Source organism: Gracilimonas halophila (genome assembly GCF_042684365.1).
Taxonomy (GTDB): Bacteria; Bacteroidota; Rhodothermia; order Balneolales; family Balneolaceae; genus Gracilimonas; species Gracilimonas halophila.
In genome coordinates, this window is record NZ_JBHULI010000025.1 from 390,831 (window position 1) to 506,173 (window position 115,343).

Annotated in this window: 102 protein-coding genes and 1 tRNA gene (2 of these 103 cut by a window edge); 65 read left to right on the plus strand and 38 right to left on the minus strand. The window is 42.7% G+C overall.

The features are described 5' to 3' along the window. Positions 1 to 889, plus strand: partial view of a hypothetical protein gene (locus ACFSVN_RS12660; protein WP_390303376.1) — the 3' portion only. It extends 377 nt beyond the left edge of the window; only the last 889 of its 1,266 coding nucleotides appear in the window; the start codon falls outside the window, past its left edge; its stop codon occupies positions 887 to 889. A 225-nt stretch (positions 890 to 1,114) separates the two neighbouring features. Here the strand turns inward: ACFSVN_RS12660 and ACFSVN_RS12665 are convergent, their stop codons facing one another. Beyond that, positions 1,115 to 1,708: a hypothetical protein gene (locus ACFSVN_RS12665; RefSeq protein WP_390303379.1), complete on the minus strand. Its 594-nt coding sequence runs from the start codon at positions 1,706 to 1,708 to the stop codon at positions 1,115 to 1,117. Between the two features lie 62 nt (positions 1,709 to 1,770). Here ACFSVN_RS12665 and ACFSVN_RS12670 point away from each other — a divergent pair, with 62 nt between their 5' ends. The 3 genes from ACFSVN_RS12670 to ACFSVN_RS12680 all read left to right on the plus strand — a co-directional run bounded on the left by ACFSVN_RS12670 (position 1,771) and on the right by ACFSVN_RS12680 (position 5,335). Then, positions 1,771 to 2,541, plus strand: a complete 771-nt coding sequence (locus ACFSVN_RS12670; protein WP_390303381.1) for an inositol monophosphatase family protein — start codon at positions 1,771 to 1,773, stop codon at positions 2,539 to 2,541. Between the two features lie 3 nt (positions 2,542 to 2,544). Next, a complete protein-coding gene (locus ACFSVN_RS12675; protein ID WP_390303384.1) occupies positions 2,545 to 4,821 on the plus strand; it encodes a M1 aminopeptidase family protein in 2,277 nt (758 codons plus the stop codon). 70 nt (positions 4,822 to 4,891) lie between these two features. After that, on the plus strand, positions 4,892 to 5,335 hold the full coding sequence (locus ACFSVN_RS12680) for a nuclear transport factor 2 family protein (RefSeq protein ID WP_390303386.1): 444 nt from the start codon (positions 4,892 to 4,894) through the stop codon (positions 5,333 to 5,335). A 238-nt stretch (positions 5,336 to 5,573) separates the two neighbouring features. Here the strand turns inward: ACFSVN_RS12680 and ACFSVN_RS12685 are convergent, their stop codons facing one another. Further along, positions 5,574 to 6,872 (minus strand): ABC transporter permease, encoded by a 1,299-nt coding sequence (locus ACFSVN_RS12685; RefSeq protein ID WP_390303389.1) that lies wholly within the window; start codon positions 6,870 to 6,872, stop codon positions 5,574 to 5,576. A gap of 1 nt (position 6,873) precedes the next feature. Next, entirely contained in the window at positions 6,874 to 7,794 is a 921-nt protein-coding gene (locus ACFSVN_RS12690; RefSeq protein WP_390303392.1) for an ABC transporter ATP-binding protein, read from the minus strand. Positions 7,795 to 7,959: 165 nt separating this feature from the next. Between ACFSVN_RS12690 and ACFSVN_RS12695 the strand changes: the two genes are divergently transcribed. Both ACFSVN_RS12695 and ACFSVN_RS12700 read left to right on the plus strand, forming a co-directional pair. Then, entirely contained in the window at positions 7,960 to 9,399 is a 1,440-nt protein-coding gene (locus tag ACFSVN_RS12695; protein ID WP_390303395.1) for a glycogen synthase, read from the plus strand. Between the two features lie 7 nt (positions 9,400 to 9,406). Further along, entirely contained in the window at positions 9,407 to 10,681 is a 1,275-nt protein-coding gene (locus ACFSVN_RS12700) for a glucose-1-phosphate adenylyltransferase (protein ID WP_390303398.1), read from the plus strand. A 6-nt stretch (positions 10,682 to 10,687) separates the two neighbouring features. Here ACFSVN_RS12700 and ACFSVN_RS12705 read toward each other — a convergent pair whose 3' ends face one another. Both ACFSVN_RS12705 and sucD read right to left on the minus strand, forming a co-directional pair. Next, positions 10,688 to 11,296, minus strand: coding sequence for a DUF4870 domain-containing protein (locus tag ACFSVN_RS12705; protein ID WP_390303401.1), 609 nt, complete (start codon positions 11,294 to 11,296; stop codon positions 10,688 to 10,690). Positions 11,297 to 11,469: 173 nt separating this feature from the next. Continuing rightward, positions 11,470 to 12,345 (minus strand): succinate--CoA ligase subunit alpha, encoded by an 876-nt coding sequence (sucD, locus tag ACFSVN_RS12710; RefSeq protein ID WP_390303404.1) that lies wholly within the window; start codon positions 12,343 to 12,345, stop codon positions 11,470 to 11,472. 188 nt (positions 12,346 to 12,533) lie between these two features. Between sucD and ACFSVN_RS12715 the strand changes: the two genes are divergently transcribed. Then, positions 12,534 to 12,740, plus strand: a complete 207-nt coding sequence (locus ACFSVN_RS12715) for a hypothetical protein (protein WP_390303407.1) — start codon at positions 12,534 to 12,536, stop codon at positions 12,738 to 12,740. Positions 12,741 to 12,744: 4 nt separating this feature from the next. On the opposite strand, the gene ACFSVN_RS12720 is transcribed toward ACFSVN_RS12715, so the two are convergent. Continuing rightward, on the minus strand, positions 12,745 to 13,428 hold the full coding sequence (locus tag ACFSVN_RS12720) for a hypothetical protein (RefSeq protein WP_390303410.1): 684 nt from the start codon (positions 13,426 to 13,428) through the stop codon (positions 12,745 to 12,747). A 270-nt stretch (positions 13,429 to 13,698) separates the two neighbouring features. Here ACFSVN_RS12720 and ACFSVN_RS12725 point away from each other — a divergent pair, with 270 nt between their 5' ends. The 3 genes from ACFSVN_RS12725 to ACFSVN_RS12735 all read left to right on the plus strand — a co-directional run bounded on the left by ACFSVN_RS12725 (position 13,699) and on the right by ACFSVN_RS12735 (position 19,086). Continuing rightward, the gene (locus ACFSVN_RS12725) at positions 13,699 to 16,062 is read left to right on the plus strand and encodes a choice-of-anchor B family protein (protein ID WP_390303413.1); all 2,364 of its coding nucleotides are present in this window, start codon (positions 13,699 to 13,701) and stop codon (positions 16,060 to 16,062) included. A 91-nt stretch (positions 16,063 to 16,153) separates the two neighbouring features. Next, positions 16,154 to 17,236, plus strand: a complete 1,083-nt coding sequence (locus ACFSVN_RS12730; RefSeq protein ID WP_390303416.1) for a YncE family protein — start codon at positions 16,154 to 16,156, stop codon at positions 17,234 to 17,236. A 41-nt stretch (positions 17,237 to 17,277) separates the two neighbouring features. Continuing rightward, positions 17,278 to 19,086, plus strand: coding sequence for an FG-GAP repeat domain-containing protein (locus ACFSVN_RS12735; protein WP_390303419.1), 1,809 nt, complete (start codon positions 17,278 to 17,280; stop codon positions 19,084 to 19,086). A 42-nt stretch (positions 19,087 to 19,128) separates the two neighbouring features. Here ACFSVN_RS12735 and ACFSVN_RS12740 read toward each other — a convergent pair whose 3' ends face one another. Both ACFSVN_RS12740 and ACFSVN_RS12745 read right to left on the minus strand, forming a co-directional pair. After that, positions 19,129 to 19,686, minus strand: a complete 558-nt coding sequence (locus ACFSVN_RS12740) for a DUF4256 domain-containing protein (RefSeq protein WP_390303422.1) — start codon at positions 19,684 to 19,686, stop codon at positions 19,129 to 19,131. Positions 19,687 to 19,725: 39 nt separating this feature from the next. Next, complete coding sequence (locus tag ACFSVN_RS12745; protein WP_390303425.1) at positions 19,726 to 20,439, minus strand: CPBP family intramembrane glutamic endopeptidase; 714 nt, start codon at positions 20,437 to 20,439, stop codon at positions 19,726 to 19,728. 215 nt (positions 20,440 to 20,654) lie between these two features. Between ACFSVN_RS12745 and ACFSVN_RS12750 the strand changes: the two genes are divergently transcribed. Further along, positions 20,655 to 21,302 carry a class I SAM-dependent methyltransferase gene (locus ACFSVN_RS12750; protein ID WP_390303428.1) on the plus strand — a complete coding sequence of 216 codons (648 nt, stop codon included), beginning with the start codon at positions 20,655 to 20,657 and terminating at the stop codon, positions 21,300 to 21,302. A 296-nt stretch (positions 21,303 to 21,598) separates the two neighbouring features. Here the strand turns inward: ACFSVN_RS12750 and ACFSVN_RS12755 are convergent, their stop codons facing one another. From ACFSVN_RS12755 to ACFSVN_RS12775, 5 genes are all read right to left on the minus strand, one after another. Further along, complete coding sequence (locus tag ACFSVN_RS12755) at positions 21,599 to 21,868, minus strand: GIY-YIG nuclease family protein (protein ID WP_390303431.1); 270 nt, start codon at positions 21,866 to 21,868, stop codon at positions 21,599 to 21,601. Between the two features lie 251 nt (positions 21,869 to 22,119). Further along, a complete protein-coding gene (locus tag ACFSVN_RS12760) occupies positions 22,120 to 22,674 on the minus strand; it encodes an AlkZ-related protein (RefSeq protein WP_390303434.1) in 555 nt (184 codons plus the stop codon). 152 nt (positions 22,675 to 22,826) lie between these two features. Further along, positions 22,827 to 23,117: a type II toxin-antitoxin system RelE/ParE family toxin gene (locus ACFSVN_RS12765; protein WP_390303437.1), complete on the minus strand. Its 291-nt coding sequence runs from the start codon at positions 23,115 to 23,117 to the stop codon at positions 22,827 to 22,829. Further along, positions 23,114 to 23,347 (minus strand): addiction module protein, encoded by a 234-nt coding sequence (locus ACFSVN_RS12770; protein ID WP_390303440.1) that lies wholly within the window; start codon positions 23,345 to 23,347, stop codon positions 23,114 to 23,116. Before ACFSVN_RS12770 ends, ACFSVN_RS12765 begins: the two co-directional genes overlap by 4 nt. A gap of 449 nt (positions 23,348 to 23,796) precedes the next feature. Continuing rightward, positions 23,797 to 24,192, minus strand: coding sequence for a hypothetical protein (locus ACFSVN_RS12775; RefSeq protein WP_390303443.1), 396 nt, complete (start codon positions 24,190 to 24,192; stop codon positions 23,797 to 23,799). A 203-nt stretch (positions 24,193 to 24,395) separates the two neighbouring features. Between ACFSVN_RS12775 and ACFSVN_RS12780 the strand changes: the two genes are divergently transcribed. Continuing rightward, positions 24,396 to 25,196, plus strand: coding sequence for a TMEM164-related integral membrane acyltransferase (locus ACFSVN_RS12780; RefSeq protein ID WP_390303446.1), 801 nt, complete (start codon positions 24,396 to 24,398; stop codon positions 25,194 to 25,196). Between the two features lie 135 nt (positions 25,197 to 25,331). Here ACFSVN_RS12780 and ACFSVN_RS12785 read toward each other — a convergent pair whose 3' ends face one another. The 3 genes from ACFSVN_RS12785 to ACFSVN_RS12795 form a co-directional block, all read right to left on the minus strand. Further along, positions 25,332 to 25,763, minus strand: a complete 432-nt coding sequence (locus tag ACFSVN_RS12785) for a hypothetical protein (RefSeq protein WP_390303449.1) — start codon at positions 25,761 to 25,763, stop codon at positions 25,332 to 25,334. Between the two features lie 491 nt (positions 25,764 to 26,254). Further along, entirely contained in the window at positions 26,255 to 27,553 is a 1,299-nt protein-coding gene (locus tag ACFSVN_RS12790; protein WP_390303452.1) for an APC family permease, read from the minus strand. Between the two features lie 65 nt (positions 27,554 to 27,618). Beyond that, positions 27,619 to 28,131 carry a hypothetical protein gene (locus ACFSVN_RS12795; RefSeq protein WP_390303456.1) on the minus strand — a complete coding sequence of 171 codons (513 nt, stop codon included), beginning with the start codon at positions 28,129 to 28,131 and terminating at the stop codon, positions 27,619 to 27,621. Positions 28,132 to 28,229: 98 nt separating this feature from the next. On the opposite strand from ACFSVN_RS12795, the gene ACFSVN_RS12800 reads away from it, so the two are divergent. The 4 genes from ACFSVN_RS12800 to ACFSVN_RS12815 all read left to right on the plus strand — a co-directional run bounded on the left by ACFSVN_RS12800 (position 28,230) and on the right by ACFSVN_RS12815 (position 31,283). Further along, entirely contained in the window at positions 28,230 to 28,589 is a 360-nt protein-coding gene (locus ACFSVN_RS12800) for an arsenate reductase family protein (protein ID WP_390303459.1), read from the plus strand. Between the two features lie 23 nt (positions 28,590 to 28,612). After that, positions 28,613 to 29,410, plus strand: a complete 798-nt coding sequence (locus ACFSVN_RS12805; protein ID WP_390303461.1) for a DUF3108 domain-containing protein — start codon at positions 28,613 to 28,615, stop codon at positions 29,408 to 29,410. After that, positions 29,407 to 29,853, plus strand: coding sequence for a dUTP diphosphatase (gene dut, locus ACFSVN_RS12810; protein ID WP_390303464.1), 447 nt, complete (start codon positions 29,407 to 29,409; stop codon positions 29,851 to 29,853). Before ACFSVN_RS12805 ends, dut begins: the two co-directional genes overlap by 4 nt. Positions 29,854 to 30,032: 179 nt before the next feature. Beyond that, positions 30,033 to 31,283, plus strand: a complete 1,251-nt coding sequence (locus tag ACFSVN_RS12815; RefSeq protein ID WP_390303467.1) for an MFS transporter — start codon at positions 30,033 to 30,035, stop codon at positions 31,281 to 31,283. Between the two features lie 206 nt (positions 31,284 to 31,489). Here the strand turns inward: ACFSVN_RS12815 and ACFSVN_RS12820 are convergent, their stop codons facing one another. After that, positions 31,490 to 33,847, minus strand: coding sequence for a S9 family peptidase (locus tag ACFSVN_RS12820; RefSeq protein WP_390303470.1), 2,358 nt, complete (start codon positions 33,845 to 33,847; stop codon positions 31,490 to 31,492). A gap of 96 nt (positions 33,848 to 33,943) precedes the next feature. Next, positions 33,944 to 34,453: a hypothetical protein gene (locus ACFSVN_RS12825; RefSeq protein ID WP_390303473.1), complete on the minus strand. Its 510-nt coding sequence runs from the start codon at positions 34,451 to 34,453 to the stop codon at positions 33,944 to 33,946. A 95-nt stretch (positions 34,454 to 34,548) separates the two neighbouring features. On the opposite strand from ACFSVN_RS12825, the gene ccsA reads away from it, so the two are divergent. The 6 genes from ccsA (at position 34,549) to ACFSVN_RS12855 (ending at position 40,193) form a co-directional block, all read left to right on the plus strand. After that, positions 34,549 to 35,205 carry a cytochrome c biogenesis protein CcsA gene (ccsA, locus tag ACFSVN_RS12830; RefSeq protein ID WP_390303476.1) on the plus strand — a complete coding sequence of 219 codons (657 nt, stop codon included), beginning with the start codon at positions 34,549 to 34,551 and terminating at the stop codon, positions 35,203 to 35,205. Between the two features lie 51 nt (positions 35,206 to 35,256). Beyond that, complete coding sequence (locus ACFSVN_RS12835; RefSeq protein ID WP_390303479.1) at positions 35,257 to 35,499, plus strand: CcmD family protein; 243 nt, start codon at positions 35,257 to 35,259, stop codon at positions 35,497 to 35,499. After that, positions 35,496 to 35,891, plus strand: a complete 396-nt coding sequence (locus ACFSVN_RS12840) for a cytochrome c maturation protein CcmE domain-containing protein (RefSeq protein WP_390303482.1) — start codon at positions 35,496 to 35,498, stop codon at positions 35,889 to 35,891. The genes ACFSVN_RS12835 and ACFSVN_RS12840 overlap by 4 nt, the downstream gene beginning before the upstream one ends. Before the next feature lie 75 nt (positions 35,892 to 35,966). Further along, on the plus strand, positions 35,967 to 38,459 hold the full coding sequence (locus ACFSVN_RS12845) for a heme lyase CcmF/NrfE family subunit (protein ID WP_390303485.1): 2,493 nt from the start codon (positions 35,967 to 35,969) through the stop codon (positions 38,457 to 38,459). Between the two features lie 37 nt (positions 38,460 to 38,496). Further along, positions 38,497 to 39,219 carry a hypothetical protein gene (locus ACFSVN_RS12850; RefSeq protein ID WP_390303488.1) on the plus strand — a complete coding sequence of 241 codons (723 nt, stop codon included), beginning with the start codon at positions 38,497 to 38,499 and terminating at the stop codon, positions 39,217 to 39,219. Between the two features lie 119 nt (positions 39,220 to 39,338). Further along, on the plus strand, positions 39,339 to 40,193 hold the full coding sequence (locus ACFSVN_RS12855) for a 3-hydroxyacyl-CoA dehydrogenase family protein (protein ID WP_390303491.1): 855 nt from the start codon (positions 39,339 to 39,341) through the stop codon (positions 40,191 to 40,193). An 87-nt stretch (positions 40,194 to 40,280) separates the two neighbouring features. Here the strand turns inward: ACFSVN_RS12855 and ACFSVN_RS12860 are convergent, their stop codons facing one another. After that, complete coding sequence (locus ACFSVN_RS12860; protein WP_390303494.1) at positions 40,281 to 40,934, minus strand: hypothetical protein; 654 nt, start codon at positions 40,932 to 40,934, stop codon at positions 40,281 to 40,283. A 28-nt stretch (positions 40,935 to 40,962) separates the two neighbouring features. Between ACFSVN_RS12860 and ACFSVN_RS12865 the strand changes: the two genes are divergently transcribed. From ACFSVN_RS12865 to ACFSVN_RS12890, 6 genes are read left to right on the plus strand one after another with little or no spacing between them, the layout of a single operon-like run. Further along, positions 40,963 to 42,549 carry an NFACT RNA binding domain-containing protein gene (locus ACFSVN_RS12865; RefSeq protein ID WP_390303497.1) on the plus strand — a complete coding sequence of 529 codons (1,587 nt, stop codon included), beginning with the start codon at positions 40,963 to 40,965 and terminating at the stop codon, positions 42,547 to 42,549. Continuing rightward, positions 42,546 to 43,109, plus strand: coding sequence for a shikimate kinase (locus ACFSVN_RS12870; RefSeq protein ID WP_390303500.1), 564 nt, complete (start codon positions 42,546 to 42,548; stop codon positions 43,107 to 43,109). Before ACFSVN_RS12865 ends, ACFSVN_RS12870 begins: the two co-directional genes overlap by 4 nt. Continuing rightward, the gene (gene aroB, locus ACFSVN_RS12875; RefSeq protein ID WP_390303503.1) at positions 43,102 to 44,193 is read left to right on the plus strand and encodes a 3-dehydroquinate synthase; all 1,092 of its coding nucleotides are present in this window, start codon (positions 43,102 to 43,104) and stop codon (positions 44,191 to 44,193) included. The genes ACFSVN_RS12870 and aroB overlap by 8 nt, the downstream gene beginning before the upstream one ends. Further along, the gene (locus ACFSVN_RS12880) at positions 44,193 to 48,917 is read left to right on the plus strand and encodes a translocation/assembly module TamB domain-containing protein (protein ID WP_390303506.1); all 4,725 of its coding nucleotides are present in this window, start codon (positions 44,193 to 44,195) and stop codon (positions 48,915 to 48,917) included. Before aroB ends, ACFSVN_RS12880 begins: the two co-directional genes overlap by 1 nt. Before the next feature lie 10 nt (positions 48,918 to 48,927). Continuing rightward, on the plus strand, positions 48,928 to 51,093 hold the full coding sequence (rnr, locus tag ACFSVN_RS12885; RefSeq protein ID WP_390303509.1) for a ribonuclease R: 2,166 nt from the start codon (positions 48,928 to 48,930) through the stop codon (positions 51,091 to 51,093). Between the two features lie 21 nt (positions 51,094 to 51,114). Then, positions 51,115 to 54,465 (plus strand): peptidase MA family metallohydrolase, encoded by a 3,351-nt coding sequence (locus ACFSVN_RS12890; RefSeq protein WP_390303512.1) that lies wholly within the window; start codon positions 51,115 to 51,117, stop codon positions 54,463 to 54,465. A 3-nt stretch (positions 54,466 to 54,468) separates the two neighbouring features. Here ACFSVN_RS12890 and ACFSVN_RS12895 read toward each other — a convergent pair whose 3' ends face one another. From ACFSVN_RS12895 to ACFSVN_RS12915, 5 genes are all read right to left on the minus strand, one after another. Then, positions 54,469 to 55,734 (minus strand): type IX secretion system plug protein, encoded by a 1,266-nt coding sequence (locus tag ACFSVN_RS12895; RefSeq protein ID WP_390303515.1) that lies wholly within the window; start codon positions 55,732 to 55,734, stop codon positions 54,469 to 54,471. Between the two features lie 7 nt (positions 55,735 to 55,741). After that, the gene (gene dapF / locus ACFSVN_RS12900; protein ID WP_390303518.1) at positions 55,742 to 56,566 is read right to left on the minus strand and encodes a diaminopimelate epimerase; all 825 of its coding nucleotides are present in this window, start codon (positions 56,564 to 56,566) and stop codon (positions 55,742 to 55,744) included. Then, entirely contained in the window at positions 56,563 to 57,747 is a 1,185-nt protein-coding gene (locus ACFSVN_RS12905; protein ID WP_390303521.1) for a DNA polymerase III subunit, read from the minus strand. The genes dapF and ACFSVN_RS12905 overlap by 4 nt, the downstream gene beginning before the upstream one ends. Positions 57,748 to 57,799: 52 nt before the next feature. Then, complete coding sequence (locus ACFSVN_RS12910) at positions 57,800 to 58,465, minus strand: heme exporter protein CcmB (RefSeq protein ID WP_390303524.1); 666 nt, start codon at positions 58,463 to 58,465, stop codon at positions 57,800 to 57,802. Between the two features lie 138 nt (positions 58,466 to 58,603). Beyond that, a complete protein-coding gene (locus tag ACFSVN_RS12915; protein WP_390303527.1) occupies positions 58,604 to 61,756 on the minus strand; it encodes a S41 family peptidase in 3,153 nt (1,050 codons plus the stop codon). Between the two features lie 210 nt (positions 61,757 to 61,966). Here ACFSVN_RS12915 and ACFSVN_RS12920 point away from each other — a divergent pair, with 210 nt between their 5' ends. The 5 genes from ACFSVN_RS12920 to ACFSVN_RS12940 all read left to right on the plus strand — a co-directional run bounded on the left by ACFSVN_RS12920 (position 61,967) and on the right by ACFSVN_RS12940 (position 66,632). After that, positions 61,967 to 62,440 (plus strand): PTS sugar transporter subunit IIA, encoded by a 474-nt coding sequence (locus ACFSVN_RS12920; protein ID WP_390303530.1) that lies wholly within the window; start codon positions 61,967 to 61,969, stop codon positions 62,438 to 62,440. Then, positions 62,441 to 63,877, plus strand: coding sequence for a D-alanyl-D-alanine carboxypeptidase/D-alanyl-D-alanine endopeptidase (dacB, locus tag ACFSVN_RS12925; protein WP_390303533.1), 1,437 nt, complete (start codon positions 62,441 to 62,443; stop codon positions 63,875 to 63,877). A gap of 64 nt (positions 63,878 to 63,941) precedes the next feature. After that, a complete protein-coding gene (locus tag ACFSVN_RS12930; RefSeq protein WP_390303536.1) occupies positions 63,942 to 65,315 on the plus strand; it encodes a sigma-54-dependent transcriptional regulator in 1,374 nt (457 codons plus the stop codon). Between the two features lies 1 nt (position 65,316). Beyond that, positions 65,317 to 66,207 (plus strand): bifunctional methylenetetrahydrofolate dehydrogenase/methenyltetrahydrofolate cyclohydrolase FolD, encoded by an 891-nt coding sequence (gene folD, locus ACFSVN_RS12935; protein ID WP_390303539.1) that lies wholly within the window; start codon positions 65,317 to 65,319, stop codon positions 66,205 to 66,207. A gap of 83 nt (positions 66,208 to 66,290) precedes the next feature. Beyond that, on the plus strand, positions 66,291 to 66,632 hold the full coding sequence (locus ACFSVN_RS12940) for a hypothetical protein (protein WP_390303542.1): 342 nt from the start codon (positions 66,291 to 66,293) through the stop codon (positions 66,630 to 66,632). A 30-nt stretch (positions 66,633 to 66,662) separates the two neighbouring features. Here the strand turns inward: ACFSVN_RS12940 and ACFSVN_RS12945 are convergent, their stop codons facing one another. Both ACFSVN_RS12945 and ACFSVN_RS12950 read right to left on the minus strand, forming a co-directional pair. Further along, positions 66,663 to 67,421 (minus strand): hypothetical protein, encoded by a 759-nt coding sequence (locus ACFSVN_RS12945; protein WP_390303545.1) that lies wholly within the window; start codon positions 67,419 to 67,421, stop codon positions 66,663 to 66,665. 166 nt (positions 67,422 to 67,587) lie between these two features. After that, positions 67,588 to 68,361 (minus strand): hypothetical protein, encoded by a 774-nt coding sequence (locus tag ACFSVN_RS12950; RefSeq protein WP_390303547.1) that lies wholly within the window; start codon positions 68,359 to 68,361, stop codon positions 67,588 to 67,590. A 110-nt stretch (positions 68,362 to 68,471) separates the two neighbouring features. Between ACFSVN_RS12950 and guaB the strand changes: the two genes are divergently transcribed. The 14 genes from guaB (at position 68,472) to ACFSVN_RS13020 (ending at position 80,380) form a co-directional block, all read left to right on the plus strand. Next, positions 68,472 to 69,959, plus strand: coding sequence for an IMP dehydrogenase (gene guaB / locus ACFSVN_RS12955; protein WP_390303870.1), 1,488 nt, complete (start codon positions 68,472 to 68,474; stop codon positions 69,957 to 69,959). Positions 69,960 to 69,974: 15 nt separating this feature from the next. Continuing rightward, a complete protein-coding gene (locus tag ACFSVN_RS12960) occupies positions 69,975 to 71,270 on the plus strand; it encodes a glycosyltransferase (protein ID WP_390303549.1) in 1,296 nt (431 codons plus the stop codon). A 30-nt stretch (positions 71,271 to 71,300) separates the two neighbouring features. Continuing rightward, positions 71,301 to 72,158 (plus strand): M23 family metallopeptidase, encoded by an 858-nt coding sequence (locus ACFSVN_RS12965; protein WP_390303552.1) that lies wholly within the window; start codon positions 71,301 to 71,303, stop codon positions 72,156 to 72,158. Positions 72,159 to 72,196: 38 nt separating this feature from the next. Then, entirely contained in the window at positions 72,197 to 72,604 is a 408-nt protein-coding gene (locus tag ACFSVN_RS12970; RefSeq protein WP_390303555.1) for a bactofilin family protein, read from the plus strand. Positions 72,605 to 72,608: 4 nt separating this feature from the next. Beyond that, positions 72,609 to 72,839, plus strand: a complete 231-nt coding sequence (locus tag ACFSVN_RS12975) for an AtpZ/AtpI family protein (RefSeq protein ID WP_390303558.1) — start codon at positions 72,609 to 72,611, stop codon at positions 72,837 to 72,839. 368 nt (positions 72,840 to 73,207) lie between these two features. Continuing rightward, a complete protein-coding gene (gene atpB, locus ACFSVN_RS12980) occupies positions 73,208 to 74,296 on the plus strand; it encodes a F0F1 ATP synthase subunit A (protein WP_390303561.1) in 1,089 nt (362 codons plus the stop codon). A gap of 39 nt (positions 74,297 to 74,335) precedes the next feature. Further along, positions 74,336 to 74,557, plus strand: a complete 222-nt coding sequence (gene atpE / locus ACFSVN_RS12985; protein WP_390303564.1) for an ATP synthase F0 subunit C — start codon at positions 74,336 to 74,338, stop codon at positions 74,555 to 74,557. 13 nt (positions 74,558 to 74,570) lie between these two features. After that, positions 74,571 to 75,086, plus strand: a complete 516-nt coding sequence (gene atpF / locus ACFSVN_RS12990) for a F0F1 ATP synthase subunit B (RefSeq protein WP_390303567.1) — start codon at positions 74,571 to 74,573, stop codon at positions 75,084 to 75,086. Between the two features lie 9 nt (positions 75,087 to 75,095). Beyond that, on the plus strand, positions 75,096 to 75,644 hold the full coding sequence (gene atpH / locus ACFSVN_RS12995; protein WP_390303570.1) for an ATP synthase F1 subunit delta: 549 nt from the start codon (positions 75,096 to 75,098) through the stop codon (positions 75,642 to 75,644). Positions 75,645 to 75,676: 32 nt separating this feature from the next. Beyond that, positions 75,677 to 77,287 carry a F0F1 ATP synthase subunit alpha gene (gene atpA / locus ACFSVN_RS13000; protein WP_390303573.1) on the plus strand — a complete coding sequence of 537 codons (1,611 nt, stop codon included), beginning with the start codon at positions 75,677 to 75,679 and terminating at the stop codon, positions 77,285 to 77,287. Between the two features lie 13 nt (positions 77,288 to 77,300). Then, entirely contained in the window at positions 77,301 to 78,197 is an 897-nt protein-coding gene (gene atpG, locus ACFSVN_RS13005; protein ID WP_390303576.1) for an ATP synthase F1 subunit gamma, read from the plus strand. Further along, a tRNA-Ser gene (locus ACFSVN_RS13010) sits at positions 78,197 to 78,283 on the plus strand. The genes atpG and ACFSVN_RS13010 overlap by 1 nt, the downstream gene beginning before the upstream one ends. Before the next feature lie 98 nt (positions 78,284 to 78,381). After that, on the plus strand, positions 78,382 to 79,767 hold the full coding sequence (locus tag ACFSVN_RS13015) for a TolC family protein (protein ID WP_390303579.1): 1,386 nt from the start codon (positions 78,382 to 78,384) through the stop codon (positions 79,765 to 79,767). A gap of 10 nt (positions 79,768 to 79,777) precedes the next feature. Further along, positions 79,778 to 80,380, plus strand: a complete 603-nt coding sequence (locus ACFSVN_RS13020; protein WP_390303582.1) for an MlaC/ttg2D family ABC transporter substrate-binding protein — start codon at positions 79,778 to 79,780, stop codon at positions 80,378 to 80,380. On the opposite strand, the gene ACFSVN_RS13025 is transcribed toward ACFSVN_RS13020, so the two are convergent. After that, the gene (locus ACFSVN_RS13025) at positions 80,377 to 81,867 is read right to left on the minus strand and encodes an oligosaccharide flippase family protein (protein ID WP_390303584.1); all 1,491 of its coding nucleotides are present in this window, start codon (positions 81,865 to 81,867) and stop codon (positions 80,377 to 80,379) included. The genes ACFSVN_RS13020 and ACFSVN_RS13025 overlap by 4 nt on opposite strands. Positions 81,868 to 82,062: 195 nt before the next feature. Between ACFSVN_RS13025 and ACFSVN_RS13030 the strand changes: the two genes are divergently transcribed. From ACFSVN_RS13030 to ACFSVN_RS13040, 3 genes are read left to right on the plus strand one after another with little or no spacing between them, the layout of a single operon-like run. Continuing rightward, positions 82,063 to 83,100 (plus strand): hypothetical protein, encoded by a 1,038-nt coding sequence (locus ACFSVN_RS13030; protein ID WP_390303586.1) that lies wholly within the window; start codon positions 82,063 to 82,065, stop codon positions 83,098 to 83,100. After that, positions 83,090 to 84,007: a hypothetical protein gene (locus ACFSVN_RS13035; RefSeq protein WP_390303589.1), complete on the plus strand. Its 918-nt coding sequence runs from the start codon at positions 83,090 to 83,092 to the stop codon at positions 84,005 to 84,007. Before ACFSVN_RS13030 ends, ACFSVN_RS13035 begins: the two co-directional genes overlap by 11 nt. A 40-nt stretch (positions 84,008 to 84,047) precedes the next feature. Continuing rightward, the gene (locus ACFSVN_RS13040) at positions 84,048 to 85,490 is read left to right on the plus strand and encodes a capsule assembly Wzi family protein (RefSeq protein WP_390303592.1); all 1,443 of its coding nucleotides are present in this window, start codon (positions 84,048 to 84,050) and stop codon (positions 85,488 to 85,490) included. Positions 85,491 to 85,502: 12 nt separating this feature from the next. Here ACFSVN_RS13040 and ACFSVN_RS13045 read toward each other — a convergent pair whose 3' ends face one another. Further along, positions 85,503 to 86,309 (minus strand): glycosyltransferase family 2 protein, encoded by an 807-nt coding sequence (locus ACFSVN_RS13045; protein ID WP_390303594.1) that lies wholly within the window; start codon positions 86,307 to 86,309, stop codon positions 85,503 to 85,505. 275 nt (positions 86,310 to 86,584) lie between these two features. Between ACFSVN_RS13045 and ACFSVN_RS13050 the strand changes: the two genes are divergently transcribed. Together ACFSVN_RS13050 and ACFSVN_RS13055 are read left to right on the plus strand one after the other, a co-directional pair. Beyond that, on the plus strand, positions 86,585 to 87,799 hold the full coding sequence (locus ACFSVN_RS13050; protein WP_390303597.1) for a glycosyltransferase: 1,215 nt from the start codon (positions 86,585 to 86,587) through the stop codon (positions 87,797 to 87,799). Next, entirely contained in the window at positions 87,789 to 89,309 is a 1,521-nt protein-coding gene (locus tag ACFSVN_RS13055) for an oligosaccharide flippase family protein (protein ID WP_390303601.1), read from the plus strand. The genes ACFSVN_RS13050 and ACFSVN_RS13055 overlap by 11 nt, the downstream gene beginning before the upstream one ends. Positions 89,310 to 89,323: 14 nt before the next feature. On the opposite strand, the gene ACFSVN_RS13060 is transcribed toward ACFSVN_RS13055, so the two are convergent. From ACFSVN_RS13060 to ACFSVN_RS13070, 3 genes are all read right to left on the minus strand, one after another. Continuing rightward, positions 89,324 to 90,151 (minus strand): class I SAM-dependent methyltransferase, encoded by an 828-nt coding sequence (locus ACFSVN_RS13060; RefSeq protein WP_390303604.1) that lies wholly within the window; start codon positions 90,149 to 90,151, stop codon positions 89,324 to 89,326. A gap of 75 nt (positions 90,152 to 90,226) precedes the next feature. Next, positions 90,227 to 91,132 carry a hypothetical protein gene (locus ACFSVN_RS13065; RefSeq protein ID WP_390303607.1) on the minus strand — a complete coding sequence of 302 codons (906 nt, stop codon included), beginning with the start codon at positions 91,130 to 91,132 and terminating at the stop codon, positions 90,227 to 90,229. Beyond that, on the minus strand, positions 91,129 to 91,623 hold the full coding sequence (locus tag ACFSVN_RS13070; protein WP_390303610.1) for a hypothetical protein: 495 nt from the start codon (positions 91,621 to 91,623) through the stop codon (positions 91,129 to 91,131). Before ACFSVN_RS13070 ends, ACFSVN_RS13065 begins: the two co-directional genes overlap by 4 nt. A gap of 179 nt (positions 91,624 to 91,802) precedes the next feature. On the opposite strand from ACFSVN_RS13070, the gene ACFSVN_RS13075 reads away from it, so the two are divergent. From ACFSVN_RS13075 to ACFSVN_RS13110, 8 genes are all read left to right on the plus strand, one after another. After that, positions 91,803 to 92,510, plus strand: a complete 708-nt coding sequence (locus ACFSVN_RS13075; RefSeq protein WP_390303612.1) for a DUF3047 domain-containing protein — start codon at positions 91,803 to 91,805, stop codon at positions 92,508 to 92,510. Between the two features lie 137 nt (positions 92,511 to 92,647). After that, positions 92,648 to 95,143 carry an efflux RND transporter permease subunit gene (locus ACFSVN_RS13080; protein ID WP_390303615.1) on the plus strand — a complete coding sequence of 832 codons (2,496 nt, stop codon included), beginning with the start codon at positions 92,648 to 92,650 and terminating at the stop codon, positions 95,141 to 95,143. A gap of 879 nt (positions 95,144 to 96,022) precedes the next feature. Beyond that, on the plus strand, positions 96,023 to 96,661 hold the full coding sequence (locus ACFSVN_RS13085; RefSeq protein WP_390303618.1) for a hypothetical protein: 639 nt from the start codon (positions 96,023 to 96,025) through the stop codon (positions 96,659 to 96,661). A 615-nt stretch (positions 96,662 to 97,276) separates the two neighbouring features. Further along, entirely contained in the window at positions 97,277 to 97,852 is a 576-nt protein-coding gene (locus tag ACFSVN_RS13090) for a YdeI/OmpD-associated family protein (protein WP_390303621.1), read from the plus strand. 67 nt (positions 97,853 to 97,919) lie between these two features. Then, positions 97,920 to 98,204 carry a type II toxin-antitoxin system Phd/YefM family antitoxin gene (locus ACFSVN_RS13095; protein ID WP_390303624.1) on the plus strand — a complete coding sequence of 95 codons (285 nt, stop codon included), beginning with the start codon at positions 97,920 to 97,922 and terminating at the stop codon, positions 98,202 to 98,204. Beyond that, positions 98,195 to 98,479: a type II toxin-antitoxin system RelE/ParE family toxin gene (locus tag ACFSVN_RS13100; protein WP_390303627.1), complete on the plus strand. Its 285-nt coding sequence runs from the start codon at positions 98,195 to 98,197 to the stop codon at positions 98,477 to 98,479. The genes ACFSVN_RS13095 and ACFSVN_RS13100 overlap by 10 nt, the downstream gene beginning before the upstream one ends. A 4-nt stretch (positions 98,480 to 98,483) precedes the next feature. Next, positions 98,484 to 98,972: a GNAT family N-acetyltransferase gene (locus tag ACFSVN_RS13105; RefSeq protein ID WP_390303630.1), complete on the plus strand. Its 489-nt coding sequence runs from the start codon at positions 98,484 to 98,486 to the stop codon at positions 98,970 to 98,972. 95 nt (positions 98,973 to 99,067) lie between these two features. Beyond that, the gene (locus ACFSVN_RS13110; protein ID WP_390303632.1) at positions 99,068 to 101,338 is read left to right on the plus strand and encodes a carbohydrate binding family 9 domain-containing protein; all 2,271 of its coding nucleotides are present in this window, start codon (positions 99,068 to 99,070) and stop codon (positions 101,336 to 101,338) included. A 22-nt stretch (positions 101,339 to 101,360) separates the two neighbouring features. Here ACFSVN_RS13110 and ACFSVN_RS13115 read toward each other — a convergent pair whose 3' ends face one another. Further along, complete coding sequence (locus ACFSVN_RS13115; RefSeq protein WP_390303635.1) at positions 101,361 to 102,383, minus strand: TIGR00341 family protein; 1,023 nt, start codon at positions 102,381 to 102,383, stop codon at positions 101,361 to 101,363. A gap of 200 nt (positions 102,384 to 102,583) precedes the next feature. Between ACFSVN_RS13115 and ACFSVN_RS13120 the strand changes: the two genes are divergently transcribed. Both ACFSVN_RS13120 and ACFSVN_RS13125 read left to right on the plus strand, forming a co-directional pair. Further along, positions 102,584 to 103,378, plus strand: a complete 795-nt coding sequence (locus tag ACFSVN_RS13120) for an SDR family oxidoreductase (protein WP_390303638.1) — start codon at positions 102,584 to 102,586, stop codon at positions 103,376 to 103,378. Positions 103,379 to 103,433: 55 nt separating this feature from the next. Beyond that, entirely contained in the window at positions 103,434 to 104,990 is a 1,557-nt protein-coding gene (locus tag ACFSVN_RS13125) for an NAD(P)/FAD-dependent oxidoreductase (RefSeq protein WP_390303641.1), read from the plus strand. Between the two features lie 4 nt (positions 104,991 to 104,994). Here the strand turns inward: ACFSVN_RS13125 and ACFSVN_RS13130 are convergent, their stop codons facing one another. The 4 genes from ACFSVN_RS13130 to trkA all read right to left on the minus strand — a co-directional run bounded on the left by ACFSVN_RS13130 (position 104,995) and on the right by trkA (position 108,586). Then, positions 104,995 to 105,381 (minus strand): type II toxin-antitoxin system death-on-curing family toxin, encoded by a 387-nt coding sequence (locus ACFSVN_RS13130; RefSeq protein WP_390303644.1) that lies wholly within the window; start codon positions 105,379 to 105,381, stop codon positions 104,995 to 104,997. Next, a complete protein-coding gene (locus ACFSVN_RS13135; RefSeq protein ID WP_390303647.1) occupies positions 105,378 to 105,599 on the minus strand; it encodes an AbrB/MazE/SpoVT family DNA-binding domain-containing protein in 222 nt (73 codons plus the stop codon). Before ACFSVN_RS13135 ends, ACFSVN_RS13130 begins: the two co-directional genes overlap by 4 nt. Before the next feature lie 120 nt (positions 105,600 to 105,719). Continuing rightward, the gene (locus ACFSVN_RS13140) at positions 105,720 to 107,234 is read right to left on the minus strand and encodes a TrkH family potassium uptake protein (RefSeq protein WP_390303650.1); all 1,515 of its coding nucleotides are present in this window, start codon (positions 107,232 to 107,234) and stop codon (positions 105,720 to 105,722) included. After that, the gene (trkA, locus tag ACFSVN_RS13145) at positions 107,234 to 108,586 is read right to left on the minus strand and encodes a Trk system potassium transporter TrkA (RefSeq protein ID WP_390303653.1); all 1,353 of its coding nucleotides are present in this window, start codon (positions 108,584 to 108,586) and stop codon (positions 107,234 to 107,236) included. Before trkA ends, ACFSVN_RS13140 begins: the two co-directional genes overlap by 1 nt. Before the next feature lie 250 nt (positions 108,587 to 108,836). Between trkA and ACFSVN_RS13150 the strand changes: the two genes are divergently transcribed. Further along, a complete protein-coding gene (locus ACFSVN_RS13150) occupies positions 108,837 to 109,100 on the plus strand; it encodes a hypothetical protein (protein ID WP_390303656.1) in 264 nt (87 codons plus the stop codon). A gap of 50 nt (positions 109,101 to 109,150) precedes the next feature. On the opposite strand, the gene ACFSVN_RS13155 is transcribed toward ACFSVN_RS13150, so the two are convergent. Beyond that, the gene (locus ACFSVN_RS13155; RefSeq protein ID WP_390303659.1) at positions 109,151 to 111,610 is read right to left on the minus strand and encodes a zinc-dependent metalloprotease; all 2,460 of its coding nucleotides are present in this window, start codon (positions 111,608 to 111,610) and stop codon (positions 109,151 to 109,153) included. A gap of 189 nt (positions 111,611 to 111,799) precedes the next feature. Here ACFSVN_RS13155 and ald point away from each other — a divergent pair, with 189 nt between their 5' ends. Both ald and ACFSVN_RS13165 read left to right on the plus strand, forming a co-directional pair. Then, entirely contained in the window at positions 111,800 to 112,915 is a 1,116-nt protein-coding gene (ald, locus tag ACFSVN_RS13160) for an alanine dehydrogenase (RefSeq protein ID WP_390303662.1), read from the plus strand. A gap of 371 nt (positions 112,916 to 113,286) precedes the next feature. Continuing rightward, positions 113,287 to 113,892: a transposase gene (locus ACFSVN_RS13165; RefSeq protein ID WP_390303665.1), complete on the plus strand. Its 606-nt coding sequence runs from the start codon at positions 113,287 to 113,289 to the stop codon at positions 113,890 to 113,892. Positions 113,893 to 114,186: 294 nt separating this feature from the next. Here the strand turns inward: ACFSVN_RS13165 and ACFSVN_RS13170 are convergent, their stop codons facing one another. Beyond that, a protein-coding gene (locus ACFSVN_RS13170) for an FtsX-like permease family protein (protein ID WP_390303668.1) crosses the window boundary here: on the minus strand, positions 114,187 to 115,343 show its 3' portion. It continues 70 nt past the right edge of the window; the window shows 1,157 of its 1,227 coding nt (coding positions 71-1,227); the start codon falls outside the window, past its right edge; it ends in the stop codon at positions 114,187 to 114,189.

Genomic DNA, 115,343 nt, shown 5'->3' on the forward strand with positions numbered 1-115,343 from the left:
AGGCGGTTATCTGCAAATTGACAGCTTTGACTTCATTGAAGAAGGATTCCTGGCAGGTTTGTCTGACCATATCCGAATTAAAGTCGGTCACATGGAAAATAACTACGGAGACAACCACTTCCGTCGCAGTGACAACGGTGCAGCTTTACTAAACCCATTTGTAGGAAACTACCTGATGGATTCTTTTACCACTGAAGTTGGCGGTGAAGTATACGTGTATTCCGGTGACGTATTTGGAATGGTTGGATTAACTAATGGTAAGTTGAACCAAAGTACAGTTGAAGGTGCAGTTAAAACCAAACCTACTTTCTTGACAAAATTAGGATATGACAGCCAAGTGAACGACGACCTTCGTTTCCGTATCACTGGTTCTCTGATGAGAGTATCTGAAGCTGCTTCTATCTACTTGTACTCAGGTGACCGTGCCGGTTCTCGTTACTACAACGTTATTACCGGAGGATTCCGCTCAGGTAGAATCGCCCCAAGTTTTGCTGGCGGTGGAACAGCTGGAGAAATGACTGCTATCATGATCAACCCATTTGTAAAATTCCAGGGACTTGAGTTCTATGGTGTATTCGAAAATGCATCAGGAAAAAATGAAGTTGAGACAGATACACGTTCTTACACTCAATTAGGAGCAGAATTACTGTATCGCTTTGGTGCCGGTGAAGACTTTTATGTTGGAACACGCTACAACACCGTATCTGGTGAAGAAGCAGGCGGCAACGAAATCGATGTTACCAGATTGAATATTGGTGGTGGTTGGTTCATGACTGAAAATGTAATGACCAAGTTAGAATATGTAACACAATCATATGATGGTTTCACCGGTGACTTTGCAGGAGCCGAATTTAGCGGAATCATGTTAGAAGCTGTGGTAAGCTTCTAATATACCGACCTCATAGGAAGGGGGTGCGCTGTGACAGGCTCGCCCCTTTTTGTGTGAGAAGGAGTTTTTGAAAGCCGGGTGGCAGGAACAAATTGTTCATTGCCACTCGGTTTTTTTATTGGCCGTAATTACCCGTACCCCTGTGGCAGAGACACAATGCATCGTGCCTCTGCCACAGGAGTGGGTTAACAGATTGGCTTAATTGATGAGAGCAGGATTGTAAATCTAAGGCTGGCGGCGAATCACAAGATCAAATTGAATATCCAGTTCGTCATCCACTTTGATGAGCCCAAACATGGGAGAGGGTGGGGTTAATCCAAAATCAGTCATGTAAAGGACCTTATTTCCGCCTACGGTAAAATGCTCTTCGCTGCTCGAAAAGGAATGTAAGGGAACAGTATACTTTTGTTCTACTCCTGCAATTCTAATCGTAACCAGCGCTTCCTCAGGGATAATATCAGAAGGATCGGCAAGGACAAGTTCGTTCAGGATGATCTCAATAAAAGGGTATTCCTTATATTTTAGGGTGCTTCGGAAATCTCTGTTGATGGCTCTTTTCCCACAGTCAAACTGGTCGATCTCAAGAGCTAATAATACCCCGTTAACTGTTACAGTATCACCTGATACCTGATAAAAATAATTCAATGAATCCTGTTGAAGGTCATGTTCTGCCTGGCAACGAAATTCATTCACATTTGATTTTCCTTTAATGCTTAACTTACTCTCGTCACTAAGCCGGACTTTTCCGTCTTGTGCTTGTGTTAATACCGGAAACGTGCATAAAGCGGGAATCAGAAGAGTTGGAAGAATCTTTTTCATACTCATATTTTTGGCCGGAAGGTATTGTAGTAGTTTAAATATATGATGAAGGAATATAGGTAATGATTAAAGAATTATTGAAAGCAGCAACAGAAATCGCAAAAATTGGGGGGCACCACACCCTTAAATATTTTAAAAAGGATGTAGAGGTGATTTCAAAATCGGATGATTCGCCGGTTACGATCGCCGATCGTGAGACGGAGCAGCTTATACGCAAAGAGATCAAAAAGCGATATCCTGAACACGGGATCATCGGAGAGGAGTTTGGTAAGGAAAATGAAGAAAGTGATATCCAATGGGTATTAGACCCCATTGACGGTACAAAATCATTTATACACGGGATTCCATTTTACACCACATTGATCGGTATCCTAATCGATAATGAGCCTAAGGTTGGGATCATCTACGCACCGGCCCTCGAAGAATTATGTGCAGCAGGTATTGGGTATGGTGCTACCTTAAACGGAGAACCTTGCCGGGTACGTGATACAGATAAGCTTGAAGATGCAACCTTCCTTGTTACAGAGATCGACCGCTTCCGCCTGATGGGGCAGCAGGAATTATTTCAGGAACTTCTGCGGGAAACCAAACTACACCGTACATGGGGTGATGCTTATGGCCATATGATGGTAGCAACCGGCCGTGCTGATCTGATGTACGATCCGGAGTTAAATATTTGGGATGCCGCAGCGTTGTTACCGGTAGTTCAGGAATCAGGAGGAATCTTCAGTGATAATAAAGGCAGGCAAACCATACATTCCGGGAACGGTTATTCAACCAACAAATCGCTATTTCCACAAGTAAAAGAAATTTTTGAAGCACACATTAAATAAATAATGAAAAAAGGACTTCTTACACTGATCGTTTTAGTTTTTACAAGTTCATGGGCATTTTCACAGCAGAATGCAGCAGATTGGCAATATGTTTCTTACCCTGAATTGCCTTTTGTGCTGGACCACATAAGCCTGGATCTGACACTGGAAAGCAGTGAGCCACTTATTGAGGGGGTTGGAAATTATCTTATAACCTCAAGGAAACCCGGCCTTACAGAGATCGTATTCAATTCAGCTGACATGGATATACAAAGTGTCACCTTTGAGGGAAATGAAACGGAGTATCGAATTTCATCAGATTCCCTGATCATTCAGCTTCCTGATACCCTTCAAAGAGGGAATACAATGGAAATGGTGATAACATGGAAAAGCTCTTCATCCTATGGGGTCATACAGGATGTGTATGGCAATATGTGGACTTCTTTGAATCCAAAAGGACGGTATCATTGGTTGCCGGTTCCGGATCACCCCGAAGTAGCTACTACTTTGGAAGCTTTTGTAACCATCCCGGCCGACCGGGAATTGGTATTTAATGGAACTTTGGTTGGTGATGAACTTGTATCCACAGATGAGAAAGTACTGGAGTGGAGTTCGGAAGTACCGGTATCTGTTACCGGATTGAGTTTGGCAATGGGAGATTTCGTTAGGTCAAGTGCACGATCAGGGATTAAGGAAGTTTCTTTTTATTCTTCTGAAAATACACTGCTACCTGAGGTTAGAGATGGTCTTCTGTCGATAGCTGTTTCAAGTATGAAAGAATATGAGCGAAAGTTATCGTTCGAATTTCCATATGAATCGCTTAATATCATAGTTCTTCCTGATAACCACTGGGAGGAAATTCAGACCGGAGCCGGAATCATTTATCTGTATCAGAATTTAGGGTCACTGCCTACGCAGTTGAGAAGAGGAATTGCCGAACAGTGGTTCGGAAACTTCCATAGGTATCTTGATGCACCGGATAATAAATATGAATTCCTTAAAGTGATGCTGGCGGGAACTTCAAATATCCAACAGTTGAATAACCCGGATGGGCTTCAGTCCATATACCGCTGGAATTTATGGGAAAAGGGGTTTGATGCATTAGAAGATGATCATTTGAAAACTGTTATCCGTGAATCCTTAGCTGAATTGGTTCAACAGTATTCAGGGGTTACAGGCTGGAATGAGTATGCAGATTTCTGGTATGACGAAAGCGGTTTGTTCTGGGAAGTTCTGCCGGAATTTGAATTACGGGAGTCTCAAAAGGAAGAAGAATATGTTTACGGAGTGGAATATATCTATGATGAGATGACCTCTGCATTGACCCTGGTATTTGAGGCAAAAGGAGAGCCCATTGGATCATTGGTAACTGTAGATGTGACTGAGTTTGGCTTTACGGATACATCACGTACTGATATTACATTTACAGGAGCATTAGATTCAGTTGAGGTAGAGATCTCTTCAGGTATCGATTATCTGACCTTGAAGCCTGCTTATGATACTGATCTGGATATACGTTTTGAAGAGCAGAAGCCTTTTATGTTTTGGATCAGGCAGCTTCGGGATCAGTCATCTGAAAATCAGATACAGGCAGCTAAAGCTCTGCAGAATTTTACAGATAATCCTGACTTGCAGCTGGCCATCCGGGATGCATTACAGGGTGAAGACAATGCAAACGTAAGAGCCGCCATGCTTGAAACGCTTTCTGTTTTAACGAAGGATGCCTCTGGGACAGAAGAAACATTCTTAGGTAATCTCAACTCGGATAATCTTTCCATTCAATTATCAGGGCTTCGGGCATTGGCCAATTATACTGAAAATGAAAATGTAGCATTTCAGGTACGCAATACGCTATTGAGAGCAGAAAGGGATACCGTTTTTAACGTAGCTCTTGAAACCTATCAGCAAATAGTTCCGGCGAGTGATCTGCTATCAGCTGCAGAGCGATTGGGCCAAAATGAGCAGGGTGACAAAAAAGCGATCAAAATTCTTAAAGTAGCTGCCCCTGCTGACACCTCAAACAAATCCATGATCATGGCCGATCGGTATGCATTGGGTGAGTATCCGCATTCCATTCGGGAAGAGGCTTTGGCGTTGCTCATTGAGTTTGAAGAAAATGAAGACTACTGGCAACAAACTCTCGAAATATTTCAGGAAGACAGGGATCCAAGGATCAGAAACCTTTCTCTGGACGCAGTGAAGTATTTATCTGAATCGGATAGAACGGAATTACTTGAGAATCGGGCTAAGGAAGAGTTAGACCCACGGGTACTCAGTAAAATACGAGAGCTTCAGCAGTAGAGCTATATTCTGATTTTCAGGAACAGGCAGATTTTACTATCATCCGTTTCACATTCATGAATATGATACTATGAAAACTAAACTGCTTGCTCTTTTATTAATACTAATCCCCATACTTGGCTGCGCTCAACAGGAAAACGAAAAACAAGTACTCACGGATCTGCTGAATGAATTTTTGGAAGGAGCTTCCTACAGCGATCCGGAGATCCATGATCGATTTTGGGCGGATGATCTCATTTATACTGGCTCTGCCGGTAACAGAACTACAAAGCCGGAAATGATGAGTGGTATGACGGAACCTGCTAATTACGACGTGGAACCGGAAGTGAAATATCACGGGGAAGATGTACAGAACAATCTATTCGGAAATACCGCAGTTGTGGCATTCAAATTGGTAGCTGTAGATCAGTCTTCTGCAGAGGAAAGAATGGAATACTATAATACAGGTACATTTGTCAAGAGAAATGGAGAGTGGAGGGCGGTAGCCTGGCAGGCAACGAGAATTCCTGGCTGACTTTTATTTTATCGAAGGGTGAATTTATCCTTAAAGACAAATTCACCCGTTTCGATAAAATCCGAAAACCCAAACCCATTATGTTAGGTGTCAGGTGGTTTGGAATTGTACAGTCCACCTGAATATTGTTAAATGAAATGAGTAAAGAAACAGAAGCTTAAAAATGCTTCGAAACCCTTCTCATTTAACAATACGTCATTGTTCTTTAAATCAGGTCAAAATTATTTTATAGATACTCCTAACTTTGTCTGATCCATTTAGCGAGATCCTTAAAGGATGCCTTTTTCCCGTACATCAATATACCAACCCGATAGATCTTAGCTGCCAGCCACATAATTCCGAAGAATGTGAGTACCATCAGTAAAATGGAAAGTATGATCTGCCATGCCGGTACCGAAGTAGAGGCAATTCGGGAGATCATATTGATGGGGGATGTCAGCGGGAATATGGACACAAAGGTTGAAAGGGAGGAGTCAGGGGCCTGCATCACTTTGGTATTCAAGAAATAAGCAATGAATATTGGCAGACCAACAATAGGCATGAATTGCTGCGAATCCTGTTCATTTTCAACCGCTGCGCCAATAGCTGCAAAAAGAGCACTATAGATCATAAATCCCAGAAAGAAAAACAGAATGAAGTAGATAAAGATCGAAGGCTCTATCACCATGTTATCGAGCACGGAAGGGTCAAAAGAAGCTGAGGCAGCTTCAGCGGCTTCTTCCGGTAAGTTGCTCATTTGAGCTTCCATGATCATTCCGGCCACGGGTGCAGCTGCAATAGATAGTCCCATGTAGAATACGATCCATATACCAAATTGCGTAAGTGCCATGCATAGCACGCCGAATAATTTCCCAAACATTAATTCGATAGGTTTCACAGAAGAGGCGATCACTTCCAATACACGATTGGTTTTTTCTTCGATCACACTGCGCATAAGCAGAGCTCCGTAAAAGAAGATCCCGAAAAAGATCATCAGGCCAAGAATAAATCCTATAGCAGAAGCAAACAGGGTGTTATCCTCGGTTTCACCTTCCTCAGTTAACTTGACGGCCTCAAGTCCTGTCCGGGTTTCAAAGATGTTACGAACCCTCTCGGATACATTTTCACGGGAAAGCCGTTCTTCCCGAACCACTTCCCTGAGATCTGAACGGACAGCAGAAATAAACGATAGCCCACCGCTTCCCCCGTGTACAAGTGTTGGACTTTTAGCATGGGTGAGCACAGAATCAGTGAGAATCATAAACCCGTCCATAGAACCATCTAAAACCCTGGCACGAAGGGTATCTGCAGGATCGTAGCCCACGTCAAAATAGCGTGTTTCATTAAGCTCAACCAATCGTTCTACAAGTACATTTGTCTCGTCGAGAATCCCGATCCGTTTTTCAACTTCTGTTTCAGAAATGTTGATATATACGATGATCCCAATAAAGGCTACAAAAGCCAGTGGTGTCAAAGCAGTGATGATGATAAAGGACCTACTTTTTACCCGGGTGAGGTATTCCCGTTTTAATACTAACCAGATTTTATGCAAACTCATCTTATTGGATCTCCGATCTTTTGATATTGTCTTCTCCAACGGTGGAGATAAAAATTTCAGTTAAGGATGGCTCAATACGCTCGAATGTATGGATCTCGGCATGGTCCATGGCCAGCTTCAGAATATCCTGCATACTTTGTCCGTTCATCACTCTGATCTCAGCAAAGTTGGTAGATCGATTATTGATCCGAACATTCTCCAGCTTGTCGAGGAAAGAACCGTCGCCTTCAAACGCCAGATTGATGGTGTTTTCCCCAAATGAGGATTTGATGTGCCGAAGGTTACCGGTTAATACTGCTTGTCCCTGATTGAACAGACAAATATCGTCACACATTTGTTCTACCTGTTCCATTCTGTGGGTAGAAAACAGAATGGTTTTTCCGGAATCACGAAGCTCAATGATGATCTCCTTCAATGTCTCACTGTTGATAGGATCAAGTCCACTGAAAGGCTCATCAAAAATATAGATATCCGGATCATGAGCGATGGTAGCAATAAACTGTATTTTTTGAGACATCCCTTTTGATAACTCACCGATCTCTTTCTTTTTCCAGTCGGAAGCATCAAACCGTTCCAGCCAATAGTTGATGGCCTTTTTCGCCTCGGCAGCATCCATACCCTTCAATTGAGTTAGATACATCAATTGATCGAACACCTTCATCTTTTTGTACAACCCACGTTCCTCGGGCATGTATCCGATCATTTTCTGGGTTTCCGGGCTGGCTTCGATTCCGTTAATAGTGACCTGTCCTGAGTCCGGGGTAAGTATATAGTTGATCATCCGGATAGTAGTGGTTTTTCCGGCTCCGTTCGGCCCCAATAAACCGAAGATCCGGCCTTTTGTTACTTCAAAACTGACGTCATTTACGGCCTTGGTCTTGCCAAAGGCTTTAAAGACATTCTGTAGCTCAATTACAGACATAGTGTATGATTTTAAATTAGAGTTTGCCCCTGTTTCTTTAATATTCAGGAAGGTATTAAAAGATTGAAATATGAATCCCTTTCTTTTGGAAGATGCCTAAAGTTTTCTTATTTCTCATATTAAGAAATGATAACGTAAAACAAGTACATAGGTTTCAAGAAATAGATGCGCATTATTTATTTGAGTGCAGAATGCTATCCTGCCGCAAAGGTCGGCGGGCTTGCTGATGTCGTTGGTTCTCTTCCGAAGTATCTCAATCAGCTTGGGCATACATGTGAAGTGGTTATCCCGAAATACGATAATCAATGGATAGGATCCCGGAAGTATGAAACTGTTCATGAGGGGGCGTTCAAAATGGCGGAAGACGAAGTTGAATTCTCTGTACTGAAAATGAAAGAAAACGAACTTGGATTTCCATTTTATGTGATCGATATACCCGGAAGGCTCGACCGTCCCGGGATATATATGGACCCGTTGTCAGGAGAAGGATATTGGGATGAACTGGAGCGGTTCGTGAGTTTTCAGATCGCTGCACTGGAATGGATCAAGGATGGGGAAAAAGATCCTGATATCATTCATTGCCATGATCACCATACCGGTCTTGTTCCCTTTATGTTGTCGAAGTGCAATCGCTATCGAAGCATGTCGGATATCCCAACTGTATTGACTGTTCATAATGCAGAATATCATGGTGTGCATGAACTTGATAATTATAAATTATTACCGGCTTTCAATATTGATAATGTAGGACTCTTAGATTGGGATGGACGCTTGAATTCATTGGCCGCAGGATTAAAAACAGCCTGGCAGACAACAACGGTCTCAAAAAACTATATGAGTGAGTTGTCAGAGAACAGCAATGGACTGGAGATGCTTTTTCAGCAGGAGCGGCAAAAATCGAAGGGGATCCTCAATGGGATCGATACTAAAGTATGGGATCCTGCAAGTGATGAATTGCTCGAGTATAATTTCAGTTACAGAAATCGTAAACAAGGAAAGCGTAAGAACAAAGAATATCTGTGTAAGGAATTTGGGCTGAACCCGGATCTTCCAACCATATCATTCATCGGCCGATTGGTAAGGGAAAAGGGGGCAGACCTGTTGCCCGATCTGTTTAAACAGGTCCTGAATTCAAATCTGGAAGTGAATTTTATTCTGTTGGGCACCGGAGATCCGCAATTGCATCAGACCTTGTCTGCCATGGCAGGAGATCATGTTGGTTATTTTGATGCCACGCTTGAGTATAATGAGCAACTGGCTCACCAGATCTACGCCGGCTCCGATTTTATCCTGATGCCTTCCAGGGTTGAACCCTGTGGGTTAAATCAAATGTTTGCAATGCGCTATGGAACGGTTCCCATTGTACGTTCCGTTGGTGGATTAAAGGATACGGTTCAGGACATTTCTGAAGAAAATGGCTATGGGATCACTTTTGAAAACTTCAACCTGGAAGCAGCTGCGGATGCCATAGAAAGAGCCGTAGAGTTATACAAAAACTCCAAAGAGTTCTCAAAGGTTTTAAGTACGATCATGAAGCTCGATTTTTCTTGGAAGCGTTCAGCCGGGGAATACATTGACATGTATAAAGCATTAACAACAAAATAAAGTACATATGAAACGCTCGTCAGTAATTGCAGTTATTTTAGGCGGAGGAAGAGGAACACGGCTTTTCCCCTTAACCGATCACCGCTCGAAACCGGCTGTTCCGGTGGGAGGTAAGTATCGATTGGTGGATATCCCGATCTCAAATTGTTTGAATTCTGAGATCCGGCGCATTTATGTACTTACTCAGTTCAATTCGGCTTCTTTGAACAGACATATCAAGAACACCTACAATTTCGATGTATTCAGCAGTGGTTTTGTGGATATCCTTGCTGCTGAGCAAACTCCAGAAAATACGGGTTGGTTTCAGGGCACAGCCGATGCTGTTCGGCAGTCGCTGCACCATATGGAAAATCACGAACACGAGCATGTTCTGATCCTTTCCGGAGATCAGCTATATCAGATGGATTATCAGAAAATGATGCAGCGGCACAAAGAGAAAGGTGCAGACCTTACGGTAGCAACTATACCCGTCAGTGCAAAAGACGCGACCGGTTTTGGGATCATGAAGACAAATTCGGAAGGGACCATAGAGAGTTTTGTTGAAAAACCTTCGGAAGATGAATTAGGAAAATGGAAGTCGGAAGTACCTGAACAGTATAAAGCTGAGGGTAAGGAATATCTCGCTTCCATGGGGATCTACATTTTTAACAGTGATGTACTTAAAAAGCTGTTTGCTGATAATCCTGACGCCACCGATTTTGGCAAGGAGCTGATACCGAAATGCGTGGATGGTGATCAAAAAGTATGCAGCTATGAATTTGGTGGATACTGGACCGATATCGGAACCATAGAATCTTTCTTTGAAGCGAATTTAGCTCTTGCCGATACCATCCCTGATTTCAATCTCTACGATAATCAGAACTTCATTTACACCCGTGCCCGACTGCTCCCCGCATCAAAATTGATGGGAACGACACTGGAACATGCGCTGATGGCAGAAGGCTGTATCATTGAGGCCAGCCGCATTGTCCGATCGGTAGTGGGAATTCGATCTCGTATCGGAAAAGGGACTACGATTGAGAATTCCATCATTATGGGTAATGATATTTTCCAGGATCGTTCGGTGATAGAAAATGCAACACCGGAGAAACCCTCTATGGGAATTGGTCAGCGTTGTTATATCAGCAATTGTATTATCGATCGTAATGTGGCAATTGGAAATGATGTGCGGATCGTTGGTGGAGACCACCTGGAAGACGGAGACCATAAATATCATTACGTCCGCGATGGCATTATTATCGTGAAGAAGAAAACGGTGATCCCGGACGGGACTATTATCTAAGTCAATTTATCGCATCAATCTGATGGATGGGAAATAGTTAATTTTCTCACCGGCTCTGATTCGTAAGGTATTCAGAATGATATATCCCAGATTGAAAATATAAGGGATACCGTATATAAAGGCCTGAAAAAGGAAGGGAGGAATGTTTAAGTAGTTGAATAATCCAACAAGCCATGCATTTAGTCCCAATTCAAGAACTGGTGCTAGGTATAGAAAGGATTCAAGTGCATAAATAAAGACTGCAAACGTTAGTTGGAAGTTGATCACTTTCTTCCCTATCTCATCTATATTCTTTACCCGGTCTTTTTTTGTGATCCAGATAATGAGTGGTAGAATAGCTCCTAAGATTGGGGTAAAAAGAAATCCTATTGCCGAAAGGTTTAAAACAACCAATGTTGATTGATCTTCAACCTGATTCCACTCCAGCAACTGGTCAGGTGTAACTTCAAGTGCTTCTGTTATTCGAAGCAGCGTATCACCCCTCGGCTCGCTTTCTGCATTTTCAACCCGTTGTATAGTTCGAAGGCTTAGATTAGTTTTTTCAGCAAGTACTTCTTGGGAAAACCCTTTCTGGTTTCTGATGTTCCTTATCTGTTTGGCTAAATCTGCGCTCATACTATTTAGATTTTGTTAGAATTCACCCAAAACATAAATGCTTTCGCTTGTTTATAGTACGACTTCTCCCCGACATTTTAACGACAAAAGTGTCAGATTAGCCTTCTAATAACAAAAAAGCCTCAACCCAAAAGGGAAGAGGCTTTAATTTTCTATGAAAATTGGAAGGCTTATTAAGCAGTTTCCAGCATTTTCTTCAGTGTAATTCCGATCTCGGCAGGACTGTCAACAACAGTAATACCTGCAGCAGCAAGAGATTTTTTCTTCTCCTGAGCAGTTCCTTTTCCGCCTGAGATGATTGCACCGGCATGTCCCATTCTTCGTCCTGGAGGTGCCGTTGAACCTGCGATAAATGCTACAACAGGCTTGTTACAATTTTCTTTGATCCATTCGCCTGCTTCTTCTTCAGCCGTACCACCGATCTCACCAATCAATACGATAGCTTCAGTATCAGGATCGTCATTCAATAACTTTACAGCATCAAGGTGGGTAGTTCCGATAACCGGGTCACCGCCAATACCAATGGCTGTACTTTGTCCAAGTCCTTCTTTGGTAAGTTGATCAACAGCTTCGTAAGTGAGCGTACCTGAACGTGAGATCAATCCAATTTTACCTGGAGTAAAGATATTTCCGGGCATGATGCCAACCTTGGCTTCACCTGGAGTAATTAATCCGGGGCAGTTAGGGCCAATAAGGGTGGCTCCGTGACTTTTCACGATCTGCTTGGCTGTGATCATATCCTTCACAGGAATGCCTTCTGTAATACAGATAATAACTTCAATTCCGGCAAAAGCTGCTTCCGTGATGGCATCACCGGCAAAAGCAGGAGGTACAAAGATAATGGAAGCATTAGCCTGTACTTCTTTAACCGCTTCGGCTACGGTATTAAAAACTGGTCGGTCTAAATGGGTTTGGCCACCTTTTCCGGGAGTTACTCCTCCAACAACATTGGTGCCGTATTCAATCATTTGTCCGGCATGGAAGCTTCCTTCGCTTCCGGTAAATCCCTGTACAATCAGGCGGGTGTCATTTCCAACTAATACACTCATTTTGTCTTTTTTGAGGTTCAAATTTGGGGTTGGGAATATAGCATCTCTGACAGCGAATTGAAATGCTTATTTGTAAATGAAAGTTTCGTTGCAAGCATAAAATAATTAATTGCCCTTTTAACACGGATGAAACTGAAAGGCACTTGGTTATGTTTAAAGGATAAATAACAAAGAAAAAAGCATGAATCATGAGTCTAAAGAAGAAAACACAGAAAGAGTTACAAGATAAAATCAAAGATATCGAAAGCTTGATCGCCGAAAAGGGCGTCGGTTCGGATTATTTGTCAAGAGCTGAACGTGTACAGAGAGACCTGAATCTTGCGCTCATTCTTGGCGGAACTGCTGCAGTTTTGGGTGCTACCGCATTGGCAATATATAAATTCAGAGGAGAATAAGGGGTTAACTTTTAAACATCCCCGGGTTTTTCTCAATGAATGAGCGGATCCACTTTTTAACAAAGAAGCTTTCTTTGCGTTTCAAGTAAATGAATCCGGAAAAACTGATCACAAATGCACCGAGTGCGTTTACAATGATATCCCACATGGTATCGGTTAAGCCGGACGGGTCTCCGAGCATCGGTTTTTGCATATTCATCCCGAAGAACTGATCCATGCCAAATTCAAAGATCTCCCAAACTGAACCTATCGCTAACGCAAAAGTAAAGGCAAAGAAAGCAATGAAGCCGGGATTCATATTTAATTCCACCCGTTTACTTTCATTCAGGATATAAACCAAGAGGAATCCAAGTATCCCCATGAGGAGTCCTGCGGTGGTATGAAGAGCTATATCCCACCACCATAATCTTTGATAAAAGTCCTGAACTTCACCTAAATAGAATGAAGCGAAGATGAAAATAACGGCCGTGAGATGAAATTCTGCAGGTATCTCTACCTGCATTCGGCTTCGAAATAGAATAGGTGAAAATACTGTTCCAATGATAAAAGTAACCAGGAAAAGTGACAGCCACCTTTGATCAAGAAGCAGTAAGATCCATTCAACAGCCATCAATACCAGCAAGACCCTGATCACAATTCTGTGAGCATTGAATTCCCTTGATTGGTCTTGTTGCTCAGGTTTTTGCATAAGTTGGTTTGTTAAACGTTAGATTTTTTTGGGAAAAAATCTGGAAAAGGAACCCACAATGATGTTCTAAAGTTTAACTTATTGTAGTGCAGAAATAAAGGTGTCTTTATTATTTTTTATTGCCATGTAAAGATTCAGGGATACAACCCTTTTCATTAATTTTATAATTTGAGTGCGATCATCTGGTTTTATAAATATTGATTTTTGCTCAGCTCACCCTATCTTTAAGTGAGACCTAACAACATATCCATTTTAATCAGAAAGTTACCTATGAAACGATTATTACTACTATTACCAATACTATTCATTTCACTGATATTTGGGCCCTTAAAAGCTCAAACCATGGCCGGAGGCGAAGCTGAACCCATGCAAGGTTTTGCCCGCGCCGTTGATATTTCAAATGGCACCGTTTTTATAGGGGAACCGGCTAATTACCATCAACCCGGAATTGTGTATGTATTTAACAAAGAGGGAAATGAGTGGCAAGAACTGAGTCAGCTTAAAGCCTCAGATGGTGAGATCGGAAATAACTTCGGTTCTGTTCTATCAGCAGACGGGAACCGACTATTAGTAGGTGCTGCAGGCGCTAATGATGGAAATGGTGCTGTATATCTATTTACAAGAAGCAATGGAAACTGGATTGAGTCAGCTCGTATAACGCTGAATGCTGAAGAAACTAATTTTGGTTCAAGCGTACTCTTAAGCGGTGATCATGCTTTTGTAGGAGCACCGGGTCATGCTGATGGGACAGGAGCCGTTGTGGTGTACCGAAACTCAAACGGAAACTGGAGTGAAACCGAAACCATCGTCAATCCTGATACGGCCGGGTCCGGATTCGGATCAACCCTGGCCATGGATGGGATGAACCTGGTAGTTGGAGCCCCGGAACGTCAAGGCGGAAATGCGTATGTATTTGAGAATTCAGGATCAGGCTGGAGCTTTGCAGCTACCCTAAACAGTCAGCAAACAGATGAACGCAGTTCGTTCGCTTCCACATTGAATATCAATGGAGATAAGATCTTTGTAGGAGCACCCCGCCACAATTCAGCCTCGGGTGCGGTTATCGTATTCACTAAAAATAGTGATTCCGGTGAGTGGATGGAAAGTGATCGCCTGGTAGCTTTTGACAGCCAAATGAGATACATGTTCGGTAGCGCAATTTCATTTACCGGCGACAAAGTCTGGGTAGGAGCCCCAAGTGCGGATGGCGGAAGCGGAGCTATTTATCAGTTTGAAAGTGATGAAGACGGAAACTGGACGGGGTCTTCAAAGATGATGTCTGATCAGGGAGCAGGCGACCGGTTTGCAGGAACGTTGGCTGTGGAAGAAAATATAGCTGTTGTAGGTTTGACCGGGGCAGATTTCGGTGCAGGTTCTGCGGCCATCATGGAAATGGATGACTCAGGAATGTGGGCCACCCAAGAGATCATGATGGGAGAAGGAGATGACGTTCTTCAGCCTATTACGGGAAGTAAAGTGAACTGCCGGGATGGAAATGCGGACGTGTATCTTTGTGATAATGTAGATCTGGTCTCATTCTTGCCGATAAGTGCCATTGGCGGTGAGCGCGGTGTTCGTCTCAATGATATGTGGGGATGGACCGATGAGGAAACAGGAAAGAACTATGCGATCGTGGGCCGAAACGAAGGAACTTCTTTCGTAGATGTAACTGATCCGCTGAACCCTGTTTATGTTGGAAACCTGCCTCTCACGGATACTGCCCAGCCCAATGTGTGGAGAGATATGAAAGTCTATAAAAACCATGTATACATTGTAGCTGACGGTGCCCGCGAACATGGGATGCAGGTACTTGACCTTACGCAGCTTCGCGAGTTTGACGGAGAGCCTATTCTGTTTGAAGAAACCACCATCTACCGAAATGTGAACAGTGTGCACAACATTGTGATCAATGAAGACACCGGGTTTGCTTACGCAGTAGGTAGCAGTGGCGGAGGTCAAACTTGTGGTGGTGGATTACACATGATCAACATTCAGGATCCTGCCAATCCTGAGTTTGCAGGATGTTTTGCAGATGCTTCAACCGGCCGCGCAGGAACCGGATATTCTCACGATGCACAGTGCGTGATCTATGAAGGTCCTGATGAAGAACACCAGGGAAGGGAAATTTGCTTTGGAGCCAACGAAACGGCCATCAGTATTGCAGATGTGACTGACAAACAAGCTCCTCTTGCACTTTCAACAGCTTCTTACCCTGATCACGCGTATGTTCACCAGGGATGGTTAACCGAAGATCATCGGTACTTCTATCAGAATGATGAACTGGATGAGCTGACAGGAAATGTAGATCGAACCCGAACTATTATCTGGGATGTAAGTGACCTGGACGATCCGCAGTTTGTGGACGAGTTTTTTGTCGAAAATCCTGCATCAGATCACAACTTGTATATTTTAGGAAACACCATGTATCAGTCTAATTACGTGAGTGGATTGCAGGTGATCGATATTTCAAATCCTGAAGAACCTAACCGAGTTGGATTTTTTGATACTCACCCGTTTGTGGAAGATGCAGCAGGATTCTCAGGAACCTGGAGTAACTACCCGTATTTTGATGACATCGTGCTGATGACGAGCTCTAACGAAGGACTCTTTATCCTGGATACCAACCGCGATTAATTTACTGTAAAATAATGATGGCAACTTTGGGTTATTTCAACCGGAACTAATCTGAAGTTGCCATTTTTATATTCATTAAAGAGAAGAGATCATGAAAAATCGACTTTCATATGTATTGCAAACAACGGTTGCCATAGCTGTATCAGTTATGCTGACTTCCGGTATCTTTGCTCAATCAACGGAGGAACCACAATACATTTACGTCTGTAATCAGGGATCGGCAAGCGTAACGGTGATCGATGCATCCAGTAATGAGATCTCGGCCACTGTTGACCTTCAGGAACTTGGATTTTCAGCCAATGCCAAACCGCATCACACCGTGGCAGAACCGGATGGTTCTTATTGGTATGTGACACTGATCGGGGAAAATCGCGTGCTGAAATTCAACCGCAATAATGAGTTGGTGGATGAAGTGGTATTAGAAGTACCGGGATTAATGGCTATGCACCCCACCGAGAATTTATTGTATGTGGGAAGGTCGATGAGCGCCGTAAACCCGCCTCAAAGCTTTGGTATTATAGAGCGCTCCGATATGAATGTGCTGGATGAAGTGGACCTCTTTTTTACCCGGCCTCATGCACTGACTACTACACCCAATGGAAGGTGGACCTTCGTTGGAAGCCTTTCCGAAAACCAGATATTGTCTTTGAACTATGAAGACGATGAGACCAACCTTACCAACATTCCGGGCAATACGCATACGTTCGTAAACTTTGCGATATCCCCTGATGGTGAGACCATGGTGGCAACGGGTCAAGTTTCAGGGCAGCTGCTCATTTTTGATATTAGCGATCCGTTTTCACCTAACATGAAGAAAAGTATTTCGGTGGGAGCCCAGCCCTGGCATCCTGTATTCTCGCCGGATGGGAAATTAGTTTATTTTGGAAATAAGGAAGCTCACTCCGTATCGGTCATAAACATGGAGAGCCTGATGGCAGAGGCACCCATCGAAGGGGAAGGATTGGCACAGCCTCACGGAGCTGCACTGTCAAAAGATGGAAAATACCTGTATATCTCCAGTAACAACCTGAATGGAAAGTACAATCCTGAGGGGCTTGAGGATATACAAGATTTCCCCGGAACGGTGACGGTCATTAATACAGAAACCCGGAAGATCGAGAAGATCATTGAAGTGGGACACTATGCCTCCGGTATAGGAACGAATGCCCGATAAATACATTGAAGTTAAAAAATGAGTTGAAATTCACAATAAACATGCCCCGAATTCTCACGCTAAGTCTTATCTCTTTAACAATTGTTTCCGGCTGTGCGGTTTCTAACTCTGCCACTGATACCGGAGGATCTTCTCCTCAAAGTTATCAGCAGGATGTAGATCCCTTCCCCGTATATGATGAATCAGGAGAACGTCTTCCATTTCCATTTCTGGGAGGATTCAACGCTCCGCGCCCCCAATTTGTGGATATTGACGACGACGGCGATCCCGATCTTTTTGTGCAGGAGAACACCGATGATCTCAAGTACTTTGAATTCCAGAAGGAGGGAGACGAATTTCCGCTTACCTGGCAAACAAATAAATTTCAGGATCTGGATATCGGAGAGTGGTTTCGTTTTGTGGATATGGATCAGGATGGGGATTACGATCTGCTGACGGAGCAGCCCTACAGCTATATTCGATATTATCGGAATGAAGGAACCTCGCAAGAACCCGATTTTAAACTAGCCGCTGATTCCCTCCGTGATGTAAACGGCGAACCTATTTTCTCCGACCGCCAGAATATTCCGAACGTAACAGATATCGATGCTGATGGGAAGCTGGATCTGTTCATTGGTCGACTGGAAGGAACCCTGACCCGCTACGAATCGGTAGGCCGGGATGAGAATGAGATCCCGCAGTTTGAGTTGGTTACGGAGTTCTTTGAAGGCATTGAGATCGTGAAGCAGTTTGGGACACTCCACGGGGCTAATACCATGGCATTCATGGATATTGACAGGGATGGTGACCAGGATATTTTCTGGGGTGATTTCTTTGAGCCCAGTGTGTTGCTGCTCGAAAATACAGGTGATCCTGCCAATCCTGAATTCCAGGGTGAACCGCGTCCGTTTCCTCCCAATGATCCAGTCCAGACAAGCGGATACAATGCCCCCACACTTACCGATTGGGGAAATGACGGTGATATGGATCTCTTCCTCGGTGTACTTGGGGGAGCATATAATGCCAATCAGACCCTGGGCAATAACTTCTATTTCTATGAACAAAAGTCTAACGGTGACTTTGAACTTCAAACCAGGAAATTTCTGAATACCATTGATGTGGGAAATGAGAGCATTCCCGCAACCGGTGATATTGACGGTGACGGCGATCTGGATCTCCTGCTTGCAAATAAGATCGATCCTGGCCCAAGGAATTCTTCCATCGTGTATATTTTTGAAAACCGGGGTACGCAGCGGGAACCTGAATTTCACCAAAGCGGTATTCTTGACCTCCCCGATGACTACCATTACGCTCCCACATTGGCAGACCTGAACGGGGACGGACTCGATGACCTGTTACTGGGAAGATGGAGGGGAGAGGTAGCTTACTACCAAAATACGGGAGACGGGTTTGAGCTGGTTGGAGAAACGCTGCTGGAGCTGCCGCGTGGAAGTAATGCCGTACCCGAACTGGCCGATCTTGATGGCGACGGTGATATGGATCTGCTTTTGGGGCAGTCAGGAGGAGGGATAGCGTATTTCAGGAATGAAGGGAATGCCGAAGAGCCTGACTTCAAACTCGTTGAAGATGCCTTTCCAGGCATTGAAGTCCGCCACCGCAGTACTCCCGCTCTGTATGATGCGGATGGAGATGGAGATCTGGATCTGTTCTTAGGTTCCAAAGTAGAAGGGATCTTGTTCTTCAGAAATACAGGAGATGCCGGGAATCCGGAATTCACCGAAGAGCGATCCCCATTTTCGTTTACCGTAACTCAGTTTGTGGCTCCGCATTTCGCTGACCTTGATGGAGACGGAGTGGCGGAATTTATATCCGGAAACAAAGAAGGTGGGATCATCTATTATGAGCAATAGGTTGATCTGCGAATAAGGAAATGTGATCAGTGATCTTTGAAGTTAGATCTTCAACACTCCACGAAACCCTCTGGCTCCATAATATGATTGAGCTCCGTTGTGGTAGATGAATACCCGTCCAAAGCGATGATCTCCGAAAATGGCTCCTCCCAGTTCCCTGACATCCTCAGGTGTTTTAAGCCAGCTGGAAGTTTTGGTATCGAAAGGGCCGAATTGCTGAAGTTTGTGGTACTGCTCTTCCGTCAACAGTTCAATACCCATTTCATTGGCCATATCGATGGCGGTATTATCCGGTTTGTGGGCTTTCCGTGATTCGAGTCCCTCGCGATCATAGCACACACTCCGGCGGCCATCAGGACTTTCCGGCGAGCAATCAAAGAAAAGGTATTCGCCCGAATCCTTATCAACTCCGATCAAATCCGGTTCTCCTCCGGTTTGTTCCATTTGGTTGAGTGACCATAGCTTATCGGTATTCGCTTCCAGCTTTTTTTGAACATCAGTCCACTTAAGATCTTTCTGGCGATTCATGTTTTTTTCAAAACGAGCCTCCAAGACTTCAAAAAGATCTGACTGTTGTTCAGGAGATAATTTTTTGTTCATGATGAAGTTTTAACCTATTTAAGGATTGACCTGATCCCACTAATAATATAGATGATAGGTCAGTAAAATGGCAGTCATGTTATAAATTCCATGGGCTATGATGGATGCGGTCAATCGTTTGGTATATAAGAAGAGAAGGGTATATGCGATCGTGGGAACCAAAATATCGAACCAGCCCAGGGCATCGCTCGGTAAATGACCTACGGCAAAGAATGCAATGGATAAGGTGGCGGCGATCCACGTTCCGGTTTTTGGATCCTTAAAAGTATCTTTTAAAACATTGATGAAATAACCACGGTTATAGATCTCTTCGGTGATACCGCCTCCGATCACACCCAGCGCAACGAAAGAAAGGGTACCGAGTAGTGTGCCGTCGAACCACGAGATCATTTGAGCAATATCGGCTCTCTCAGCACCTCCGGTGTTGGGGATGAGCACTCCGAATTGCAGAGCAGTCCATGCTAAGCCGACGATCAATCCTATGAGGGTATCCGATTTCCAATTCTTCGCGGACCAGCCGATAAACTTGAGATCTTTCTTCAACAACCTGAGTGAAAACCAGATCAGCAAAGAAACTGTGGTGAGCTGGAAGAGCGCAATGAATAACAGGTTTACCCCTGAAAGTCCACCGTTGATCTTTGTAACCCCAAAGAACACATTCGGCAATGCAAATAGAATGAATCCTGTAATGATCGTGCAAACAAATATGATAAGTGTTTTCTTCCTGCTGATTTTTCCGTCGTTTATTTCCATCCTTTATAGGGGCTAAGTTTTTGATCAAGCTCCCACTACGAAGGTTATTCTAAATTGTTGGGGAGCTTATATTTGGATAATAAACGGGTTGATATGAGAATGAACCATCAGTGATGAACAGGGACTTCTTTGTAACATCTGTAATTACCTGTAATTTGAGCTCTACAAATACCACCAAAGTTTAAATGACCGACAATAAGAATCGTACAAAAAAAATGAAAAACGCCTGGCCGACCAAAGATGCCATGGAACAGGTATATGAAATGAAGCTTTGGGGTGGCAAGGATACGGACTTTTATTCAGGCTTAGGTTCCCATCATCCGGAGATATTAGATCCGTATATCGAAGCCGTAACTTCATTTTTGCGATCTTTTGAAGATCCTCTTGTGGTATGTGATCTGGGTTGTGGAGATTTTAACGTTGGAAAAGAATTGGTCAGCCATACGAAGAAGTATGTTGCGGTAGATATCGTAAAAGAACTGATAGAGCGCAATAAGGAGCGGTTCAAAGAAGAAAAGCTTGAATTCCATTGCCTGGATATTGCAACCGATGATCTGCCTTCAGCAGATTGTGCCCTATTAAGGCAGGTACTTCAGCATCTGTCGAATGCCGAAGTGCAGCGTATCACAAAAAAGCTGGCTGATTATACATATGTGATTTTGACCGAGCATATACCTGAAGGAGATTTCAAGCCCAATGAGGATATCATTTCAGGGCAGGGGATCAGGCTGAAAAAACAAAGTGGTTTGGACCTGCTTGCTCCCCCTTTCGGTCTTGAAGTGAAAGAAGAAAAAAAGCTTTTTTCAGTACCGTCTCAGCATAGCAAAGGAGTCATTGTTACTACGCTTTATACCATGGTTTAGAATGTATCTGAAATGCGATGGACCGATGATCGATTAGCGATGGACGATTTTTTTGTTGTCATCCCTAAAGATCTCTGAAGTCTAAAAGCGAGCTTAGAAGCTAAGATCGATATAAAAAGAGACCGAGCGCTGACTTCAGAGTTACAGCTTAGCAAGTCTCTGACTTGCCTGTCGGTACCCAAGTTTTATATTTAATTATTTGAGACTTTCCGGTCTGGTACTTTTCAGTCGCCGCTTTGCTCAAGACTGAAAAGATCACTTAGAAATGTTAAATGGGATCACAATCCATTTAACATTTAACATTCAGCATTCATAATTTCCAATTCCCTAACCAATTCTTCTTTTTCCTGCTTTGAACATTGTTTGATCTCATATTCACGTTTGCAGGCTTCCGATTGGTTCGGCATTTCTTCCATATAGACTAGCGATTCCGGCGGATGAGCCCGGAGGTAACGGGCTCCGGTTCCTTCTTTATGTTGATGCCATCGTCTTATGACATGATTCGTGCACCCGGTATACAAGCTACCGTCGATGCATCGGATGATGTAAACAAACCAGCTGTTCATGAGGGTAAAATAAGTAATTAAAACACTCTGATAAAATTTAGACCGATCAACCGATGGATGATCTCTTTAACGACCTCAATTTCCATCTGACGGCTGTTTAGTGCAGATGATCTATTTCAACCAAGAGCCGTCTGATGGATGAATAGCGGCAGAGGTATTTTCTAATTCGTTGGCTACAAATGGTTTGAGGCAGAGCCTCAGGCAGGCGTTACGGAGCAGAGCACGTAACGAGGGCAAGTTCTACTGACGACTCATTGCTCTTCATCGTCTGCACGTTGCTTCCAAATATCGAGGTACTGTTCCTTGAATGCCACCCACGTATCTCGTTCGATCTGAGGATCATTTAACCGGGCAATGTTCATCGTTATCTGAAGATTCTTTAGGGCGGTGTCAAACTGACTCTTGGTACAGTCCACTTCCTCCATGATCACCTTTCGGAGTGATGTGGTATCCCATGGCTCTAATACGACCTTGCTGTAGATATGCTGAGCCAGGCTATCCTGTGTTTGAATATTTTTATAGGCTCGGGGAAAGTGATCAGAGGCCAGGTAATCCATATCCATCAGTACCGCGATCCCGCCTTTGATCTTACCATAGAATATCTTGTTTGGATACTGAGCCGGAAGCTCATTTTTCCAGGTCCAGACCGCAGTCATTCTCTTTCCCCATCCTTTTTCACCCGGTTGCTTTTCAGGAAGGTCAACATGGTCCCAAAGGGAGGGAAGCTCAGCTTTGTCACTTGAGAAGATCGTACACACCTTTTCTTTTTTGACAAACTGGTAAGCCTGTTCAATCGTCTTGATCATAGCATATGCCTTCTCATTTTATGGTAACGACCCAGCGTTTAAGCGGCGCGGGGATTATGATTTGGTTGAAGTAGCGAAATTAATTTCTTAGAAACAAGTTCGACCCTACACGGTCCGCGTCCGATTTAAAACGCCTTGTTATACCCACGGTTTTAGGTTCTCGATTTCCAGTACCCTGGCTTTCGCCTTAAATTCATAACGGCAAATATGGTAATAAGCTCGTCTTCCACAGAGTAGATGATTCCATACGGAAAGCGGGAAACTAAAAATCTTCGCTCTGTTTTAGTGATTTTAGTTCCAGATGAAGGTTGTTGTTCAATGACATCCAAAACTTTTTCTACCTCATCAATAAAGTCATCCCCAAGACCAACAACCTGTTCCTCGTAGTATTCCGAAGTTTCAAAAAATTCTTTTCTGGCTTCTGAATGAAATTTAATAGTCACTTTTGAATACGTTTTCTCGCTTCTTTTAAAACATCAGTAGCCGAATGAAGGGAAGCTTCGCCAGAATTAAGTGATTCTTTTCTCTTTTGAACTTCATCAATCCAAGCCTGTTCTACTTCAGGATCAATTTCGCCATGAATACTTTGTAATAATTTATCAGCCAGACGAGCTTTATTCTTTCTGTCAAGATTTAAAGCGGAATTTTCAATTTCTTTGAGATCGGTAATCATAATAATGGACTTAGTTTACCTGAATGTAATTATTACTGAAGAGAACTGGAAGCGAGATACAATATTGTAGTGGGTATAACATATAATTATTTGGAATGAGGGAAAGTGCAAAAATTCTTTATAAAAAGATAAATGAATTAATTATAAGTCCCTGATATCAATTGAAGTATGTTATCAGGAATTATATCCTCAAAAAATTCCAGATAATATTTCCTGATAAAATCTGTAAGGAATGGCTTTGTTAGGGCGAACGAGCAGAAATCGCCTTTAAACGTTTTCCTGCACTTCCTTATTCGAATAATGTGATTTTTGGGATGATATCCGAACCGTCGTTCGCCTATGCTGCTCAAATAAATCCCCGAAAACCCTCCTTAAAATAGCAGGTTTGGAAGTAAAGTCAATTCAGGATGTTAGCGAGAAATGCAGGGTGGGGTCTGCTCAGGCTTTTTTCATCGCTGAACGATCCCAACAACTCGTCCGGTGGAGCATTCAAGTCGTAACAGCTCTTTCCTTTCCACTCCATAGCGGTTGTCCGGAACTTTATAGTCGCCGTATTCACCATTCGAACGGACGAGCTCGAGTTTTGTGCCATCAAGCGGATCGATCATAGGATTTCTGCAGCCTTCATCCGGTTTGGGTTCGCAGGTGGAGTTATTGGCATGAGTACACACCAGGAAATGATCAGGTACATCAGAAGCCATGCGGGTCGGAGTGTTTGGGCTGAAATTTGAAGTAGCACAGCTGCTTAAGATCAGCAGGGTGAAAGCTATGAGCAGGGGGCGTGCAGACGGGATATTGAGATCAGGGATCGAATGCATGGCAGGTAAATGAAGTTGATCGTTCACATGAACCTGAGAAATATACTACCTTTTAAAATAAAGTCAATTCAGGATGTTAGCCTTAGGCAGAAAGTCAACAGGGAGGTTGGACCGGCTGTGTTTGTTTGAAATGCGATGAACCGATCAGCGATGGACGATTTTTGAATGATAAATGGGATCAGAATTCATTCAGCATTCATAATTTCTAATTCCCTTCACAGGCTTTTATTTTGAGTCAATTTTTCAGTTATTTGCTCATCCTTTTTAGATCAACTACACTTTCGATCCCGGTGAATTCGCTTTTTGAAACTACATATCTATTTGCGGCCTACGATACGGAGCATCTCGTGCTGCTTCTTGGCTTTTTGTTTTTTGGGATCGCCTTTTTCCGGGTGCTGAGATCCCGGCAGGAGCCTGAACAGCGGAAGGTGTTGCTTGGGATCGCACTGTTGTTATCGGCCACTCAACTCCTGAAAGTACCCATGAACCTTTATCTGGGCATTTTTGATATTCAGAATGACATCCCGCTGCATTTATGCAATTTCCTGCCTTTTGTGCTGGTATGGATGTATGCTACCGGCAGCCGAAAAGTCTGGGGCATCATTTTCTTCTGGATCATACTTGGAGTTTCACAGGCCAACCTGACCCCTTCGGTTGAGTTTTCACTCTTTCATTATGATGCCATCCGTTATTGGATGGTGCATATGGGACTGGTTCTGCTGGCTTTGTATCCTGCCCTCATCTGGAAGTGGGAGCTCAAACGAAAAGACATTCTCCGCTCCGTGGGATGGTTGAACGGAGCTGCAGTGCTGATCTACGGGATCAACCTGCTTCTGAATAGCAACTATATGTATCTGATGGCAAAACCGCCGGGAACCACTTTTTTCAGTATTCTGCCTGAGTGGCCGGTCTATATCCTGGTGCTTGAAGTCATCTTGGTGGCTTGGTCGTTCATGGTGTACGGACTCTTCAAATGGGTACAGTCAAAGTTCAGGATCACACCGCAAAGCAGCCGCGCTCGTATTGCTTGAGAAGTGAAGGGGTGGATATATGCTTATTTATGTTGAGTATGATTGTAGGGATCACACAAGGGAAATTTCCATCCGGTGGAATCAGAAACCAGATCAAGTTGGCCTAAAGTGCTAGTGCAAAAACTCAGGTCTTATTTAGTCGGAATATTGGTCTTGTACATTCTTGAAGTACTCTTCTCTTTTCAGACTTCTGAATGTTTTGATCACGGTATATAAAGAAGATAAAAACCCCCAGACAAAAATGAAGATAAACCAGTAAACCACATCCGTTGTTCGGACTATAGCCCGATTGTATTCCTGTAAGTAGCTGAGAACTTGTTCACTGGTCTGAACATCATTAACTGTTTCCGGGAAACCAAAAGATTGCAGTGACGGGGTGGAGGGAAGCATAAACCAAAGGACTACGGACAAAAACCCTACCATGAAAATATTGATCTTGAGTCCGGAAACGGCTTTTTCCAGCTGATCGTCTTTTTTGCCCTCCCAAAACTTAAAGCCAATAATGAACAGTAAGACCACAAATAATGCAAGCCCGAATACGACATAAAAATTAGTTTCTAAGAACATATTTTGGTGGTTTAACGACCCGGCATTTAAACGGCGCGGGGTATATGACTTTCTTTTTAAGTAGTAAAATTAATTCCTTGCAATCAAGTTTCCATTGTATTCCGTCCGCACCCTATTTAAAACGATTTGTTATGTGTCGCTCTGACTGGATGATTGAACGAACGACCGGAAGCCTGCATACACCATTCGTCAACGGCGCGACTAATTCTGTCATCCCCAGATCTCTTAAGTCTTACAGCGAGCAGATTTCTTTTATCACAGCTATTAGCCTGTCGAGCGCTGACTTAAGAGTCTCAGCCCGGCAAGTCTCCGACTTGCATCATGGTGCCCAAGTTATATCAACTACTAGCTGAAAAAGGAGGGTTTCTTTAGGCATTTTTATTCAAGAAGGGTGCATGGACTGTATTGGAAGTCGGAGGCTTCCTGTGCTGGTACTTTTCAGTCTCCGCTTCGCTTAAGACTGAAAAGATCTTTGGGAGAAAGGTTATGGGCTAAACTTCAGCTTGCCTTCGCCCCAATAAATACAACCCCGTTCCAATGGCAATAAAAAGCGCGGTAAGCCAAATGGAGTTAAAGCTGACCTGGAACATCAGCCAGATACAGGCAAGGATACCGAGAGCAGGGATCAAATATCCGCCTTTAAGGATGAAGCGGGTTTTGTCGCGGAATCTCGGTCGCAAAACAGGAATGGCTGCACAGCTGATGATGAACAAGAACAAACGGGACAGGACGGTCATGGCAGCTAAAACCGTGAAGGAACCCAAGGCTGCTCCCACAAAAGCAAAGACGCCGAAGAAAAGGATGGAGTTGGCAGGGGTCAGGAATTTAGCGTGCACTTTCCCAAACCATTCGGGCAGGGAACCCTCGATGGAGAGGGCATAGGTGAGGCGGGGAGTGGAAAAGATAGTGCTCACCAGGTTTCCGGTTACGGAGGTAACCACGCCAATCATCAGGATGATGGCACCGGTGCTTCCAAACAAGGCCGCCGAGGCATCAAGCAGCGGCGAAGAGGAGGAAGCGAGGTCGGGAACAGCGGTCTGTGAAACGAGCTGTATCAGCATATATAAAAGCACGACCGAACCGAGTCCCAGCAAAAGGGCGAGGGGCATATTCCGCTCGGGTTTTTTTGCTTCGCCGGCCGGGACCACGGCTCCTTCAAATCCCACAAAAGCGTAGATCAGCAGCAGTGCCGCGGCACCCAGATCGCTGACCGGAGGAACAGCGGTTTCGAAAGTGGGAACTACTTCAGTACCAAGCATTACCAATCCTCCAAATACCAGGAAGATCAGTACCGAAAATTTGATCACAGTAAAGAGGGCGAGCGAGCGGATGGATTCCACTGAACCGAGAACGTTGATCAGGGTGAGTCCGCCGATAATGACAGCAAGGGAGATCAACCGCCCAATACCGGTAGCCGCAGGTTCTAAAAAGTAGCCAATGCTGTCCACCAGCAATACAGAGTTTGCGGCGAAGGAGATCATCCGGGCCACATAGAACAGCCACCCGGCCTGAAATCCAATGAACGGACCGAAGGCGGCGGTTCCGTATTTGATCGGTCCGCCTGTACCGCGGAAGTAACTGCCCAGTTCTGCAAAGGAAAGAATGACCGGCAGCATCAGCAGGGCACAGATCACATAGATCCAGACGCTATATTCGCCGGCTAACTCAGCCGCGCCGCTGGGTAAACCAAAGATCCCGGCCCCGATAAAACCGTTGACCACAAGCAGCCATAATCCCCACAAACCTAATTTGCGGGGCAGTTTTTCCTGTGTTTCCGTAGAAGTGGCCAAATCAGTTATTTAATTGTTAAAACAGATGAGCACCTATAAATAAATCTCGCTCTCGATCATTCCACTTAAATATCTTCTACAAGAATATCGCCGTAGGAGATCATTCTGTTATTGAGGTCGAAAAGATAGATACGTTTCAACCCACGTGCACTTACAGAGCTTCCCTCAACTGGAGAGAGCGAGATTGCCGATATTTGAAAATCATATAAACCTTGGGGAAGGGCATCAAAATCTTCGTAGATCACCCTTCGGTCGCCATTATCAAACAGAATATAGACCAGCAATCCATTTACAGTACCTTGGGAAACAACATCTAATTCAAACAGTATAGTTTGATTGGTAGCAACGGGATTGGGAAAAGGCGGTTTTACAGTGATAAATCCCTGAAATCGCGGAGAGGTGCGCCAGTCATCCGGGTCATTGTTCAAAATGTCCCCGTTATTGGGTGCTGTTTCAGTGTAGTTATTGGGAGCTGAGTACGCTTCTTGCTCGAATTCGCGCTGGGCATCATTGCGCGTACAGCTTACCACAGTGGCAAAAAGAAGCAGAATTATAACAGAAGGATAAAATTTTGACATAAAAGGCACGAACCGGGGATTCATTACGTTCGAATTTGCAGAAACAAACCGTATCTTTAAGAGCTTAAAAATACAAAAACTTTCAACATAATAATACGATGCTTCATATTGCAGGGATCAAGAATTGTAACAAGATCAGGGATACCAAAAAGTGGATGGAGGAGCATGATGTTGAATTTGAGTTTATTGACCTCAAAAAAGAACCTCTTTCCAGGGATGAACTTAAAGAGCTTGAGCTAAAAGTGGGGCTGGATGTTCTGGTAAACCGGCGCGGACGAAAATGGAGAGATCTCGGTCTGGCCGACAAAGACCTTAGCAATGAGGAGTTGTTCGAACAGCTTTTAGAGCATCAGACGATGATCAAGCGTCCGGTTCTGCTCAAGGAAGAGTCGGTGTTGGTGGGCTATGATGAAGAATCCTTTGAAGCTTTTATAGCTGAAGAAGAGGAAACCGAATAAGGATCCATCCCAAAAAAGATCATATGAAAAAAGTACTTTTGCTCCTGTTTACGACCCTTTTGGTTATCCCGGCCTTCGCTCAGCATGACTATCCGTCGAGTGAAAAAGAACCGCCTGACATGGAGGAGTTGTTCTCCGTGAAGGAAACCTTCCGGTATGAGGTCAAGTACGGTTTCTTCAAACTGGGATGGGTCAATGTTCGCCTCCTCAGCGATACCCTGTATCAGGATCAGGAGCGAAAGCATATCCTCACGGAAATTGAGTCCAATGGTTCTATTCCCTTTGTTGGGGATGAACTGGATCAGTATCACAGCCTGTTCTATGTGAATGAGGACGGGCTTCCCGTGGAATCAAAGTATTGGAAGGATAATGTTGATGAGGAAGAGTATGAGGAGATCGTGTATTGGTTCGACCGGGATCTCGGGAAGGTCTATTATAAGGAAGAGGACGATACCCGCGACACCCTTGATCTGGAAGACCCGGCAACTTCAGGACACCTCATCTTTTATTTCTCCCGTTTGTTTGCCGGCAGTGAAGAGAATTTCAAACTTCCGGTATATGTAACCAAGAAAAAGGGATACATCTATGCAGAGAATTCCCTGGAGAAAGAAGAGCGAAGGTATAAGCCCTTTGATGAACCTATAATGGCTTATCGGCTGGATGGATCAACTGAGAATATTGAAGGCCCGTTTGGCTTTTCAGGAGATTTCAGGGCCTGGTACCTGGATGACGATCTGCGGGTTCCGCTGGAGGCAAGGGTGAAGGTATTCTGGGGAAATGTAATTGTAAGACTTATTGAATATACACGCGAAGAACTATGAAAAAAGTACTGATAAAAAAGCTGGATCATGCTAAAGATCTGCCTTTACCGAATTATGAAACCGTTGCTGCAGCGGGGATGGACCTGCGGGCTGCAGTGGATGCAGCCGTCACCATTAAACCGGGTGAGCGGAAGATGATCCCCACCGGACTCCAGATGGCCCTGCCTGAAGGGTATGAGGCACAGGTAAGGCCGCGAAGCGGGTTGGCGATCCGGAACGGGATCACCATGCTGAACACGCCAGGTACCATCGATGCAGACTACAGGGGAGAGTTAAAAGTGATAGCTATCAATCTTGGGGAAGAGGATTTTGTAGTAAATCACGGAGACCGGATCGCCCAAATGGTGATCGCCCCGGTTACGCAATTTCCGGTAGTGGAAGTGGATGACCTGGATGAAACGGACAGAGGGGAAGGCGGGTTTGGAAGCACCGGCGTAAAGTGAATATTCAATATTGAATGTCGAACTCAAAGAACCTCCAAGCGTCCGAAGGTCCTTGGAGCGTTCGTGTTTACCAGGCCACCCATCACAACGCTTGGAGGTCTTTCAGACCCACCAAGGTTGCCTGAACAAAGAAATTTAAAAATGAAAGGCTGAAGGCTTTGCGCTGACAGCTGGAAGCTATGCTAAAAAACCTCCGTCCGTATTTAAGCCTCATAAAAGAAAACCACGACTTCCGCCGGCTTTGGCTGGCGCAATCGGTATCCAACTTCGGGGATTGGTTCGGCTTATTGGCACTTTATGCCATCATCAGTCGCTATTCCGATTCGGAGTTCCTGCTTGGGCTGATCATTGTCGTTAAGATGTTGAGCCTGGCTCTATTCTCACCCTTTGCAGGATATCTGGCCGACCGTTTTAACAGGCGAAAGCTGATGATCTGGTGTGATCTTCTTCGGGGAGTTGCAGTGCTTGGGATCATACTGGTTCAATCCGTGGAGATGCTTTGGCTGGCTTATGTACTCACGGCTGTTCAGATGATGCTCTCTGCAGTATTCGAACCGGCCAAGACCTCTTCCATTCCTAATGTGACTTCCGAGGAGAATCTCACAAACGCCAATATCATATCCACGGCCACCTGGAGTATCATCTTTACTACGGGGATGGCTATCGGGGGCTTTGCAACCGAGTGGCTGGGTACGGATCTGGTGCTGATCCTGGATGCAATGACCTACGTGCTTTCTGCCTGGTTCGTATATCGGGCTGCGATACCTCAAACACGCTTGTCTAAAGAGGAGCTATATCGCACCAGGAATCCTCTTAAAGGGATCAAAGAAGGATTGAGCTACTTGCTTAATAACCGTCATATTTTGCGTCCGTCTCTTGCCAAAGGGACTTCGACGGTTTTTTTAGGAGGCTTGGTTTATCTGCTCATCATCGTTAGCGAGGAAGTGCTGATGATGGGGAGTATAGGGCTGGGATTGCTGTATGCCGCGCGTGGATTTGGTACCGGTATTGGTCCGATCATAGGCCGGCGTTTGTTCAGTGATGAAAAGGATTGGGTCATGGTAATGGGGCTGGCTATCACCTTTTGCGGGTTGATGTATATGGTGGTTGGCTTTGTGAATGAACTGGCACTGATGCTGATCTTTGTGCTGCTGGCTCATGCGGCATCCGGGGCGAATTGGGTAACAAGTACGGTACTCCTACAAAAGCGAACTCAGGATACATTTCGTGGACGCATTTTCAGTACGGAATGGTTGCTATTCACAATAGGAAGCTCGATCTCCACCACCATAGCATCACTGATCCTCGAGTTTGATATCATGACGGTAAAGCCTCTGATCTTAGTATACGGTGGCATCATGGCACTGGGTGGAATTGTATGGAGCTTCACCATTACCAAAAATGAAAAAATATATCAGGAAGGATTTTAAAGATCCCCTGCAATAGAACCTCCAAGCGTCTGAAAGACCTTGGAGCGTTCGGTGTATTTAAGGCTTTCATAGCTTGTTACCGGCAACGCTTGGAGGTCTTTTAAGACGCTCCAAGGTTGCTACTTTGGTCATTTATAACACAAAAAAAAACGCCGAAGCAGTTACCCACTTCGGCGTTGAATGTTCTTTATTCCTTGCTCGATGTTCTACTCATCTTCGGGCAGATTGAAATTTACGTTGGTTCGGTAATCTCCCAATAAGTGCTCGGCGAAGTAATACCATTTCTGTCGCTCGAAATAGGGTTGGTAAGGGCCAAAACCATGTCGGCGTCCCGGCAAGATCATCAGGTCAAATCGCTTCCCTGCTTTAACAAGGGCATCAACCAGGCGAAGGGTATTTGCAGGGTGTACGTTGTTATCCATATCACCGTGAACAAGCAATAAGTGCCCCTTCAGGTTTTCCGCAAGTGCAGCATTGGTCTTGATCTCACTTTCAAAAGTGATCACTTCTTTTTCCACTTCCACGCTGTCTTCATTCATTTCCTTCACGGTCTTTTTAATTTCCGTAACGCCGTGATGGGTTTCTCCCCACCAAGTGTTATAGATGTTATTATCATGGTTCCCTGCAGAAGAAACAGCGGCCGTGTAGAAATCAGGGTAGGAGAGCAGGGCTGCGGTACTCATAAAACCACCGCCGGAGTGTCCAAATATCCCTACTTTATTCTGGTTGATAAATGAATGGCGTGCAGCAAGTTGTTCGATGCCATACTTGTTATCGGCGAGGGGGTAATCTCTTAGGTTATCATATCCATAGGTGTGATAATAACGTGAACGCATCGGACTTCCTCCGCGGTTACCAAATGCTACAACTACAAACCCAAGTTGAGCAAGAGCCTGATTCCGTCCCGTATATCCCTGAAGTGAGAAACTGGTTGGAAACGGCTCAGTCTGAGGCCCCGGATAGACATATGATATGATCGGGTAGCTCTTGGTGGAATCGAAATCGAATGGCTTCCACATCACTCCGTAAATATCAGTGGCTCCGTCCGCAGCTTTTACTTTAAATTCTTCCGGCGCTTTCCAGCCGATCTGTTCGGCAGCCGACATATCCACTTCCTGTAAAGTCAGTGTGACCCGCCCATTTTGATCGCGAAGGACTGTGCGTGTGGGTTCATCCACTCTGGAATAATTATCTACAAAGTAATTGCCTTCATCAGATTCGGAAATATTGTGATTGGCATTTTCAGGGGTGAGGTGTTTGAAATCTGACCCGTCAAATTTCACACTGTATAGGTGCGCATTATAGGGATGATCTCCATCACGGCCGTATCCTTCAAAGAAAATACGCTGAGCCGTAGTGTCAACTTTAACAACATCTCCAACCACAAAATTACCACTGGTGATCTGGTTTATAAGGTTCCCTTCAGAATCGTAGCGATATAACTGTCCCCATCCGGTGCGCTCACTCCACCAAAGATATTCCTCACCATCATTCATAATGCCAAGATATTGATAGCTCCAGTTGAAATAAGGTTCACTGGTCTCGCTGAAAAGCACGGTGGTCTCCCCGGTTTCGGTGTCAGCGATCAAAATATCCATTTTATCGGAAGGCCTGTTTTCGCGGTATATATATAATTTATCGGAGCTGTTTGGCCGGTAATCTCCGGTTTGATGGTTCCCATAATTGGCACTCAGGTCCTGGTCTTCCCACTTATCAGTATCCATACGTACACGCTCACGGCTCCCAATGTCAAAAACCTCTATATGATTGATCCCGATCTCATCTTCGCCGGGCATTCCGTATTTATAGGTTTCCAGGGATGGGCGTTCACCCATTGAATCGATCACCCAAAGTTCGTCTACCTTTCTGGAATCGTTTCTGGAGACCCAGATCTTTTGTTCATCATCAAAGAATCGGGCGCGCGAACGAAGACGTTCATTGCTGGTGGTATCGCCTTGATCAGCCTGATAGCTGAACCATCGTTCCCCATCTTCGGTTAGCTGAATTTCGGTACTGTCAGGATCATCAGACCTCATTATGTACAGATTGTGATCTTTTGCAAAAGCAATATAGGTGCTGTCGGGAGAGTAGGTTGCCCAGTTCTCGCGCTCTTCTTTATCAAGGGAATCACCTTTGATAAGATCATTGCCATTTACATTGTAGGTAAACTCGATACTGTCAACATGAAAGGTGAAACGCTCTTTGTCAGTATCGTATTCAAAATCTTTCAGGTCAAGATCAAGGGCGTTAAAAGGCCGTTCAAAGATCTCAGTTAGCTGAGATGCCATTTCTTCCTGATCAAAAAGTAAACGTTGGTTTGGGCGTTCCGCATTAACGAAATACCAATTTTTTCCTTCAGCATTTTCATAGGGGTACCAAAAATTGTTGGTATCATCTATCCAGCGTGGATACACTGAAGTGTTACCGATCAGCTTTTCCATTTTATCACCGGTAAAACGTTCGGCGGCTTCAAAATTAGCTTGTTGAGCAACGGAATGGAAGTTGCTGATAATAAATAGAGAGAAGGTTAACAGTACCCCTTTCACAATTGTAGAAAAATTCATAGAGCGTTGTTGTAATTCAGGTTAAGCGGTTAATAAACGGGTTATTTTTGTAAAACGATAGACCATATATGGTAGTCGGGAAGATTTTTTATCCCGTCAATCCTCAAACTTCTTGCGTTCTTTTTCAAAGTCCTCATCACTTACAAGACCTTGTTGCCAAAGACCTGTAAGGTAATCGAGGCGATCCATGGAGCCGGGGTCATATTTGGTTTCCCGAGGCTTGGTTTGTTCCTGGGCCTGCAGTCTTCTGAGCTCAGCCTCCACAGCTTTTTCGATGGATGTAGCTATCATCTCCGGGTTTTCAATCCCAATGAGTTCAATCTCACGTCCTTGAGTTTTAATGGTCACATTTCCAACTCCGAACCTAAGCTCACCGGCCACAGCCTGACGAATATCGGCAAGATCAATATTCTGAGAATAGTTGCCATCCACTACGGTTATCTTTCTATCGGTTATTTTATATGATTTCGCGCGGTGTTTCTTACTCGTTCTCCATAAAAGGATAATTCCTATGAGAGCGGGGATGAGAACGACCCCAAAAACGTAACTCCAGAAAAAGGCTTTCCACGAAGGGGTTAGCGTTATGGATCTTTCGTTGTCAGTCATAGCAGATTTTACAGATTTAAAACTCAGATTATCGGGTGTAAATTCGTATATTTTGCGTCGAAAACGTAGCCATAGTTAAAAAAATTCATACACCTTTGAAAATCTGGAAATACGTAGTAGCCATCTGGATGACTTTAGTGATCTCTGCCGGCTTTTTAATTTACATTCCTGAGATACCGATCCTCGAACAAACGGCCCGTAATATTTTTTTCCATGTACCTATGTGGATGACCATGTTTGTTTTGTTCCTCATCAGTTTCTGGTACAGTATTCAGTACCTGAATGAGCCCAAACCTATGTATGATGTAAAAGCATCATCCGCCGCATCGGTGGGAGTGGCCTTTGGGATCTGTGGATTGCTGACCGGCTCGCTGTGGGCGCGATTTACATGGGGGTCATGGTGGACTTTCGCTGAGCCCAAAATGAACTTAGCGGCATTGGCACTTATGATATACGTCGCTTATTTCGTGCTCCGCTCTGCCTTTGATGATCATCAGAAGCGCGCAAAGCTATCTGCGGTTTATAACATCTTTGCCGTAACAACCATCCCGTTTCTGCTTTATGTGGTACCACGACAGTTAACCAGTTTGCATCCCGGAGCGGATGGAAACCCTGCTTTCAGTGAGATCACAGCCGATGAACTGCGCATCGTTTTGTATCCGGCATTCATTGGTTTTATAGCACTCGGCTACTGGATATACGATGTTCATTATCGATATAACAAGGTGAAATTAGACATAGAGAATTCGTAATTTAAACCGAATCAGAACTAAGGTTCTACAATCAAAAAAATTCCATAATTAATGCAAGAAGAATCAGTTGCCGTCGTTGATACGCTGACCGAAGCCTATTCTGATCAATGGGCTGGAGTAAACGGCCCCGAAGAAGCCGGAGCATTTATTCAATTTATGTCATCAAACGATCTTATTTTTGTTGTACTGGGAGTAAGCCTGATCATCTGGCTTATCCTCCTGTTTTTTCTTTTTCGCGTAGATAAGAAAGTAACCAACCTCGAAGAACAAATTAAAAACAATCAAGAAGGATGAAACCAAAACTCATAATTGGTATCGTAGCTATTGTAGGATTTACCTCTCTGCTGATGTATAATTTTGGCGAAAGCATAAGTACATACACCACTTTTGAAGGTGCTTCCGAGAGAAGTACGGCACATATCCCCGGAACATGGGATGAGGAAAAAGGTGCTGAGTTTTCAATGGAAACCAAACGTTTTACTTTTTACATGAAAGATGAAGACGGCGTTTCCAAAAAAGTAGTTTACCCAAAGCCGAAGCCTAATAACTTTGAAGATGCCGACCAGCTGGTGGTAATAGGAGAAATGCGCGGAGATATTTTCTATGCAAATGAGATGCTGATGAAATGTCCTTCCAAGTATAACGACAATGATCCCGGCAGATTTGTAAATGCCTCCGACAGCTGACCTGAAAATTAGCTGACCCTCATTTTTACCTCTGTATCTTTTTTTTATATCAAACCCTTTTGCTCTGAATAATTTATGTTAGGAATTCTCGGTAAAGCCCTGATCTCTGCTTCTTTTGTAGCCTCTCTGTTTGCCATGATCTTTTATTTTGTGGCTGCCAATAAAGATGAGGAGAAAACCCTCAGAATCGGTAATTGGCTGTTTACTGCAAAAGTGGTTTTTCTGGTAGCCGCCTCAGGAATATTGATGAATCTGATCTTCAATCATCAATTTCAATTTTACTATGTGTTCAATTACACGAGTCTTGACCTGACTCCCCGCTATCTCTTTTCGGCCTTTTATGGCGGACAGGAGGGTAGTTTCATGCTGTGGATACTGATCTCAGGCTTTTTAGGATTTGGGTTGATGAAGTGGACCCGCCCACCATACAAAGGTCCGGTTCTTTTCTTTCTGACCCTTACCCAGGTCTTCCTGCTGTCCATGTTACTGGGCTGGGATATTTTTGGGTTGAAGTTAGGAGCCTCGCCTTTCCGAACCATAGCAGAGGAAATGCCAAATGCTCCTTTCCTGCAAACTAATCCTGATTTTGTACCTGCAGATGGAAGCGGATTGAATGATCTGCTGAAGAGTCCCTGGATGATGATCCATCCACCTATTCTTTTTGTAGGCTTTGCCATGATGACCATTCCATACTGCTTTGCCATGGCAGCCCTGTGGAAACAGAAATATAATGAGTGGGTTGGCCCGGCACTTCCATGGACCCTAAGTGCAAACGTAGCACTGCTGACCGCGATCTTCCTCGGCGGATATTGGGCATATGTAACGCTTTCTTTTGGAGGATACTGGGCCTGGGACCCGGTTGAGAATGCTTCATTGGTACCCTGGCTAATTGGTACAGCCGGCATTCATACCATGATCATACAGCGGAAAAGTGCGGTAGCACAGAAGTCGTCTATACTCTTTTCTATTCTTGCCTATGTGTTCATTGTATACGAAACATTTCTGACACGGTCCGGGATTCTGGGAAGCTCCTCCGTACACAGTTTTGTGGACCTAGGGCTTTATAATCAATTGTTAGCTTTCATGCTGGTTGTTACCCTGGTTGGATTGGGATTATTCTTCTGGAGATATAAAGAACTTCCCTCACCCGAAAAAGAGGCAAAGGTATTGAGCCGTGAGTTTATGACGGTTGCCGGCGCTATGCTTTTACTGATACTTGGTTTAGTCATTATTTTGGGAACAAGTTCACCTATCATAGGGCAGTTGTTTGTTGAGAATCCAACTCCTCCCGAGATCAGTTTTTACAACCGATGGAGTATGCCCATTGCTATGATCATGGCTATCTTCACGGTGTTGGGGCAATATCTCTTCTGGAAAAAATACGATGCAGAATCGCTGGCTTCGGCACTTATAAACCCGCTGCTGGTCACCAGTGTAGTTACCATTGCTTCCATCATTATCGGTGATGTCCGGAACCTGTATTACATGACCTACCTGTTCTGCGGGTATTTTGCCATTGTAGGTAATGCCTGGGTTTTGATCAGGCTTGCAGTACAAAAGCCAAAACTGATCGGAGGTTCTCTCACACACATTGGTTTTGGGATGCTTTTGGTAGGGATCCTGGCTTCTTCAGCATACAATGAGGCGTTGGTGGATCAGCGTACAGCAGATTATAATGCGGCTGTAGAACGTGGAGAAGTGACCGATGAACAGGGATTCACTGTCACCCAAAAAGAAGAAATGCTGGAGTTATATCTGGATGAGCCTGTAGTGATCGACAACCGTTATGTGGTTACCTATGAGGGCTATGAATTGGACAACAGCGTTCGCCGGGGCCAGCAGAATTATAAGATCAGATTCGAGCCTATTGATGGCGGAAAAGCTTTTTACATGCAGCCTGAAGTGTATCCGATGCTGACTTCATCATCTAACGAAAATATACAGTGGTCGGTAGATCCTGATGTTAGAACCGGGTGGTTCAGCGACATTTACTTATATGTGGGTGGAAGTTCGTATGTGCAGGAACAAAATGATCGTATTGCTGGAAACAACATGATGCAAAATGTGGCATCTCAGGATACCCTGGATGAGGGCCCTGAAGTTCAAACCATAGAATTCAACCCCGGTCAAACTATTGACGTTGGAAAGTTTAAGATCCGGTTTGTGAATTACTCACGAACTGATACTACACAGCTTCCGCCAAACACAACCATTGGAGTGAGGGCAGAGGTAGAGCTCATTCACCCCGCAAGTGGACGTGTATTTACCGTTGATCCTCTGTTTGCCGTTTACAGTGAACAAGGGCAAAGCTACATTTACTCTCCTCCGGCCTTTATCCCTGATTTTGATCTTGAATTCCAATTCACTCAGATCAAGCCTCAGGAAAACAGTATTGAATTGACAGTAACCGGTCTGGAAGAAGAATATGAACCGGAATGGGTGCTGATAGTAGCAGATGAGAAGCCGTTCATTTCTGTGGTGTGGGCAGGAACTTTCATTCTGATGGCTGGATTTAGCGTTTCCATTTTCCGACATTGGGGAAGAGAACGGAAGAAGAATAATGAATAACGAATACTCAACGTCGAACTCTTAACTTAAGATCAGTATGAGCAATGAGTTCAATAAATTTCTAAAGAAAGCAGACCCCGCCTCCGGTGTTGGTTCCGGGATGTTCGATGTTCAGAAGCTGTTGGTCTCAGTAATTATTTTTCTCTTCCCACTGATCTCTTTTGCTCAAACCCCGGAAAGTGTAGAGCTTCCTTCCCCAAGAGGAGCGTTTTTAAGATCGTTGGTGATGCCGGGATGGGGGCACTACTATGTAGATAATGAAAACTGGAATAGAGGTAAATATCATCTGGCGGGAGAGGTGGTTCTGGTACTTACGTACTTCGGACTCGATGCCAGGTCAGACTACCTCGAAAATGATTTCAGGACTCTGGCAGTGAGTAAAGCCGGGGCTGACCTTGTCGGGAAATCCCGAAATTACCAGATCGCGATCGGGAATTATGATAACCTGGCTTCTTATAATGATGCTCAGCTTAGAAACAGGAACTGGGATAATGTCTTTCCCCAAACACCGGAATATGAATGGAACTGGGAAAGCAGCGACTTGAGAGATCAGTACAGAGATACCAGGGAGCGGGTGGATAAGAATAGGAGTCAGTTGCCAACTCTTCTGGCCCTGATGGTGGTGAACAGGCTGGGAAGTGGCATAAGCGCCTTTGTACAGGCTCGAAACCGTTTGGAGAATATGCCTGAAGCTCGTTTTTCCTATCTGAATGAATTTGGAGAACCGGGACTTACTGCAAGTTTACGTTTTAATTTCTGAATCCTGTCTGATCGAAAAACAAACTAGCTAAAAGATATAAAAAGGGGCTTGATTGGCTTGAAAAACGCTTCCAAAAACCCTAATCTGATAAAAATTCAAATCTTAAATAAACCGATAGAATGGACGTAAAGAAAGTAGCCGTAATTGGTGGCGGAACCATGGGGAATGGAATTGCTCATGTATTTGCCATGAATGGATTTTCCGTAAATCTCATTGAAACCAAACAAGAATTTGCTGACCGTGCCATGTCAACGATCCAGAAGAACCTTGACCGTATGGTGAAGAAGGAAAAGATCGATGAAGGCAAGAAGAAATCAACTCTGGACAGCATCAGTGTATTTCTGGATATTTCTGAAGGTGTGAAAGATGTGGATATGGTGGTGGAAGCTGTTCCTGAAAATCTGGATATCAAAACATCTGTTTGGAAACAAGTAGATGAAGCTGCTCCCGACCATACTATTTTTGGATCCAATACTTCTTCAATTTCAATTACAAAATTGGCAGCATTGACTTCTCGTCCTGAGAAATTCATCGGGATGCACTTTTTTAACCCGGTGCCGGTAATGAAACTGGTTGAGATCGTTCGTGGCCTGCAAACCGATGACGACACCTATGATGTGGTTGAGGAGACATCCAAGAAGCTTCAGAAGGTTCCGGTTCCTGTAAATGATGCCCCCGGTTTTGTAAGTAATCGTGTGCTTATGCCGATGATCAACGAAGCGATCTTTTGTGTGGGAGAGGGAGTAGCAACCGCTGAAAATGTGGATGAAGTGATGAAGCTTGGAATGGCACACCCAATGGGCCCATTACGATTGGCTGATTTTATCGGGCTGGATGTATGCCTGGATATTTTAGGTGTTTTATATGAAGGCTTTAAGGACCCTAAATACCGACCTGCGCCGTTGTTGGTTAAAATGGTTGATGCCGGAAAGCTCGGTAACAAGACCGGAGAAGGGTTTTATAAATACGATTGAGCTAAAAAGCCTTAACAAATAATATAAATGGCCTGATGATTGTAACTTACTCATCCGGCCATTTCCTTTTAAGGGAAATGCTTTTGTTCAGGCAGCCAAAGAGTCATCCAGGATCTCATTGGATGAATAAATAACTTTATTCGCTTTAAGCAGAAGGTCGTGAAGTTTGCGACCGACCAGGTGCTGTACCTCATTCAGGCTTTTAGGTGTCACCAGTTCGTATTGGAAATAAGAGATGAGGTTGATGGCCGAGAGGTACCGGCCGTTTTCATCTCCGTCAATTTCAATGTGCCATCGGGTAATGATGTCATCGTCAGATAATAGATCGTTCACCTTTTTACTGATCGATTCCATCCAGCGGCTTGCTTTTTCAATACGGTAATTCCCGGCTTCTCCGGGTAGTTGAGGCTGACAGGTGTCAATATCAAAGAGCCAGCTCATTTCAACATCGATGGTAGGCTTTACAGTACTTTTGGTAAGTGTTTCAATTTTTAAAAAAGGATGACTGTCCATGCCTTCAAGTTCTTTGGCCATCGTTGTTTCCCGAAAACTGTCCCAGTCAAAGTTAATGGAAAGTGATTCCATGTAAGGGGAGGCATTATCCATATTGATTATTAATTCTAAACCGGTGGCGTGAATCTTATTATCTTCCCATGTCCGGAATTTATTTGTCTTGATCCCTCTTTTTCCTAATTGTGCTTCTACGGTATTAACGATAGAATTGAAGATCGGATAATGCATGAATCCTTAAAAACCCCCATCTTTTTTGATGAATTATTACGAACTAATATATCTAAAAAAGACCCTCAAAAACAAGTTGATCGGCTCAAGAATCGGACAAGCTGTAAGTCCATATAAAAACTATATTGAGTTTTTTGTAAGGTCATCCGAAGACCCGTTTCGGCTTTGTTTCAGTTCGGCTCCGGGCAATATAGCGCTATTTACGGATAGCCATAGAGGTGCAAAAAAAAGTAATACCATAGATTTCTTTGAGCAGATCTATGATGTTGAAATAACAGATGTTAGTATTCCTGAAACAGACCGCTGGTTCTACATTCATTTTGAAGATGGGAGCCGGCTTTCATTCCGATTGTTCAGTAACCGGGCCAATGTTTTTCTTTCAAAAGAGGGAAAGATCATAGAGGTATTCAAGGAATATGATGAGCCGGGAGATGAGCCTGCCGAACCCCAGGAACTGGACCTGCTGGAAGTAGAAGAAGATATCAGCAGAAAGAGTACAAAGAATAAGCTCACCGCTCTCAATCCCATGCTCCCAAGGCAGAACCTACAGGAGCTGATAAGTATTCATGAACTCGATGAGTCCGGAGTGGATGAACTTAAAAAGTTTGTGGAAGATATCTGTGATGAAATGGAGAACAGGGCCGTCTTCCGGTTATTGGAAAATGGAGAAACCACATTGCTTTCCGAAGAAACACTTCCTCTGAAAACCGAAAAAAGGTTTGATGGGGTGGATGAACTTATTCTTTACAGATACAAAACGTACTCCCGGACTCAGCGTTTGAAGCAGCGGAAATCATCGCTTGTTAAAAGTTTGAAGCGTAAAGTGAAACGAACTGAATCCGGACTTCAGAATCTGCATCAGGCTGATAAGGGATTGGAACGAGCTGAGAAATACGAGAAGTGGGGCCATATTTTGATGGCAAATGCACATCTGGGAAATGTAAATGATGAAGAAATAGAGGTAGATGATCTTTATGACGAAGGAAAGAAGGTCAAGATCCCTTTAAAGCAGGATCTGGATATCGCCGGGAATGCCCAGCGGTATTACAAGAAATCCTCCTCTGCTGAGCGTTCCTATGAAGAAGCAATGAACCGGATCCCGATAATGGAGGCTGAAAAAGAACAGGCTGAGAAGTTTCTGGAGGAAGCTAAAAGCATTACTAATTTATGGGAGTTTCAGGATTGGGAAGAGGAATATAAGGATGAGCTGAAGGAATTTCGGGATCAGGGTAGTTCAAATGACAATGAGGAGCAACTCCCATTTCATACTCTTGAGATCCAGGGATATCCTGTTTGGATCGGAAAGAATGCCAAGAGTAATGACACGCTCGTTCAAAAAGCACATAAAGAAGATGTATGGATGCATGCTCGAAAAGTGGCCGGTTCTCATTTGGTGATCAGAATGGGAAACGATAAAGGCATGCCGCCCAAAAGTGTATTACTGGAGGCTGCCTCCTATGCGGCTTATAACTCGAAGGCACGTGGTTCAAAACTTGCTCCTGTTATAATCACAAAAAAGAAATATGTGCGAAAACCCAAAGGTTCGCCACCGGGAGCTGTGTTGGTGGACAAAGAGGAAGTTGAAATGGTAACTCCGAAAAAACCTGCAAAATGAACGCTAATAAATTAGAGGATCACAAAGGAAGTATTTATCTGTGTGGATTCATGGCTTCAGGAAAAAGTACCCTTGGTAAAGTTCTGGCGGAAAAATTAGGATGGGATTTTCGTGATCTGGATACCGTTATTGAGGAAAAAGAGGGGATGCCGATTACAGAAATATTCGTGAAAAAAGGAGAAGATTATTTTCGCCGGAAGGAGTGGGAATATTTGCTTTCACTGACCAGGGAATTCAAAGGTATCGTTGCTTTGGGAGGGGGAGCTCTTCAGGATCAACGAATTGTAGATCACCTGAAAGTTCATGGTTTACTGGTATTTGTAGATACTCCAATGGAGCTGATCACAGAACGGGTTTACGACAGTGAAGAGCGGCCGATCTTGTTCGATGAGTCCGGGAAAATAAAATCCAAAGAAACTCTCTTTACAGAGCTGAAAGCCTTATATTCAGGTCGTATAGATCTCTACAAACAGGCGCAGATCACAATAAAAACTTCGTTATTTTCATCTGTTCAGGAAATGGCAGAGGCGGCCAAGGATAAAATTTCACGGCATGTCTGATTTAATATCGGTTCAAACATCTACAGAAAAAAAATATAAGCTACACTTCGGTTTTGATCTATCGGAAGAACTGGAGAGGTATGTTCATTCATATAGTTCAGATAAAGCGTTTTTGATGGTAGATGCTTTTGTATTGGAACATCACCGGGCTCATTTTGAGTCGGTACTTGGGAAGAAATTTTCAGAGCTTCATATTTTTGAAGTACCCCGCGGAGAGAAAGCTAAAAGCTTTTCCGTTTATCAAAAAGCAGTCGATTTTGTTCTGGATAAAGGTGTAGAGAGAAGCACTCCGCTTTTCGCGATCGGAGGCGGGGTAACCGGAGATCTTGCCGGTTTTGTTGCAGCCACTGTGCTTAGGGGAATCCCGTTGATCCACATTCCAACAACATTGCTTGCCATGGTCGACAGTTCCATCGGCGGAAAAACCGGGATCAATCACACCGTAGGGAAAAACCTGGTGGGGAGTTTTTATCAACCCGATGCTGTTTTTGCTGATGTCAAGTATCTCGAAACTTTAGCCGAAAAAGAGTGGGTGAACGGAACAAGTGAAGTATTGAAATATGGGATGATCCACAGCCCCGAAATTCTGGAACAAGTTAAATCGTTGTTAGATAACAATGAGTTCAATATTGGAAAGGCTTGGCTGCCTCTCATACAGGAAAGTGCACAAATAAAAGCGAATGTTGTTGAGGAAGATACTTTAGAGGCAGGCAAAAGAGCTTTTCTGAATTTTGGCCATACCTTTGCCCACGTTATTGAGCGGGAAGGAGCTTACAATGAATATTCGCATGGCGAGGCCGTTTATGCCGGAATGATAGCTGCAGTGTATGCTTCAAACATGTTGGGAGCCGAGATCGAGTTATCCAATTTATTACAGTTCAAATCGTTGTATACCTTTTCATTGAATAAGATCAGTTCAGATGCTGAGCAATTGACACTACAGATGAGATCCGATAAGAAAGTGAAGGACGAGCAAATTCAATTGATATTGCTAAAGAAAATGGGATCTCCCTATGTGTATAAAGTCTCCGATACGGAGTTTGTTGAACAATCATGGAATCATGCTTTAAAGATCTTTGAATAGTGACCTATCTACGCTGGCTACATAAATCCTGGAACGTATTTTGGACCTTTATTGGGGTTCTGGTTCTTACTCTGTCTATATGTATTGGCAGTATATTTGGAGCAATGCAGCTTCAGCCTGTTAAAGATCGCATAGCACTTGAATTGCAGGAGCAGTTCAGTAAAAAGTATGAAGGGGTGTTGACGATCGGTTCTATAAATGGATTCCTGCCATTCAATATTGAACTGGAGGATGTTATCCTGTATCAGGATTCTTCAGCTTATATCCCCGTTTTTGAAGCATCTGAAGTCTTTGCCTCACTGGATGTATTGTCGATCTTTAGAAACCGTATGCTGGTTCGTTCATTACGGATAAGTGATCCCACTACAGTTTTCGACACTCAGAATGATTATTCCATTGATAAAGCATTTTTGGTAAAGGATGATGCCGGGAATCGTGAATTTGATTCTTTACGGTCTGATTTTGGCTTCCAGGTGATCATTCCTTCCGTGGTCATTCAAAATGGTAACATTGTACTAAAAAATATTAGCAAAGCTGATAATGCTTTTACCTCTTCCGACAGCCTGCGTATTCAGGATATCCAAATGGATATGTTCTTTGAATTTACTGAGGATCAGCGTTTTATTGATATAAACAGAGTTCAATTCAACGCTCCCGAAGCCGGTTTGAGTTCGGTTGAAATGTATGGGCAGATCTATAATGATAATCAGTTTTTTGAGCTTAATGCCTTTAACATAAGTACACAAAATTCTTCAATACGTTTTAGTACCGAGGCAGATAACGTCAATTTCCTTGCAGGCAATGTTGTCGATCAGTTCATGAATTCTAACCTCAATCTGATCGTTGACCGGATACTCCTTGCTCCGGAGTATATTACACAGCTGAGACCTGATTTTCCAAAGCTGCCAAAATATCTGCAAGGATCCTTGTCGGCAGAGGGAACACTCAGTTCATTCAATATCAATGAAGCTGAATTAATTATGGGGGAGAGTTTCGCCAACCTTAGCGGAACTTTGGAAAACCTGACCAGCGCAGCATCATTTGGATATGACCTAAACCTTGAATCATTGATCTTGAATGAAAATGAACTTGCTGCTCTACAACCGGATCTGGATGAGGAGCAATTAGAAGCTATTGCCTCTGCAAGGTATACTGCTTTGGTATCCGGGCGTTTAGATTCTACAAATATTGCCGCCGATGTGGAAGGAGATCGTGGTCGTATTAAGCTGAATGGTGACATGGTCTGGGGAGATGACATCGCTTCTGATTTTACATTCAGCACTGATTCGCTTAACCTTGGTTATATATTTGATCAAAGAATTCAGAAAACAAATCTAAGTTTGGAAGGGGAATTTAAGAGTTCATCTTTTAACTTAAATAAAGCCAAAGGCGGACTGGTTGTTGAATCCGGAGAAGGGATGCTGGATAACAGGGATTTCAGCAGGATCTCAGTATTGATCAACTGGGATGAAGGATATATAGAGCCCGATGTTCGGGCTGATGTTCAGGGAGCAATGTTAACTGCCGGCGGATGGCTTGATATTCAGCAAGAGCAACCCACACTTTCGCTACAAGGGACTGCCTCCGGTCTGCAGCTAAAAGGGATCATCCAAAATGCTAATGTACGTCCTGTAGAGGTTGATCTTGAATATAACGCACAGGTGACGGGAAGCAGTCTTGATAATGCTATCGGGCAGCTGAGCATAGATGTAAAACAGGCAATTTCTGCAGAAGATACTTTAGACCGTCACCAACTATATCTGGATTTTAATAATGATGATTCCGAAAACAGAATACTCAGATTTACCTCAACTGCTTTTGATGCTTTAATAGAAGGGAGTTATCAGCCTTCTTCTTTAGCTGTATTATGGCCTCAGTGGAAACGGTACTTTATAGAACAGGTCAATGAAGAGATTTTATTTAAAGCAGGAGATTCATTTTCAGATTCCACGCAGATAACTCAAAATCAAAACCTGGAACTTAGTGGACGGGTTAAAAACCCTAATATTCTCAATTTCTATTTAGATGGTCTGCCACAAATGGCATCTTCAGCCAGATTTAGTTCCTCAATAAATGTCAATTCTTCTCAGGTACTCTTCAATAGTTCATTTAATGACCAGTTTACCAGATTTGGTGACTTCCAGGCAGACTCTTTGGTAGTTCAGGTTACCGGTGGGTTCAGGAGAAATGTTCAGCTCAAAGAGTTTTCCAATCTTCAGATTCAGGCGAATTCCAGCACTATAGACTATGATTTCATTGAAGGGAAGAGATTTACTTTACTGGCCAATTTCCGTGAAGACTCAGTCCAGATCACTACAAATATACTGGATATGTCTGATGGAGCATCTTTGGCATTATCGGGACGTGGACGTCTGCTAAATGATGCACTTACATTTCACATTCAGGAATTTAATTTGGGGACAGAAGTTTATAATTGGGTGAGCACCGGGGTGCCTGCTTTGACCTATCGTTCAGATGAGAAACTTATTTTAGAAGATCTTGTATTTGAAAATGAAGACCAACTTCTCCAATTGAATGGCACATTCAGTTCTTCTCCGGAAGACTCGGTAAATTATAATGTCAGATCCATCAACCTTGAAGAGATCTCGAATATTGTTGGGGGCAGGTTAAGTTTTGGAGGTATCCTTGATGGTAGTTTCACCACCCGAACCTTAACATCCGTTCCTACCGTTTATGGAGATGTAGATATTGAAACTCTTAGTGTTGGAGGTTCCCTGGTAGGAGATCTGAATCTTTTAAGTGAGTACAACTCTGAACTGGATCGATTTGACACCAATATTACTATTAGTACCGATTCGACCAAGTATCCGGAATATTTCGCCAATACAGGTCGAAGGGGACAGGAATTCAATATCGATGGATATATACTTGCTCCAACAGATGGGGGATTTCCGGAAGCCGACTCCTTGTATAAATTCGATCTGGACTTCGAGAATATTGATCTTTGGATACTCCCACTTATAGGTCCCAAAGTTTTTGCAGAAGGTTCCGGCTTGGCAAACGGTTCAGGGACCATTTGGGGAAATGCTGAAACCTATGACTTTAATGCAGACTTCATGGTAGGATCTCAGGACGCGGCTTACTTACGGCCTCAGTTCCTTGATACCTATTACTATGCTCAGGGTGAAATTACGTTCAACAGAGAAGACGGTTTGAATTTCAAAGACATCTACCTGATAGATCCCTCAGGAGGTAATGCGATACTAAGCGGTTATTACGATTTCAATGATTTTGCACCTGTTGACAGCATGAATATTAGCTTAGAAATGGATGAATTTCAGTTCCTGAATAGTTCATTCGACCCTACCGCGGCCTTTTTTGGGACAGCTTATGGTTCAAGTACCGTTACAATATCAGGAACCAATTTTGATCCTGTTCTGCGTACTGAGGAGCCTATGCGTATTTCGGATTTCTCAGAAATTTCTATTCCCCTGCTCGAAGAAACAGAGTTTGATGAGGATAACAGGTTTATCAGGTTTGTGGACTCTTTTGATGATGTTGGTCTTAAAAATGGAAGTTATGCTGCCCGGTCTGGGAACAGAGCCAATGGCAGCAAAGAAGAGACGCAACCTGAAGTTGATCTTTCCTTTGCTGAGCGATTTACACTCGATCTTCAGTTTGAAGCTGAAAACCCAATGACCGTCAGGCTTATCTTTGATCCTGTTACCGGCGATATTGTTACCGCAGAAGGTACAGGCCGCATGAGAATTTTGCTCGAAGATGAGGAAGTTTCCATGTTCGGGCGGTTTGATATCGAAGGAGGAAGATATCAGTTTGTAAGTGGTGATATTATAACCCGCCGGCTTGAGTTGGAGCCCGGTGGTTCTATTGTGTGGGAGGGGGACCCGGGAAATGCACGCTTAGACCTTAATGCTATTTATAGTGCACGTCCAGATATTACAACACTAAGTAATACCGGTACCAGGGATCCTGAAAATTCACAACGTGTTCCTGTTGATCTGGTGTTGAATATTTCCGGTACCCTTTCAAGTATCGAGAATAATTTTTTCTTCCGTCTGCCTGAAACCTTTGAATCTCAACAAAATTCAACGCTTTCAACACAAATTGCCTCCATCAACAGAGATGAAGACCTGAAATTACTGCAAGCTGCCAACTTTATGATCATGGGTAATTTCATTCCTATGTCGTCATCAGGCCAAACGCAGAATAACTTTTTTGGGGAAAATATCTCCGGAAGTGCAGCAGTGTTGAATCCATTACTCTCAAGTCAGGTTATTAACCCATTGTTATCAAATCAGGTAAATTCGTTATTGAACAGCGATTTGAGTAGTTTAGATGTAGACTTTAACCTTAATACCTATAATCAGGTTGATCTCGGTGTTGCACTGAGATTATATAACGATAAACTTATACTGCGACGAGAAGGACAAATTACAGGCCGGCAATCAAATATTGGAGATCTTGGAGCTACCTACAGGATCAACCGGACCTTTGCCATGACTGCCTTTCATCGTCAGGATCTCACCTTTGGAACGTTAAGCAGTACTGAACAATCACAACAATCTCAGGACATAAATGGGGTAGGGCTTGAAGCTAAAGTCAGCTTTAATACCTGGGATGAGTTTTTTAAACGGTTATTCTCACCTTTTAGAAAATTGTTTGGTTCAAAGGAGAAAGAGGAAGAAACAGAACAGAATCAAGAAGAAATAACAGAAATTAACAGGGTTCAAGATCCCTCGTAAAGATATTTTAATGAGTAAAAAAGAAAGACTAAGTAAATTTGAAGAGCTGATCATTGACCTGATCAAAAATAGCCCGGATAATAAATTAACGCGAGAGCAAATGATAAGTGTTCTCCGTTTAGAGAGTAATAATGAGATCAAAAAGCTGGATAAGTCACTGAGTCGGCTTTCAAACAGCAATAAAATTTCCAGAAAGGATAACTATGTATTTCTGGGAAACAATAAGAAGAAAACCAAGAGCAAAAATTCCGGTGGTAACAGTATTTATGAAGGAAAAATTGATATTTCTGTTCGTGGTACCGGTTATGTGATCACTGAAGAACTGGAAGATGATGTAATGATCTCATCTCGTGATGTAGGGACTGCATTGAATGATGATGTGGTTAAGATCCGTATCACCGGAAAGAATAAAAGAAGCGGACAACCGCAGGGTAAGATCCTTGAGATCATAAAACGGGGAAAGGATTTTTATGTGGGAACGCTTAAGAAAGTCAGCAAAGAGAACTATGTGATCGAAGCAGATGCTCAATCGGTACACACCAACTTTTTTGTACTGCCCGAATACCTGAATGGAGCTCAAGATGGAGATAAAGTGATCTTTGAGCTGGTAAACTGGGTGCATCCCAAAGCCCTCCCGGAAGGAAAGATAAAATCGGTACTGGGTAAGTCAGGATCAAATGACGCTAACATCTTATCGATATTAGCAGAAAATGATATGGTTGCCGAATTTCCTAAAGAAGTGGAAGAATATGCCCATCAAATCCCACTTGAAATACCCAAAGAAGAAGGAAAGAGAAGACGGGATCTGCGTGATGAAAATGTATTTACCATTGATCCGGAAGACGCTAAAGATTTTGATGATGCACTGAGTATCAAAAAGCTGGATAACGGTAATTATTACCTGGGTGTGCACATCGCAGATGTTACTCATTATCTCACTCCAAAATCAGTGCTTGATGAGGAGGCTTACAAACGCGGAACAAGTGTATACCTGGTAGATCGTGTGATCCCCATGCTTCCTGAAGTATTGAGTAATGGTGTATGCAGCTTGCGTCCGAATGAAGACAAGCTGACGTACAGCTGCTTCATGGAAATTGCTCCAAACGGAAAATTAGTGGATTATTCCATTGAAGAGACGATCATTCATTCCAAACAGCGTTTTACTTATGAGGAAGCGCAGGAAGTAGTGGATGGTAAAAAGCATAAGTTCAGCAAAGAAGTAACAACGGTAGCAGAATTAGCACGGATTTTACTTGATAAACGTTTCAGGGAAGGAGCCATTGATTTTGATAATCCGGAGCCTAAATTTGTTTTAGATGACGATGGTACTCCGCTTAAAGTGATCATCAAAGAGCGTATTTTTGCGCACAGGTTGATCGAAGAATGTATGCTCATGGCGAACAAAACGGTTGCCATGCATGTTGAAGAATTGAGAAAAAGTTCACAGAAAAAACGTTCGAAAGACCTGTTCCCATTTTTCTATCGGGTGCATGATAAACCCGATCAGGATAAACTGGCGGGTATTTCTGAACAGGTAAAACCCATTGGGATCAATTTTGATGTAGGGAAAAAAATCAGCCCAAAGAAAATAAATGATCTTTTAAAACAAGTGGAAAATACAAGCCTTGAGTACATCGTTAACGGTTTGATGTTACGTGCCATGGCTAAAGCAGAATATTCGCCCAATAATTTGGGACACTTCGGTCTTGGATTCGGACATTATTCACACTTTACAAGCCCGATTCGCCGTTATCCTGATGTCATTGTTCACAGGTTACTGAAAGGATATAATGCCGGAGCACGCGTTTACACTTACGATCAACTTAAGAAAGACGGTGAACATTGCAGTGAACGTGAACGGGTAGCAGTGGATGCTGAAAGGGACTCCGTTAAGTTGAAGCAGGTAGAGTTTTTGAGTAAGAAAACAGGTGAAAAATTTGACGGTATTATCAGTGGAGTGATGGAACGGGGAATTTTTGTGAACCTAAAAGACATTTATTGTGAAGGAATGATTAGAATAAGCGATCTTAAAGGTGACTATTATGTTTATAATGACAAACGTCATGCTTTAGTGGGGCGCAAAAGTGGTAAGCAATTTCAACTTGGTGATGAAATTCGTGTTCGTGTTAAAAGTACGAACTTGCAGAAGCGCCAAATTGATTTTGGATTAGCTTAGTAACATGTAATCGGTAGTAATATGAAAGTTAACATACTCTCTGTTTTAACATTTGTCGTTCTATTTCTGGTCTCAGGTACTTTACCTGCCTCGGCCCAATATTATCCCTTTGGAAAGAACAGGGTTCAATATGAGAACTTTGAGTGGAGGTATATTCAATCTACTCATTTTGATGTCTATTACTACGGATCCAAGAATTATGAGCTTGCTGAATTTTCGGCAAAGAGTATTGAGGCTGCATACAAGCAGTTAAGGGAAGATTTCAATCATGAAATTTCCAACCGAATAACGCTAATAGTTTACGATTCACATAATGATTTTGCCCAAACAAATGTAGTGAATCTGCCCACCAGTGCTGAGGGGATAGGCGGTGTGACGGATAAGTTGAAGAACCGTATGACCGTTCCTTTTGCAGGAGATTATGCCGATTTCAGGAGAACCCTTCACCATGAATTAGTTCATGCTGTCTTCAATGACATGTTTTATGGAGGTACGGTAAATTCCATTATCAGAAATAATATTCAGCTTCAATTTCCGCTATGGTTTGAAGAAGGTCTTGCAGAATACACTGCCCTTGGCTGGGATACCAACACCGACATGTATATCAGGGATGCAGTTATCAATAATTACCTTCCTGACATACAATTTTTAAGTGGGTATTATGCGTACCGTGGCGGACAATCTGTCTGGAATTTTATTGTAGAAGAATACGGAAGACAAAAGATAGCTGAGATCCTTCAGCGTATTAAAACGTCCAGAAGTGTTGAATATGGAATTCAACAAGCTACAGGAATGAATATTGAAGATCTTTCCGATGCCTGGGAAGATGCTCTACAGGAACGATATTACCCGGAAGTAGCTGAAAGAGAAAGAGTGGATATGATCGCTAATTTACTCACTGAGAGAGGGGAGTTCGGCACGTATAATACAAGTCCTGCAATATCTCCCCAAGGTGACAAGATCGCATTCATAACAAATAAACGCGGATATTTTGATGTAGTTGCTATCAGTGCGATAAATGGTGAGAAGCTTAAAACACTGATCAGGGGAGAGGATAACCCGGAGTTTGAAGAACTGAATATCCTGAATCCCAACATTACCTGGTCTCCTGATGGTCGTAAGATCGCACTTTCCACAAAATCAAAAGGCAGGGATGATATCGCGATCATCGACTATGAAACAAAAAAAGTTTCAAAGATCGAATTTCCGAATTTAGATGCCATCTCTTCTATCTCATGGTCACCGGATGGTAAAAAACTCGCTTTTGATGGCAATATTGGACCATATCAGGATATATTCGTTTACAATATGGAGACTGAAAAGCTCACCAACATAACCGGTGATTTCTTTTCAGATCAGCAGCCGGTATGGGGACCTAATTCAGAACAGATCTATTTTACATCCGACCGTGGAGATAAAGTTGCTTTGCACTCCTATCATATCAATTATGATCTGCTAAGTGATGACAGCATGTATCAGACAGATATTTATAGAGCAAGAATAAATTCAACTTCTGCAACCAGACTTACCGACACGCCGCTGTGGAGTGAGAAATCTCCAAAAGTTACTCTTAATGGCAGATTGGTTTATATCTCTGACCAAAATGGCATTCAGAATGTTTATGAATTTAATTTAAATACTCGTACTGCAACTCCTTTGACAAACCTTCAAACGGGAGCTTTTCAGATATCAATAAACGGAGATGGTTCACGTCTCGCTTTGAACTCTATTAATGAAGGGTATTTGGATGTTTTCTTACTTCGTTCTCCTTTTGAGAGAAGGAAACAAGGGGAGCTTTCTCAAAACTATTGGGCTCAACGCAGAGCATCTGAAACACAGGCCGAACGAGTACCGGCTACTAAATATGCCAGTGAGATGTTTGCGTCAGGTGCTACCAGAGATGAATCAGGTCCTGCTCAGGGCGCTCCGGATCCAGGCGAAGCTAATATGGCAGAAGCACAAGCAGATACTGTCGGACAACCTGAAGAAGATGAATCTGGTGAGATCGATTTTAGAAATTATGTCTTCAGTACTGAAGTGATGGAAGATACAACGTTGGTTTTGGAAGATGTGGTTAACTTTAATCCTGAAAACAATATCACTGAAGATGGCCGTTTTCAACCAAAGAACTACCGCCTAAAATTCTCTACAGATATCTCCTATAATCCAACCTTTGTTGCCTCTACCTATGGCTCTTACGCACTAACCCAATTTATTATCAGTGACCTTTTAGGGGATCACCAGATCGCATTGGGTACAAACTTTGTCTCTGATCTCAGAAATAGTGACTATTCTTTGCAGTATGGTTATCTGAAAAACCGGACAAATTGGTTCTTTTCCTACTTCCATTCCTCACGAAGGTATCAAACATTCTTCGGTGAGATCATTCGATTCCGTACTTTTGGCGGCGGTGTAAATGCACAATATCCAATTGATAAATTCAAGCGTATTGACGCCGGATTTTCTGCGATGGGAATCACCCGGGATTATAGTTCACTCAGTGATTTATTTGCAGGGTATTCAGTTGGGCAAGATTTTACAGGAAATGAACGAAGTATCTTCTTATATCCCGAGATTATTTTTACCAACGACCAGACCTTACCCGGCTTTTTAACACCCCGAGGAGGAAATCGTTATTCCATTGGTCTTTCCGGAAGTCCTGGAGCAGGGGAGAATGCACCTCAATTCGCATCTTTGTTGGCTGATTACAGAAAGTACGTGAATTTGGGATCACGGTATAGCATTGCTTTAAGAGCCTCCGGAGCGGTATCAGTCGGTCGTGATAAACAAACCTATTTCATGGGTGGAAGACTGGGGTGGATCAATCAGCGGTTCAACCAAACCGGACTTTCTTTTGATAAGTTAACGGACAGTTTTTTCACTGTTCCGGCTTTACCGGTTCGTGGTTATGCCTATAATAGTATTTACGGGAGCAATTTTTCTTTGATAAATGCGGAATTCAGATTCCCGTTATTTGCAGCCGTTGTACCGGGAGCCATTCCAATTCTTCCGTTGTATAATATTACCGGGGTTGCTTTTCTTGACGTTGGCTCTGCCTGGGGAGAGAGAATTAATTATGACATCAGTGATGGTGTAAATGAATACCCAATGCTTGATGAAGATGGAAACAGAGTAGTTAATAACGCCAAGCTTGATTTTAAGGTAGCCCAGGAAAGTATAGGTGAATATGATCTTCCTCAAGGAATTGCAGAAGCTCCTTACCTTGATGGAGACCTGCTTATAGGGGCTGGATTTGGACTCCGTACCATAGTATTTGGCCTGCCATTCAGATATGATGTCGGCTGGCCTTATCAGCGTTCAGGGTTTAAGAGAAAACCTATCCATTACTTCTCTATCGGTATCGACTTTTAAAGATCACCTTGAACCCGAGCGTAAAGTTTGCGCCTGTAGCAATCGGTGATATCGGTATTCCGGATCTTGAAAGTATACAAAGCTTGTATATTCCTGATTTTGACGGGTAATTGTGTCACTGAGGCTTAGATCATCGATGCCATCATTCCCGTCTTTTAATGCGTATTTATAGGTATACAAGCCTTGTTTGATCAAGGCCTCTGTTTCCCAATAACCCGAATCTTCATTATAGGTCAGCTTATGTTCTTCTGAAAGAAGCCACTGATTGAAATCACCTACCAGATACACTCCTCGAGAAGCAGAAAACTGCCCGCCATCCTGGAATCGAAATCGGACATTAGCGTAACGAGCCTCCGGAGTAGTTTTTGGGTCACTGAATATAGTGCTCCAACCCGTTGTAGGGTTTGAAGTAAAATTTAGAACATCTTCTCTTAAAATTACTTCCGGTGGGTTTTTCTCGGGAAGCCAGTCGATGATATTTTGCCCGTCAACAGAAAATTCATTTAATCTCAACCCGATGAAATCGAAATTTGAAGGGAAGGCGTTTTCTTCTGAAAGCTGAAATTGAGTCCGGTCTTGCTCACTGAAATCATAGTTCTGTGACCTCTTAGCATCACCCCAAAATCTGTTTTGAACGAAATAAAAGCTAAGGTCAAATTGGGGGAAATCAATGAAGTCAGGATACATAAATTCACTGAATGGCCGGTCAATAGCTTCTCCTCTGGGACCGGCATTGTATTTTGTCTCAACCCAGGATCTCATCTCTCCGGCATTCTCTGTTACAAAAAAGGGCAATGAAAAAAGTCGGGTACCGGTTGAGAAGTCAACAACATGAAGCATGAAATTCCCACTGGTCTTGAAATTCAGTTGACTTGAGGGAAATTCAGTCTCATAATGAAAGTAATCGGGAGATGAACGCTGGTTTTTAGTGCCCCCACCTATAATAAGTTCATTCATTCTTTCGAGATACCAATCCTGAGGAATATTGCTTGAATTCCAGTTCTGGTCATAGTGGGTGAAAGTAATTCTGAATTGCCCGGAAAGATCCGTTAATTCATCAAATGCCAAGACCAGTTTTTGAGAAGTTCCAAGTTCTATGACCGGAGGGTGATCGGGGTTTCCTTTTCGGTACAGCTGGATGCTTTTAATGGTTTCGGGAGCAGGAAGCTGGTTAGGTACGAGCAGGCGACTCAAATAATTTCCTGAGGGAACTCCATTGGTGGGAGGGGATATCCCGGCAGAACAGCCATGAATAAAAGTGCTAACCAATAAGAGTTTAAACAGAAATAGTGCCTTCGAATACAAAACGTGCAGGTCCGGTTAAAATAAGTTGATGGTAAGTGCTGGTATTGGGGTCAAAGTTGAAGGAAGCAAACAGGGAGCCCCCTTTGACCTTAACCTGATATTTAGCTCGTTTCTCCATTCTGTTCATGTGATGATGGGCAGCAATGGCAGATGCCAATGCGCCGGTACCACAGGCTAAGGTTAGATCTTCAACACCCCGTTCATAGGTTTGCAATGATATTGAATCACCATGCTCACAATGCACAAAATTCACATTGCTTCCCGGCGGTTCCACATCTTTATGATAACGTAAGCTTCTGCCTGTTTGCACCAATTCATCTTCTTTATCCAGATCCGCCTTTTCCACAAATTGTATCAAATGTTCGGTTGCGGCATCAGCTTTTACCAAGTCCAACTCGTTGATCTGTACATCTTCTGGTGTTACATGAACCGGGAAATGGACGCTTACGCTTTCATCATCATGAACTTCTGCTTCATACACATTCTTATGAACATTGAAGGTCTGAGTGGCTCCAAACCCATTATGAAATGCAAACATTACCAAACACCGGGCGCCGTTACCACACATTCCCGCATCACTGCCATCGGCATTTCGATAGATCATTGTGTAGTCTACCTCCTCTTTTTCAGCCGGCTGGAGGACTAATATTCCATCAGCACCAATGCCAAATTTACGGTCACATAATTTTGGGGTGAACCGAATGATCTCATCAAGGTCAAAACCATACGTACGGTTGTCGAGAACGACGAAATCGTTTCCGGCACCTTCCATTTTGTGAAATACAATATCAGTCATGATTCTGTAAAAGCGGGTACATGTTTCCAGTTTTCTTCTTCGGGAATGATGGGGTCAAGTCCTCGCATTAACGTTGAGAATCTTAAAGACAAAACAATAAATATCAGCTTTGGATTCACATTTTGACGCAAAGCGGGCCGGAAAGAATCCAAATGAGTTATCATCTCTTCCAGGCGGGCATCATCCAGCGACTTTACAAACTTCTGTATCGACTCAAGTTGGTCGATATTGGTAATGAATTTCTTGTTGCCGGTTTCTCTGTAAACCATCAGGTCCCGGATATACATTTCAATGAGGTTAGTGATAGAGATCAATCCTTCAATGTTATTTGAGCTTTGCCAGTCTTGAACCAAAGTCGAAAGTCCGATGGCATCCTGACTGAACGCCATACGAAGAAACTCAACCACGCGATCACGATTTTCCCTGAGCTTGCTGATATCAAAAAAGCGGGTCATAGCATAGTTTCCGCCTGATACCCGGGCCAGATAAGCTGCTTCATCGGGTTGCAATCCATCAACTTCGATCAACCCTTGTTCTACTTCTTTATCCTTTAGTGTGCCGAGCGGAATATGCTGACAGCGCGAAGTAATGGTAGGCAGAAGGCTCTCGTAGCTTTCGGTTGTCAAGATGAACATAAGCCGGTCTGAGGGCTCTTCCAGCAGTTTAAGGAAAGCATTTGCTGTTTCCTTCCTCATGGTCTCTACTTGAGTAAGGATGATCACTATACGATTGCCTTCATTGGGTTTCAGCTTAGCAATAGGACGGATATCGTCCCGAAAATAATCGATGGGGTAGAAGGCTTGTAAATTCTTTGAAGACTCATCATCAAGAGAGGGCCGCTGAGAAAAACTGATGATCTCGTAAGGATCCTTGGCCAATAACTGCAGACGGTCTCTGAGTTCTTCCGTTTTGGCGGAAGTTGGTTTTGGAATAAAAACATGAATATCCGGATGGGTAAACCAGGAGGATTTCTTAGACTCTTTATTTTCCCCCAGATCACTAAGATGATCAATACCATTAATTGCTTCAGCCAGGGCAAGTGCAAAAGCAGTCTTGCCTACACCCGATGGACCTGAAAGGAGGTAGGCATGACTTACACGCTCAGAGGCGAGTATTCGCTCCACCTGTTCTTTAGCACGCTGCTGCCCAATAATACGTCGGTTTCCAAATTTAAATGGCATGTTTATCAAAAAGTTAGGTATTTGGTCATTCGTCTTTGGTCAATGGTCATTGTTATTCTTCCCAGATATAATCAAAAAGTAAAATTCCTGCGGTAATCGTAACACCCGCAAAACCTATCAAAGCGGTAATGTTATTCAATGATCCGTCTCCTCCATCTATAAAAGCGGTTTTGCTGATATCGGCAAGTAATAGAATAAGTGGCATGAAAAGAGGGATGCTTAACACTGAAAAAATTGCTCCCTTTCGATCGGCCTGAGAGACCACAGCTGCGGTCATGGTGGCGACACCGGAAAGCCCGGCTGTCCCAATAAATAACATGATCAGGAATGCCGGCCATGATTGTATCTGCAAGTTCATCAAGAAAATATATCCGGCAAAAGTAGCAGTATTTATAAGTAAGGTGAACAGGAAATTATACAGCAGTTTCCCGGTATAAACGGTGGTGCCGGTAGCATATATTCGAAGAAGGTCAAACGTTTTTTTATCGGTTTCGGATATAAAGCTTCGACTCAGGGCAGACAGAGCAGCAAATAAAATGATGATCCATACCAAGCCGGATTTAGGTCCCGGCTCAAGCTGATCGGCGCGAAGAGTGAAGAGTACCAAAAGCATAGCCGCTGCCACAAAAGCCAGAACCATATTGAACGCAAAACGGGTACGCAGTTCAATCTGCAGATCTTTCCTTAAAATGGTGAGGGTGCTTCGAATCCATTGCATAGCCAAGTTTAAGAATTTTGGGTGGTTATTGACAGGGGAAATGCACCGATAATTAAACAGGCTGCATGCAGCTTAGAACGGTATTCCAACCCTGAAGCCGGAATTCTTGATTCCAAGTTGATACGATTTGTTTCTGTATTAATTTTCCAGTTGCTCCAAAACCAGTTCAATCGCCCGGCTCAATTGAGGATCACTTCCGGTCAACCGATCTTTGAAAGTGTTTGCTACTTCAATATCAGGTTGTACACCGGTTTGCTCCAGATTACGTTCATCCTCCAGAGTGTATACACCCCAGGATGGGAGACGATAGAAAGAGCCGTCAACCAGTCCTTTACCGGAAGTAAAGATGATCCAGCGATAAGTTTCAGTTCCAACTATGGTTCCCAATCCCAATGCCTTAAATCCGGCCGCAGTAACTTCAGCATCACTCAGCGACTGTTCGTTCTGCAGTAGAATAATAGGCTTGGCAGCAGGGGTAAAGTTTGGCTGAGAGGCAAAATCACCATTCCGATACTTCCATTTTGCATAAGGCTGCTGTGAAAGGAACTGCAGCACATCATTATGAACATTTCCCCCGGTGTTATAGCGAAGGTCCAGAATAAGGGCATCGCGTTGGTAAGCTTCCGAAGTCATTTCCACCAAGAAGTTTTCCAGCTCTCCGCCTCCCATATTCTTCATGTGGACGTAGGCGACTCGTTTATCGGTTTCCGAATCCACCATGTTCTGTTTTTCATCTACCCATTCATCGTAAAGATCATTACGCGTAGAGAAATAAGATTCAGGATGGATTTTAGTTGTGAAGGAATTATCTCCTCTTTTGAAGGTGAGTGATACTTCCTCGGGCATGGAAGGTCGGTTAAAATACAGTTCCCTGTTTTTGCTGCTATCAACTTCTTTCCCATCTATGGCAGTAAGTACATCTCCGGGCTGTATGTCTTTCCCGGATACATCAGCTGCACCATTTTTGACTACCGATGCAACTTGATAAGGATCTTGGTTCTCAAAGCCGAGGCCGGTAGATATGGAAATGGAGGAATGGTATTCCTGTTCTTCTTCACCAAAGGTGTTGAATCCCATGTGTGATGAATTCAGCTCACCGAGCATATCATTCATCATACGGCTGAAATCATTTCTATTGTTTACAAAGGGGAGATAGCTCCTGTATCGATCTCTGACAGATTCCCAATCAATACCATGGAAAGTCTCGTTATAAAAATTTTCCTCGATATTGGCCCAAAGTTCTTCGAACATCTGGTTGAATTCGCCCCTGAGATTTCGTTTGAACTCAAAGGAAGTATTAATTTCTGTTGCTTTGGCCGAGGAGGGGTCAAGTTCATATACTTTTCCGGAAGACAATCCATACAGGCTTCCATTTATTTCGAAAATATTTCCTACAAATCGAACCCCGTCAAATTTTTTGGTTTCAGGGCTTTCGAAAGGCTGAAGTGTTGTCACATACAAACCGGTATTTCCTTCATCGTGATTGCTTAGGTAAAGCACCATTGTTTTATCTCCGTCTTGCGTAATAAAGGGAGCAAATTGAGAACCGAAATTCTCACCAATAACATCAAGCCTGTGCATTAAACCATCGGTGTTGATGGTAATATCTACCTTTTCTTCAGCTTCTTCTTCGTCTTCATTCTCGTCGTCCTTCTTTTCCTCCTCTTTAAACAATTCATCAAGTCGGTCTGATTTGTATGGTTCTTCATATTCATCTAAAGCCATCCGGAAGAGATCGGTTTCACCGCCTCCACGAGGATAGGATGGATTTGTTCGTGACGAGGAAAAATAAATGTATTTGCCATCCGGAGACCAAAACGGATCGGATTCGGAAACCCCGGTCTTGGTCAGGTTAATTACTTCCCCGGATTCGATATGGTAAGTGAATACGTCGTGTTCAAAATCCCTGCGTGCTGTATAGAGAACATATTCATCGTTGGGGGAGAAACGAGGCTGTTGATTCTGGAATCCCCAGAATTCATCCTCTACAATGGTTTCGCTTTCCATCGACTCCAGTGTGATCAACCTCAGTTCGTTACGTCCGCTCAGATAAATGCCTTTGCTTCGATCAGAATTAAGTTCAAGTGCTCTGTTGTTAGCATTATCATCTGTTATTTGCTTCTCTGAACCTGACCCATCTGCGGCAACTGTAAACCAGTTTTGATAACCATCTTTAGTTTGATTGAAGATCAGGGTTTGGTTGTCTTTCAGCCACTTTACCTCAAGAACTCTGCCAAGGTCATTGGTCTTAATTTGGCGAATAAATTTACCTTTTATATCAGCGACAAAAAGCTCACCGCGAGAGGTGAAAGCCAGTTTCTTTTTATCCGGAGAAACGTCAAAGTATAAAACCTCATTTTCTACATTAAAACTTTGTTCTTGAGCTAATGTGTTATTTTTAAAAATAGAAATCGGAACAGCGGATGACTTTCCGGAAGCTACATCGTACGTAAATATTCGGTATTCTTTTTCAAATACAATGGTTTGTCCATTGGCACTGACTCTTGGTCTGATAACGGAAGTCTCAAAACGAGTAAGTTGTTCTTTTGAACTTCCATTCAGTCTATAGAGGTTATACTCTCCATTAAATGTATCGGATACATAATACATGTTTCCATTTCGGTCTACAGTAGGCCACATGTCTTTACCTTCCCAGCTGGTGTGTTTGGTGAAAGCTTGATCGTTGGTATTATAGGATTTGATATCAGGATTAAACGGCCCTTTATATTTTTTACGCTCAGGAAAGATGAAGCTTTCCCATGATTCATTAAAAAAGTAGGTTTTTTCTGTTGGGTGTTCTACAAGATTATGAACGTTGTTGTGATAATGTCCAAATAAACGCTTAGGTGTGCCGCCTTCAATTCCTACGGAATAGGCACTTACTCGATTGTAACGACCTGATCGAAAATAAACAGTTTTGGAATCCCAGCTCCATGATTCAACCTGATCGCCTGCCTGATGATAAGTTAGCTGTCTTATTTGTCCGCCGTTCAATGGCGTAATATAAACATCGTCATTTCCATATTGATTGGACGTAAACGCCAGCCATTTACCATCCGGAGAGATACTTGAAGCCGATTCTTCCCCATCCATTCCGGTAATCCGAACTGCCATACCACCTTTGGCAGGTACTTTCCATAGATCGCTTTCATATGAGAACACAATGGTGGATCCGTCAGGAGAGATGGAAGGTTGGGTCGTAAACAGAATTTCATCTTGTCCAAAACCGTTAGTAGAAAAGAACAGAACAAAAAGTGTGGTAGTTAAAACAGAGTTGATTAGTCGTAGCACGGCATTTCTATTTTATTATTTATTCTTTAAAAGGTACTTAAACGAATTAAAATGACAAAAGTTAACTATTGTCTAAAAGTTGGTTATGGTACAGTGCGCAGGATTAAGGGGTATTTATAAAACAATGCAATTAATCTTTGATTGATTGTCTGTTCGGTGCCTATATTCGATGGCTGTCAATCGCATCATTTATTGTTAAGGATTTTTTACATGAATTTATTTTCGTTGTTAGATCAGGTTACTGTGCTTCCCAACTTTGTTGTTGGCTCTAAAGAAGAACTTATTAATGCTCTTGTGGATGCTTTGGAAGAAAAGATGGAGTCCGGAGAGCAACTCGAGGAAGTACATAAAGCGGTATTTGAACGGGAAGAGATCATGTCAACCGGAGTGGGTAAAGGGCTTGCAATTCCGCACGCTAAAACAAAAGCTGTAACAGAAAACCTGGCTGCTTTTGCTCTCCTAAAAGAACCTCTTGATTTCGATTCTATTGATAATGAACCGGTTCGTCTGGTTTTTTTGTTGGTAGGGCCGGAATCAAATAATAGTCAGCATATTAAATTATTGAGCCGTATTTCACGCTTGATGAACAGCGGGTCGTTCAGGGAAAAAATTCTTGGTTGTACTTCTACGGAAGAGATCCTTGATGCTTTTCAAGAAGAAGAAGAAAAATATTTCGTGAGTTAGATGAAGCATTTTCTTCGCCTTTTTTATGTCTTGATCTTCGTAAGCAGTGCTGAAATCGTCAGCGCTCAAAATATCTCTTCCATCATTGACGGATCCTCAAATCAGGAAGCTTTTTGGTCGGTTACAGTAAGAGATGACGCCGGCCGGATCTTGGAAAGTCTGAATTCTGAGAAAGCAATTATACCTGCTTCAAATCAAAAGCTTATCACAACGGCAGCTATTCTTGATCATTTTGGAAGTGACTTTAGATATCAAACCAACATCTACGGAGAAGGGGAGCTGAGCGGAGATACCTGGAATGGTAATTTGGTTATTAAAGGAAGTGGAGATCCTTCTATAAGCGGAGACCTTTATGACGATGACCGCTTCTATGTTTTTAACCTCTTTCTGGAGCAGCTTCAGGATCAGGGTATTAGAAAGATCGAGGGGAACCTGATAGCAGATGTCTCTTTATTCGATGAACAGGTATATCCCAAAGGATGGGATTGGTATGATTTTTCATTCTATTACGGTGTTCAGATCAGCCCGCTATCCTTTAACAATAATGCCGTCGATCTTGAGGTATTTGCGGATGGTGAAATAGGTGAAAAGCCTCGGATAACCTGGTTTCCCGATAGTACCGATTATGTTGAATTTATTAATGAGCAAGTTATAACCAATCCCAATATTGACTATGATGAATATTATCGGCGCGAGCTTGGAGGGAATCGGATCGTTTTGGGGAGTACATTGCCACAGGGGTATTATGAGGACGAATCACTTTCTATTGACAACCCTCCTATGTTTTTTCTGGATTCTTTTAAAAAATTCTTACACAAGAATGGTATAGAACTGGACGGCTTCTTAGTGGTATCAGATAAAAAGCGGGAAGTTTCTTCGCTTAAAGTACTTGCTACCCATAGCTCAAAGCCTTTGTCTGAATTGGTTAAGTGGACCAATAAAGAAAGCGATAATTTTTATACAGAAATGATGACCAAAACGCTTTCAGCAGATGTGAGTGGACAACCGGGTACTTTTGATCACGGGATTGAAGAGGTCCGAAATTTTTTATTTGGTATGGGAGTTGATACCGCTTTTGTACAAATGAACGATGGGTCAGGAATGGCAGGCGGTAATTTCAACAAGACAAGTATTATCTCTAATGTTCTGGCTAAGTTTCAGGATCATTCTGATTTTGATGCTTATTTCAACAGTATGTCGGTAGCAGGAATTGATGGCACCTTACAGCACAGGATGAAGGGGACGCCGCTCTATAATAATTTCAAAGGGAAATCCGGTTTTGTAACAGGAGTTCGAACTCTGAGCGGCTATTTTGAGCCTAAGTCAGGGAATAGGATCATCGTTAGTATTGCTGCCAATAATTATATATCTGAGAAAGTGAGACCGATCGATGCCGTCCATGAACAGATTTTGATGTACCTTTATAACAAATACTAAGTTTGTTAATAGTTATTCGTACATGATATATGAACGAGTAATTTTTTTCATTAACCAGTAGAACATGTCCGATAAAAAAGCTCACATATTGGTAACGGATGATGAAAAAGCCATTCGTAATACCTTGGAAGAGATTCTTCAGTTTGAGAATTATGAGGTCTCTACTGTAGATAGCGGACAGGCGGCGCTGGATTTTGTACATGAACGCTCTGTAGACCTGATGTTCCTCGATATAAAAATGCAGGGCATGGACGGACTCGAAACGTTAAAAAGATTACGTGATTCCAGTCATGATTTCCCCGTGATCATGATCTCAGGACATGGCACCATAGAAATTGCAGTAGAAGCAACTAAAATGGGAGCCTATGATTTTCTGGAAAAACCCCCGGATCTAAATCGTTTGTTGATATCTGTACGTAATGCACTATCAAAGCAAGATCTGGAACGGGAATACAAGCAGATCAAGAAAAAACTGCCGAAGATCCAGGATATCATTGGTGAAAGTAAACCCATCAACAAGATCAAATCTCTGATCGAGAAAGTAGCCCCAACACAGTCTCGTGTTCTGATTACCGGGGAGAATGGAACAGGAAAAGAGTTGGTAGCAAAGTGGATCCATGAAAAAAGCCCGAGAAGAGCAGGAGCTTTTGTGGAAGTAAACTGTGCGGCTATTCCCTCTGAACTCCTCGAAAGCGAACTTTTTGGACATGAGAAAGGAGCATTTACAGGAGCCTCTGAACAACGGATCGGTAAATTTGAACAAGCTGATGGTGGAACCTTATTTCTGGATGAGATAGGAGATATGAGTCTAAAAGCACAGGCCAAGGTGTTGCGCGCGCTTCAGGAAAATAGAATTACCCGTGTGGGTGGTAACGAATCTATTTCAGTAGACGTAAGGATCTTGGCAGCTACAAATAAAGATCTTGAACAAGAGATCACAGATGGAAACTTTCGGGAAGATCTTTTCCACCGTATCAGTGTGATTCCTGTTAAAGTTCCTCCATTAAGAGAACGAAAAGAGGATATACCTGCCATCGCCAAGGCATGCCTGAGTAATTTACAGGAACAAGATATTAGTTTTGCGTCGGTTTCATTTACTGCTGACGGCCTTAATGCCCTGCAGCAGAAAGAATGGAGTGGTAATGTCAGAGAATTGCAAAATGCCGTTGAAAGATTAGGTATTTTAACATCCAATGATGTGATAGATGAAAGCATCGTGGAAGAGGTTTTGAGATCGAGAGAGCTTGGATCAGATGACCTTGGGAAGCTTGCAGATCAAACCAATGACTTTCAGGATTTTAAAGAATCAGCAGAACGGCTATTTTTGATCAAACAACTTGAAAAGAATAACTGGAACATCTCTCAAACTGCAGAGGCCATTGGGATTCAGCGAAGCCATATGTACAATAAAATGAAAAAATATAATATAGAACGATAGCATGAGTGCAGAAATCATTGACGGAAAGAAAGTAGCCGGATTGGTAAGAGACCGGATTCGGGATGATGTTAACGACTGGACAGCCAAAGGTAACAGAGCTCCATTTCTCCAGGTAATTTTGGTAGGAGATGACCCCGCTTCAAAAGTATATACAGGCGCGAAAACACAGGCTTGTGAAGATGTAGGTATTAACACCCATACAGAGATCCTTCAAGACACCATTTCCGGAAAAGAGCTGAAGTCCATTATTAAGAAATACAACGAAGATGATTCGGTAGATGGGATCCTGGTTCAGCTCCCGCTTCCTTCACACTTATCTTCCCATGATGTAATTGAGAGCATTGACCACCGGAAAGATGTGGACGGTTTTCACCCCATGAATGTGGGAAGACTGACCGTTGATGAACCTTGCTTCAGAAGTTGTACCCCTGCCGGTATCATGGAGCTTTTCAAACATTACAGTATTCCGGTAAAAGCAAAACATGCCGTGGTAGTGGGTGCCAGCAATATTGTAGGCTCACCAATGGCGATCATGCTTTCCCGCGAGAATTCATCAGGCAAGGCGACTACCACTATCTGCCACAAATACACCAAAGATCTTACCCAACATACCATTTCAGCCGATATCTTGATCGCAGCGGCAGGACAACCTCATCTTATCAAGGCAGAAATGATCAAGGAAGGAGCTGTGATCATTGATGTTGGAATTAACCGCATCGCAGATGAAAACTCAGAAAAAGGCTACAAGCTGGTAGGAGATGTCGATTTCGAATCCGTTAAGAAGAAAGCAAGCTGGATCACTCCAGTACCCGGAGGGGTAGGGCCTATGACCGTAGCCATGCTGATGAAAAATACACTTCTGGCGGCTAAAAAGAGCATTTACCCGGAGTAATATCTTTTTTGTTATTGGGGTGACACTATGCTGTCACTCACTGTCATTATCATTGAGTAAATCAAAAACAAAACTCAACGATCATGACAAGCAACGCATTATCAATCACTCCTAAGCAAAACAAAGAAACCGCTCTATTTGCCGTACCTGTTCTGAAGCGTATTCAACAGGAAAGCATCGAAGAATATAATGAAATGCAGCAGGCTTTTAACCTCATGGGTTGGGGCGGAATCCCTGATACACTCAAGATCGAGATCCATGAAGATGTTAAATACCTGGTAGAAGAACTCAAGGGACGGTTCTCATCCTGTGATCCTTTTGTTCAACGCCGCCGTAATTCAATCCACTACTGGGTGAGCTGTTATCAGGATGGGATTTGCACTCTTGAAGCGGCGATCAAAGCATTAAAAGTGAAAGCTTTATAGGTATGAACTGTTTGATGAGGGTTTAAAGGCTCAGGATCTTGTTTTTGATCTTTGAGCCTGACTTTCATCCGGTTCCAGTGGAGCATCATCCATACTGATTCGGTTTTGCACCGGCCGTTCAAGTACATCTGTTATCAGATGCATAATAGATTCAAATTTCTTTTTCTGTTTGTTGAAATAGTATTTGAGAGCACCCATAAAACCAAAATAACCGCCTATTGCTCCTATGGAAGAGAGTAATAAATAAGTAGTTTTTGGCATCCCAAAGGCTTTTAGAATAAGAGCCAGTCCAAGTGCTCCCAAAAAAGCGGAAAGAAATAAGCTGGAGCCTCTGAATTCATCCCAGTTTACATATTGAGTGATCTTAGTTTTTTTATCATTTGGAACAACAGTTACACGCCTGACACTCTCAAGCCCGTTTTCAACTTGCTCCCAGTCATAACTTTCCCCCATTTGTTCTATCGTTCCCTTTTGGCCTGTAAAAGCATTCAGCTCAGGAAAGAGTTGGTCAAGCTTAAGGTCAGTTATCTCTCTGTTTATTATGATCGATGATTGTAATTCTCCGTTGCCTGTCAACCAATTGAACCGTTCATTAGAACGATTTTCTACACTGTTAATGGCTTTGTTTAACACCTCTTCAGAAATACCGACCTCGCCTGCAATTTCTCTCAGTTCCTCAGAAGTAATACCTTGTTCTTCGGAGTTGGATTCTTTTTTTGAACGCTGGATCTCAGAGGCTTTCGATAAAATTTCCCGAATCTGTTGATGAGTAAATTCTTTATGTGCCATTTTTATTGAATTATTAACAAATCAGCTTCATGAACCTTTAAGTATATATAATTTTGAGTAATCTCATCAAGCAAACCAATGGAAAGTTGTACCTGTAACATTGATTGGGTTGCTGTTGTGAGAATGTTGACATGATTTGCGATCTAAGGTTGAAAATCAAACAACTTTAAGCATTTCTTTCTTCCGCCCTTTCTGATCCGGTTTTTTCCTGTGACTGGTAAACATTCCGATTCTCAATTTCGATTGAATTTTGGGAGGCTCCAAAAGATTGGATCTTTTTGGAAAGTACATTGGTGAGTTTTGTAAGCTGTGTCTTTTGTTTCTGAAAATAACTTTTAAGAAAAAAACGGCTCATGGCAAATCCGCCTAATCCGAAAAATGGAGCTATCATCAAAGCTAATTGCTTACCACTAATTTCTTTGAATGGAATTAGTGCAACGACGAAGCCGAAGAAAAAACTAAGGAAACTGGCAAGTGTTTTAAAGGGACCCCAGGAGGAAACCATCTGAATTTTGGTCTCTCCGTTTTTTGGAGTGAAGGAGAAATGCTTGTACCCAAAATCACTTTTACGTTGTTCCCATTCGTACGTTTTTCCGGTTTTGTTGATCTTACCGATTCCTCCGGTAACTTTACGAATCTCAAGAACGAGCTCTTCCCATTGCTCGTCAGTAATTTCCCCCTTAACGGTAGAAACATCCTGAATTCGGGACGTTCCTTTAATAAGATTGTAGGTTTGTTCATTGAGATCAGGTTCATCGATAGAGTGTAAAGCTTCTAAAAGAACCTGTCTGCTGATTCCAACTTCTTCGGCAACATGAATAAGTTCCTCTTCAGTCAAGCCTTCCTGATCATCGAAGAGATCTTTGGCTGTCTGAATCTCAGAAGCTTTGGTTAAAACTTTACTGATCTCTTTTTTGGTATATGTTTTTGAGTGGGACATAAGCATAATTTTGGAGGCTCTACGTAAATCCGCTAAAAAATGTTATTCAATGCGGAACTTCCACAGAGATATCCTTATCTTTGAAAAACTGCAAGCCAAACTTTTTCATGATGTATAAAATGAACAATTCTTCTCCCTTCGAACGTATTACCCGCCAAGGGCTTACCTATGATGATGTGCTCCTGGTTCCAAATTATTCAAAAGTACTCCCGCGCGACGTGGATACTACGGTTCAGCTGACACCAACGCTCAAACTCAACGTCCCGATCATGAGCGCCGCTATGGATACTGTTTCCGAGTATCGCCTGGCCATTGCTTTGGCACGTGAGGGTGGTATTGCGATACTCCACAAAAACATGAGCATCGAAGATCAGGCTGAGCATGTTCGCTTGGTGAAAAGAAGTGAGAGCGGAATGATCGTAGATCCGGTTACTTTGAAGGAAGGGGCAACTGTGCGTGAAGCGCGTGCTCTTATGAAAAAGCAGAAGATCGGAGGAATTCCAATTGTGGATGATGCAGGAATTCTGGTAGGTATCGTTACGAATCGAGACCTTCGGTTTGAGTCTGAGATGGGAAAGAAGCTCGGTGATATCATGACGCATGAGAAACTATACACCGCGAAAGAAGGAACCAACCTGAAACAGGCAGAACAGATCCTTCAGCATTATAAAGTAGAGAAATTGCCTATTGTTGACGGTAATAACAAGCTGGTGGGATTGATCACTTTCAAAGATATAGAGAAGAAGATGAATTTTCCGAATGCCTGCAAAGATGAAATGGGAAGACTTCGGGTTGGCGCTGCAGTTGGCGTTACTCCGGATACCATGGATCGCGTAGATGCCCTGGTTGCTGCAAGTGTAGACGCCATAACAGTGGATACCGCACATGGGCATTCCCAAGGTGTACTCGATACTATCAAAAAGATCAAAAAGGCATACCCTGATCTTAATGTGATAGGAGGTAATATAGCAACGCGATCCGCAGCTGAAGCTTTGGTGGAGGCCGGAGCAGATGTGGTTAAAGTAGGTGTTGGGCCGGGCTCAATTTGTACCACTCGTGTGGTAACCGGAGTTGGAGTACCTCAGTTAAGTGCCGTAATGGAAGTAGCTGAATTCACAAGGGAAAATGGAATTGGATTGATCGCCGATGGAGGGATCAAACAAACCGGTGATATCCCCAAAGCGATAGCAGGCGGAGCAGATGCCGTTATGATGGGATCTATGTTTGCAGGTGTGGATGAAAGTCCAGGCGAAACCATCATTTATGAGTCCAGGAAGTATAAGTCATATCGCGGTATGGGAAGTATAAGCGCGATGAATAAAGGCTCTAAAGATCGTTATTTCCAGGATGTGGAAGACGACATCAATAAGCTGGTTCCGGAAGGAATTGAAGGCCGTGTACCATTTAAAGGATACTTGGGTGAAGTGGTTCATCAAATGACAGGCGGACTTCGGGCTGCTATGGGTTACGTAGGGGCTCCTAATATTGATGAAATGAAGAAAGCAGAGTTTGTGCAGATCTCAGCTGCGGCATACAAAGAAAGTCATCCGCATTCTGTACAGATCACGAAGGAAGCTCCGAACTACTCAGTCTCCTGATCGGCTTTGTCCGGCATGAAGAACGTACTGTTCATTGTCTACTATTTCCCGCCTATGGGAGGGAGTGGTGTACAGCGACCACTCAAATTCATTAAGTATTTACGAGAGTTTGGATGGAATCCTATCGTTCTTTGTCCGGAACCCGGCAGGTATCCCTATTTTGATGAAAGCTTACAAAGAGAATTAGAGGCTATTTCACCTGAGGTAATCAGGATTAAGCCCAAAACCATTTTTCATTATGGGACAGGGTCATCCCCCCGTAAAAGAGTAACTGTTTCCAACAGAATAGCTAAAGCCATTCGAAGAGTACTGCGCTTTTTCATGTACCCGGATAATAAAAGAGGATGGATAGAGCCTGCTGTTGAAAGGGGGCTTGAGGTCATCCAAAGAAAGAATATTGATCTTATTTTCAGTACGGCACCTCCCTTCAGTAATCATGTAGCGGCAGCAACAATAAGCAAAAAAAGCGGACTCCCCTTAGTTCTGGACTATCGCGATTTGTGGCTTGAAAATCATTTCCAGGACGATATGTTCAGGTGGCAAAAACGGAAGATGAAGAAGATGGAAAGCGTTTGTTTAGAACAAACGGCTGCCATAACAGCTTTAGATCCTAGTATGCTCGAAAGTATTCGTTCAAGCTATCCAGAAATTCAGGTTAAAAACAGATCTTACATCATTCCACACGGTTTTGATCCGGAAGATCTCGATAGAAAAAACGGAGATTCAAATTTCAGGTACAAAGAGGGGAAATTCAATATTCTATATAGCGGATTATTCTATGAGCAGAATCAACCCGATATTTTTCTTCATGCTCTCAAAAAAGCTGACGCGGATGGATCGATCGATCTCAGTGATATTCATCTTCATTTTCAGGGAGGGCTTGATAAAAGAATAAATAACCTTATCGGGGAACTCGGATTCAGAGAATCTGTAACAGATTACGGGTATCTCACTCATGAAGTAGCAGTATCAAATTTAAAACAAGCAGACCTGTTATGGATGATCTCAAATTTTGCTCCAAACCACACACAAATAAAGAGCGGTAAGCTGTTTGAGTACATTGGAACGGGTAAACCGATCCTGGGCTTGGCTCATGATGGGGAGGAGGCTCATCTTCTAGAACAATATAATGCCGGTTATTTCGGAGATCTGAAATCTGAAAAGATCATAATTTCTGAAATAGCCCGTTTATATGACTTGTGGAGTGATGGGAAATTACCTGAGGGAGACTTGGATTTCAGGTTTCAATATGACCGAAAAAAAATAACTAAAGATTTAGCACAAATTTTTGACAAAATTTCACCCCATTAATTAATAGCTATTGTTTAACTTAAAATCATAATGTTAGATCTACTTAAAAAATTATTTGAACAACGCCGTAAGAAAATTACGGTAATGCTATTGGATGACTCCAAGCCTGACGAAGATAATTCCTACAAGGTATATCCAAATGAGTTATTCGGGCTTATTCTTGTTATGTCGCTTTGTTTTGCTGCAGTTGTGGCATTGATCTTTATGCTGACCCCACTCGGCGGATTGTTATACAGTACTGATGATGCTGCAATGAGAGCACAAATACTGGAAGTTTCTGAAAAGGCTATTTCCCTCGAAGACTCATTGCAACAAAGAGATCTTCAGCTCCGGGAAATGAAAAATATTATCCGGCTCAGTATAGATACAACCTTAGCGATGGATCAAAGGTTTGACGACTTTTTTAATGAAGTCGATCCTTTTCAAAACAATGATTTTATATCTTTTGAACAATCCGGTACCTTTGAGCGACTTTCACAAAATGAAATTTTATTTTCGAATGTTTCTATATCAGCTCCTGATTTTCCAAGTAAATATCCGGTTCAGGGTACTTTAACCAGAAGGTATTTACCTGAAGAAGAACATTATGGACTTGATATTGCTACCAAAAACAATGAACCTGTGATCAATATCGCAGATGGATCTGTTTTTAATAGCAGTTGGACAATTAACAATGGATATGTAATATCCATACAGCATAGCGGGGGTGTGGTTACAACCTATAAACACCTCTCAAAATTAAATAAGAAGGAAGGCGACCTGGTCTTGAAAGGTGATATTCTTGGTGAAATTGGTAACGCCGGAGTATTAAGTACGGGCCCGCATCTTCATTTCGAGATATGGAGAAATGGAGTACCTCAAAATCCTGAAGCCTATTTAATCAAATAATATATCGTATGTTAAATTCTAAGAAATCCACTAATAACGTGTCAGACAATTCGAATCATTCTCCGGCAGTAAATATTTTAAGCGAAGGTACAAAGCTCAAAGGTAACCTTAATTCCCAAACCGATATTCGCATAGCGGGTACAGTTGATGGGGAAGCGGTTTCTAAAGGGAAACTCATAGTAACAGGAAGCGGTAAAATTATTGGAAATATTACCTCCTCAGATGCCGATATTGCAGGCAGAGTGGAAGGAGAGGTAAAAGTATCCGGTAAACTTACGCTCAGAGGGAGTGCCATTATTGATGGAAACATCTACACTAAAACATTGATCGTGGAAGAAGGAGCACAGATCAACGGTTCTTGCCGCATGGGATCTGATGCAAAATCACTGTCAGATAAAAGCGATGTTGATTACGCAGGAGATACCAAAGTAAAGAGTTCCTCCTGATTCATTGACTAGAAACGGGTTACCAAAAAAATACGCAGAATATCTCGGTTTGGGAGCTGAGATCGCAGCTTCCCTGGCTATACCTATATTAACAGGATACTTCCTGGATGATTTTTTTGAAACATCTCCGGTATTTATACTGGCAGGTGTTTTTTTTGCTATGGTAGCATTTGGCTTGATGATCGCCCGAATTAATAGCAAGCTTAATAGAAGGGATAATGGTAAAACTAAATGATTCGGTTCTGAGGGGCACATTATTATTTTCTGGAGCTCTCATGCTCTTAAGTCTGGGCTTCTTTTTGATAGGAGAGAGTCAAGGGATAGCAGTATTATCGGGGGTCATGCTCAGTGCTATCTTCGTAAGTAGCAGTGCTTGGATCTTTGACACCTTCAAAAATGTAGAAAATAGGCTCTTTACGCAGGTTTTTTTCTTTTCAATAGCGGTTAGGTTTTTGCTGGTATTAGTTTTGTTCGGAATTTTGCTTGGAGCAACAAAAATTGATGAATTCTACTTTACAGTTAGTTTCATAATTTCCTATCTTTGCCAATCTGTAACGGAAATGATTTTTTTAAACAAAATTCTACAAAAGAGTAGCAGTTAAAATGGTTCAAACCCTGCGTCGAGTTTTTTTAACTCTTTTATTTTTATCGATTAGCACTTCAAATACATTCGCCGCTGACTCGTCTGAGCAAGATGAAGCTCAGGTACTCGATGTGATGGGTACTGTTGCTGATCATGATTACTTTAAGGTTCCCGGATTCATTAATGGCGGTAAGATCTATTTACCAAGGATTTTTTATTGGGAATCTGCTGAAGGGGAGTCGCAATTAAGCGCATACTTGTCAACGAAATCAGTCCTGGAATCAGGGGAGTTTGTTGAAAATGAAGAGGGTGCTTTAGTTCCCGCCAATGGAGGACATATTATTATAGATCTCTCTATTACCTCTCACTTGATCTATTTTTGGATGGGGATGCTTTTAGCTCTTATTCTTACTGTGATGGCTGCCCGCAGGTATAAGCGCGGTATTGGGAGAACGGTTGAGCCACAAGGAGCATTTCATAATATATTTGAAGTATTATTTGTTTTTATTCGGGATGATGTAGCTCGTGATAATATTGATCACCACAAGGCTGATCGTTACGTTCCCTTTCTCTTTACGATGTTTATGGGCATCTCCTTTATGAATTTATTCGGGTTGTTACCTTGGGCAGCAACTGCAACCGCAGACCTTACGGTGACAGCAACCTTGGCATTTGTGACATTTTTGATCACTCAATTTAGCGGGACAAAAGATTATTGGGCACACATATTTTGGTTCCCGGGTGTACCGACATGGGTGCGTGTTATTTTAACTCCGGTTGAGATCCTTGGTATGTTTACCAAGCCATTCGCACTGGCCATACGTCTTTTTGCCAACATGTTGTCAGGAAAGATCATGATTATTGCCATTCTCGGATTGGTATTTATTTTCGCTGATCTGTTTGGGGCAGGAGCAGCTTATGGCGTTGGGATTTTCTCAGTGTCGTTGACTGTTGTGCTGTACGCATTAAAAGTATTTGTAGCATTATTGCAGGCATACATCTTTACCTTGCTATCCGCAGTATTTATTGGGATGGCGGCCGAAGATCATGCGCATGCAGAAGAAGGATATCACACAGAACATATTGCTGAAGAAGTTTCAGCTAACTGAACTAACAACAAATCAATAACTAACTAAACAAACAGAACTATGGGATTATTAGCAGCTGGTATTGGCGCAGGAATCGTAGCACTTGGTGCCGGACTTGGAATCGGAATGATTGGTAAGGCGGCTACAGAAAGTATTGCACGTCAGCCTGAAGCTTCCGGTGACATCCGTGGCGCTATGATTTTGACAGCAGCCTTTATTGAAGGTGTTGCTCTTCTTGGTGCCGTTATATGTATTCTTCTTGCTCTTGGAATTGGTCAATAATAGGTAATTATCTATGACTTTCCTTTTAGCAGGCGGAGGAGGCTTACTGTCATTTAACACCGGATTTGCGATCTGGATCTTAGTTTCTTTGATCGCATTTCTTTTTGTAATGATAAAGTATGCCGTACCTCCAATAATGACGGCGCTCCAGGAGCGAGAACGAAATATCAAGGAATCCTTGGAGTCTGCAGAGCAAGCAATTGCAAAAGCAGAAAAAATCTCCAAAGACAACGAGAAAGCTCTGCGTGACGCTGAGATCAAAGCTCAGCAAATACGTAAGGAAGCCGTAGAAGAAGCAGAACTGATCCGTTCAGAGCGCATCAGCAAGGCTAAAGAAGAAGCCGCTCAGCTTATTGAGCAGGCAAGAGCTTCTATTGAGCAAGAAAAAGATCAAGCATTGGTAGAATTACGAGAAGAGGTAGCTAAACTAGCAGTAAAATCCGCTTCTATTATTATTGATGCCGAGCTTGATAATGCGAAGAATAACAAGCTGGTGGATAATTTTTTATCCGACCTCAATAAAAACTAACTATAATTTATGCTGGTATCTAAAGCGGCACGCCGCTACGCCACTGCACTTTTGGAGCTTGCTAAAGAACAAGACATCTTAGATCGTGTACTTGAAGATATACTCCTTATTAAAGGAACTATCGATGAGTCGCGTGATTTACTCGTGTTCTTGAGAAGTCCTGTGATCAATCCTGATAAGAAAGTTGCGGCATTAGACGCAATTTTTGGAGGGAAAGTAAGTGAGCTGGTGCATAAATATATAACACTTATTGCACGTAAGAACCGACAGAATATGTTGGATCAGATCGTAGCTGCTTTTGTTGAAAAATACAATGAGCATACCGGTATTATTTTAGCAGAAGTGTTTGTGGCTAAAGAGTTAGATGACAAGCAACTTGCTGATGTTAAGCAAAAACTGGAGGAAGTAACCGGGAAAACGGTGAAGATCTCCACAATTGTACAGGAAAACCTTAGAGGTGGTATGGCCGTAAAGATCGATGATACGGTTATCAATGCCACTGTTAAGTATAAATTAGAACAGCTTGAAGATGTATTCCTTAGCGCTGCTGCGGGATAAAATTACAACATTTTTTTAATCAGATATATACAATGAGTCAAGTCAGACCAGACGAAGTTTCAGCCATACTACGAAAGCAACTTTCAGGCTTCGACAACGAAGCTGATACGTATGATGTAGGTACCGTTCTTGAAGTAGGAGACGGTATCGCTCGTGTTTACGGGCTGTCAAAAGTACAAGCAGGTGAATTGGTTGAATTACCGGATTCAAAAGATCAAAACGGTAAAAGTGTTACCGGTATGGTACTTAACCTTGAGGAGGACAACGTAGGTATCGTTCTCTTCGGTTCTTCAAGTGCCGTGGAAGAAGGTCATACGGTAAAAAGAACCAATGATATCGCCTCTATGAATGTTGGCGAAGGCCTTTTAGGACGCGTAATTGATCCACTTGGGAATCCCATTGATGGTAAAGGTGCTATTACAGGAAAAACCATTCGGTTACCTTTAGAGCGTAAGGCTCCCGGAGTGATCTACCGTGAACCTGTAACCGAGCCTCTGCAAACCGGACTGAAATCAATTGACTCTTTGATCCCGATCGGTCGTGGACAGCGAGAGCTTATCATTGGTGACCGCCAAACAGGTAAAACAGCCGTAGCGATTGATACCATCATCAACCAAAAGGAAACTCAGGATACTGAAAAACCTGTATTCTGTATTTATGTAGCTGTTGGTCAAAAAGGTTCTACTGTAGCTAACATTCGTAAAGTTCTTGAAGAGAACGGAGCGATGGAGTACACCACTATTGTAGCCGCTCCGGCCAGTGTGTCTGCTCCTATGCGTTACATTGCTCCTTTTGCAGGTGCTGCTATTGGGGAATACTTCCGTGATACCGGCCGACATGCTCTGGTGATCTATGATGATCTCTCAAAACAAGCTGTTGCATACCGTGAACTTTCTCTGCTATTGAAGCGACCTCCGGGACGTGAAGCATATCCGGGTGATGTATTCTACCTGCACAGTCGTTTATTAGAGCGTGCTGCCAAGATCATCAATGATGATAAAGTAGCCAAGCAGATGAACAACATCCCTGAAGAACTTAAGCCGCATGTAAAAGGAGGGGGGTCTTTAACAGCACTTCCTGTTATTGAAACTCAGGCCGGTGATGTTTCAGCTTATATTCCAACAAATGTAATTTCGATTACGGACGGTCAGATCTTCCTTGATACTGACTTGTTTAACCAGGGTATTCGTCCCGCTATCGACGTTGGTACTTCTGTATCACGTGTAGGTGGTTCTGCTCAGGTTAAATCCATGAAGAAACTTTCCGGTACCCTGAAGCTTGACCTGGCTCAGTATCGTGAGCTGGAGGCATTTGCCAAGTTCGGTTCCGATCTTGATGCTTCAACTCAGGCACAGCTTAGAACCGGTGAACGTACTGTTGAATTGCTTAAGCAGGGTGAATATCAGCCACTGCCTGTTGAGCAGCAAATCGCGCTTCTGAAAGTGAATGACGAAGGATTGCTGAATAAGCTCGAGGTAACTCAGATCTCGGAATTTGAGGCTCAATTCCTTGAAACTGTAGGTATCAAGTATGAAAAAGAGATGGATGCTCTTGCATTAAGCGGTACTCTTTCTGATACATTCGGTGAACAACTGATAGAGATCGCAAATTCAGTGATCGATCAGATTACGGCAACCAATTAAATAGACATTATCGATGGCGAACCTTCGAGATATACGGAACCGGATATCATCTGTAAATAATACTCAGCAGATCACCAAGGCCATGAAAATGGTGGCTGCTGCCAAGCTTAGAAAAGCACAGGAAAAGATGACCCGAACTCGTCCCTATGCTTCCAAAATAGCGGAAGTTGCAGGGCGTTTGACAGGGTCTAATAATGTATCCAATCCTGTAATGCGTAAGCCTGAAGAAGTTGAGAACGTATTATTTATCATCGTTGGTTCTGATCGTGGTTTATGTGGTGGTTTCAATAACAACCTTTTTAAGGAAGTTGAGAAACAGCTTCATTCAAATTTTCAGAAACATCTGGATAACAAAAGTCTTTCCGTTGTAGCTATCGGTAAGAAGGCTACAGCCTACTTTAAGAAAAGGAAATATAATGTGATCGAAAGCTTTCCCGGTTTTTTTGATGACATCCAATATGATGCCACTTCATCAATAATGGAGACAGCAACTGAGCAGTTTATCAAAGGTGAATTTGATGAAGTTTATATTGCTTTTAACGAATTCAAATCCGTGATCGCTCAGAACCGAAAAGTTCAGCAAGTACTGCCAATTGACGCAGAAAATATCGGAAATGTAAAATCCGATAATGCATCTGAACAAGCTATTGATTACCTTTACGAGCCAAATTCTCAGGCGATCTTAGATCGATTGCTTCCTTTGCATCTGAACATGCAGCTATGGCGTTCAGTGCTTGAATCAAATGCTTCTGAACAGGGAGCAAGAATGACCGCAATGGACAGTGCAACTGAAAATGCGAAGGATCTTGAGAAGGAGCTTAGATTGAAATACAATCAGGCACGACAAAGCGCAATTACTACAGAAATTTCTGAAATTGTATCGGGTGCTCAGGCACTCAGTGAAAATTAGGAGAGCTGGCAGAGTGGTCGAATGCGGCGGTCTTGAAAACCGTTGAGGCCTCACGGTCTCCGGGGGTTCGAATCCCTCGCTCTCCGCTTTAAAAAATAGCCCCATTTGGGGCTATTTTTGTTTTATATATAAGATATTAAATATTATCATCGTGCATTCGTTACGCTTCAAACCCAAATACTTTATGACAGCACGAATTCTCTTTTTTACTATATCTATTCTGTATCTTTTTAATACAGCAATATATGCACAGGATACGCTGAGTATTGATTTCGATACCTTTCTGGCAAAAGCAATAGATAACTCCGGTCAGGTAGAGTACCAGCGACAGGACGTAGAACTTGCCGAGAACAGAGTTGATCAGGCCAAGGCGCAGCGTTACCTGCCGAATTTAAGCTTTGATAGTCAACATGGGCTGGTTCCCGGTGTAAAAAGTGATGATCCCAATAGGCCGGAAGACGAGTATTACCTCGATCCGAATCTGCGAAATGACTGGGACGACTGGGCAATTTTCACCCGATTCCAACTTTCAGCTGCACAGCCGGTATTCACCTGGGGTGCTATCAATAAAGCTGTTGAAGCAGCCCGATTGGGAGCGGAGGCTGCACAATATAGTTTCGAAGCCCAAAAGACTGATCTCGAGATCAGGCTGTTCGACCTTTATTTTAGCTATGTACTTGCACTTGAGATCGAACGGTTACTGGATGAAGCTCAGGATAAGGTGAACCAAATTGAGCGACAGCTGAATGACATGCAGGAAGACGGTGATTCCGATCTGGATGATTCAGAGATCTTCAAATTCGAGATCTTTAAGTCTGAATTCGAGATCCAAAAGGCCGAGGTTTTTGAGAATATGGCTTTTGTAAGGGAAACCTGGAATTATATTTTAAGAAATGATCTAAATGAGATCTACGAACCTGAAGTGCGTTTTCTGGACCCTATTTCATCAGATATTGAAACGATTGAATTTTATCAGCAAGCCGCATTTGGAAATCGCCCCGAGTTAAAGGCTTTGGAAGTTGGGAGAGAAGCTACAGAGACCTATATGTCTTCACTGAAAAAGCAGAAACTCCCGGGATTGTATTTAGCGGGTTACATCAATTTTGCAAATACTCCAAATCGTCCAAGACAGTCAAATCCCTTTATTCAAAATACTACCAATCTCTTTAACGGAGGATTTGGGTTGACCATCAGGCAAGATCTCAATTTTTTCTCCATAAAAGCATCTTTAGAACGAAGTAAAATTGAACTTAATAAAGTCACTTATGCAAAGGATGCTGCAAAAGACGGTATTTTGCTTGAAGTGAATAACAATTACAGAACGGCTTCCCTGGCCAATGTAAAAGTGGAACAAACCGATAATGCTCTTGTTACTTCCAAAAGATGGCTGAGACAGGAACAATTGGACTATGATTTTGGTATGGGTGATGCAAAGGACCTTATCGATGCTATGAGAAAAGAGCTTGAACTTAAACTTCAGCTTAAGCAGCGAATATTTGAATATAATTCTTCACTCGCCAAATTGAATAAATCGGCAGGTATCCCGTTAACAACACTGATCACAAATTGATTATATGAACATGATAAAATTTTTAGAGACAACAGTTATCACATTTTTACTCAGCCTGGTTCTTCTAAGCAGTGCTATTGCTCAGAATGCGAATGATGAGATCAGGGGTATGCTTGAAGAAAGAGACGAGCAGATCAAAGAGCTTTTAGGAGCTGAGGGAACGGAATATACTGATGCCCAAAGAGCAGAACTCAAAGAGATCATAAATGGGGTGATCGATTTTGAAGCCATGGCAAGAGAGGCTCTTGATGATACCTTCGATACAATTTCTGAGGAAGAGCGGAATGAATTTGTTGAGCTATTTTCGACCATTGTCCGTGATCAGTCACTGAACAAGCTGGATATATACCGCGCTAAAGTAACTTATACCTCTATTGAGTCTAACGATGGTGATGCCCGCATTGAAACCCTTGCTGAACTTGACAACGTGCGAACTCCTGTTAATTATGAAATGGAGCTGGAGAATGGTGAATGGGTGATCACCGATATGGAAATAGATGATGTTTCTACCGCCGGTTCCTACAACCGTCAATTTCAGCGGATCATTAATCAGAAAGGGTTTGACTCACTGATGAGCAGTCTCCGCAAAAGGGCTGAAAGGGCAAATGGCTAAAGCAGCTCTCTGATCTTGGCGATCAATCTTTTTATTTGTGAAGTACCTATCACCAAGCTATAAATACCTAAAGTGATAAGGAATAAAACTATTTTTCCTTGTATTGAATAAGACAATAAAGGAAAAGTATTGATCAAAAGGATGAATATTCCAGAAGAAATCAGGGCAGCCAGATGTGGTTTATAAATTTCTTTAAAGTATAATTTTGCCCCGCTTACATAATTTGCTTCCCAAACCTCAAGTATATTCAATAAGATCATTGCTGTTGCAGAGGATATAGCTGCACCTGTGATCCCAAGCACCGGGATCAGGATAAAGTTTAGAATGATATTCAAAGCACTTACAAAAAGGCTGTTCAACAGTGTTAGTTTTGAATGCCCGGTCATAGCTACAATATTTCCTGCAAGGCTGAAGGAACAGTAGGAATAAGGGATGAGCAGCAAAAAGTACATAAATGTAGAAGTACCCCCGTATTCCGGATGTATTATGGACAAGAGATCTTGTTTGAAGACCGCTATCAGAAGGAGGACCGGAATAGTTAATGTGGCGATCCAACCGGCTGTTCTTGAAAAATTATGGGAGAGCTTTTCGGTTTCCGATTCTTTATGAAATCGAACGATAAAAGGTGAAAAAGCGGTAGAAAAAATCCCTTTGATGGCTTTTACCTCTCGTATTATCATAGCACCCGCTCCATAGAAACCAACTACGGTAGCACTAAAACCAAAAGCTGGGAGCATAAGCACATCAATGCCTGTTATGAACCGGTTTAAAGTCATATTTATATTTTGAGGAATAGCAAAATCAAGCAACTGTTTGTCTATGCTGAAATTCCTGAATCCATACCATAATTTCTTCCAGCTAAGTTGCCTGCTGTACACCCATACTGAGATCAAAAACAGAGTAAGTTGCGTGCAAAGGTATGCAAGGGCAATGCCTTTTAGATCCGGATAAATAAACCAGAAAAATACCGCAAAGAATAAGAGCGCAATAGGCCTGATCCAGCCATTACTGAGGGCGTCATACTTCATGATCATTAAACCTTGTGTAGCGGCAAGAACCACACGCTCAAATGCCATGAAGGGTATTGCAAATAGCATAAACTTAAAAACGATGAATAATCCTGCATTGAAATCATCGGCATAGATGAACTCAAGGAGCCGTTCACCAAATAAAAAACCGAAGATCAGTACGATAACAGAAAACCCAATACTCCACCCGAATGCATTACATAATGAGCGGTAGAGGAGGGTCTGTTCACCTTTATCATCTGCATAACGAGCTACAAAAATAAGTGCCCCGTCTTTAAAGCCGGAGGTCAGAAAAGCAATAACGATCTCAACGGTGATCATGGCCGTGATGTAGATACCAAACACATCAGGACCATAAAGCCGGTTCACAAGTATCAGAAAAAGGGGAGTAGCTACCTTTCCAATCACACCTAAAAAATTGACAAAGGCGCCTTTTTGCAGTTCGGAATCTATACTCATTATTCCGGTTAAGGATTGATATTTTTTTCAACAGAGATCAAGGTAGGGATTAATAAGCAAAAAACTGAATAGATCGATGTCGCATGAATTGTTTAAAACCAAAGACTAATGCAGAAAATATTAGATGTAATTATACTCGATTAAAGTATATTAAAAGGCTATCTTTGGTTAAAAATAAGTGGTCGATATAACTTAATGCTAACACCGGTTAAAAAAGACAAGTTTGGTAAAGAAGGGTACGTGTACATAAGCTACGGGCACCCCAAATATTTGGAACACGCAGTTGCTTCTGCGACAACTCTTCGACGATACGATACAGAGCGACCAATAGCACTGGTGTGTACTGAAAACCATAAACGGCTTGTTAAAAAGCATAATCTCGACTCGCTTTTTGACTTTGTATTTGACTTACCCGAAGAACATGCTTCTATAGTTGGGTTTAAGCATAATTTCTATCAACACCTTTATTTTGAAAAGAACCTTTTTCTTGATAGCGATATTGCATGGTGTAAAGATCCCGACCGGCTTTGGATGGCTTTAGATCCATATGAGTTTACCGTAACAGGAAATTTGATCTCTGACAACTTCTTCGGGGCTCCTAAAAGCATTGGGGTACTTAAAGATATTATCTTCCTTCGTCGAAAACGTACCCTAAAAAGATTTGGACTTACCTATTTGAGCAGGGCTCAAACCGGACTCATGTATGCCTCAGACTATACATTAACCAAGAAAGCATGCGAACTTGCTAAAGAAATGCTGGATCGTAAATCCGAAACACATTTCCAGAGCCGAAAAAAGGAACAAGGGCGTACAGAGGAATCATGTGAGTGGAGTTTAGCCATGGCTATGTCGAAGCTGAATATACCGATCTATCCATGGTTCCAGGGACATACCAGTCCCCAGCTAGATTACATTAATCTGCTTACCGAGCATGATGATGAATTTGAGTACGTGAAGTGCAAATATTACTGTAACGATTTTGTGTATTCCATTCGGGGGTTAAAGACAAATTGGCTTAAGAAATTGTTAATAGGATTTTTCTCTTTGATTCCCGGAAAAGGAGACTATATGATGGTTACTCCTTATTGTTTGCATTTTGGATGGTATCATGAGAAACAACCATTTTATGAGTTTTCGGATAGGGTATGGAAACGCCTTGCTGAAGACAACAAAATAAAAGGCAAGTCATACCCCGAGGCAGAAGTAAGCGATACCTCTTCGAATGAAACTTGAAACTGATAAGAAAGAGCTTCTCAAAAAAACTGCACGGTATATTGTTCAGTTTGCTATTATTGGATACCTGGTCTACCAGCTTTATGATATTGGGTTATATGATGTACTGGAATCACTTCCCAGGATCCCGCTCTTCTACTTCCTCTATTTTGTTATTTACTTTTCCTTACCCGTAGCAGAGGTATTTATATATCGGATCAAATGGCCGATCTCTTTTAGAGATTCGTTACCTGTATTTATTCAAAAGAAAGTTCTCAATACAGATGTTGTGGGATATTCAGGAGAAGTATATCTGTATATTTGGGCAAAGAAGTACATTGGTGAAACGGCAAAAGAACTTTTCCTTTTTATTAAAGACAATAACGTATTGTCTTCTCTTGCTTCTGGGATAGTAACTCTGTTCTTGCTCATATTCTTCATCACCAAGGGCTATATCAATATTAACGAGTACATTAGCGGGATCGATCATTGGGGGTGGTTGCTGATTGCTTTGGGTGTTGTGGTCGCGGTGGCCTTAGTGTATAAATTTCGCAAGGCGATCTTTGGGCTAAGCAGGGCAGACAGTATTAAAATATTTTCATTACATGCGGGACGTATTATTTTCATAAATGTAATACAGATCTTGCAATGGCATGTGGCCCGGCCTGACATTGCTATACCGGTTTGGTTTACCTTTTCTGCAGTGCAAATTCTATCATCCCGAATCCCCTTTTTACCGAGTACCGATGTATTATTTGTGACTGTGGCACTTGAAATGTCGGGAGCGGTTTCTGTTCCAAAAGAAGAATTGGTTGGGATCTTGACAGCCAATCTGATCTTAATTCGAATTTTGAATGTTTCTTCCTACCTTGTTTCTAAGCTTTATGAACGAAAACAAGAATTTATTCCCGCTGATGAAGATCTTTAGTTCAATAATAAAAAGTAGAATGCCCGTACTCTTTTTAGGTATGGCATTCTTTTTTCAAGGACAATTAATTGCTCAATCGGACACTGAAAGACCATCCATAGATCTTATCACAGGTTTTGAATTCATGATTAACCCAGATGGTCTCAATCAAGATCTCCCTTTTTGGATGCATGCTAACAGGGATGGGAGAGTCGATCAGAATTCAGCAAATACATTAAACTACATTGAAGCCACCTCGAAGCTATTTGAGGACGAAAATTTTGATATTGAAACCGGTGTAAGTATCTCTTCCCGGATCAGCGATGACCCCTCTATTTTTTTTGATAAAGCTTATTTAGAGATCCGAGCCTTCGATTTTAAGTTCTTGGGAGGTAGGTTTATCGATCCTCTCACGAAAAAAGAAAATGAACTTTCCACGGGTTCATTCATGTACAGCCGGAATGCAACCCCCATCCCCAAAATTGCTTTTACAACAGATGGGTTCTTAGATGTCCCGGGAACCCAGGGCATTATCCGTTATAAAGGCCTCTTTGGTCATGGCTGGTTTGAAAACGACCGGTTTGTCAGAGATGCTTATTTGCACGAGAAATATTTTTACCTAAGTATTAAACATTCTTTTTATGAAGCAGTTGCTGGTATAGTTCATAATGTTCAATGGGCAGGTGTAAGTCAGGGTAGTCGAGGAAAATTGCCTTCAGGCTGGGGGACTTTTAAGGAAGTAGTGTTTGCAAGCGGCTCCAGCGATCCTGATGCACCGGGCGGAGAGCAGTCCAATGCTGTTGGAAACTCGGTAGCAGCTTATGATTTCAGCCTGGGACTTTTCTTCGATAAGGTTGACCTGAGAGCTTACCGGCTATTCTATCTTGAGGACAAGGTGTCTACTCAGTTTAGAAGTCCCTGGGATGGAGTTTGGGGCCTAAACATAAAGCCAAAAGGAACATCCTTGGTACAAAATATTTTGTGGGAGCACATCAATACAAAAAAACAGGATTCATTCGACTACGAGCCTTATGGAACAGCCAGTTATTATTATAATGGAATATATAGAACCGGCTGGACGTACGGCCGAAGGGTAATTGGTAACCCCTTGATCCTGACAGATGGTTCGGATGGTTCATCGGGCCGACCCACTTACAACAATATTATCATTGCTCACCATACAGGGTTATCAGGTAATCTAACCAACCAGCTAAATTATAAGCTGCTATATACTTTCAGCAGGAATTACGGGACTTACCCGGAGCAGATCATTCAGCCCCTTCCGCCATCAGAGTGTAATGCACGTCCTCAAACAGTATGTGCGGAACTTCGTCCTTTGGATGAGCTCAAAAAGGTAAATCATTCTTTCTATTTCGAAGTGGAAGGGAGCTCAAGCCGGCAGCCAAGATTAAACTATAACGTAGGATTGGGATTGGATTTAGGTGAACTATATACAGAAAACCGATTTGGAATAATGTTAGGTGTTGAATACAAACTATTTTAGCATTCAGATCTGCTAAAATAAATTTAGTTCTTTTGATTCTTTCCAGTATTGATCAAAGGCATCTTTCGCATTTTCAGATAATTTAAACCGGGGATGGGAGAACTGATCATTCAGTAAATGCTTGTACCATACATACTGAAAGAATGAAATAACGGAGTTTCGGATACGGCGTTTAAAGTGAACCTGTTCCCAGGTATTCTGTCCATGATAGGCACGCAGAAACAGGTAGTTGTAGGAATTTTCAAGCTTATAATATTTTTTTTCCATCCATTGTTTCAGGTAAACAGTATCCTCTGCACGTTTTGTTTCGGGATACCGAATATCGTCATTTCTTTTGTGCATTATACTTCCGGGGATCCCATCCGGTAATATACCTATGTAAGGATGTTCTATAAATTCCGGAGTATCAAGATGCATGATGGCGGATGAAAGGCAGCAGACATCGAAACCTTTATCTAAAACAGCAGCCTGTATTGCGACTCGTTCCGGGTGATACCAGTCATCATCATCCCATTGTATAAGATAATCTCCGGTAGCTGCTTCAAGACTTAAGTTTCTCAACTGCCCTAACACATAGTCATTATTGCTGTCAAGCTGGATGTATTTGATTTCAGAAGAAGGAATATCGTTGAGAAGAGGAGAGTAATCCTGACTTCCATCATCAAGTATTACCAGTTCTTTATTTTTATAAGTCTGATTTTTAAAACACTGGATAGCCCTTCGAGCCAAATGTAAGCGGTTAGCAGTTACCATAAGGCAACTAACCTTTCTTGTTTGAGTGCTTTGGTCTGTATTTAAAGATGACTTATTTGATGGCATCAAAACTCTTAAAAAAGAATGTATTAAACTTACTTTTGAAGGTATAAAAAAATGATCTACTTATTTTTATAAAATATTCATTCTCAGGTCCCCAAAATTATTATTTCTTATTTTGGTAACTTAAACATTCAAGTCGTAATCAACTTAGGTTTATATTGGCAAACCAGAAAAATGTTTTAATGATAGCCCCGTATTTTGTCCCCCGAAGACGGGTTGGGGCAATACGGCCTTTCAAGTTTTCGACTCATTTGCATGAATTTGGTTGGAGCCCCACTTTGATAGCTATTAAAAGTGATACAGGTAGCCTGACCAATCTTGAGGAAGAACTACTTAAAACTGTACAGGTTCATGAGTTAGAAACCCCACTTGACCGTACTCATAAATCCGGTGGGCAATTAGGGGAAAGTGGGGCAGAAAGTTCTCCGTCCATCTCGAAGATCATAACTGAGAATGTTTCATCTTTTATAGACCGGAACTTCCCAATTGATACCTGGCTGCCTTTCTTTTACACGAGATATAATCATATCAGGGAAATTGCCAGGGAAGCAAACCCCGATGTTATTTTTAGTACAGGAGACCCCTGGTCGGCTCATTGGGTTGCGCAAAAACTCAAAAAAGATCTATCACTGCCCTGGGTTGCAGATTTCCGTGATCCCTGGACACTTTCTAATGTAAGCCTGAAAGAGAGAACTACTTTTTCATCTGCTATGGACAGGTATTGGGAAAGAAAGGTTATGAAAACTGCCGACTGGTTAACATTCACCTCGCGAAATACTTGTAGTTTATATCAAGGTGAATACCCTTTTATAACTGACAAAAGTTCTACGATCTACAATGCTTACGACTATGCTTTGTATGAAGCGGCCAGAGAGAAGTATGAACTTCTGAATATGGAAGACCAAAACCTGAATATCATCTTTTGGGGAAAATTCAGAAAGCTATCACCTGTTGACGGTGTCATTGAAATTTTAAAGGCAGTAGAAATAACGAACCCTGATCTCGTAAAAAATATCAAGATCCACAGTTTTGGTGAGATCAGTGAAGCAGATATTGAATTGGCCCGCGGTGAAGGATTTGAGGAACAATTTATAGCTCATGAACCCATGCCACCTGAAAGTGCATTATCGGTATTGAATCAGGCTGATATACAACTCGTAAGCACTGCAATGGAAAGAAAAGATATTATCCCTGCAAAATTATGGGACTATTTAGCCGCTAATCCTCCAATTTTATCCATAGCACCGAATCCTGAGATCAGACAAATTTTAGAAGAAACAAAAAGTGGAAAGCAATATGATCTTCGAAAGGATATAGATCGGCTTGTTGAGGTACTGGTTCAGTGTGTTAATGCAAAGAGAAATGGAATACCTATACCACTTGAAAGAGCAAAAAGTGATCAAGATTTTAAACTCTATGATGCGGGATCGATCACGAAACAGCTTTCAGAACTATTTGAGCATTTGACTTCAGATAAACCACATGTCAGCTAAAAAAGAGGGCTCACTCACAGAAAAAACAGGTGTAGTAGTTTTTGCACGAATTCTGACTACAGTGATAGATCTATTGCTGGCTGTAGCTATTGTCAGGATTCTCTCCAAAACTGATTTTGCCATTATCGGCTACTTGCTGATGATCCACGAGGTAGCCCGAAATTTGGCGGTCATGGGTTTTCCGGAAAGTGTGTTCTATTATTTTGAACGATTGGGAAACAACGCCCGTCGGGGTTTTGCTTTTCAGACGATAGCCATTCTTTTGGTTACCGGTATTGTTGCAGCCTCAGCGATCATAATTTTCAATTTCTTCGTTCCAGCCTTATTAACTAATTGGCCGGAAGCATCGGTATTGGCCGTTCAGGAATTTCTACCACTGATGGCCATTGTTGCTTTATTTGAGATCCCATCCTGGCCGGTTGCTAATATATTGCTTGCGGCTGATCGCCAAAAAGATGCTGCGTGGTACGAAATTGGCACGAGCAGCCTTTCATTTATTGCTCTTATCATTCCTTTGTGGCTGGGATTTTCCCTGGGTTTCGCACTTTGGTGCCTGGTAGGATATGCTGTACTTCGATTTGTTTGCTCAATCGTATGGGTTTGGTTTGTGTTGCCCGCAGGCAGATCAATTGGATCTGATATCACGCTCACCGAACAGGCCGGTTTTTCAATTCCGCTTGGGCTGTCAGCACTGGTTGGGAAGTTCAATAAGTACATCGACAAGTTCGTGGTTTCGATATTATTGGTAGATACCGCTTATGCCGAATACAGCGTTGCAGCCAATGAAGTCCCGATCATTAAAGTAATACCATTTGCAGTGGGCTCAGTCTTGATAAGCCGTTATGTGAGCTTGAACCTGGAAGCCAAGAAGGAAGAGTTACTTGCGCTATGGTACAAAGGGATTGAAAAAGTAAGCTTACTGGTAGTCCCGCTGACTATTTTGGTGATCGTAATTGCCAATGATCTGATCCTGTTGGTGTTTGAAACAGAAGGTACTTCCTATGCAGCAGCGGTGTTACCTTTCCAGATCTATAATTTAATTGTATTGATCAGGGTCACTCATTACGGAAGCATTTTACAGGCTTTTGGTGATACAAAAGGAATTTTATATTTCAGTTTAAACCTGCTGGCGGCTAACATCATACTTAGCATACCTTTCACGTGGTATTTTGGCATTGTAGGTACAGCGCTTTCAACATTAATAGCCAACATCTACAACTGGTACATTATACTGAGACGTATTGGTAAGCACATGGAGCTTCCGGTGAGCAAAGTATTACCCTTCCCGTTTTATTTTAAAGTACTGGGCTTATCTGTAGTATCCGGAATTCCAATTTGGGTGCTGCGATTTCTCTTTATCTCACCGGAGAATAATCTGGCTGGATTAATTTTTGGGATCACGACCTTCTTAGTAATGTTTCTGGCTTTAGGAACATTTTTAAATATAATCACCAAAGAAGACTGGCGTAAATTTTTGGACTGGATCAGTCTTAAATTTCTATATAAATAGAGTGCTCGGCAGGTTTAAAAACCTCTCTTTAAAACGGCAATTCCTTTTTTACTTGGATGATATTCTAATTCGAAATCATCAAACTCACTCAGCCATTTTTCTACTACCATTGACTCAGAATCTCTGCCTGCATCATCAAGAATGATGACACACCTGGGAGCTAATTTTTCTTGTAATATGGGCAGGGCAGGATAACGAGACTGCGCCTGCATTTCATGGGGTGGGCCGTCCACAACCAGGATCTCAATGTTATCAACGTTCTTTAAAGCATCCGTGTCGTACCACTTCCAGTTTTTTCCATTTATAACATGATCTGTAAGGTTAGCATAATATGCTTTGGCGTAGTCCTGTAGTTGGTGATTGTGTAGCTCAAGGTTTGTCTTTTGTCCATATTCCTTATCATGATCAAGTGAATGAGTAAATCCTTTTCCATTTTTCTGCGTAGCATAACCGCATATAACAGTAGAAACTCCACTTCCGGCCTCAACAACCACTTCAGGTTTCAGGAGTAACAGATGTTTGAGAATGGTGGCGGCAAGGTCCGGTTTTGCAGCCCAGTGACTCATGTAAGGAAGGGGCAATCGCAGGTCTAACAGTTTATGTATGGTAGCTAAGGCCTGGTTTTGGCGCCTTTCCTCTTCGAGATCTTCTTCAGTTTTGCGATAAATATGAAACAGCCCAAAAAATAGAAATAAGACTGAAAGGGAGATCAATAGAGTAAATCCAATTAATGGGGACAGATAGAAATAGGAAAAGGTCCCAATTAATAAGAGAATAATGGCAGGAGGATAGATGTACCAATTGTCCTCATATTTAGTCTTTATATTCTGGAAATATTTCATTTAAAAGGGAGATGATTAAATTTGAAAGCTATAAAAGATAGCTAAAAAATGAGAGGGAACCGTATTCGTATTTGCTTAAACCGATCTTTCGAGCCAGGGTTTAAATTTTTGAACCATTAAATTATTCCCTGAAAAATAGGTATGTATTAAGGCAGGCCACGGATAACCGATAAGTATTAACTGTATCACGAAAGCATCAAAGCGAATATTCATAGAAAGGGTGATCCCAAGATGCATCCCGATGATGGCTGTGGCGATGTAAGGCCGGACCTTTTTAAACCACATCAGGAAACCAAAGAACTCAGTCAGAAACCCGATCAGCAGGATGATAGTAGCAACAGGAATGCTCAGCAAAGCCATTTGTTGTAAAAAATTAGGAGAAAAGGCGCCTTCTCTCGACAGAATATCTGTTCCTTTTTCTCCGATCCACAGCCAAAGATGTCTTCCATCAGCCCATAATATTCCGGTGCCTATCAGTTTTGAGATCGCGGCAGTGAAATAACCTAATCCTGTGAAAAACAGAATAGCACCAAATATAAAAGCGAATCTATCCTCTGACTTGGTAAAAAATAAATTACCAACAGCGAAACTGAGTACACTTAAGCCTATCAAATTAGCACTGTGGGGGATCTCGCCGATCGAAAACCTAGCCACGTATTGTAAATGGAACAGAACAATGATCACGGCGTAGCCCCATCGGCCTGTTACTCTGAAATAGCTGAGTACGGCGAGCACGGTTATGATGATGGCATTCCAGACAGGTAAATTATTACCATGCATGAATGAAATATCGATGTAGTTAGCAACTCCCAATGGCAGCACCACATCTATAATTTTCAGGGTATAAAGTCCCCAGTACCAGGAAAGATGAATGGTTTCAATGACGATGAACAATTCGAAAAGCTTAAAAAATAACAGGCGGGCTTCCCGGGTTTCTTCAGGATATTCAAAAAGATTTTTTTTCAGGGTATCTAACATCATTGACTGAAATATGCAGCAGAATCAAGTTTGGGGTTGTAATAGGTAGAATCTTTTGTGAAATAGATGAAAGGGGTATAAGTGATCTCTACCTGATCTTGCTCTGAAAGCTTGCCGTTTACCTTATAAACTAAAAGGTTTTTAGTTTCAAGCTCACCTTCACCCAGCATGAAGCGTAAAGCTTGCAGCCTTTTTCTATTCCATTCTTTTGTCTTAACTACGAAATTAGAAAAATCAATTTGATCAACACCTATATTTTTAGTTCCAATAGGATTACCTTCAATATCATCTAAACCGGTAATATCCCAGTCGATATCTTTTTGTGAAGGTGGTATTTCCGTCAGTAAGGCTCTTGTCCAGGGATTTCCCGCCTGAGAAAACATAGGATAAATACTGAATGGCCAAAATTCACCAAGATGAGTAGCCACAAGAAGTGCGTTTACCAAAAAAACAACTCCCAATACGCGCATGGCTTTTTTTGAATTCGTCTTCATTAAGTAATTAATAAGTTTTAGCTTAAAATAAAGTTTTAAGTAGTTTTTGTTGTAAAATTGGCATCAAATTAATTCGTACCCAAATGCGTTAGTTAACCGGAGATCAAACTTTTTTACTCTCATTATCTGCCAAAAAAATTAGTAAGTAAACTATGATAATAAGGACATTCCTTTTTTTGATGATTTTAACGTCAATCAATTCTATAATATATGCACAAAATGAAACATTTGTCATTGAAAACTTTGAGGATGAAACCATAGATTCTTTGCCCAAAGGATGGTATAACATGAGAGGAGAAGCCCAGCCTTATACCTACACCGGTGAAAACAGAGCGGCTTATAAATACTCGATCCAGGAAGAGGATGGAAATAAATTCCTGCGATATGAAGGGGTGATAGCAAAGCACCTTAATTTTCCGCTTATTGATAAAGAAGGAGTGAATATCAAAGAGACTCCAATTCTATCCTGGAAATGGAGAGTGTATGATATCCCGGAAGGAGGTAATGAGGATTCCAAAGACCGGAATGATGTTGCGGTAAGTATATATGTGGTTTTTGAGATGAACAGGGTAGCACTGATAAAGAAAGTCCCCCGTTCAATCCGCTATACCTGGAGCAGCACTTTGTCGGAAGGAGCCCAATATTCAAAATTATTTGGTAATCAAAGGATCATAGTTGTTGAGTCTGGCAAAGAGAATCTCGGTGAATGGATCACATTTGAGCGAAATATTGTGCAGGATTATAAAGATCTATTTGGTGGCAACCCGCCATCACAGCCTATCGCTATTTTAATATTAAGTGATGGTGATGATACCAGGTCTTACATAAAGGCAGACTATGATGATATCATCCTGAAAAAGGAAAAGCCGGAAACTGATCTCAAATGAACTGATCAATTTGGTTTGCAAGGAATGAATGGAAAATTGGAGGACGACGTTTTTTTAAATTCAAAAATAAAAATTAGTAAATTAGGCACTTGTTTATCAGCGACTACATCCTATAAAGTCCGGGGCCGGATCGTTTAATGAAAAATATTCTTACTCTATTAAAGCCGATACTAAAATTTAATTATTCCCATCCGTACTGGGTGATCATTGTTAGCTTGATCATTGCTGCAGTGAGTGGATTTTACGCCATTCAGCTCCGTATTGACACCGATATTGCAAACCTGCTGCCCGAGGATAACCCCAATGTACTTGCGCTCGACAGGATGAATGAGACCGTAGGCGGGGAAACTGAGATGCAGGTGGTGATCAACTCGCCGAGTTTTGAGGCAAATAAAGCTTTTGCCGAAGACCTGATCGAGCGCTCTCTTGAGCTCTACTATCCAAGATATGAGGATAATTATTTCAAAAGGGCAGAGTTCAGACGGGAAACGGAATTCACCAAGAATAATGCGCTGTACCTGGCCAGCGATGCCGAACTCAATGATATCATAAGCTGGCTCGAGGATGAAATTGAGCAGGCTAAAGAAGAGGCCAACCCTTTTTATTTTGACCTGGGCGATGAAGAGGAAGAAGAGGACACGAGAACCGATGACTTTGAAGAAAGTTACAACACGCTGGTTCCTACCGAGTATCCGATCAGTCCGGACAGCACCATCATGGTGGTGAAGTTTTTCCCGACCGGATCAAAGAGTGATATTCAGTATCTCGAAGATATGTTTGCGGAATATGACAACTTGCTGGCCTCTATTGAGCCGGCCACCTATCACCCCGAAATGGAAGTCCGTTTTGGAGGAAGGCTGAAGCGCCACCTCGAAGAATTGACCTCCATCATGGATGATGTGCTCGGGAGTTTTGCCACCGGGATCAGCAGTGTGATCTTATTAGTGATGTTCTATTTCTTCATCAAGAAATACCTGCATTATCGCAAAGGAACAAGGGGGCAGGGGAAATACTCGTTTTGGTCGCACGTGTTGAGGATGCCGGTACCTGTACTTGTTATCGGAATTCCGCTGCTTATCAGTTTGGTATGGACCTTCGGCATCACCTACTTCTATCTGGGGATGTTGAATACGATGACCTCCGTGCTTTTTGTGATCCTGTTTGGCCTGGGAATTGATTACGGCATTCACTTCTATGCGCGATACATTGAGTTGAGATCGTCCGGAATGAATCCGTTTGATGCCATTATGAGGACCAACGAGAAGACCGGAGAAGCGATCGTTGTTTCGGCTTTCACCACAGCAGCCGCATTGTATATTTTGATGTTCGCTGACTTCCGCGGATTCTCCGAGTTCGGATTTATTTCAGGAACAGGGATATTGCTGGCTTTATTTGGAATGCTTTACATTATGCCGGCCTTGCTGGTCATCCTGGATGAACGCTGGAACTGGATCCTGATCAGCGATGAGAAAAAGGAAGAATATACCGGAGTACACCGATATCCGTTTTCAAAGACCATTGTTACCGTTGGTTTGGTAGCTTCCGCCGTGGTGGTTGGATTTAGCGGGAACTTGAGCTTCCAATATGATTTTGGAGAACTGGAGCCGAAATTCCCGGAGTATGAGGAATTCAGATCCTTTGCCGGACAGGTAGAAACTTCCAGCAAAAGAAACCCGGCCTATATTGTAGCCGATAATGACGATCAGGTGCAGGAGATCACGGAGATCCTGAACGAACGTGCCCGAACCGATACCACTTCCCCCACCATTGAAAGCGTGGAAACCCTGCAGGAACGGTACCCCTCAACCGAAGCAGCCGAGCAGGAGAAATTGGAGAAAATTGCTGAGGCCAGGGAATTACTGCAAGATCCTTTTCTTGTAGACCGGGAAGACGAAGAGCTCGATAAACTCCGTCAGGCTGCACAAACAACCGAACCTTTTGGCATCGATCAGATCCCGGATTACCTGAAATCCCGCTTTGTAACCAAAGACGGTGAAGTTGGGCGCTTTGTGATCATCTATCCGTCCGTGGGATTATCGGATGGCCGACAGTCTATTGCTTTTAAGGATGATGTAAGTGTGGTGACCCTGGACAGCGGGGAGAAATTCTATGCAGCCAGCACCTCCATTGTGGCCGCTTCCATGTTAGACCTCATGCGCACGGAAAGCCCGTATATGGTAGCCGCTACCTTCATTTTCATCTACTTCTTTATGCTGTTTTCCTTCCGCTCCTTCCGGTGGTCGCTTATAGCCATGCTGCCGCTGCTGGTAGGATTACTCTGGCTGTTCGGGATCATGATGATCTTTGGGCTGCAGTTCAACTTCTATAACCTGGTGGTGCTTCCTGCTATTCTGGGGATAGGGGAGGACAGTGGCGTTCACCTGGCTCACCGGTACCGAGAAGAAGGGAAGAACAGCATGTGGCAGGTTCTGTCCAGTACCGGGCAGCATATAACCATGGGCTCGGTAACCACCATGCTTGGTTTTGCGGGATTACTCTTTACCAACCACCCCGGTCTCCAATCCATAGGGATCATGGCCGTACTTGGAATTGCGATGACCCTGCTGACCTCCATTACCTTTCTGCCCGCCCTAATCCAATGGCTGGAAGACAAAGACTGGATCCGTTTCTGATAAGCTAACAGCAAATTTTTGATCTCCATCTTTCGGGCCTTGCCCGGGTGATGGAGAGGAGCTGCGAACTCCTTTGTTTGATCAGACTGCATTTGATACGAAACAGCCATCCATCACCCCGCCTGAAGCTTTTCATACAGTTTGCCCTGCCTGACCAGCAGAAAGATGGATTCGCTGAGATCTCCGCCTAAATAATTGATTTTTCTTTTTTAGAAAGAATTCTGCACATTCTGGTATCATACTATGCGACGGGGTACTACGACATTCTCTTCGCATAAAAACTAAAAGAATGTACTCGGGGTCTCTAAAGACTGTTTATAGAAGATTATATGACGTTTTATAAGATAGCCCTTGTCGCATATTAATATGTTATAGAACTTTCAGAAAAAACTAAGATTCTTAATGAAGTTTAAAAAAACTGATCATTGGACAAATAAACAAAATCAGGAGGGGCTATTTTTTTCAGTCAAATTATTGACGAATCATTATTTGATTACAGTTTAGATAGTTATAAGCCTCAAGCTCTAAATACACGTTTATTATGTATAGAAGCAATTCAAACAATTTCACATATTGATAATGGATTGATTAAAAAACCAAATCTCAGGTCAATAATTGAAGAACTAAAATGGAGTTTACAATCTGATTTAGCTGCAAGATTTATACTCGACGATAAATATGAACATTACATATCTCGACTAAATATTTATTCAAATACAAATAGTCTTAAGAATGTAATTGAGCTATTATATGAGCATCTGAATGAAAAAGTTTATCTTGAAACAATAAAAAAATTGTTAATTGATAAAATACCTGATGCAAGGGAAAAAGAGGCTATTTATTCGTTAACTCATGTTTTGTTAACAGAGCTAATAAATTATGGTTACTCACCTGGTTACATTTATTACTTTAATAATAAATTTTTCTTTAATAGAAACTCAAAAGTCAGTGACACTGACCCATCTAATTTTTTCAAAAATTTTAGTTTTCAGAGGAAAAAGTTCAAGGTTATTTATAAAGGGGACAAATTATTTACTGAATCTTTTTACGTTTTACCATCACGAAAACAGGCCGCTAATCTCTGATAAAGCATTAATAATTAATGAATATGACGGATCAAAGATTGTTCTTGAAAAGCCTCTAAAATCAATTATTAAAAAGCAGGACGTTAAACCCTTAACGGCTGTAGCAAAAGTTAAAAAGCTTTTTGATTCATTAGACTTGCCTAAAGAGACAATATTTCGGATTTCACGTGCCGTTGACCTGCATAGTGTTGCTCTTGAAACAAATGAAATTGATAATAAACTACTAAGTCTTTGGACTGCAATTGAAACATTAATTCAAAAAGATGTATCGAGTGGAAAAGATCGAATTATTCAAATTATAGATGGTATCACTCCATTCGAAAGCAATAATTATTTCAATCGTATCCTATCTCAAATTAAGTCTGACTTTTGGCATTACGATGAAAAATTATCAAAAGATATCTTCAATAGAATTAAGATCGATAAAAAATAAAGTTTGTTAAACAATATTGCCGCTCTAATCTGTACAAAAGAAAATAAAGAAAATAGAGAGTACGCTTATTCAAAAATTAAAGACTTTCCACTATTAAGGTGGCGGATGTTTATGCTTTCAAAAACATTCGGAAATGGCAAGAATGCTTTATCACTAATTAATACACATAATCAAAAAGTGAAATGGCAAATTCGTAGAATATATAGAGTTCGAAATCTTATTTTGCACTCTGGCTTCCGACCATCTTACACAAATATTCTAGTTGAAAATTTTCATGATTATTTTGACTCATTAATGAATTCATTTATTGATTCAGCTATAAGTGAGAAAAAAATAAAGAGAATTAGCCATGGCATACTTGAATATACAATGAGGACTGAATTATATTTAGTTTTGCTAGAAAAATATAAAGACAGCGAAACTAATCTCAGCAATTATAAACAGAGTATTTTCGGTTCTAAAAGTACCTAATCACGTTCTATAACAATGCGTTTTAAATCGGACGCGGACGGGGTGTAATGGAACTTGATTGCCAGGAATTAATTTTGCTACTTCAAAGAAATTATAATCCCCACACCGTTTAAACGCAGGGTCGATACCTAGGAATCTAATTTCATGCCTGAACCCGATCCATCGAAAATCATGTCTTTTACAGAGCCGAAAGATCTCGGTTTGTGGCTCGAGGTGAATCATGCCACCGAAAGTGAGCTGTGGGTGAAGATATTCAAGAAAAAGACCGGCATTCCGAGCGTTACCTGGGACGAGGTTGTGTTTGAGATACTGTGCTGGGGCTGGATCGATAGCATAAAGAAGTCAATCGATGACCAAGCCTATCTCCAGCGGATCACTCAAAGAAAAGCGCGAAGTAACTGGTCGAAAAGGAACAGAGAGCATGTTGAGCGTTTGATAAACGAGGGGCGAATGAAAGAGTCTGGACTCGTGCATGTTCGTGCCGCCAAAGCAGACGGCAGATGGGAGAAAGCATATGTGGCAAGTGAAATGAAAGTACCGGCTGATTTCCTCGAAGCACTGGAGGGCAAGCCAAAGGCGAAACAGTTTTTTGAAACGCTCATTAGATCGAGTCGCTATGTCATAGCGTACGGATTGAAAAGTGCGAAGAAACCCGAAACCAGAAAAAGGCGTTTTAAAAAATTCATAGACATGCTTGCCCGCAAAGAAAAGCCGACTTAGCCTTCATTGGTTCTCAAAACACATTTCAGTATATTATCAGTACTTTAAAAAACTTTAAATGTACCATATGAATATTTCCCTGACCAATGATATAGAGCCTCTCTCTGAGTTTCGGAAAAGATCTGCTGATTTTGTGAAACGCTTAAAAAAGGATAAACAGCCTATCGTACTGACTCAACATGGGAAAAGTGCTGCGGTTTTAATGGATGTGTCAGAATATGAGCGGTTCACAAAAAAAATGGAAATGCTGGAAGATCTGCTTGAAGCCAAACAACAGGTGGAACAAGGCAAGACCTATTCTATGGATGAAGCAAAAAAAAGGATCGAAAGTCACCTTTCTAAATGGAAGTAATTTTTACCGATCGGTTTTTAACACGGGTTGAAGAGTGTACAGATTATATCGCTTTAGACCATGTTCCTACGGCTATCGAATGGGCCGAAGGTGTTTTTGAGCATTGTGAGCAACTTAGAACACAGCCCGATAGCGGAAGAATGATCCCGGAGTTTAACCGGCCGGAGAGAAAAGAACTTATCCATAATTATCGCCTGGTGTACGAGTTAAAACCAAATCGGGTAGACATGCTTACCATTTGGCATACAAGTCAGATGTTACCTAAAAAACCTTAACCTCATGAACATCCGAGAAGCCACAACCGAAGACTTCGACCAGATCTGGCCCATATTCCATGAGATCGCTTCGGCCGGGGAGACCTATGCTTACCCGCGGGACATCACCAAAGAGCAGGCCCGGAAGTTCTGGATGGAGAAGCCGGAGAAGACCTATGTTATTGAGGACGATGGGGATATCATGGGGACGTATTATATCAAGACCAACCAGCAAGGCCCGGGAGATCATGTGTGCAATTGCGGCTATATGGTTGCATCAGAAGCGAGGGGGCGCGGACTTGCCACGGCCATGTGTGAACATTCTCAGGAGAGGGCACTGGAACTTGGCTATAAGGCCATGCAGTTCAATTTCGTGGCATCCAGTAATGAAGGTGCCATAAGGCTCTGGCACAAGCTTGGCTTTACAACCGTGGGCCGGCTGCCAAAAGCCTTTCACCATCCCGCAAAGGGCTACATTGATGCACTGGTCATGTACAAGTGGCTGGACATCTGACAAGCTCCTTAACTTGAAACAACTTTTATAAAACGCCACTCTGCAAACCGCGTATTTTAGGCTGAAATTATCATCTACAGTTGCCGGAATTCTTCATGCCTTTTGTTACCGATCGCAGTTTAGCATCAGCTTTATTTTTTACTTTCTTAGCCGGATTCTTATCTGATCTGAATGCTCAGGGATCTGATTCTCCGGATCAATTCTCCTACGAACCGTATCAAATTGAAGAAGATTTTGATCTTAGCGGTTTAATGGATCATCCTTACTGGGGACAGGCTCCCGCTACTCAGTTATACCATCAACGACAGCCTAATGATGAACGTCCTGCACCCGTAGCAACTGAGGTGAAAGTACTGTACAGCAAGACCCATCTTTATATCGGATTCAAGAGTGAAGATCCTGAACCTGATAAGATCCGTGCGAATATAACCGACCGGGATGGTTTTTTCGGAGATGACTATGTGGGAGTGATCCTCGATACCTATGCAAACAATCAGGAGGCCTACGAATTTGTGGTAAATCCGCTGGGAGTTCAAATGGATGCAACACGAACGGCCAGCTCAGAGGATTTTAATTTTGACGCCCTGTGGTATTCCGCTGCAAACATTACGGATGATGGATACACTGCTGTAATGAAGGTCCCATTCAAAAGTTTTAGTTTTCCGGACCGTGATATTCAGAACTGGTCTATACAATTTATTCGTAATTATCCGAGGGAGAACCGGTATCAGCTATCGTGGACAAATGTAAAACTGGATAATCCCTGTCTGCTTTGCCAAAGCGGGTCACTGAAAAACATCGAAGGCATTGAGAGTTCAAAGACCATAGAAATTTTACCTTATGCAGCAGCCACTCAAAGTGCTGCCATCAATGATCCCACGGACCGAAATTCCGGGTTAAACAATCAGCCTCCGGAAGCAAAAATAGGAGGGAGTATCTCTTATTCCCCATCCACTTCAAGTACCCTGGAAGCGGTGGTCAACCCTGATTTTAGTCAGGTTGAAACAGATGCGGCACAGATCAGTGTGAACCAAACGTTTGCTCTTTATTTCTCAGAAAAGCGCCCATTCTTTGTTAAAGGCTCAGACCTGTTCAGCACTCGGGAAGATCTGTATTACTCCCGAACCATCAATAATCCGCTGGCTGCTGCAAAATACACCCAAAAGAGTGATAGCTACAGTATTGCCTTTTTATCTGCTTACGACCGTAACACCCCGTTCATTGTTCCGGGAAGGGAACGCAGTTTATTGATACAAACGGAAGAAAGATCATACAGTACTATTTTAAGAGCTAAATATAATTTTGGGAATGAGTCGCAGTTTGGGGGGCTTTTAACAACCCGAAATTATGGCAGCGGTTTTAATTATGTGGGAAGTATTGACTGGGATCTGCTGCTATCATCAAACTATTATTTCAGAGGACAAGCGGGCTACTCTAAAACCAGGGAATTAACTAATGCTGCGCTTCATGAAGATACCCGAACCTTTGGCAATACCGGATATACCGCTACATTTGATGGGGAAGAGTATTCCGGAACCTTGATAAATACTGAATTTGCCCGCGAAGCTAAATACTATGACTTTTCATTTGAATACAAAGCTTTTTCGCCGACATTTCAGACCCAGAATGGATTCATAAACCGAACCAATCGGCGTGAAATAGGGGCCAGCCAAAGCATTACCTACTATCCTGATAACCGTATTCTTTCACAGGGATCTTTAAGTACGACCGGAACCTGGCGGTATGATTCTCAGGGGAATTTTTACGAGCGTTATGTCTTTGTCAGGTTGAATAACAGCCTGGGCGGGCAGAATAATTTGAACCTGAATTTCCTGCCATTGAATGACGAGAGATTTCGGGGAATCATGTTCAGGAATCTTTACCGCGGCACCATCAGTTTCAGCTCGAATACCTGGGATATTTTTTCATTTGGGACGAGACTGGAAATCGGTCGGAATATCAATCGTGCCGGAACCCCAAGGTTAGGTAAAGGATATAATTTTTCTGCGGATGCTACTTTGAAACCTACCCCGCGTTTTAGAATGACCCTCGACTATAGTTATTCAAAACTATCGGCAGTGGACTCAGGTGAGACCTTCTACAGTGGCGATATCTATAGGTTGAATACGCGCTATAACTTCACTAAAAAGCTGTTTCTTCGATTCATCACAGAGTACGATTCATTTAATGAACAAATTCAGTTCTACCCGCTTTTTTATTACAAAGCCAATGCCTTTACAAAGTTCTATTTCGGCATGACGAATTATATCACTGATTTTGATACTTCAATAAACAACGGATTCAGGGATTACAGGCAGACCAACCGGGAGTTCTTCATCAAGTTTCAGTACCTGATCAGAAGCTGATAAATCCCTTGTCGGAAGCAGATCACAAAAACTCAAAATAGATAATGACAGAAAGCAGGATCAACAGACTGACCCAGATCAAAATAGCGTAACGGCTTAATTCTTCGCCTTCCCTTTGTTCAATGAAACTGTGGGGTTTTATTCCCTGAAGCAGAAAGGTCAGTACTCCCGCCAGGTTGATACAGATGATATAGGTCACGGTCAGTAATCCTGCCCCATAAGCCATTTCATACATGCCGCTGCCCAGAAGTAAACCGGTAGCCACCATCGGTGGAAGTAAAGCAACGGCCACCATCACTCCGATCACGGCAGCAGAGATCCCCCGGGTAAAGGAAAGACATCCGGCCACACCGGCCGCAAGTCCCAAAGCAATATCCGCATAACTGACCACCGTTCTTGAACTGATCTCGGAGACCGATGGGTCGATCTCAATTAAAAGCCCCATCAAAACAGAAAGACTGATACCCAGGGTAAACCCATAGAAAATGGACTTCATCGATCGCTTGAGAAGTGCCTTATCCCCAAGAGTGGTTGCTAAAGCCAGCCCTACATTTGGCCCCAGAATGGGCGCTATCACCATAGCGCCTATCACCATGGCTGCGTTATCGCGGATCAGTCCATTGGCAGCTACCACGCAAGACAGGGCGATCAATACCAGATACACCCAGGAAAAATCAACGACTTTCTTTATCTCTTCATACAGTTCTTCTCGTGAAATTCGGGAGACGCGCTCATCGTCTTTTTCCTTTTCCGCCTTCCGGTTTTTTTGATCTTCTTCGCTCTCTTCTTCTTCGGTTTTGGAGGGAAGGGTCGCTGATATGGGAAGCAGGATCACCCTGTAATCGTCCCGCCCTGCAAACCTTGATTCAAGTTCACCGAGAATTTTCTCCGTCAGCTCTACTTCAGCCAGCAGATTAACGACCACTCGGTCCTCCTCAGACTCAGACCTGTCGATCCAGGAGTCAACGATATCGTCCTCGTTTATGAGACTTTTTGGATCATCGAATCCATTTGGCGGTAATATTTTTATAAGTCGTAAGGCCATCTGACAATCTATTAATTAGGACAGCAATAATAATATATAATCCCGTTTCATCGAAAAAATAATATAGCTATCCTTGCACCGATAAATTTAAAAAAACAGATCATCGTCCTTGTCGCGGGAGTCGTAGCAGATCAATAATGCTAAACCTTTTACCGGTTGTAGCGTAGCAGGGCGAAAAGTTTATGACAAAAGAACAATTCATGAGATTAGAGAACAAAATAGCTTTGATAACAGGGGCCGCCCGTGGTATAGGACAAGCAACTGCGGAGTTATTCCATAAGAAAGGTGCGACTGTAATTATAACGGATATCCGAGACGATGAAGGCAGCTCACTGTCCAAAAAGTTAGGAGGGAAAGCGGAATATCTGCACCTGGATGCCGGTGACGAAAATAACTGGGTTACTGCGGCAGAGCACATCATCGAGAAATATGGACGTCTTGACGTTTTGGTAAATAATGCCGGGATCACCGGGTTTTTAGAAACTTCGGGACCTTTTGATGCAGAGCTTGTCGACCTCGAGTCCTGGAATGAAGTACACCGGGTTAATGCAACAGGTACCATGCTTGGCTGCAAATATGCGATACGGCTTATGAAGGAAAACGGCGGAAGCATTATAAATATCTCTTCAAGAAGCGGTGTTGTGGGGATACCGGCCGCGGTAGCCTATGCATCAAGCAAGGCTTCCGTAAGAAATCATACGAAGAGTGTGGCGCTGTACTGTGCTGAAAAAGGGTATAATATCAGGTGTAACAGTATCCACCCGGCAGCTATTATGACCCCCATGTGGGAAACCATGCTTGGCGAAGGAGAGCAACGGCAGCAAATGATCAAAGACATTGAATCCGGAATACCTTTAGGGCATTTCGGAGAACCGATGGATGTTGCCTATGCCAACTTATACCTGGCCGGTGATGAGAGCAAATACATCACCGGGATCGAACTTACCATTGACGGCGGAATATTGGCAGGAAGCGAAGCGAAACCGAAAGAGTAAGGGAAAGTGCCGGGTTTGAATTCGTTAAAACGATGCAATTCCGTATTTTTGGTGTATGCAGAAAGAACTACAGATCCGAGTGCTGCCTGAAGTTGCAGGAGAGGCTCATTTACTCGAAAAATACATTCTTGATAAAGAAGGTCTGGCACCGGAAGACCTTCACCATATTCAGGTGCTTCGCCGGTCAATAGATGCCCGTTCACGGCAGGCTTACTACAACCTGAAAGTTCGGCTGTATATTGGTGAGGATTTTGAAGAGGAAGATATCTCCCTGCTTCACTATCCCAACGTAAGCAATGCTGAAGAAGTGATCATCATCGGGGCAGGTCCGGCAGGATTATTTGCTGCACTGGAATTACTTGAAAATGGATTGAAGCCGGTGATCCTGGAAAGGGGAAAAAATGCCAAAGATCGTATTCAGGATCTGAAAGGGATCAACGTAGATCATATCGTAAACGAAGATTCCAATTATTGTTTTGGAGAAGGCGGAGCCGGAACCTATTCGGATGGCAAGCTTTATACCCGTTCCAAAAACCGGGGGGATGTTCGCAAGGTGCTGGAGTTGCTGGTTGGTTTCGGGGCGGTAAAGAATATCCTGGTAGAGGCTCATCCCCATATCGGCACCAACAAGTTGCCGAAGATCATTGCCAACATGCGGGCGTGTATTTTACAGCATGGGGGAGAGATACATTTCAATACCCGCGTCACGGATCTCATTACGGATTCATCTTCCATCAAGGGCGTAGAGGTACAGGATGGAACTAAGTTTCATGCGGATAAGGTGATCCTGGCTACGGGGCATTCCGCCCGTGATATCTTTGAGTTGTTGTGCCGTAAGGGAATAGAGATCGAGTTGAAGCCCCTTGCCATTGGGGTAAGGGTTGAGCATCCGCAATCACTGATAGATTCTATACAGTACAATTGCGAAACCCGTGGAGATTATCTGCCGCCGGCATCCTACAGCATTGTGAAGCAGGTAAAAGATCGGGGGGTGTATTCTTTTTGTATGTGTCCCGGAGGAGTGATAGCTCCCTGTGCCACCTCTCCCGGTGAGATCGTGACCAATGGGTGGTCATCTTCGCGGCGAGCCCGGCATACCTCAAATTCAGGGATCGTGGTAGAACTGACACCCGAAGATTTTAAGCCTTTTGAAAAATACGGTCCGCTTGCGGCCATGGAATTTCAGCGGTCTATCGAACAAAAAGCCTGGGTGGAAGGCGGTAAGACCCAAACAGCTCCGGCTCAGCGCTTACGGGATTTCATAAAAAGCGATGTTTCCAAAGACCTGCCCAATACGTCCTATTCTCCGGGAATTACCTCGGTGGAATTGGGCTCAGTACTGCCTGATTTCATTCATAAAACCCTGAAAGAAGGCTTTCTTCAGTTCGACAGAAGCATGAAAGGATATCTCACCAACGATGCCGTGGTCCATGCTCCGGAATCGCGTACTTCCAGTCCGGTCAAAATTCCAAGGGATCGTGAGACCTTGGAGCATGTTCAGATCGCGGGACTCTATCCCTGCGGAGAAGGAGCCGGTTATGCCGGGGGAATTGTATCTGCAGCTATGGATGGGATGAGATGTGCGAATCAGATCAAGAAAGAAAACAGCTAATTGTTTAAATTTTACTTGTGTTCTTTTTGAGGAATTCAGACAGTTCTTCTTTGCCAAGATTTCCATTTGCAAGATCCATTATTACTGCATACAAACTTTTCTTTTCGGCATGTAGCTTGTATCCATTTACAAAAAGAAAGGTATAAATTGCAACTAAAGCGGTTCTTTTGTTTCCGTCAAAAAAAGGATGATTACTGCAAATATGAAAACCATAAGCGGCAGCCATTTTATAAATGGTATCATGGACATATTCACCTCCAAAACTTGATTGAGGTTGAGCTAAAGCTGACTCCAGTAGATCATGATCTCTGACACCCGACTTACCCCCATAGGTTTTTATTTGGTCTTCATGGAATAATAAGATGGTTTTCTTATCCAGAAACTTGATCATTTTGCAAGTTCTTTTAATACCTCTTTGTAATCCATATTGGATTGACGATAAGCTTCAGCCCATTCTTCAAAGTCTGGGTCTATGGGCTCCAGTTCAATATTTGAACCACTTTTCTTGATCGTGATCTTATCACCCTGTTTGAGATGAAGCTCGTCAATGAGTTGTTTAGGAAGTGTTACTCCAAGACTATTTCCAATCTTTCTTATCTTTGTCTCCATAATAATAACTGCTCAGTATTAAGTTATAACAATGTTATTATTTAATTTTAAAATATGCAATGTTAAGATCAGTAACTGTTTTTGTAGCATTGGTTCAGTTAATATTTAAAAACTGAGATGCTACTGCCTCCAAAAAGCAGGAGAGAAAATGATAAGAACCGTAAAGATCTCAAGGCGGCCAACCATCATCAGCATGATAAGTACCCATTTTCCGAGATAGGGTAAGTGGGCAAAATTATCGGTAGGACCGAAATCACCCCAACCGGGTCCAATATTTCCAATCGCAGCTATACTTGCGCCTATGGAGGACATGATATCATACCCAAAAAGGCTGATGATGAATGCACCGAGTGCAAAGATGAAGATATACAGGATAAAGAAGCTCAGTACGGTACGTTGTATGTTCTGATTGATGGTTTGATCACCAATTCGTACCGGAAGAATGGCTTTTGGATGAATGATCTGCTTGATCTCACGTCCGGTGTTCCGGATCAGGATCATCCAGCGGATCATTTTAATTCCACCCCCGGTTGAACCCGCACAGCCTCCTGTGAAAAAGAGAAGGAAGAGGAAGAAAGCAGCAATGGTATTCCATACCTCATAATTATCGGTACCGAATCCGGTGGTGGTAACGATAGCAAGAACCTGAAAGGCTCCATAGCGCAAGGCATCCAAGATCGGATATTTATCCATGAGCCACAGGGAACCCGAAATGATGATGATGCCAATGAAGATCACGAGCGTATAGAATCGAATTTCACGGTTCGCAAAGAAAGACTTATGGTCACCCCGCAACAACCTGAAGTGCATGGCAAAGTTAATACCCGCGATGAACATAAAGATGATGATTACCCAGTCGATATAAACGGAATCGAAGGCCTCGATACTGGCATTTTTAGTGGAGAAGCCACCGGTTGCCATAGTGGAAAAAGCGTGATTGATGGCTTCGAACCAATCCATGGAAGGGTGCACCCAGAGTAAAAGAAACTCCACAAAAGTGAAGGCTACATACACTCCCCAAAGAAGTTTAGCTGTTTCTTGAACGCGCGGGGTAAGTTTATCGGTGGTCGGGCCGGGCGACTCTGCCTGAAATAACTGCATTCCTCCGATCCCCAGTAAGGGCAGAATGGCCAGCGAAAGCACGATGATCCCCATTCCACCCAGCCAATGGGCAAGCGATCGCCACATCAGAAAGCTTTTGGGGATATCCTCGATCTGTGGATTTTGAAAGCCGCTGCTTGTTTCACCACCTAAAATGGTGGAACCGGTAGTGGACAAGGCACTCATGGTTTCAAAAACGGCATCGGTAAAAGAAGGGAGTACACCTGATATCACAAAGGGGAGTGCTCCTACAAGGGATAAGGAAAGCCAGGTCAGGCTTACGATCAGAAAACCTTCCCTGACCCGCAGTTCATTTTTCGGTTTGAAGGAATACCACAGTCCGGCTCCCACAGAAAAAGCGATCCCGGCGGAGATCAAAAAGGAATGCCAAGTGTCCTCACCATAGATCAGGTCTACCGCGGCTGGGATCAACAAAGCAAAGCCCATGAAGAAAATAAAGGATCCGAGGATCCCTAAAACAACTAAAAAATCAATGTTAGCGCGAGGGGCGGAACTGTTTGGGATCAAAGCCATTATTGAAAAAGTTTGGTTACTTTATCGATGGCATTTGGAAGGCAAAAGATGATCACTCGGTCGTTGTCTTTTACCTGTGTTTCACCCACCGCAATTTCTACATCACCATTACACATCAATCCGCCTATCACACAACCGGCCGGCAGTTTTTGTTTTTTGATGGGCTTTTGGGTGATCTTGGAACCCGGACTTGCCTTCAGCTCTATCACCTCTGCCTTTATACCTCTGAGTTCTGTCACCGAAACAACATTACCCCGCCGTACATATCGATGAATTTCATTGGAAGCAGCCACTTTCTTGTTGATCACGGCATCTAATCCAATTGTTTGAGCAAGGGGAATAAAATCGGGCTTTGAAATCAGGGCCACTGTTTTTTTGACTTCAAGGTGCTTGGCCATCAAACAGGAGATGATATTGGATTCCTCATCATCCGTAACAGCAATAAAGGCATCCATGTCGCTGATTCCCTCTGTAACCAGGAGATCCGGATCTGTTGGATTGCCATGCAAGACCATGACCTCCTTCATCTCAATAGCCAGTTCTTCAGCTTTATCATAATTAGGCTCGATAAGTTTTATAGACCAGTTCTTGGTCTTGTCGGCACAAAGAATACGAGCCAGCATAGCACCCATATCAGATCCGCCGGCTATCATGACCGTATTCAGTTCTGTTTCTTTCTTCCCGGTCGTTTTAATAATGGCGTTGATGTCGTTGGTTTGTGCAAGAATAAAGATCTGGTCATAATTTTGGAGCTTTATGGAACCATCGGGAATAATGGTTCTTCCGCGCCTGCCAATTGCCACCACACGAAAGGTTAGTTCAGAATGTTTGCCTGCGTATTCATTTAAGTTCTTTCCAATAAGCGGAGAGTCTTTTTCAAGCCGTATTCCGATCAACTGCATTCGGTCGTTGGCCAGGTTGATCACATCACTGGCTGATGATCTTTTAAGAAGCTGAGCGATCTCATGGGCTGCACTTAGCTCCGGGTGTATCATCACATCAATACCAAGATCGGAGGGGGTAATGGGAGAATTTTTATCAGAAAATTCATCACTTCGAATACGAGCGATCACCATTTTGGCACCAAGCCGCTTTCCGAGCATCCCTGAGATCATATTCACCTCATCAATACTGGTAACAGAAATAAGGATATCGGCATCACCTACATTCGCTTTTACAAGATCTTTAACAGAGGTGGCGTTACCCTCAATGGGGAGTACATCTAAAGACTCAGAAACCTTGTTCAGTGACTCTTTCTCTCTATCTAAAACAGTTACATCATGCTTTTCTGTAGATAATACATTGGCGAGATCATATCCAATTTCGCCGGCACCTATAATTACGATCTTCAAATGAAGCCTCATTTAATTTAAAAACAACAAATAGTACGGTGTTTTCAGTTAAAATAAAAGAAAAGATGTTTTTCTTAAAGCATTAATTATCAGTTATATATCTTTCCTTACAATGATATCAGGCTTTTTTAAGAAAACCATTAATAACTACTTCAGTAAAAGAATGTATGTTAATGATAGCTTAACACTGCCGTAACGTTTTGTTTAGGTGAAATGCTGATTCTAAGGCATCATTTCACCAAGAACAATTATGCTGATAGGCGGAGATTTCAATAATAGGGCAAAGCAGCTTTTATCCCTGCTTTCAGAAAAAAGTGACCATACACCTGACACGAAAGTAGCGGTTGAGGATCTGGTTGAGGAACTGGAACTGGACCGAACCGAACTCAAAAATCTTCTGGAGTATCTTGAAGGAAGAGAGTTGGTTCAAATAGCATCCATTGGAGGCCCTTTTCTCTACGGGCACATAAAAATTACTCAAAAAGGGATCCTCAAAGCCGGGAAGTTGAAATAAAAAAAGCCTCCGGTTTAACAGAGGCTTTAATACGTAATATCATTTTTACTTTAACTTTCAGCATCCAAAATATCATCGATCCTGATCAGGGCGTCTTCAATATGAGCCCTTGTGAGTCCGTCTGATATCCTGGTCTGTGCCCGCTCAAGATCATTTTGAAGCAACCCGAGTTCAACTCTCAGAAAAGCTCTGATATCTGAGTTCTTGACATCAACATTGCCTCTGAAGCTTCTTATTTCATCCGTATTAAAGAGGTTTTCAATATTATCAAGATACACGCGCTGTAAGTTTCTTCGATAGGGATCGATGCTCGTCATTTCGTAGATCTCACTCCAAACACCGCGACGAAGGTCTTCTAGCATTTCAAGTGGGGCATACGCATCATCACCGTCAAAGGTGTGAGCTTCGTTAAGACGTATCATTACATCGGCTCCCATAACGTCATTGAGCATTCTTGACTGTAAATTCTTAACCCTTTCGAGGGCACCGGCATGTTCTATACGACGTAGGATCTCTTTATCAAGCAGCCAGTCAGGAGTAGAGAATACATGCTCGTTCAGGAAACCAATGGCTTCACGTTGATAGTCTTTGGGAACCGGGGTATAAAGCACACCTTCCTGATCTGAGCTTTTACGGCTCTGGTACACTCCTCCGATGTTAGTGGAAACATGTCCTGCATAACGCGCCCATTGTCCTATCAATTCACCGTAGATCTCTTCAAGATCGTCATATCCTTCACCCGGTGTGGATGTCCACTCGATGAGGTTAGGGACCACACGTTTCAGGTTCATCAGCCCATAGGTGCTTGCCTGAACGGGATCATTGGAAAGGTCTTCTGTTTGAGAAGAAGGATCATATCCGGTAGAGGAAGCAAATCGGTAGATCGGGTCATCAGCTTTATCAAGGATCCACTGATCCAAAACCGGTTTTTCATCTTCCGGAGTTTCGGCATCCGGGATCACGCGGTAACCCCAGTTGACAGAGTATTTATCATAAGGTCCGATCTTTCGGATGAAGCGAATGTTCTCGTCGCCGGGCTGGGCAATGTAATTCTGCCGGGCATATTCCATGATGGTGGTAGCAATACCGTATTCCTGTGTGAAGTTTCCTGAGCGAAGAGAGTCGACAGGGTAGGCAGAACTTGACTGCATGTTGTGTGGCAATCCGATGGCATGACCGATCTCATGCGATATAACACGGCGCATGGTTTCGCCGATCAGATCATCATCCAGCTTTAGTTTCCTGGCAGCGGGATTTGCGGCTCCGGTTTCGATCATAAGTCGGTTTCGGTAAGAACGCATGTGGTTGTGATACCATACAATATCACTTTCGATGATCTCACCGGTTCGCGGGTCACTCACACTTGGTCCAACGGCGTTACGGATGGTGCTTGCTACCCAGCGTACGGTGGAATAGCGAATGTCTTCAGGACTCCAGTCCGGATCTTCTTCCGGTGACGGAGCTTCTTTAGCGATCACAGCATTTTTGAAACCGGCCTCTTCAAAAGCTTCATTCCAGTCTTCAACCCCTTGCTTGATATAAGGAACGTATTTGGTTGGCGTGGCCGGATCCAGATAATACACAATAGGTTTAACCGGCTCTACCAGTTCTCCGCGGGCATAAGCTTCAGGATCTTTTGGCTCAAGTCTCCAGCGGCGGATATAGCTTTTCTCCTCTGCTTTCTGAGCATCAGAGCCATAGTCAATTTGGTTTACAGTGAACCAACCCACACGGTAATCCTCATACCGGGGACGCATAGGTTCTTTGGGAAGAAGTACCATGGATTGACTCATCATCATGGAAAGGGTCGCCGTCTGTTCATCAGAAGGAGGGTTGCCGGCATTATAGGTTAGCACATGGCGGACCTCAATATTCTGCGGGAAACTTTTTGCTGATTCAATGTAGCTTCTGTTTCCATCAAGTCGACGAACCTGGTACTGTTGTCTTAAGAAGCCGATTGCCCCGCTGATGGCTTCAGTATCGGAAGTAAAGAAATCGGTCATTTCAATGACCATCGTGGTGGAATCTTCCCCCATGGTCTCAATTGGAAATGCGGCAATGACAGGGGCAAAATTATTGGCCTTCACAGATTTGTAAACCGGTAAAGTATCGGCTGCAACGGCATTATAGGACTGCTTCCGAATAAGGATCTTATCATTCTGCCGCTCGAAGGTGATCACCTGTTCTGCTGTTTTGGATCCGGCTGAAAAGAATCCAAAATAATCGGTGGGCACTTGTGCCAGGCGGCTTACCAGCAGCATTTCACGGTTCAATAAGGAATCCGGTATTTCGTAATATAATTTATCTTTTACCCAGTGAACGTCGAATAAACCTTCATCAGTTTTAGCTTCTTTCGTGATTACGGATGAGTAGGCTTTCATACCGTCAGAGGAAGATGAGGGAGGAGGAGTTCTTTTATCAGAGGTAGTGTTTTTACTGGAAGTACATCCTGAAACAATTAAAAAAGAAAAGATCAGTGCACAAAGAATGCGATGTAAATATGTATTCATAAGTTCAATATGATTAATTCCCGAGAGCTGGATACTAAATTTAATTCAAATTGTTAAAATAATAATTTTATTGATACCTGATACCATAATTAAAAAAGGACAGGATTATCAAATATTCATTATCCAGTTTTGCTGAAAATTACCTACCTTTGCGTCCCCAAAATAACAGCCAAACTAAACGTTTTTATCATGATTATTGGAATTCCTAAAGAGATCAAAACCCACGAAAACAGGGTTGCTATTCAGCCCGGAGGCGTGGTTCAGCTTAAGCGTAACGGACATGAAGTGTTAATCCAGAATAATGCAGGGGTTGGCAGTGGCTTCAGTAATCAGGAATACGTTGACGCAGGTGCTACTATTATTGATGATGTAGAAGAAGTATGGAAGAAAGCTGAAATGATCATGAAGGTGAAAGAGCCTATCGCTGAGGAGTATCCTCGCATGAGAGAAGGTCAGGTTATCTTCACCTATTTTCACTTTGCGGCTGAAGAAGCACTGACTAAAGCCGTTGTGGATTCCAAATGTATTGCCATTGCTTATGAGACTGTGGAAAAATCAGATCGTTCATTACCGCTCCTGATTCCTATGAGTGAAGTGGCAGGACGTATGGCGGCACAGGAAGGAGCCGTTTATCTCGAGAAACCTAAAGGCGGCCGAGGTGTATTGATGGGTGGTATACCCGGAGTGCCTCCGGCTAATGTATTGGTTCTTGGCGGTGGTGTAGTGGGTGTGAATGCAGCCAAGATCGCAGCGGGAATGGGAGCTAAAACTACGATCATGGATATCAATATGCCTCGTCTGAGGTACCTTGATGATGTAATGGAAAAAAATGTGAGTACCATGTTCTCATCAGAAGCGAATATCCGAAGAATGCTTCCTCAGGTGGATATGATCATCGGTGCGGTATTGAAGCCCGGTGCCAAAGCACCTCATTTGATCACCCGTGATATGCTCAAGGAAATGAGAGCAGGAACCGTTCTTGTTGATGTTGCCATTGATCAGGGTGGTTGTTTCGAGACATCCAAACCTACCACACACAAAGATCCTGTATATATGGTGGATGATGTAGTACACTATTGTGTGGCTAATATGCCCGGAGCTGTTCCATACACTTCTACCATGGGACTTACGAATGTAACACTTCCTTATGCCGTAGCACTTGCAAATAAAGGATGGAAGCAGGCTCTGAAAGATGATGCCGAGCTACTCAAAGGATTGAATATTGCAAATGGCACGATCGTTTATAGAGATGTTGCCGAAGCATTTGAGATGGAATGGGAAGAAGTTAGTTCCGTTCTCAACTGATAGACTTTCACGACCCAAGATCAAAGCCCCCTGTATATTTAGTTATGCCGGGGCTTTTTTTATGCTCTTGGAATGGCTCCAGTTGTGGTTGAACCCGGCGCTGTTGCCTTTGGCCCATCTCCATCACCCGGCAAGCCGAAAGATGGAGATTACTGCCTCTTAATCCATCCTTCCGCTCAGTTTGGGTAGGTATAAGTTGGCTGTGTTTACCAGAGCGGGGTGATGGATGGTGCTTGGGATGGCTCCAGTTGGTGTTGAGTCTGGCACTTTTGTATTTCGTTCATATTTGGGACTAAGCATTAGCCGAAAGAGGGGTGATTTATTCTCTTTGTTTACTTGCAGATATCTTACAAATCAAGTTCTTTACATAAATGCAATTTCTACCGGGGCATACATATCATGTGTATAATCAGGGCAACAACAGGGTTCCCATTTTCTATGAACGGGAGGATTATCTGTTGTTTATTAAAAAGATGAGAAAGGCTTTACTACCTCATAGTTCCATTTTAGCCTGGTGCCTTATGCCTAATCATTTTCATTGGCTCATTCAAATAAATTCCAATTACGAAGTTTTATATGAAGAAGATCAGCGTGCGAGAATATTAAACCCACTGAATAAGGATATCGGTTCATTATTAAGTTCATATAGCCAGACTATAAACAGGAAAATAAACCGATCGGGTTCTTTGTTTAGAAAACGAACAAAAGCCAAATCATTAATAGAGGATGAGGCAAATAATAACTACGGTATTAATTGTTTTATTTATATCCATCAAAATCCTTTAAGAGCAGGTTTAGTAGCCAGTATGGAGGAATGGCAATTTAGTTCGTTCAGGGATTATGCAGGATTCAGAAATGGAACATTATGCGCCAAGGAGTTGACTAGAGATCTATTTAAACTTCCAGAGGATGTGGGTAAATTCTACAAATTCTCTCAGAAAACGATACCTGATAATAATATTCAAAAGCTGTTCTGAGTTTTGAAGTAAGCAGAATCCATTCTTCCACTTTTATAAATAGGTTTGAATGGCTCCAGTTGTGGTTGTATCGGGGGCTGTTGCCTTTGGCCCATCTCCATCACCCGGGCAAGCCGAAAGATGGAGATTACTGCTTCTTAATCCATCCTTCCGCTCAGTTTGGATAGGCAGAAGTTGGCTGGGTTAACGAGAGCGGGGTGATGGATGGTGCTTGGGGTTAGCTCCAGTTGTGGTTGTATCAGGCGCTGTTGCCCTTGGCCCATCTCCATCACCCGGCAAGCCGAAAGATGGAGATTACCTTCCGAAAGAGATTACTTTAACGGGATCGGTATTGGCAGCAACCCGCGCAGGAAACCAGGAGGCAAGGGCTGAAAGCACAATGGTTACCAGGGTAACTATAACGAAGTCTATTGCGTGTGGTTCAACAGGAGCATAAGCCATATAGTAATTTTCCTGGGAAAGGGGGATGATCTGGTAGTTGACCTGAAGGAAGTAGAAAAGTAAAGATATAGAGATCCCTATGATCAGGCCCACACCCGCGACCATGAGTCCCTCCACTAAAAAGATACGCCGGATCATCTTTGATTTACTCCCGATGGTTTTCAACACTCCGATATCTCTTGTACGCTCCAGTACCATCATTAAAATGGCTCCGATCAGGTTAAATGCAGCTACAATGATCATACCACTGATAACAAGGGGAATCATATTTTCCTGCAATTCAACCCATGCAAAGATATTACCGAATACGGTGTAAATGCTTTGATTGTAGTAAGGGAAAATGATGGACTCATTGAGTTTATCATGGAAGGCAAGTATTTCGGTATCATCTTTGAGCCTGATCTCGATGGCGTCAGCCTGATTGTCCCGGTACTTAAAAAGTTGTCGTGCATAATTTCGATCTACCATCGCAAAAACATCATCAAAAAGATCGATCCCGGTCTCGTAGATCCCGGTAAGTCGAAATTGTTTGATTTCGGGCGAGTTGACCAAAGAAGGGATGCCTTCAATCGTATAAACGGTGATAACAGAGCCTATCTCTGCCTGAAGCTGTTGGGCCAATTGCTTCCCAAGTACAATACCCGGCATACCGGTTGAATCTCGCTTCAGGTCATATTCACCTTCAGTGATATAATTTCCAACACCAAACTCCGGTTTTTCAATATCCACACCTTTGAGGGATGTTCCGGTTACCTGGTCTTTGGTTTGTATCATTACCTGTCCCTCTATCACAACCTGCTTACTTTCGATCTCAGGATAGCGATCCAGGTAAGTGAAAAGAGTATCGGCCCGTTCCAGGGGTTTTTGGGTATAGGTGCTGATACTTATATGAGGGGCAAAATCCATGATCTTGCCATTGATGGTCGACTTAAACCCATGAACGATCGAAAGGGCGATCAGTAACCCGGCAGAACCAACGGCAATTCCGGCTATTGACATGTACTTGATGA

Bases quoted from the DNA above. Each gene is read 5' to 3' on its own strand.
- ACFSVN_RS12695 (WP_390303395.1), top strand. From the start codon at position 7,960: ATGCGCATTATTTATTTGAGTGCAGAATGCTATCCTGCCGCAAAGGTC.
- ACFSVN_RS12840 (WP_390303482.1), top strand. From the start codon at position 35,496: ATGAAACCAAAACTCATAATTGGTATCGTAGCTATTGTAGGATTTACC.
- ACFSVN_RS13070 (WP_390303610.1), bottom strand. From the start codon at position 91,623: ATGAAGACGAATTCAAAAAAAGCCATGCGCGTATTGGGAGTTGTTTTT.
- ACFSVN_RS12685 (WP_390303389.1), bottom strand. From the start codon at position 6,872: ATGAGTTTGCATAAAATCTGGTTAGTATTAAAACGGGAATACCTCACC.
- ACFSVN_RS12910 (WP_390303524.1), bottom strand. From the start codon at position 58,465: ATGCAATGGATTCGAAGCACCCTCACCATTTTAAGGAAAGATCTGCAG.
- ACFSVN_RS13115 (WP_390303635.1), bottom strand. From the start codon at position 102,383: ATGGCCTTACGACTTATAAAAATATTACCGCCAAATGGATTCGATGAT.
- ACFSVN_RS13090 (WP_390303621.1), top strand. From the start codon at position 97,277: ATGCCTGAACCCGATCCATCGAAAATCATGTCTTTTACAGAGCCGAAA.
- ACFSVN_RS13085 (WP_390303618.1), top strand. From the start codon at position 96,023: ATGGTTACTCACCTGGTTACATTTATTACTTTAATAATAAATTTTTCT.
- ACFSVN_RS12680 (WP_390303386.1), top strand. From the start codon at position 4,892: ATGAAAACTAAACTGCTTGCTCTTTTATTAATACTAATCCCCATACTT.
- ACFSVN_RS13065 (WP_390303607.1), bottom strand. From the start codon at position 91,132: ATGATGTTAGATACCCTGAAAAAAAATCTTTTTGAATATCCTGAAGAA.
- ACFSVN_RS13130 (WP_390303644.1), bottom strand. From the start codon at position 105,381: ATGATCAAGTTTCTGGATAAGAAAACCATCTTATTATTCCATGAAGAC.
- atpB (WP_390303561.1), top strand. From the start codon at position 73,208: ATGGTTCAAACCCTGCGTCGAGTTTTTTTAACTCTTTTATTTTTATCG.
- rnr (WP_390303509.1), top strand. From the start codon at position 48,928: ATGAGTAAAAAAGAAAGACTAAGTAAATTTGAAGAGCTGATCATTGAC.
- ACFSVN_RS13015 (WP_390303579.1), top strand. From the start codon at position 78,382: ATGACAGCACGAATTCTCTTTTTTACTATATCTATTCTGTATCTTTTT.
- aroB (WP_390303503.1), top strand. From the start codon at position 43,102: ATGTCTGATTTAATATCGGTTCAAACATCTACAGAAAAAAAATATAAG.
- ACFSVN_RS12760 (WP_390303434.1), bottom strand. From the start codon at position 22,674: ATGATCAAGACGATTGAACAGGCTTACCAGTTTGTCAAAAAAGAAAAG.
- ACFSVN_RS12865 (WP_390303497.1), top strand. From the start codon at position 40,963: ATGAATTATTACGAACTAATATATCTAAAAAAGACCCTCAAAAACAAG.
- atpE (WP_390303564.1), top strand. From the start codon at position 74,336: ATGGGATTATTAGCAGCTGGTATTGGCGCAGGAATCGTAGCACTTGGT.
- ACFSVN_RS12905 (WP_390303521.1), bottom strand. From the start codon at position 57,747: ATGCCATTTAAATTTGGAAACCGACGTATTATTGGGCAGCAGCGTGCT.
- ACFSVN_RS13110 (WP_390303632.1), top strand. From the start codon at position 99,068: ATGCCTTTTGTTACCGATCGCAGTTTAGCATCAGCTTTATTTTTTACT.
- ACFSVN_RS13105 (WP_390303630.1), top strand. From the start codon at position 98,484: ATGAACATCCGAGAAGCCACAACCGAAGACTTCGACCAGATCTGGCCC.
- ACFSVN_RS13020 (WP_390303582.1), top strand. From the start codon at position 79,778: ATGATAAAATTTTTAGAGACAACAGTTATCACATTTTTACTCAGCCTG.
- ACFSVN_RS12805 (WP_390303461.1), top strand. From the start codon at position 28,613: ATGAAAAAAGTACTTTTGCTCCTGTTTACGACCCTTTTGGTTATCCCG.
- ACFSVN_RS13030 (WP_390303586.1), top strand. From the start codon at position 82,063: ATGCTAACACCGGTTAAAAAAGACAAGTTTGGTAAAGAAGGGTACGTG.
- ACFSVN_RS12835 (WP_390303479.1), top strand. From the start codon at position 35,257: ATGCAAGAAGAATCAGTTGCCGTCGTTGATACGCTGACCGAAGCCTAT.
- ACFSVN_RS13040 (WP_390303592.1), top strand. From the start codon at position 84,048: ATGGCATTCTTTTTTCAAGGACAATTAATTGCTCAATCGGACACTGAA.
- ald (WP_390303662.1), top strand. From the start codon at position 111,800: ATGATTATTGGAATTCCTAAAGAGATCAAAACCCACGAAAACAGGGTT.
- atpG (WP_390303576.1), top strand. From the start codon at position 77,301: ATGGCGAACCTTCGAGATATACGGAACCGGATATCATCTGTAAATAAT.
- ACFSVN_RS12815 (WP_390303467.1), top strand. From the start codon at position 30,033: ATGCTAAAAAACCTCCGTCCGTATTTAAGCCTCATAAAAGAAAACCAC.
- ACFSVN_RS13060 (WP_390303604.1), bottom strand. From the start codon at position 90,151: ATGAAATATTTCCAGAATATAAAGACTAAATATGAGGACAATTGGTAC.
- ACFSVN_RS12715 (WP_390303407.1), top strand. From the start codon at position 12,534: ATGAGTCTAAAGAAGAAAACACAGAAAGAGTTACAAGATAAAATCAAA.
- ACFSVN_RS13125 (WP_390303641.1), top strand. From the start codon at position 103,434: ATGCAGAAAGAACTACAGATCCGAGTGCTGCCTGAAGTTGCAGGAGAG.
- ACFSVN_RS13080 (WP_390303615.1), top strand. From the start codon at position 92,648: ATGAAAAATATTCTTACTCTATTAAAGCCGATACTAAAATTTAATTAT.
- ACFSVN_RS13140 (WP_390303650.1), bottom strand. From the start codon at position 107,234: ATGGCTTTGATCCCAAACAGTTCCGCCCCTCGCGCTAACATTGATTTT.
- ACFSVN_RS13155 (WP_390303659.1), bottom strand. From the start codon at position 111,610: ATGAATACATATTTACATCGCATTCTTTGTGCACTGATCTTTTCTTTT.
- ACFSVN_RS13120 (WP_390303638.1), top strand. From the start codon at position 102,584: ATGAGATTAGAGAACAAAATAGCTTTGATAACAGGGGCCGCCCGTGGT.
- ACFSVN_RS13055 (WP_390303601.1), top strand. From the start codon at position 87,789: ATGTCAGCTAAAAAAGAGGGCTCACTCACAGAAAAAACAGGTGTAGTA.
- ACFSVN_RS12670 (WP_390303381.1), top strand. From the start codon at position 1,771: ATGATTAAAGAATTATTGAAAGCAGCAACAGAAATCGCAAAAATTGGG.
- dut (WP_390303464.1), top strand. From the start codon at position 29,407: ATGAAAAAAGTACTGATAAAAAAGCTGGATCATGCTAAAGATCTGCCT.
- ACFSVN_RS12675 (WP_390303384.1), top strand. From the start codon at position 2,545: ATGAAAAAAGGACTTCTTACACTGATCGTTTTAGTTTTTACAAGTTCA.
- ACFSVN_RS12785 (WP_390303449.1), bottom strand. From the start codon at position 25,763: ATGTTCTTAGAAACTAATTTTTATGTCGTATTCGGGCTTGCATTATTT.
- folD (WP_390303539.1), top strand. From the start codon at position 65,317: ATGAGTGCAGAAATCATTGACGGAAAGAAAGTAGCCGGATTGGTAAGA.
- ACFSVN_RS12795 (WP_390303456.1), bottom strand. From the start codon at position 28,131: ATGTCAAAATTTTATCCTTCTGTTATAATTCTGCTTCTTTTTGCCACT.
- ACFSVN_RS12750 (WP_390303428.1), top strand. From the start codon at position 20,655: ATGAAAAACGCCTGGCCGACCAAAGATGCCATGGAACAGGTATATGAA.
- ACFSVN_RS12965 (WP_390303552.1), top strand. From the start codon at position 71,301: ATGTTAGATCTACTTAAAAAATTATTTGAACAACGCCGTAAGAAAATT.
- ACFSVN_RS12850 (WP_390303488.1), top strand. From the start codon at position 38,497: ATGAGCAATGAGTTCAATAAATTTCTAAAGAAAGCAGACCCCGCCTCC.
- ACFSVN_RS13095 (WP_390303624.1), top strand. From the start codon at position 97,920: ATGAATATTTCCCTGACCAATGATATAGAGCCTCTCTCTGAGTTTCGG.
- ACFSVN_RS12755 (WP_390303431.1), bottom strand. From the start codon at position 21,868: ATGAACAGCTGGTTTGTTTACATCATCCGATGCATCGACGGTAGCTTG.
- ACFSVN_RS12745 (WP_390303425.1), bottom strand. From the start codon at position 20,439: ATGGAAATAAACGACGGAAAAATCAGCAGGAAGAAAACACTTATCATA.
- ACFSVN_RS12800 (WP_390303459.1), top strand. From the start codon at position 28,230: ATGCTTCATATTGCAGGGATCAAGAATTGTAACAAGATCAGGGATACC.
- ACFSVN_RS12665 (WP_390303379.1), bottom strand. From the start codon at position 1,708: ATGAAAAAGATTCTTCCAACTCTTCTGATTCCCGCTTTATGCACGTTT.
- ACFSVN_RS12820 (WP_390303470.1), bottom strand. From the start codon at position 33,847: ATGAATTTTTCTACAATTGTGAAAGGGGTACTGTTAACCTTCTCTCTA.
- ACFSVN_RS13100 (WP_390303627.1), top strand. From the start codon at position 98,195: ATGGAAGTAATTTTTACCGATCGGTTTTTAACACGGGTTGAAGAGTGT.
- ACFSVN_RS12770 (WP_390303440.1), bottom strand. From the start codon at position 23,347: ATGATTACCGATCTCAAAGAAATTGAAAATTCCGCTTTAAATCTTGAC.
- ACFSVN_RS12870 (WP_390303500.1), top strand. From the start codon at position 42,546: ATGAACGCTAATAAATTAGAGGATCACAAAGGAAGTATTTATCTGTGT.
- ACFSVN_RS13035 (WP_390303589.1), top strand. From the start codon at position 83,090: ATGAAACTTGAAACTGATAAGAAAGAGCTTCTCAAAAAAACTGCACGG.
- ACFSVN_RS12825 (WP_390303473.1), bottom strand. From the start codon at position 34,453: ATGACTGACAACGAAAGATCCATAACGCTAACCCCTTCGTGGAAAGCC.
- dacB (WP_390303533.1), top strand. From the start codon at position 62,441: ATGAAGCATTTTCTTCGCCTTTTTTATGTCTTGATCTTCGTAAGCAGT.
- atpH (WP_390303570.1), top strand. From the start codon at position 75,096: ATGCTGGTATCTAAAGCGGCACGCCGCTACGCCACTGCACTTTTGGAG.
- ACFSVN_RS12940 (WP_390303542.1), top strand. From the start codon at position 66,291: ATGACAAGCAACGCATTATCAATCACTCCTAAGCAAAACAAAGAAACC.
- ACFSVN_RS13150 (WP_390303656.1), top strand. From the start codon at position 108,837: ATGCTGATAGGCGGAGATTTCAATAATAGGGCAAAGCAGCTTTTATCC.
- ACFSVN_RS12735 (WP_390303419.1), top strand. From the start codon at position 17,278: ATGCCCCGAATTCTCACGCTAAGTCTTATCTCTTTAACAATTGTTTCC.
- ACFSVN_RS12705 (WP_390303401.1), bottom strand. From the start codon at position 11,296: ATGAGCGCAGATTTAGCCAAACAGATAAGGAACATCAGAAACCAGAAA.
- ACFSVN_RS12730 (WP_390303416.1), top strand. From the start codon at position 16,154: ATGAAAAATCGACTTTCATATGTATTGCAAACAACGGTTGCCATAGCT.
- ACFSVN_RS12960 (WP_390303549.1), top strand. From the start codon at position 69,975: ATGAAGAACGTACTGTTCATTGTCTACTATTTCCCGCCTATGGGAGGG.
- ACFSVN_RS12720 (WP_390303410.1), bottom strand. From the start codon at position 13,428: ATGCAAAAACCTGAGCAACAAGACCAATCAAGGGAATTCAATGCTCAC.
- sucD (WP_390303404.1), bottom strand. From the start codon at position 12,345: ATGAGTGTATTAGTTGGAAATGACACCCGCCTGATTGTACAGGGATTT.
- atpF (WP_390303567.1), top strand. From the start codon at position 74,571: ATGACTTTCCTTTTAGCAGGCGGAGGAGGCTTACTGTCATTTAACACC.
- ACFSVN_RS12855 (WP_390303491.1), top strand. From the start codon at position 39,339: ATGGACGTAAAGAAAGTAGCCGTAATTGGTGGCGGAACCATGGGGAAT.
- ACFSVN_RS13075 (WP_390303612.1), top strand. From the start codon at position 91,803: ATGATTTTAACGTCAATCAATTCTATAATATATGCACAAAATGAAACA.
- ACFSVN_RS13045 (WP_390303594.1), bottom strand. From the start codon at position 86,309: ATGCCATCAAATAAGTCATCTTTAAATACAGACCAAAGCACTCAAACA.
- ACFSVN_RS12930 (WP_390303536.1), top strand. From the start codon at position 63,942: ATGTCCGATAAAAAAGCTCACATATTGGTAACGGATGATGAAAAAGCC.
- ACFSVN_RS12920 (WP_390303530.1), top strand. From the start codon at position 61,967: ATGAATTTATTTTCGTTGTTAGATCAGGTTACTGTGCTTCCCAACTTT.
- dapF (WP_390303518.1), bottom strand. From the start codon at position 56,566: ATGACTGATATTGTATTTCACAAAATGGAAGGTGCCGGAAACGATTTC.
- ACFSVN_RS12890 (WP_390303512.1), top strand. From the start codon at position 51,115: ATGAAAGTTAACATACTCTCTGTTTTAACATTTGTCGTTCTATTTCTG.
- guaB (WP_390303870.1), top strand. From the start codon at position 68,472: ATGTATAAAATGAACAATTCTTCTCCCTTCGAACGTATTACCCGCCAA.
- ACFSVN_RS12690 (WP_390303392.1), bottom strand. From the start codon at position 7,794: ATGTCTGTAATTGAGCTACAGAATGTCTTTAAAGCCTTTGGCAAGACC.
- ACFSVN_RS13135 (WP_390303647.1), bottom strand. From the start codon at position 105,599: ATGGAGACAAAGATAAGAAAGATTGGAAATAGTCTTGGAGTAACACTT.
- ACFSVN_RS13025 (WP_390303584.1), bottom strand. From the start codon at position 81,867: ATGAGTATAGATTCCGAACTGCAAAAAGGCGCCTTTGTCAATTTTTTA.
- ACFSVN_RS12945 (WP_390303545.1), bottom strand. From the start codon at position 67,421: ATGGCACATAAAGAATTTACTCATCAACAGATTCGGGAAATTTTATCG.
- ACFSVN_RS12700 (WP_390303398.1), top strand. From the start codon at position 9,407: ATGAAACGCTCGTCAGTAATTGCAGTTATTTTAGGCGGAGGAAGAGGA.
- ACFSVN_RS12725 (WP_390303413.1), top strand. From the start codon at position 13,699: ATGAAACGATTATTACTACTATTACCAATACTATTCATTTCACTGATA.
- atpA (WP_390303573.1), top strand. From the start codon at position 75,677: ATGAGTCAAGTCAGACCAGACGAAGTTTCAGCCATACTACGAAAGCAA.
- ACFSVN_RS12860 (WP_390303494.1), bottom strand. From the start codon at position 40,934: ATGCATTATCCGATCTTCAATTCTATCGTTAATACCGTAGAAGCACAA.
- ACFSVN_RS12740 (WP_390303422.1), bottom strand. From the start codon at position 19,686: ATGAACAAAAAATTATCTCCTGAACAACAGTCAGATCTTTTTGAAGTC.
- ACFSVN_RS12950 (WP_390303547.1), bottom strand. From the start codon at position 68,361: ATGTCCCACTCAAAAACATATACCAAAAAAGAGATCAGTAAAGTTTTA.
- ACFSVN_RS12845 (WP_390303485.1), top strand. From the start codon at position 35,967: ATGTTAGGAATTCTCGGTAAAGCCCTGATCTCTGCTTCTTTTGTAGCC.
- ACFSVN_RS13165 (WP_390303665.1), top strand. From the start codon at position 113,287: ATGCAATTTCTACCGGGGCATACATATCATGTGTATAATCAGGGCAAC.